The following is a 97,490-nucleotide window of genomic DNA, read 5'->3' on the forward strand; positions in this document are numbered from 1 at the left end:
TATTCGGTATTAGCCCCGGTTTCCCGGGGTTATCCCAAAGCCTAGGGCAGGTTGCTCACGTGTTACTCACCCGTTCGCCGCTCGAGTACCCCGAAGGGCCTTTCCGCTCGACTTGCATGTGTTAAGCACGCCGCCAGCGTTCGTCCTGAGCCAGGATCAAACTCTCCAACAAAAACTGTTGAAAACATGTCCTGACAACAAAAGTGTTGCCAAAGGAATCCCAACCAACAACCCTCCCGAAGAAGGATCACCAGTCCGGGGTATAAATCAAATTGGCACTGGCTTATCAAGCACCCTGTTGAGTTCTCAAAGAACAACCACACACCGCCCAGAAACCCCGCAACCACGGAGCCCCCGACCCGGGGCATTTCATCCCACCACCCGCCGCTCTCGCGCCGGGCACTTTTACTACGTTACCCGCTGATATCCGCCGTGTCAAACCGCTCTGTCGCGATCCACACCACTTCCACCACAATTCCGGGCACCACAATTCGACCGGCTCTCACCGCCCATCTCGTGGATTCTCGACAGGACGGCCGGTCGAGGTTTCCCACGAACCCGCCCGCTTCCCTGCCGACGTGGAACCATACCCGGTCGGCTCCGCCCCACCAAATCCGCCCTGCGGCGAATCCGGGGCACCGCCCGGCCCGAACTCCGAAAGACACAACCTCCGAAGCCCGAAGTCCCGTCCCGCGCCCGGCCTCCCAGGTCTTTCGCCCTGTTTAGTCCGTTCCGCGCTGGCAGAGAAAAAGTTACGCCCCCGGCGAGTTGATCGTCAAATCCGCCGGGGGCGTCCCACGTCACACTCTCGTCGTACGGCTATCCCCGCAGCTCGACCCCGGCGAAGGACCGCTTGCCGCGGCGCAGGACCAGGTAGCGGCCGTGCAGCAGGTCCTCCGGGGCGACCACCGCGTCGACCTCGGTGACCCGGGTGTTGTTGACGTACGCGCCACCCTCGGCGATCACCCGGCGCGCCTCCTTCATGCTCGGCACCAGGCCCGACTCCTTGAGCAGCCCGGCCACGTCCGGCAGCTCGTCGAGATGGACCAGGCCGGCCTCGGTCAGCGCGGCCCGCAGGGTCTCCGGCGTCAACTCCTCCAGCGACCCGCGGCCGAACAGCGCCTGGCTCGCGGCGACCGCCTGGGCCATCTCCCGCTCACCGTGCACGAGGGTGGTCAGCTCCTCGGCGAGCGCCCGCTGGGCGGCTCGGGCCGCCGGCCGCTCGGCCGCCTCCTTCTCCAGCGCCTCGAGTTCCTCACGGGACCGGAAGCTGAAGTACCGCAGGTAGCGGGTGACGTCCCGGTCGTCGGCGTTGACCCAGAACTGATAGAAGGCGTACGGGCTGGTCATCTCGGGGTCGAGCCAGACGGCCCCGCCCTCGGTCTTGCCGAACTTCGTGCCGTCGGAGCGGGTCACCAGCGGGGTGGTGAACGCCTGCACCGGCCCCGCGCCGCGCCGGCGCACGTAGTCGACCCCGGCGGTGATGTTGCCCCACTGGTCGGAGCCGCCGTACTGGAGCTGGCAGCCGTGCCGGCGGTGCAACTCGAAGAAGTCGTTGGCCTGGAGCAGTTGGTAGCTGAACTCGGTGAAGCTGATGCCGGTCTCCAGCCGGGCCTTGACCACCTCGCGGGCCAGCATCTTGTTCACCGGGAAGTGCTTGCCGACGTCGCGGAGGAACTCGACCACCGACATCTCGCCGGTCCAGTCCAGGTTGTTGACCAGTTGCGCCGCGTTCTCACCGGTGTACGACACGAAGGGCGCGAGCTGGTCACGGATGCGCTGCACCCAGCCCGCGACGACCTCCGGCGGGTTGAGGGTGCGCTCGGCGCTCTCCTTCGGGTCGCCGATCTGCCCCGTCGCGCCGCCGACCAGCAGCAGCGGCCGGTGCCCGGCGAGCTGGAGCCGACGGGCGGTGGTGACCTGCATGAGGTGGCCGACGTGCAGGCTGGGCGCGGTCGGATCGAAGCCCACGTAGAAGGTGGCGCTCCCCCCGTCGAGCAGGTCGCGCAGCTCGTCGAGGCCGGTCGAGTCCTGGATCAGGCCTCGCCACCGCAGGTCTTCGATGAGGGAGTCCCGCCCGTGCGGGAGGTTGCTGTCGGTCACGGTCACCGATTCTCCCCCATGCCGGGCACCGGGCCGTACCGGGTTTGCCCGACCCGCCCGCCGACTAGGCTGCGCCTGGCCGAGGCGAGGAGGGACGGGTCGTGGAGATGCCGGACATGACGGGTGGCCTGGTCGGGCTGCTCGGGCTGAAGTTCGACGAGATCGGCGCCGACCGGGTGGTGATCCGCTGGCAGGTACGCCCCGAACTGCACCAGCCGTTCGGCATCCAGCACGGCGGGGTGTACTGCGCGGTGGTGGAGACGGCCGCCAGCGTCGGCGGGTCGATCTGGCTCGGTGGACGCGGCACCGTGGTCGGCGTGTCGAACCAGACGGACTTCCTCCGGGCGGTGCGCGACGGCGAGCTCACCGCGGTCGGCACACCGGTGCACCGGGGGCGCAGCCAGCAGCTCTGGCAGGTGGAGATCACCGACGCCGACGGGCGGTTGGTCTCCCGCGGCCAGGTGCGGTTGCAGAACCTCGCCCACCCCTGAGCCGGGCAGGCCGGCCCCTGGTCGACCCGGCGCAGGTCGGACCGCCCGGTCCGGCACCGGTGCGGACGCGCCGGCGGCAGGCCGCTCGATGGACGGGCACCGCCTGTCCTGTTCGCCGGAAAAGGTACTGCTGACGCCGATATCGTCGCGTCGATGAGACCGGCCGCCCCGTACCCGACGTGAGAAAGCTCCTCGCCGCCACGCTCGGCGTGCTCTCGGCCATCGGGGGCTTCGTCGACATCGGCGACCTGGTGGCGGCGAGCCAGGCCGGAGCGCGGTTCGGCATGGGGCACGCCTGGGTGCTGGTCCTCGGGGTGGTCGGCATCTGCGCGTACGCCGACATGGCCGGCCGGATCGCGGCGGTGAGCGGCCGGGCGGTGTTCGACCTGGTCCGGGAGCGGCTCGGGCCACGGGTGGCGCTGCTCAACCTGGTCGCCTCCTACCTGGTCACCGTGCTCACCCTGGCGGCCGAGCTGGGTGGCGTCGCGTTGGCGCTGCAACTGGCGTCGCGGGTCAGCTACCTGCTCTGGGTGCCGGTGGCGGCGTTCGCGGTGTGGCTGGTGCTGTGGCGGATGCGGTTCCAGCTGATGGAGCGGGTCTTCGGGTTGACCGGCCTGGCTCTGGTGATCTTCGCGGTGGCGCTGTTCTGGCTGCCGACCGACTGGCCGGAGCTGGCTCGCGGGGCGCTGCACCCGCAGGCGTACGGGCAGGGGTGGGGGGCGTACTGGTTCGTGGCGGTGGCGCTGTTCGCCTCCACCGTCAGCCCGTACGAGGTGTTCTTCTTCTCCTCCGGCGGGGTGGAGGAGAACTGGACCGCCGCGGACCTCGCCGACGCCCGGACGAGCGTCCTGGTCGGGTTCCCCGTCGGCGGCTTCCTCGCGCTGTCGCTGGTGGCCACCGCGACGGTGGTCCTCCACCCGCACGGCGCCTCGCTGTCGAGCCTCGACGAGGTGGCCCTGCCGGTGGTCCTCGCGTTCGGCGGGGTGGGCCTGGCGATCGCCGCGCTGGCGTTCTTCGCGGTGACCTTCGGCGCCGCGCTGGAGACCGGGCTCTCCGCCGCGTACGCAGCCGCGCAGTATTTCGGCTGGCAGTGGGGCAAGCGGGTCAGTCCCCGGGAGGCGGCCCGGTTCCACAGCGTGCTGCTGGTCAGCGTCCTGCTCGGGGTGCTGGTGCTGGCCACCACCGTCGACCCGGTCCGGCTCACCGAGTACATGCTGATCGTCAGCGCGGTGGCGCTGCCGTTGACGTACCTGCCGATCCTGATCGTGGCGAACGACCGTACGTACCTGGGCGACCGGGTCAACGGGCGGATGTCCAACCTGCTCGGGGCGGTCTTCCTGGTGGTGATCGTGGCGGCGTCGGTGGCCGCGATCCCGCTGGCGGTGTCGACGGGGATGGGGCGATGAGGGTCCAGCTCGGCCGGCAACTGCTCGACCGGCAGATCGTCGACTCCGCCGGGCGGCTGGTCGGCAAGGTCGACGACGTCGAGTTCGCCGTCGACTCCGACGGCTACCCGTACGTGGCGTACCTGCTCAGCGGGCAGGGGGCGCTCGGGCAGCGGATCGGCGGGCGGATCGGCCGGCTGCTGGTGGCGGTCGCCGACCGGTTCACCGAGAACCCGCCGACGCCGCCGGTACGCATCCCGATCGGCCTGGTCAGCCGGATGGACAGCGCGGTGTGGCTGCGCTGCCGGGGCGAGGAGCTGCCGCGTCCGCCGGTGGAGGCGTGGCTGCGCCGGCACCTGATCGACCGGATCCCGGGGGCCGACCGTGCGAGCGGGTGAGCTGCTCGGCCGCACGGCGTACGACCTGCACGGGCGGCGGCTCGGCCGGGTGGTGGACGTGGTGGTGCGGGGCGGCTTGCCGCACGGGCGGCTGCGGTTGACCGACGTGATCGTCACTGGCCACTGGTGGGGCCGCCTGGTGGGGCGGCTGATCGGGGCGGAGCGCCACCCGTCCGGGCCGTGGGCGATCCGGCTGGTGGCCCGGGCGTTGAGCCGCAGCACCCGTCAGCTCCCCGCCGACCAGGTGCAGCTCCTGCCGCCGGTGCCCGACTTCCCGTTCGGCCGGCCGGACGGGTGAGCCCGTGCCGGGTCAAGGCCGGAAGGGTGAGCCCGGGCCGGGTCAAGGCCGTACGGGTGGGCCCGGGCCAGGGCCGGACCGCGCGGCACCCGGCGGGGGGCGCTGCGGTCAGCCGCGGGCCTCGTCGAGGATCGGCTCACCCTCGGCGGCCTCCTCGACGGCGGCGACGCGGCGCAGCCGTACCTGGCTGATGGCCCGCTGGTCGATGGCGGCCACCTCGATCTCCCACCCGTCCACGGTGACGTTCTCCCCCGCCACGGTGGGGATGTGCCCGAGGCAGCTCAGCAGCATCCCGGCGACCGTGGTGTAGTCGCCGGCCGGACGGCCGGGCACCTCGACGCCGACGTCGGGCAGGTCGTGCACGGGGAAGGTGCCGGGCAGCAGCAGCGCCCCGTCGGCCTCGGTACGGACCGCGCGCACGTCCCGGTCGGCCTCGTCGTAGATCTCGCCGACGATCTCCTCCAGGATGTCCTCCAGGGTGACGATCCCGTCGACGGCGCCGCGCTCGTCCACCACCAGGGCGATGTGCTGGCGTTCGGCCTTGAACTGTCGCAGCGCGTCCACCACCGGCAGCGAGTCGGGCAGCAGCATGGGCGGGCGGGCGATCTCGTCGACCGGGCGGTCGTCGGGCACGCCGACCAGGTCGCGCAGGTGGATGATCCCGGCCGTGTCGTCCAGGCCGTTGTGGCGTACCACCGGGGCCCGGGAGTGGCCGGTGGCGGCCAGCACCAGCCGGGCGGCCTCTGCGGTGGTGCCGCTGTCGAGCGTGAAGACCTGCAACCGGGGTACGAGCACCGCCTTGAGCTGCCGGTCGGCGATCTCCACCGCCCCGGCGATGATGGTCCGCTGTTCCTTGGTGAAGCCGTGGTTGCCGGCGACGATGTCCCGCAGTTCGTCGGGGCCGATCTCCTCGGGTTCGTGCTCCGGGTTCAGCCCGACCAGCCGTACGACGAGGTCGCTGGCGGCGCCGAGGGCCCGGACGGCGGGACGGGTGACGGTGGCCAGCAGGTCCAGCGGGCGGGCCACCAGCAGCGCCCAGCGCTCGGCCGACTGCATGGCGATGCGCTTCGGGGCCAGCTCGCCGAAGACCAGGGTGACGAAGGTCAGCGCGAGGGTGACCACCACGATGGCGACCGTCTCGGCGGCGCCGCCGACGAAGCCGAGCAGCGGCACCAGGGGCTTGGCCAGGGAGACCGCGGCGGCGGCCGAGGCCAGGAAGCCGGCCAGGGTGATGCCGATCTGGATGGTGGCGAGGAACCGGTTCGGGTCCTTGGCGAGCCGGGCCAGCACCCGCCCGGCCCGGCTGGTGCGCTCCAGGCGCTGCAGCTGGCTGTCCCGCAGCGACACCAGCGCCATCTCGCTGCCCGCGAAGATCGCGTTCAGGATGACCAGGACTCCGACCAGGGCCAGTTGGCTCCAGTAGCTCTGCACGCCCGGCTCTCTCCCTCACCGCGACCGACGCCGGCGTCGCGGCCGGCGTCGCCGGGCGGAGGACCCGCCCGGCGTAGGCCCCTCTGTGCCCCGCGGAGGGCCGGGTGAATCCTCCCGGGGTGCGTGGTCCGGCTCAGGCCGGCGCGGGCGCGGGGAGGTCGAGCACGTACGTGCCGTCCTCGGGGCGGAAGCCGAGCCGGTGGTAGTAGGGGGCGACCATGCCGGGCGGGCTGACCACCCGGCGGAAGCCCCGGTCGGTGAAGAGGCTGCTGCGCCGGTAGACGAACTCCCCCGGGGTGAGGTCCCGGAACCGCGGGGTGACGTAGTCCAGGTCGATCTGGGCGATCCCGCCCGGTTCGGCGTGCGACAGCACCACGCCCACCACCTCGTCGGCCTTGAGGACCAGGAACGCCGAGCGCTCGGCGGCGTGCGACTCCCACCGGAAGTCCGGGTTGAACCGGCTGATGTCGGCGGAGTGCACCCGCAGGGTGTGCGCCAGGAACCGGTCGTCGACGCCCACCTCCACCGCCTGGTAGGTCTGCTCGTCGTGCCGGGTGGCCAGCAGCTTCCGCAGGTACCACAGGTTGATCACGGTGAGCACCACGTTGAGGCCGACCATGGGCCAGACGGCGACGGCGGCGTTGTAGCCGATCAGGATCAGGCAGCCGAGCAGGTTGAGCGCCCGCAGCCGCAGGATGCGTGTCTGCAGCAGGGACCAGACCAGCAGCGCGGAGCCGGCCCAGCCGACGAGTTCCAGCCAGTTCACCCCCGGGAGACTAGTGGTCGCCCTGCTCAGCCGCCTCGGCGGGCAGCTCCAGCACCCATTCCTCGACCTCGACGCCACGGCCGTGGGCGAATCCGGCGTCCTCGCCGACCACGACGAAGCCGCACTTGCGCAGCACCGCCAGGGAGGCGCGGTTGTCCTTGGCGGCGCGGGCGTGCACCGGCCGCTGCGGCAGCTCGCGCAGGAGCGCGGCGAGCGCGGCGGTGGCGTACCCCCGGCCCCAGCGCCGCGGGTCGATCCAGTAGCTGACCTCGGTGCGCTCCTGCACCGGGAAGGCGTTCACGTGCCCGACCACCTCGCCGTCGACGAGCACCGTGCGCGCCACGATGCGCGGGTCGGCGCGGATGCGGGCCCAGTGCGCGTCGAAGGCGGCCCGGTCGGTCGGGTCGGCGGGGCCGAAGGCGGCCATCCAGGCGGCCTGCGAATCCTGCTCGTAGGCGAAGAGGTGGGGCAGGTCGGCGTCGCGCACCGGGCGCAGTCGCAGGTCGGCGGTCACCGCCGGATGATACGTACCGGGTGCGACGATTCCGGGACCTCCGGCCCCCCGCCCGTACCGTCCGGCCCTGCCGGCGGAGGCCCGCGCATTGCTACCAACGAATAAAGAGAATCCGTGCGGTAGCGGAGTGGAGGCCGGGACCATGGCCAAGTTCGTCTACGACTTCATCGAGGGTGACCGCAGCAGAGCCGATCTGCTGGGTGGCAAGGGCGCGAACCTGGCCGAGATGACCCGGCTGGGGCTGCCCGTCCCGCCCGGGTTCACCGTCAGCACCGACGCCTGCCGGGCGTACCTGCGCACCGGGGAACCCCCGGAAGGGCTCTTCGAGGAGATCAACGCCCACCTGCGGGAGGTCGAGGCCCGGCTGGGCCGGTGGCTCGGCGACCGGCACGACCCGCTGCTGCTGGCGGTCCGCTCCGGCGGCCGGTACTCGATGCCGGGGATGATGGAGACGATCCTGGACATCGGGCTGAACGACACGACCGTGCACGGTCTCGCCGCGCGCGCCGGCGACGACCGGTTCGCCTGGGACTCGTACCGCCGGCTGATCCAGATGTTCGGCCGGACCGTGTACGGCGTGCCGGCCGACGAGTTCGAGCGGGAGCTGGAGGCGCTGCGCGCCTCGGCCGGGCCGGCCGGGCCGAGCGCCGAGCAGTTGCGCGACCTGGTGGAGACGTACAAGAAGGTCTTCGCCGCGCATGTCGGGCACGACTTCCCGCAGGCCCCGCACGAGCAGCTCTACCTGGCGGTCCGCTCGGTGTTCGAGTCGTGGAACTCGGAGCGGGCCCGGATCTACCGGCGGCAGGAGCGCATCCCGGACGACCTCGGCACCGCAGTGAACGTGATGGCGATGGTCTTCGGCAACCTGGGCCCGGACTCGGGCACCGGAGTGGCGTTCACCCGCGACCCGGCCACCGGCGCGCCCGGCGTGTACGGCGACTACCTGCCCGACGCGCAGGGCGAGGACGTGGTGGCCGGCATCCGCAACACGATCCCCCTGCCCGAGCTGGAGCGGATCGACCCGGCGAGCTTCCGCCGGCTGATGACGATCATGGCGACGTTGGAGCGGCACTACCGCGACCTGTGCGACATCGAGTTCACCATCGAGCGCGGCCAGCTGTGGATGCTGCAGACCCGGGTCGGCAAGCGCACCGCCGCCGCCGCGTTCGTGATCGCCGCGCAACTGGTCCAGGAGGGGCTGATCAGCCTGGACGAGGCGCTGCTGCGGGTCAGCGGCGCGCAGCTCGGCCAGCTGATGTTTCCGGCCTTCGACCTGTCGGGCGCCCCGACGCCGGTCGCGGTCGGGGTGGGGGCCTCCCCGGGGGCCGCGGTGGGCCGGGTGGTGTTCGACTCCGCCGCCGCGGCTGCGGCCACCGAACCGGTGATCCTGGTCCGCCGGGAGACCAACCCGGACGACCTGCCCGGCATGATCGCCGCGGCCGGGGTGCTGACCTCGCGCGGCGGCAAGACCTCGCACGCCGCCGTGGTGGCCCGGGGCATGGGACGTACCTGCGTCTGCGGGGCGGACGCCCTGCGGATCGACCCGGAGCGCGGCGAGTTCGCCGTCGGCGACCGGGTGGTCCGGGCCGGGGACGTGATCTCCATCGACGGCACCACCGGCCGGATCTACGCCGGCGAGGTCCCGGTGCAGCCCTCCCCCGTCGCCCGTTACCTCGCCGGCGAGCTGGAGCCGCAGGCCGACCCGCTGGTCGCGGCGGTGCACCGGCTGCTCGGCCACGCCGACGCGGTACGCCGCTTGGGCGTGCGGGCCAACGCCGACACCGGGCAGGACGCCCGCCGGGCCCGCCGGCTCGGCGCCACCGGGGTCGGGCTGTGCCGTACCGAGCACATGTTCCTCGGCGAACGCCGGGAACTGGTGGAGCGGCTGATCCTGGCCGAGGGCCCGGACGAGGTGACGGCCGCGCTGGACGCTTTGCTGCCGTTGCAGCGGGCCGACTTCGTGGAGATCCTCGCGGCGATGGACGGGCTGCCGGTGACCATCCGGCTGATCGACCCGCCGCTGCACGAGTTCCTGCCCCCGCTGCACGAGCTGACCGCCCGGGTGGCCCGCGCCGAGGCGCTCGGCGAGGACCCCGGCCGCGACGGCCGGCTGCTGGTCGCGGTCCGCCGGATGCACGAGTCGAACCCGATGCTCGGCCTGCGCGGGGTGCGGCTCGGGCTGGTGATCCCGGGGCTGTTCGCCATGCAGGTCCGCGCGGTCGCCGAGGCGGCGGCGCAGCGGGTGCGCGACGGTGGTGACCCGCGACCGGAGATCATGGTGCCGCTGGTCGGCGATGTGAAGGAGCTGGCCGCCGTCCGGGTGGAGGCCGAACAGGTCCTCGCCGGGGTGCCGGAGGCGCCGGAGATCCCGATCGGCACGATGATCGAGGTGCCGCGGGCGGCGCTGACCGCCGGGGAGATCGCCGCCGAGGCGCACTTCTTCTCCTTCGGCACCAACGACCTGACCCAGACCGCCTGGGCGTTCTCCCGCGACGACGTGGAGGGCTCGTTCTTCGGCGCGTACCTGCAACGGGGGATCTTCGCCGTCTCCCCGTTCGAGAGCATCGACGTCAAGGGCGTCGGGCGGCTGGTCCGGCTGGCCGTGGCGGAGGGTCGGGCCACCCGGCCGGAGCTGACCGTCGGGGTCTGCGGCGAGCACGGCGGCGACCCCGAGTCGGTGGCGTTCTTCGCCGACGCCGGGCTGGACTACGTCTCCTGCTCGCCGTACCGGGTGCCGATCGCCCGGCTGGCGGCCGGGCGGGCCGCCGTCGACTCCACCACCGGCACGTCCGACTCCCGATAGGAGGGCAGCGCGATGACCGCGATCTTCAACCCCACCGGCCCCGCCCCGCTGGCCCCGCCGCCCCGGCGGGCCCCGGAGCCGGCGGCGACGCCCGCGCCGGTCGTACCGGTGGGGCCCGTCGGGCCGGTGCTGGAACTGCCCGGCACGCCGGCTGCGGCGCTGGTGCCGGTGACCCGCGACGGGCGGGCCGTCGGGGCGTTCGTCCTGGCCGGCGGACGGGTCCGCTACCGGTCGGTGCCGGACCCGGACCAGGTGCTCGCCGCCGCGGCCGGCGCGGTCGCCGTGGCGCTGCTGGCCACGGCGGTGGCGGTGGTGGGCCGGCGCCGGCCACCGGCGATCGGCGCGGTGACGATGGGCCCCGGCGGCTGGGTCAGCCTGCGCGGGACCCGCGCCCCGGCGCTGCGCCCGGCGACGCCCCGGCCGTGGTGGGCCCGCGTGCTGCGGGCCCGCCGGCTGGTCGCCGAACGCTGACCCCCGGTGCCGCCGGGGCCGGCCCACGGCCCCGGCGGCACCGCCGCCCACCCACCGGCCTGTTCCGGGGTACGCCCCGCAACGGCACTCCACCCCGACAACACCCGCACCCGAACGTTCGCGGAACGAGGGCCCGTTCCCCGTCGAACAGGCCCTCATCTCTCTGCGAAGGGCACGGATCCTCGAGGTCGGGTCCGCGTGGTGACGCAGGCGGCCACGCGCCCGCCGAACGGGCGGCGGGAGGGGTGGGGGTCTTTGGTCCCGGGCGGTCGTGGTCCTGCGCCCCTGCCCGCTGCGGCGCCGGCGGCGGAGGCTGGTCCTGGAAGCGAAGAAGACCTGGGAGGCCCCCGATGCGCGCGACCGTCGTCACCTCGTTCGACCAGCCACTGGAGATCTTCGACGTGCCGGTGCCGGAGCCCGGCCCCGGCGAGATCCTGGTCCGGATCGAGGCGAGTGGGCTCTGCCACACCGACATCCACGCCGCCCGCGGTGACTGGCCGGTCAAGCCGAACCCGCCGTTCGTGCCGGGCCACGAGGGCGTCGGCATCGTCGAGCGGGTCGGCGTGGGCGTCACCGAGCACGCCGTCGGCCACCGGGTGGCCCTGCCCTGGCTCGGCTGGGCCTGCGGCACCTGCGACTACTGCGTCTCCGGCTGGGAGACGCTCTGCGAGGCGCAGCGCAACACCGGCTACTCCGTCGACGGCGCGCACGCCGAGTACGCGGTCGCCTCGGCCCGCTACGCCGTCCGCGTCCCGGACGGGGTCGACCCGTTCGAGGCGGCCCCGCTGACCTGCGCGGGTGTCACCACGTACAAGGCGGTGAAGGTGGCCGCGGTACGGCCCGGCGACCGGGTGGCGGTCTTCGGCATCGGCGGGCTCGGGCACCTCGCCCAGCAGTACGCGCAGCTGTTCGGCGGCGAGACCGTCGCCGTGGACGTGACGGACGAGAAGCTGCACCTGGCCCGCGCCCTCGGCGCCACGCACACCGTGAACGCGGCCGAGGTCGACCCGGTCGAGGCGGTCACCGCGCTCGGCGGGGCGGACGTGGCGATCGTCCTGGCCGCCAGCCCTGCCGTGATCGCGCAGGCCCACCGCTGCCTGCGCCGGGGCGGGCGGCTGGTGCTGGTGTCGCTGCCGAAGGAGAACGGCTTCACCCTGCCGGTCTTCGAGACCGTGCTCAAGGGCATCACCGTGATCGGCTCGATCGTCGGCACCCGCGCCGACCTGGCCGAGGTGTTCCGGCTGCACGCCGCCGGCCACACCCGGGTCGCGTACGAGGTGCGCAAGCTCGACGAGATCAACGAGGCGGTGCAGGACGTGCTGGCCGGCCGGGTCGCCGCCCGCCTGGTGCTGCGGCCGTGACCGCCGTCCGGCCCCCGACGACCGTCCGGCGGCCCGCAGACCCGCCGGCGCACCTCCTGGAGGGACCCCTCATGACCGGCAACGCACACCTCGACCCGTGGCGCGGCTTCACCGGCGCCGCGTGGCGCGACACCGTCGACGTCGCCGACTTCGTCCGCGCCAACCACGAGCCGTACACCGGGGACGCCGCGTTCCTGACCGGGCCGACCGCCCGGACCCTGGCGGTCTGGGGCGCGCTGAAGACGCTCTTCGTCGAGGAGCGTCGGCGTGGGGTCCTCGACGTCGACGCGGCCACCCCGTCGACCATCACCGCACACGGGCCCGGCTGGATCGACCGGGACCGGGAGCTGATCGTCGGGCTGCAGACCGACGCGCCGCTGCGCCGGGCGATCATGCCGGCCGGTGGGTTGCGGATGGTGGAGACCGCGCTGAAGGCGTACGGCTTCGAGCCCGACCCGGAGGTGCACCGCATCTTCACCAGCTACCGCAAGACGCACAACGACGCGGTCTTCGACGCGTACCCGGCCGACGTGCTCGCCGCCCGGCGCTCGCACGTCATCACCGGCCTGCCCGACGCGTACGGCCGGGGCCGGATCATCGGCGACTACCGGCGGGTGGCGCTCTACGGCGTCGACCGGCTCGTCGCCGAGCGGAAGGCGCTCAAGGCGGCGCTGGACGAGCGGCCCTCCACCGACGAGGTCATCCGCGACCGCGAGGAGTTGGCCGAGCAGATCCGCGCACTCGGCGAGCTGAGGCAGATGGCCGCCGGCTACGGCTACGACATCTCGGCCCCGGCGACGACCGGCCGCGAGGCGATCCAGTGGCTGTACTTCGCGTACCTGGCCGCCACCAAGGAGCAGAACGGCGCGGCGATGTCGCTGGGCCGCACGGCGAACTTCGTCGACGCCTACCTGCGCCGTGACCTGACCGAGGGACGGCTGACCGAGAGCGACGCCCAGGAGCTGGTCGACGACTTCGTGATCAAACTGCGGATCGTCCGGTTCCTGCGCACCCCCGAGTACGACCAGCTCTTCTCCGGCGACCCCACCTGGGTCACCGAGTCGCTCGGTGGGATGGGCGCCGACGGGCGACCACTGGTCAGCCGGACCAGCTTCCGCTACCTGCAGACCCTCTACAACCTCGGCCCGGCGCCCGAGCCGAACCTGACCGTGCTCTGGTCGCCGCAGTTGCCCGTCGGGTTCAAGCGGTTCTGCGCCCAGGTGTCGCTGGACACCAGCGCCATCCAGTACGAGAACGACGAGCTGATCCGCCCCGCGTACGACGACGACACCGCGATCGCCTGCTGCGTCTCGGCGATGCGGGTGGGCCGGGACATGCAGTTCTTCGGGGCCAGGGCCAACCTGGCCAAGGCGCTGCTGTACGCGATCAACGGCGGCCGGGACGAGATCACCGGCGAACAGGTGGCCCCGGCGACCCCGCCGGTCGGCGGCGAGACGCTCGACCACGCCGAGGTGCTGGCCGCGTACGACAAGACGCTGGACTGGCTGGCCGCGACGTACGTGGACGCGCTCAACGTCATCCACCACCAGCACGACCGGTACGCCTACGAGCGGCTGGAGATGGCGCTGCACGACCACCCGGTGCGCCGCTTCATGGCCACCGGCATCGCCGGGCTCTCCGTCGCCGTGGACAGCCTCGCCGCGATCAGGTACGGCACGGTCAAGGTGCTGCGCGACGAGACCGGCCTGGCGATCGACTACGCGGTCGAGGGCGAGGTGCCGACCTTCGGCAACAACGACGACCGGGCCGACGACATCGCGGTGTGGCTGGTGGAGACGTTCGCCGAGAAGCTGCGCCGGCAGCGCACCTACCGCGACGCCGAGCTGACCATGTCGGTACTGACCATCACCTCCAACGTGGTCTACGGCAAGCACACCGGCAACACCCCGGACGGCCGGCGCGCCGGTGAGCCGTTCGCGCCGGGGGCGAACCCGATGAACGGCCGGGACACCCACGGCCTGGTCGCGGCCGCGCTGTCGGTGGCGAAGCTGCCGTACGACGCCGCCCGGGACGGCATCTCGCTGACCGGCACGGTCACCCCCGACGGGTTGGGCCGCACCCGGTCCGAACGGATCGACAACCTGGCCGGGGTGCTCGACGCCTACACCGACTCCGGCGGGTTCCACCTGAACGTCAACGTGCTGGACCGGGCCACCCTGGTCGACGCGATGGCGCACCCGGAGCGCTACCCGCAGCTCACCGTGCGGGTCTCCGGGTACGCGGTGAACTTCGTCCGGCTCACCCCGGAACAGCAGCGGGACGTGGTGTCCCGGACCTTCCACGGGTCGCTGTGACCGTCCGCCCGCCCTCGCCGCCCGGGCTCACCGAGCCCGGGCGCACGGGCCTGCCCGGCGTACCCGCCCCGGCCGGCGGCGGTCCCGCCGGACCGGTGCCCGCCCGCACGCCCGACGACGCGGCCGGGCGGGGAGGGGCCGGCGGCGAGCTGACCGGGGCGGTGCACTCCTGGGACATCTCGGTCGGGGTGGACGGGCCGGGCACCCGGTTCGTGACGTTCCTCGCCGGCTGCCCGCTGCGCTGCCGCTACTGCCACAGCCCGGACACCTGGTACCGGCGCAGCGGCCGGCACCGCACGGTGGACGAGCTGATCGCCGAGATCAGCCGGTACCGGCGGTTCATCCAGGTCGCCGGGGGCGGGGTGACGCTCAGCGGGGGTGAACCGCTGCTGCAGCCCCGGTTCACCGGCGAGGTGCTGCGCCGCTGCCACGAACTGGGCCTGCACACCGCGCTGGACACCTCCGGCTTCCTCGGCGTACGCGCCGACGACGCCCTCCTCGATGCCACCGACCTGGTGCTGCTGGACGTGAAGTCGTGGGATCCGGCGACGTACCGGCGGGTGACCCGGACCGGGTCGGTCGCGCCGACGCTGCGCTTCGGCCGGCGGCTGGCCGAGCGGGGCACCCCGATCTGGATCCGGTTCGTGCTGGTGCCCGGGCTCACCGACGCGGAGGAGAACGTGGCGGGGGTGGCCGACTTCGCCGCCGAACTGGCCACCGTGCAGCGGGTGGAGGTGCTGCCGTTCCACCGCCTCGGCGCGCACAAGTACGCCGACCTGGGGCTGACCTTCCCGCTCGCCGACACCGAGCCGCCCACGCCGGAACTGCTGGACCGGGTCCGGGGCCAGTTCGCCGAGCGGGGCGTCACCGTCTACTGACGGGTCACCCGGGCCGGCTCAGCTCGCCGAGGACGTCGGATAGCCGTACAGGTCCAGCAGCCGGACCCGGGACGCCTGGAGCCGGTCCACCACCACGGCCATGAACCGGGTCGTCAACTCCCGGCCGAGGTGGTCGTCGGACGCCATCAGCCGGCGCACCCCCTCGGCGGTGAACTCCACCGTCGGGGTACGCCGCACGGCGACCGCCCCGAACTGCCAGCGGTACGGCGGGAAGAGCCAGGACCAGCCCAACACCCCGCCCGGGCCGATCGTCTCGATCCCCACGTCACCTCGTCCGGGCACCGGGAAGTCCAGTGCCACCTCGCCGCCGCGGACGAGCCAGAACCGTTCCGCCGGCTGCCCGGCCCGAAACAGTCGATGGCCGGGGTGCCAGACCACCGGCCGGGCGTACCCGGTCAGCCGGGGCAGCCACTCCTGCGGCAGGCCGGCCAGGAAGGGGTGTTCACGGAGCATCTCCAGTGGCGTCATGCGAGGTCCCTCCGGTAACGGGCGGGGCCCGGCGGACGACCGGGCCCCTGCGGTCGGCTCAGCGCTTCCCACCGTGCTCCACGGTGGTGACGGTGGACACGTCGACATCCCTGTCGCTGGTCCTGTCCCCATCCGACTCCTGTTCAGGGCGACGACGTCAGGGCCGTTGGTCCCGGGCCCGGCGGGCGCAACGCCTCTGCCCGTGACACCATCGCGGCGGGATGGTGGAACGGGACGGCGTGCCCGCGACGCGCCGCAACGAGGCGGGGGGACACCGGTGACGACGACCGGCGGACGAGGCGGGACGTTGGAAGGCGCCGTGCAGCGCCCGGCCGTCCCGGCCGGGCTGCGCGCCGACGAGGCCGCCGCCAGGTTGCGCGCCGACGGGCCGAACTCGGTGCTCCCACCGCCCCGCCGGCACCTCGCCGTCCGGGTCCTGCGCCAGCTCACCGATCCGCTGGTCGCGCTGCTGCTCGCCGCCGCCGTGGTCACCACGCTGCTCGGCGACCTCCCGGACACCGTGGTGATCGTCCTGGTCGTCGTGGTGAACACGGTGATCGGGGTGGTGCAGGAGGTCCGCGCGGACCACGCTATCGCCGCGCTGGACCGGCTCGCCGCGCCGACCGCCCGGGTGGTCCGCGACGGTGTCGACATGGTGGTGCCCGCCGCCGACGTCGTCCGCGGTGACCTGGTACGCGTCGAGGCCGGCGACGTCGTCCCGGCCGACCTGTCGCTGGCCGAGGCGAGCCGGCTGCACCTGGACGAGTCGGCGCTGACCGGTGAGGCGGTGCCGGTCGGGCGGGAGGTCGGGCAGGAGGTCCTGGCCGGGACGGTGGTGACCACCGGCAGGGGCGCCGGCACCGTGGTCCGCACCGCCGGCGCGAGCGCCCTGGGCCGGATCAGCGCGCTGGTCGCCGGCACCCGCCCCACCGCCACTCCGTTGCAGCGCCGGCTGTCCGCGCTCGGGCGGGTGCTCGGGCTCGTGGTGGTGGCGTTGTCCGGGCTGGTGTTCGCCGTCGGGGTGCTCGGCGGGCGGCCGGTGGTGGACATGGCGATCACCGCGGTCAGCCTGGTGGTCGCGGCGGTGCCCGAGTCGCTGCCGGCGGTGGTGACGCTCGCGTTGGCCCTGGGCGCCCGCCGGATGGCCGGCGCGCACGCGATCCCGCGCCGGCTGCACGCGGTGGAGACGCTCGGCTCGGTGACCGTGATCGCCTCCGACAAGACCGGCACCCTCACCGAGGGGCGGATGGCGGTGCAGGCGGCCGTCACCGCCGACGGCACCCCGTACGGGGTGACCGGGGCCGGCTACGCCCCGCACGGCACGGTGCACCGGGACGGCACGACCGTGGTCGTACCGGAGGAGCTGCGCCGGCTGGCGCGCGCCGGGCTGCTCTGCAACGACGCCGCGCTGTCGCCGCCGGACGACGAGCGACCCGACTGGGGCGCGGTGGGCGATCCGCTGGAGGCGGCGCTGGTCGCCTTCGCGGCCCGGGCCGGCCTCGACCCGCAGAGCACCCGCGCCGCCTGGCCCCGGGTCGCCGAGCACCCGTTCGACCAGGCCACCCGGCGGATGGTCACGGTGCACCGGTCCTGCGACCGGCGGTACCTGGTGGTCTGCAAGGGCGCGCCGGAGAGCGTGCTGGCCGCGCCCCTGGTCGACGCAGGCACCGAGGAGCTCGCCGAGCTGACCGCCGCCGCGCACCGGCTCGCCGGTGAAGGGCTGCGGGTCCTCGCGGTGGCCACCGCCCTGGTGGACACGCCGCCCGACCCGGCCGCGCCGACCGGGCTGCGGCCGGCGGGCCTGGTCGCCGTCGGCGACCCGCTGCGCGCCGGCGCCCCGGAGATCGCCGAGAGCTTCGACGCCGCCGGGGTGCGGCTGCTGCTGATCACCGGCGACCACCCGGCCACCGCCGCCGCGATCGGCGGTCAACTGGGCCTGTGGCGCGACGGTGACCCCCTGGCCCGGGGCGACGACGACGATCCGACCGCCGCGCACCCGGAGACCCGGGTCTTCGCCCGCACCCAGCCGGAGCAGAAGCTCGACATCATCGCCGGCCTCCAGTCGCGGGGGCACGTCGTGGCGATGACCGGTGACGGGGTCAACGACGCCCCGGCGCTGCGCCGCGCCGACATCGGGGTGGCGATGGGCGGCGGCACGGAGGTCGCCCGGCAGGCCGCCGACCTGGTGCTGGTCGACGACGACCTGTCCAACGTGGCCACCGCGATCGGTGAGGGACGCCGGATCTACGACAACATCCGCCGGTTCCTGCGCTACGGGCTCTCCGGCGGCGTCGCGGAGATCCTGGTGATGCTGATCGGTCCGCTGTTCGGGCTGGCCGTCCCGCTGCTGCCGGCGCAAATCCTCTGGGTCAACCTGCTCACCCACGGGCTGCCGGGGGTGGCGCTCGGGGCGGAACCGGCCGAGCCGGGCACGCTGCGCCGCCCGCCCCGCTCGCCGCAGGAGTCGGTGCTCGGCGGCGGGCTGGGCCGGGACGTCCTGGTCACCGGTGCGCTGATCGCGGCCGTGGTGCTCGGCGCCGGGGTGTTCGCCGCCGCCCGTGAACTGCCCTGGCAGTCGGTGGTGTTCGTGGTCCTCGGGCTGGCGCAGCTCGGCGTGGCGCTGGCGGTGCGGGCACCCCGTCCGGCGGGCGCGCGGCGGGCCAACCCGGGGCTGCTCGTCGCGGTCGCCGTGTCGGCGGTGTTGCAGGTCGCCGGGGTGCTCGTCGGCCCGCTGCGGGAGCTGCTCGGCACCGACCCGCTGGGCGCGGACGTGCTGCTGGCCTGCGCGGCGGTCAGCGCGCTGCCCGGTCTCGCGCTGCGGCTCGCCCGCCGTCGGCCCCGGCCCGACGAGGACGCGCCCACCGTCGTACCCGGTCCGCGTGGCGCCACCCCCTGACCGCCGTACCCGCTCCCCCGGGCCCTCGTCGATCGTGGTGCGACGGCCTCCGGGGGGCGGGACGAAGGACCCGGGTCCGGATGTCCGACGCCTCTGACCGTCGCCGCGACGCGGGAAGATACTGAGGACAGAAGAAGGAGGACGTGATGACCATCAGATCCGGTGCTCCCGTCGTAGTGGGTGTGGACGGTTCCGCCACCGCCCTGGACGCCGTACGGTTCGCCGCCCGGGAGGCCGCGCTGCGGCACCGTCCGCTGCGGGTGGTGCACGCGTTCATCTGGCCGCTGCTGGGCCAGCCGCTCGGACCCGCGTCCGGCGGCCCGCCGGACGCGGGCCTGCGACCCCAGGCCGAGCGGTACGTCACGGACGCGGTCGCCGAGGCCGGCAAGATCGCCCCGGACCTCGCCGTGACCGGTGAGCTGATCGACGGCGCGCCCACGCCGGTGCTGCTGCGCGAGTCCCGCGACGCGGCGCTGATCGTGCTCGGCAACCGGGGCCTGGGCGGCTTCGGCGGGCTGCTGATCGGCTCGTCGGCCGTACAGGTCTCCGCCCGGGCCGACTGCCCGGTGCTGGTGGTCAAGGGCGAGCCGCGGGCCGACGGACCGGTGCTGGTCGGCGTGGACGGCTCGGCGCTGTCCACCGAGGCGATCGGCTTCGCGTTCGAGGAGGCGTCGCTGCGCGGCACCTCGGTGGTGGCGGTGCACGCCTGGCTGACCCCGACGTCGCTCGGCCCCGGCGACATGCTTCCGCTGGTGTACGACGTGGACGCGGTCGCCGCCGAGGAGCAGCGGGTGCTGGCCGAAGCCGTGGCCGGTTGGGCGGAGAAGTACCCGGACGTGCCGGTGCGCCAGCTCGTCGCGCACGGCTCGGCGGCCCGGGTGCTGGTGGAGCAGTCCGCCACGGCACAGCTGACCGTGGTCGGCGCGCACGGTCGGGGCGCCTTCACCGGGCTGCTGCTGGGCTCGGTGAGCCATGCGGTGCTGCACCACTCGCACAGCCCGCTGGCGATCCTGCGGCACCACAAGGAGGACGGCAACTCCTGACCCGGCACCGTCCGCGCCGGCCGCTTTCCCGGCCGGCGCGGACGTGCGGGCACCCGGCCCGCCACCCCGCCGCCGGCGAGTCGGCCCCTCACCGGGCGGGGGCTGCGGGCCGGACGCGACGGCGCGTCCCGGCCGAATGCCGGCGACACGGGGCGGGCACGTCGACAATGATCGGACCGACCCCGGGGAGTGCCGATGAACCGACCTGTCGTGGTGGGCGTCGACGGATCGCCGTCGAGCCTGGTCGCCGCCGAACACGCGGCCCGCGCCGCCGTGCTGCGGCGCCTGCCGCTGCACCTGGTGCACGGGTACCTGCACCCGCTCGGCTACGGGGTGCCGCTCAACCCGTACGACCTGGGGCTGCCGGCGCCCACCGAGGAGTCCCGGCGGATGCTGGAGAAGGCGGCGGCCGAGCTGGTCGACCGCTGGCCCGGGCTGACGGTGGAGGTGCGCCAGGTCGCCGGTGGGCCGGGCGCGTCCCTGGTCGAGGCGTCCCGGCACGCCGCGCTCGTCGTGGTGGGCAGTCGCGGGCTGGGTGGCTTCGCCGGGCTGCTGCTCGGCTCGGTGGGCAGCCAGGTCTCGGCGCACGCGCACTGCCCGGTACTTGTGGTGCGGCCCGAGGAGCAGCCGATCCCGGTCGACGGGCCGGTGCTGGCCGGGGTGGACGGCTCGGACGGGGCACGGCTGGCCGTCGGCCAGGCCGCCGAGGAGGCGGCGCTGCGCGGGGTGCCGCTGGTGCTGGTGCACGTCGGCCCGCCCGACGGGGACCGTCCGGTGCCGGAGGAGGTCGAGGAGTCGCAGGTCGCGTACCAGGCGGAGGCGGTGCGGCTGCTCGCCGAGGCGTCCACGGCGGTCCGCGCCGAACACCCGGACCTGGTGGTACGCGAGCATCCGGTACGGGCGGCCGGCGCGGTGCAGGGGCTGGTGGAGGCGAGCGGGGCGGCGTCCCTGGTGGCCGTCGGCACCCGGGGCCGGGGCGGGTTCACCGGGCTGCTGCTCGGCTCGGTCAGCCAGGCGCTGGTGCAGCACGCGCACTGTCCGGTGCTCATCGCCCACCCGTACGACTGAGGCTCAGTCCTCCCGTCCGCCGAGCAGCTGCGCGAAGTCGGTGGTGAGGGCCGCGACCAGCGCGGCGTGGGTGGGAGCCTCGGGTACGTGCGCGGGACGCAGCGAGTCGAACTCCTTGCGCAGCACCGGGATCACCTCCTCGCCGAGGATGTCGAGCTGCTCCAGCACGGTCTTCAGCGGCAGGCCGGCGTGGTCGATCAGGAAGAGCTGGCGCTGGTAGTCGCCGACGTACTCCCGGAAGCCGAGGGTGCGGTCGATGACCTGCTGCGGGCTGCCCACGGTCAGCGGGGTCTGGCGGCTGAAGTCCTCCAGCGACGGCCCGTGCCCGTAGACCGGGGCGTTGTCGAAGTACGGTCTGAACTCCCGGACGGCGTCCTGCGAGTTCTTCCGGACGAACACCTGCCCGCCGAGCCCGACGATGGCCTGCTCCGCAGAGCCGTGGCCGTAGTGGGCGAAGCGCTGCCGGTAGAGCCCGACCATCCGCTGGGTGTGCTCCTTGGGCCAGAAGATGTGGTTGGCGAAGAACCCGTCGCCGTAGTACGCGGCCTGCTCGGCGACCTCGGGGCTGCGGATGGAGCCGTGCCAGACGAACGGCGGGACGCCGTCGAGCGGGCGTGGGGTCGAGGTGAACGACTGCAACGGGGTGCGGAAGCGCCCCTTCCAGTCGACGGCGTCCTCCCGCCACAGCCGGTGCAGCAGGTCGTAGTTCTCGATGGCGAGCGGGATGCCGTTGCGGATGTCCTGGCCGAACCACGGGTAGACCGGGCCGGTGTTGCCGCGCCCCATCATCAGGTCCACCCGGCCGTCTGCCAGGTGCTGGAGCATGGCGTAGTCCTCGGCGATCTTCACCGGGTCGTTGGTGGTGATCAGCGTGGTCGAGGTGGAGAGCAGCAGCCGCTCGGTGCGGGCCGCGATCCAGCCCAGCATGGTGGTGGGCGACGACGGCACGAACGGCGGGTTGTGGTGCTCGCCGACGGTGAAGACCCCGAACTGCATGACCAGTTCCTCGCGTCTCGGACCGGGGCCCTGCTGGCGTCCCGGACGCCGCGCACAACATATTTGACGAATCAACTATTCCGTCGTCGCGGGACATGGCGGCGGTAGCTGCTGACGGTGGGGTCGCCGGTGACCCAGAAGCGCCACGGGACGTCGTGTGCGGCGGCGACTCCGACTCGCGGGCCGGCGGAGATCTCCGACGGCGTGACCGGACGCTCCGGTGGCGTCAGCAGAAGCGGACCGCTGCCGTCGATCACGGATGTGCCGTTCGCCTCGGCGGTGACCCCCAGCGCGACCACCAGCCGGGCCGGCCCGCGCGCCAGGTCACGGTCCGCCACCTCTCCTCGACGCTTGCGGGCGATGTCCGATCCGTCGACGACCTCACCCGCTCGAAGCAGGACCGCCGCAGCCTCGCCGTCACCGCCGCAGACGATGTTCAGGCACCAGTGCACACCGAACACGAAGTAGGTGTAGGCATGTCCGGCCGGCCCGAACATGACCCTGGTCCTGGGGGTGGGCCCCCGATGGGCGTGCGAGGCCGGGTCCTCCCCGGTACCGGCGTACGCCTCGACCTCGGTCAGCCTGATCCGCACACCACCGGCCGAGATCTCCCAGCCCAGCAGCGTCCGCGCCGTCCCGGCCACCTGGGCGGCAGGAGCACGAAGCCATGAGTAGTCCACCGGTCCAGCAAACGTCGCGCGGCGGAGATCGGCAACCGATGGCGGTGTGAGTTGCGGGCGGGACAGGCAGCGTAGCTGGCGAGTGCGATCGAGCGGGCCGGCGTGGAGCCGGCGGCCTACGCGGCCGCCCACGAGCAGGGAGCGAAGCTCGCCGGGGGCGAGGTGATTCCGTGCCTCGAGGCGCTGGGCCACGAGCCGTTCGAGGATGCCGACAGGACGATCCGGCTGCGCAACTGCCCGTCCCACGCCCTGGCCCAGGCGCATCCTGGGCCGGTCTGCGGGTTGAACCTGGCACTGCTCGAAGGTCTGGTGGGCGACGACGGCCAGGGCGTACAGCCCCGACCCGGGCCCGACCGGGCTGCGCGGAGTGGTTCGTTCCCCTCGACGGGCCCCACCTCGTGCTGTGATGGATCCCCGCCGACGTCCCGCCGACCACCGCCGAGGCCGCCGAACGGCTGGACCTGCTGCGCCGCAGCGGCCCGTCGCCGGAGGCGTTCACGCTCCGCGAGCCGTACCCTGCCGCCGGCATGCTCGCCGCGTGACCGCCCGCGGCCGACAGTCGGCGGGCGCCCGCCTCGACCAGGAATTCCACCGCCTCCTCGTCGTCGGGCTCGGCGCGACGCAGCCCCGCCCGCCAGGGCACGACGCAGCCCGGCACGGCACGACGCAGCCCGGCACGGCACGACGCACCACGGCACGGCACGGCCGGGCGGGCGGGGCCTGGTTTCGACCCAGCCCGGTCCGGCCGCAGGCCGGCCTGCACAGCCAGCAGCCGGGTAGGGGTTGGGCACGCTACAGACTTGATCGCATGGATGGATCGCCCACCGTGATCCATCCATGCGATCAGGTCCGTAGCGACCGCAGACCCCTCCCGCTTCTCCCGGCGGCCGGTCCAGCACTCGCCCGGACGCCCGCCCGGACGCCCGCCCGGACGCCCGCCCGGACGCCCGAGCAGCAGCCCTCGACCCGGGCCATCCGGGTCAGTCGCGCACCCGGGCCCAGGAGATGAAGCGTTCGTGCAGGTCCGGGGCCCGGTCCGGATTGAGCTGGGCGAGCTGGTCGCGGGCCCCTCGGCCATCAACGCGCCGAGGTAGAGCAGCAGCGCGGTACGGTTGCCCCGGTACTCCACCAGCAGACTGGCCGCCAGGATCGGCACCGGGCGCCGATCCGGGTCGTCGCTGGCCAAGGGGGCACACCGAGCGCGTGTGACTCACCACCCTGCCTCGTCATTAGGATTGCCTTACCTTAGAGTTGCCACCGTGGCACCCCTGTCCCACCTGCTTCCCGCCGTACGCGCAGTGCCGTTCGTCCGCGATCTGGCCCGCCACGGCGCGCGTCCCGCCGTCGTGACGACCGACGGCGTGCTGTCGTACGCCGAACTGGCCGCCCGGGTCGCGCAGATCGCGCGACAGCTCGGCACCCGCCGGCGGCTGGTCCTGGTGACCAGCGCGAACACGCTCGACGCGCTGGTGGCCTACCTCGGCGCCCTGCACGGCGGGCACCCGGTGCTGCTGGTCCCCGGCGACGGCCCGGCAGCCGGGACGCTGACCGAGGCGTACGACCCGGACGTGGTGATCGGCCCGACCGACGGCGAATGGACGCTGCACGAACGGCGGGCAGGGACCGCCCACGACCTGCACCCCGACCTGGCGCTGCTGCTGAGCACCTCCGGGTCGACGGGCTCGCCGAAGCTGGTCCGGCTCTCCCACGACAACCTCCAGGCCAACGCCGAGGCGATCGCCGACTACCTGGGCATCCGTGACACCGACCGGGCGATGACCAGCCTGCCGCTGCACTACTGCTACGGCCTGTCGGTGGTGCACAGCCACCTGGCCCGTGGGGCCGCGCTGGTGCTCACCGACCGCTCGGTCGCCGACGCCTGCTTCTGGGACCTGTTCCGGCACGCACGGGCGACCACCTTCGCCGGGGTGCCGTACACGTTCGACCTGCTCGACCGGGTCGGCTTCGCCGCGCTGGAGCTGCCGCACCTGCGCTACGTCACCGTGGCCGGCGGCCGGCTCGCGCCGGACAAGGTGGTCCGCTACGCCGACCTGGGCCGGCGCAACGGCTGGGACCTGTTCGTCATGTACGGCCAGACCGAGGCGACCGCCCGGATGGCGTACCTGCCGCCGGACCTCGCGTCGAGCCGGCCGGAGGCGATCGGCGTGCCGGTGCCGGGCGGGGCCTTCCGCCTCGCCCCGGTGGCCGACCAGCCGGACGACGTGGGCGAGCTGGTGTACGCCGGCCCGAACGTCATGCTCGGCTACGCCGAGCGCCCGGCCGACCTGGGCTCGGGACGTACCGTCGAGGAGCTGCACACCGGCGACCTGGCCCGGCGCGGCCCGGACGGCCTGTACGAGATCGTCGGCCGGCGCAGCCGGTTCGCCAAGATCCTCGGCCTGCGGGTGGACCCGCAGCAGGTGGAGGCGCTGCTCGCCGCGCACGACGTCAGCGCCGCCTGCCTCGGCGCGGACGACGAGCTGCTGGTCGCGCTGGCCGGCGACGCCGACCCGCAGCGGGTCCGCCGGCTGGTCGGCGACGAGGTCGGCCTGCCGCCGCGCGCGGTACGGGTGCTGCCGGTGGACGCGCTGCCCCGGCTGGCCACCGGCAAGGTGGACTACCCGGCGCTGCGTACGCTCATCGCGGCTCCCCCGCCCGCCGCGCCGCCCGGCGACGACCTGTGCCGGCTCTACGCCGAGGTGCTCGACCGCACCGACGTGACCCCGGAGCGCAGCTTCGTCGACCTCGGCGGCGACTCGCTGTCGTACGTCGAGATGTCGGTCCGGTTGGAGCAGGTGCTCGGTCAGCTCCCGCCGAACTGGCACACCGTGCCGATCGGCGCCCTCCCCGCGCCCAGGGCCGGCCTACCCCGGCACCGCCGAACGTTGGAGACGAGTGTCGCGGTGCGCGCGATCGCCATCGTGCTGATCGTCGGCTCGCACATTCCGCTGTTCACCCTCACCGGCGGCGCGCACCTGCTGCTCGGGGTGGCCGGCTTCAACTTCGCGCGGTTTCAGCTCACCGACGCGGGCCGCACCGACCGGCTGCGCCAGGTCCGCGCCGGGCTGGCCCGGATCGTCCTGCCCACCATGGCCTGGATCGCGGCGATGCTCGTGGTCACCGACCAGTACCGGCTGAGCACGCTGCTCCTGGCGCACAGCCTCCTCGGCCCGGACGACGGGGCAACCGAGTGGCACTTCTGGTTCATCGAGGCGCTGGTCTACATCCTGATCGGGGTGGCCGCCCTGCTGGCCGTGCCCCGCATCGACCGGCTGGAACGCCGGCACCCGTTCGCCCTGCCGATGACCCTCGCCGGGCTGGGGCTGCTCAGCCGGTACGACGTGTTCGACCTGGACGCCCGCCACAACCTGCCCACCGCGCTCGTGGCGTTCTGGCTCTTCGCGCTCGGCTGGGCCGCCGCCCGCGCCGACGGCGTACGACAGCGGCTGCTGGTGACCGCCGCCGCGGCGGCGACCGTGCCAGGATTCTTCGGCCAGCCCGGCCGGGAGGCGCTGATCGTGGCCGGATTCGCGCTGCTGATCTGGCTGCCGACCGTGCCGAGCCTCGGGCCGCTGAATCGGGTGGCGAGCGTCCTCGCAGGCAGCTCGCTCTACATCTACCTGACCCACTGGCAGGTCTACCCGCATCTGCGCGACCTGCCGCTGGTCGCCCTGGCGGCCTCGCTGGCGCTGGGCATCGGGTACGCGGCCCTGGTCAACCGGGTCGGCCGCTGGTTCGCCACCTGCCGCAACAGCCCGTCGTTACGCAGCAGCACGAATTCTTCAACGAAGCGTTGACAATGCATCGTTGATGGCGTCTGATGGTGACATGGAGCAATTCACCGCACCCAACTCCGCCCGGGCCCGGGCCGAGCGCACCTACGCCGCGCTGCACCGGCTCACCGAGCGGCACGCGGGCACCGACGCGCGCCGACGCCGCCACACGAACCCGTACGTGGCCGACCCGTGGGAGGCCGTCGCCGTCGTCACCGCTCTCGCGGCCGGCGGCGTCGAGCCGGAGCCCGGTGAGGAACCGGTCGACGGCGACGACCTCACCGCCGCGCTGACCCTGCTGCCACACCTGCGGGCCGAACTGGACACCCTGGAGGCGGGGCTGCTGTCGCTGGCCCGCGCCCGCGGGCTCACCTGGCAGGCGATCGCGTTCGGCCTCGGACTGGGCAGCGCGCAGGCCGCCAAGCAGCGGTACGAGCGGATCGTCGCCCGCACCGCCTGACCGGCAGCCGGATCGGCGGATCGGCGGGCGCGACGTGCGCTCGCAGGCGGCGTCCGCTTCGCTTGGCGGGCGACGGTAGCCGGCCACGGCCACCAGCACCGAGCACCGGCCACGGGCACCGGGCCGGGGCACCGGGCCGGGGCACCGGGCACTCCGCTCGGGCCCCGGACACAGGCCACAGGTCGCCCGGTCACCCGGTCACCCGGTCGCCCCGTCACCCGGTCGCCCCGTCACCCGGTCGCCAGGTCACCCGGTCACCCGGTCACCGATAGCAACGACAGCTCCGGGGCGGCGAGGCCCCTCCACACGCTTTGCTCTGCTGCCATCGGCGCACCAGGCACAGAGCGTGACGCGAGGGTGGGTCGGCGTCGCGCCGACCAAAACGGAAATAGGCAGCTCATGCCAGTGGTGCGTGGGTGGCAGCAGAGCAAAGGCGGCGACACCCCTCCCACCGCCCCACGGCGAAGGTGACGGCGAGTGAACATCACCACTGCTCACTGAGCGCGACGAGGGAGGCCGTCGGCGAAGCACCGACCGGCACCCGCGCACGGCTGGGCCCGCGCGATGGCCGGCCGGGAAACCGCGACGACAGCAGCCACCGCGCCACCGTCACCCCACCGGCCCGGCCGCCGCCCGTCAATGGGCTGCCGCCTGTCGGCAGGGCCGGCACGGCGGCGGGTGGCGCTGTCAGACTGGGGCCCGGTCGGGACGGGAGGACGCGATGACCCGCGACGAGATGCTGGCGTACTGCCTGGGCCTGCCGGCGGCCTGGCTGGACCGCCCCTGGGAGGAGACCGAAGTGGCCAAGGTGGGCAGCCGCATCTTCGCCTTCCTCGGCGCTCCGCACGATCCGCCCCGGGTGTGGGTCAAGTGCGGCCCGGACCGGACGCTGGCCGACGAGTGGCTGCACCGGCACCCGGACGATGCCGAGGTTGCTCCCTACCTCGGCCGGTACGGCTGGAACACGCTGCGGCTCGACGGCGGCATCGGCGACGACGAGCTGTTCGAGGCGGTCGACGCCTCGTACGACGCGGTGGTGGCGAAGCTGCCGAAGCGCGAACGACCCACACCGTGACGCAGAATGCGGCGCGCGGGGGAACACCTCCGCGCGCCGCGACCGGCCGTCACGACCTCAGCGGGGTACGACCCGCTCGGCGGCCCACTCCCGCCAGCCGGCCAGCTTGTCCGCCGCGGCGGCGAGCTGGTCGGCGACCGGGCCGGGGCCGGTGGAGCCGGGGGTGGTGCGGGCGGCCAGCGCCGAACGGACCGAGAGCACGTCGCGCACGCTCGGGTCGAGGTGCTCGCTGACCGTGGCCAGATCGGAGTCGCAGACCTCGTCGAGGGCACAGTCCCGGGCCACGCAGAGCGCCACCAGCTTGCCGGTGATCTCATGGGCGTCGCGGAACGGCACGCCCTTGCGGACCAGCCAGTCGGCCACCTCGGTGGCCAACGAGAAGCCCACCGGCGCGGCGGCGACCAGCCGGTCGACCCGCACCGTCATCGTGGAGATCATCCCGGCGAGCGCGGGCAGCAGCAGCTCCAGGGTGTCGACCGCGTCGAAGGCCGGCTCCTTGTCCTCCTGCATGTCCCGGTCGTACGTCATGGGTAGGCCCTTGAGCATGGTGAGCACGCTCATCAGCCCACCGACGAGCCGGCCAGACTTGCCCCGGGCCAGCTCGGCGATGTCCGCGTTCTTCTTCTGCGGCATGATCGACGAGCCGGTGGCGAAGGCGTCGTCCAGCTCGACCCAGCCGAACTCCTGCGACGTCCAGAGCACCACCTCCTCGCCGAGGCGGGACAGGTGCACCCCGACCATCGCGGTGACGAAGAGGAACTCGGCGACGAAGTCCCGGTCGGCGACTGCGTCCATCGAGTTGGCGAAGGACGTCCGGAAACCCAGCTCCTTGGCGACGGCCACCGGGTCCAGCGGCAGGCCGGAGCCGGCCAGCGCGCCCGCGCCCAGCGGGCTGACCGCCGTCCGGTGGTCCCAGTCGCGCAGTCGCTCCAGGTCACGCAGCAGCGGCTGAACGTGCGCCAGCAGCCAGTGCCCGAAGGTGACCGGCTGAGCGTGCTGCAGGTGGGTCATGCCGGGCGCGGCCGTCTCGACGTGCCGCTCTGCCTGCTCCACCAGGGCCTCGGCCAGCTCGACCAGGCGGGCGGCCACGCCCCGGGCGTGGTCACGCAGGTAGAGGCGCAGGTCGGTGGCGACCTGGTCGTTGCGGGACCGGCCGGCGCGCAGCTTGCCGCCGAGGCTGCCCAGCCGCTCCAGCAGACCCCGTTCCAGGGCGGTGTGCACGTCCTCGTCGTCGATGGTCGGACGGAACTGCCCGGAGGCGCAGGCCGCCTCCAGGTCGTCCAACGCGGCCAGGATGCGGCCCAGTTCCTCCGGGTCGAGCAGCCCCGCGCCCGCCAGCACCCGGGCATGCGCCCGGGAGCCGGCGATGTCGTACGGGGCGAGACGCCAGTCGAACTGGACGCTCACCGACAGCCGCGCGAGGGCCTCGGCGGGGCCGCCGGCGAACCGGCCACCCCACAGGCTCGTCCGGTTGGTGGCAGCGCTGTTCTCGGTCAGGCTCTTGTCGTCCACGCCGCCCATTGTGGTTCCCACGATCAGGCACCGCCCAGCCGGGCGTCCCGCGCGGCGGCCATCTTGCTGGGCAGGCCCCACAACTGCACGAATCCCTTCGCCAGCGACTGGTCGAAGGTGTCGCCGGTGTCGTAGGTGGCCATGCCGAAGTCGTAGAGGCTGGCCTCGGAGCGTCGGCCGGTGACGGTGGCCCGGCCGCCGTGCAGGGTCAGCCGCACCTCGCCGGAGACGTGCCGCTGCGTGTCGTCGATGAACGCGTCGAGGCTGTCCTTGAGCGGGGAGAACCAGAGCCCGTCGTAGACGAGCTCGCCCCAGCGTTGGTCGACGCCCTTCTTGAACCGGGCCAGGTCCCGCTCGACGGTGACCGCCTCCAGCTCCTGGTGGGCGGTGATCAGCGCGATCGCGCCCGGGGCCTCGTACACCTCGCGGCTCTTGATGCCGACGAGGCGGTCCTCGACCATGTCGAGCCGGCCCACGCCCTGCGCGCCGGCACGCCGGTTCAGCTCCAGGATCGCCTGGTACGGGGTGACCGTCTCACCGTCGACGGCGACCGGGACGCCGGCGTCGAAGGTGACGACGACCTCGTCGGCGTCGCGCGGTTCGGCCGGGTCGGACGTGTACGAGTACAGGTCCTCGACGGGTGCGTTCCAGATGTCCTCCAGGAAGCCCGTCTCGACGGCGCGTCCCCACAGGTTCTGGTCGATGGAGTACGGCGACTTCGTCGACACGTCGATCGGCAGCCCCTTCTCCTCGGCGAAGGCGATGGCCTTGTCCCGGGTCCAGGCGAAGTCCCGGGCCGGGGCGACGATCTTCAGGTCGGGAGCGAGCGCGCCCAGGCCGACCTCGAAGCGGACCTGGTCGTTGCCCTTGCCGGTGCAGCCGTGCGACACGATGGTGCCGCCGTGCTTGCGCGCCGCGGCGACCAGATGCTTGACGATCAGCGGCCGGGACAGCGCGGAGACCAGCGGATAGCGGTCCATGTAGAGGGCGTTGGCCCGGATGGCCGGCAGGCAGTAGTCGGCGGCGAACTCGTCGCGCGCGTCGACCACCTCGGACTCGACCGCCCCGCAGTCCAGAGCGCGCTGCCGGATGGCGTCGAGGTCCTCGCCGCCCTGCCCGACGTCGACCGCTACCGCGATCACCTCGGCGCCGGTCTGCTCGGCCAGGTAGGGAATGGCGACAGAGGTGTCGAGACCTCCGGAGTACGCCAGGACGACCCGCTCGGTCATGGTGTGGTGCCCCCTTCAACGTTCTCTTCCCGGCGGGCCCAGCCGGCGAGCTTGTCGCCGAGCGCGGCCCCGCCGTCGGCCTCGCGGGCCACGACGAGGATGGTGTCGTCGCCGGCGATGGTGCCGACGACCTCGGACAGGCCCGCCCGGTCCAACGCGCTGGCCAGATACTGGGCTGCGCCCGGCGGGGTGCGCAGCACGGCGATGTTGCCGCTGGCGTCGACCCCGTTGAGCAGCTCGCGCAGCAGCCGCACCAGCCGGGCGGGGGCCGCCTCGGCGTCACGCAGCGGCCGGTGGCCGTCCTCGGGGATGACGTAGACGGCCCGGCCGTCGCCACCACGGGCGGTGACCGCGCCCAGCTCCTTCAGGTCCCGTGACAGGGTGGCCTGGGTGACCTGGATGCCGTCACCGGCGAGCAGGTCGGCCAGCTCGGTCTGCGAGCGGATCACCTTCTCCCGGATCAGCTCGACGATGCGGGCGTGCCGGGCGGCGCGGGTCAGCGGGGCGGTCATGGTGTCGATGCCTCCAGGAGAAACGTCAGCAGCGCCTTCTGGGCGTGCAGACGATTCTCCGCCTGGTCGAACACGGCGCTGCGCGGCCCGTCGAGCACCTCGTCGGTGATCTCCTCGCCCCGGTGGGCGGGCAGGCAGTGCAGCACGATCGCCTCCGGCCCGGCGTGGGCGAGCAGCCCGTCGTTGACCTGGTACGGCAGGAACGGGGTGATCCGGTCCAGCCCGTCGTCCTCCTGGCCCATGGAGGTCCAGGTGTCGGTGGCGACCACGTCCACGCCGCGCACCGCGTCGACGGGGTCGACCAGCACGCGCACCGACGCGCCGGTGCCGGTGGCGATCTTCTCGGCCCGGGCCACGATCTCCGGGTCTGGGTGGAAGCCGACCGGCCCGGCGATCCGCACGTGCATCCCGGCGGTCGCCCCCGCCAGCAGGTACGAGTGCGCCATGTTGTTCGCCGCGTCCCCGACGTACGCCAGGGTCCGCCCCTGCGTCGCGCCGAAGCGTTCCCGGACGGTGAGCAGGTCGGCCAGGAGCTGGCAGGGGTGGTAGTCGTCGGTGAGCGCGTTCACCACCGGCACGCCGGCGTGCGCGGCGACCTCGGCGATCCGGTCGTCGCCGTGGGTGCGCAGCACGATCGCGGCGACGTAGCGGGACAGCACCCGGCCGGCGTCGCCCAGCGTCTCGCCCCGCCCGAAGTGGGTGACCTGGGTGTCCACCACGAGGGGATGCCCGCCCAGTTCGGCGATGCCGACGTCGAAGGAGATCCGGGTACGCAGGCTCTGCTTGTCGAACAGCACCGCCACCGAGCGCGGCCCGGCGAGCGGCTGGTACGCGAACCGGTCGGTCTTCATCCGCGCGGCGATGTCGAGCACGGCCGACTGCTCGGCGGGGGTCAGGTCGTCGTCACGCAGGAAGTGCCGGATCATGCGTCGGCCTCCGTGCCGGTCGTCAGGGTCGGGGCGGGGGCTGCCGCGTCCAGGGCGGCGGGCAGGGCGGCCAGGAAGGCGTCGACCTGCCCGGCGGTGAGGATCAGCGGCGGGGCGAGCCGGACCACCCCGGGCTGCACCGGGTTGACCAGGAAGCCCGCGTCGCGCAGGGTGGCGGCCACCGGGCCGGAGACCGGCTCGGTGAGCACGATGCCGAGCAGCAGCCCGGCGCCGCGTACCTCGGCCACCAGCGGATGGCCGAGCGCCTCGACGCCCCGGCGCACCCTTTCGCCGGTCCGCTTGACGTGGTCGAGCAGTCCCTCGCTGGCGATGGTGGCGACGACCGCGAGCGCGGCGGCGCAGCTGACCGGGTTGCCGCCGAAGGTGGTGCCGTGCGAGCCGGGGGCGAGCAGTGCGGCGGCCCGGCCGAAGGCGAGGCAGGCGCCGATCGGCAGCCCGCCACCGAGCCCCTTGGCCAGGGTCACCACGTCCGGCTCGACGCCCTCGGCCTGGTGGGCGAACCAGTGCCCGGTGCGGCCGACGCCGGTCTGCACCTCGTCGAGGACGAGCAGCGCGCCGTGCCGGGCGGTGATCCGCCGGGCCGCGGCCAGGTAGCCGGCCGGGGGTACGACCACGCCGTTCTCGCCCTGGATCGGCTCCAGGATCACCATGGCGGTGGCGTCGGTGACGGCCGCCTCCAGGGCGGCGACGTCGCCGTACGGGACGTGGGTGACGTCGCCGGGCAGCGGGCGGAACGGGTCGGCCTTGGCCGGCTGGCCGGTGAGCGCCAGCGCCCCCATGGTGCGGCCGTGGAAGCTGCCCTGCGTGGCGACGACGTGCGAGCGGCCGGTGAGCCGGGACAGCTTGAAGGCCGCCTCGTTGGCCTCCGCGCCGGAGTTGGCGAAGAAGACCCGGCCGGGCCGGCCGGCCAGGGCCAGCAGCAGCTCGGCCAACGCCACCGGAGGCTCGGCGACGAAGAGGTTCGAGACGTGCCCGAGGGTGGCGACCTGCTTGGACACGGCGGCCACCACGGCCGGGTGGGCGTGGCCGAGGGCGTTGACCGCGATGCCGCCGAGCAGGTCGACGTACTCCCGGCCGGCCTCGTCGACCACCACCGCGCCGGAGCCGGAGACCAACGCCAGCGGCGGGGTGCCGTAGTTGTCCATCAGGGCCTGGCCCCAGCGTTCGACCAGCGTGCTCATGAGTCGGTCACCATGGTTCCGAATCCTTCCGAGGTGAAGACCTCCAGCAGCGTGGAGTGCGCGACCCGGCCGTCGACGACGTGCGCGGCGGGCACCTTGCCGCGTACCGCCCGCAGGCAGGCCTCCATCTTCGGCACCATCCCCGATTCCAGGGACGGCAGCAGCTTTTCCAGCTCGTCGGCGGTGATCTCGCTGACCAGGCTGTTGCGGTCGGGCCAGTCGGCGTACAGGCCGGGGACGTCGGTGAGGACGACCAGCTTGCGGGCCTGCAGCGCGACCGCGAGCGCGGCGGCGGCGGTGTCGGCGTTCAGGTTGTGCAGCACCCCGTCGACGTCCGGCGCGACGGTGGAGATCACCGGGATCCGGCCGGCCGTGATCAGGTCGGCCACCGCGGAGACGTCGACCGACTCGACGTCGCCGACCTGCCCGACGTCGACCGGCTCCCCGTCGACGTACGCTGGCCGCCGCACGGCGGTGAACAGGCCGGCGTCCTCGCCGGAGAGGCCGACGGCGAACGGGCCGTACGCGTTGATCAGCCCGACCAGTTCCCGGCCGACCTGCCCGACGAGCACCATCCGGACGACGTCCATCGCCTCCGGGGTGGTGACCCGCAGGCCGCCCTTGAACTCGCTGGCGATGCCGAGCCGGCCGAGCATGGCCGAGATCTGCGGGCCGCCGCCGTGCACCACGACCGGCCGGAGTCCGGCGTACCGGAGGAAGACCATGTCGGCGGCGAAGGCGCGCTGGAGTTCGGGGTCGACCATGGCGTTGCCGCCGTACTTGATCACGACGGTGGCGCCGGAGAAGCGGGCCAGCCAGGGCAGGGCCTCGATCAGCGTCTCGGCCTTGGCCTGGGCCCGGGTGAGGTCGGCGGAGAGGCTCACGTCCGAGCCCTCCTTACGTTCGCGACTGCGGGACTCCGCTGCGCTGCGTTCCTCGCGCTCACCGGTGCCCTCCTTACGTTCACGACTGCGGGACTCCGCTGCGCTGCGTTCCTCGCGCTCACGTCGAGTACGCCGAGTTCTCGTGCACGTACGCGTGCGACAGGTCGTTGGTCCAGACCGTCGCCGCCGCGTCGCCGGCGTGCAGGTCGATCCGGATGGTGACGTCCCGGTCGGTCAGGTCCACCTTGGCGCGCTCCTCGGCGGCGGCGCCGGAGCGGCACACCCAGATCCCGTTCACCGCGACGTCCACACCGTCCGGCTCGAACGCGGCGGCGGTGGTGCCGACGGCGGCGAGGATCCGGCCCCAGTTCGGGTCGTTGCCGAACAGGGCGGTCTTGACCAGGTTGTTGCGGGCCACCGAGCGGCCCACCTCCACCGCGTCGTCCTCGCTCGCCGCGCCGACGACGTCGATGGCGATCTGCTTGGTGGCGCCCTCGGCGTCGGCGATCAGCTGCTGGGCCAGGTCGTGGCAGGCGGCGGTGACCGCGGCGGTCAGCTCGGCCTCGGTGGGCTCGATGCCGGACGCGCCGCTGGACAGCAGCAGCACCGTGTCGTTGGTGGACATGCAGCCGTCGGAGTCGATCCGGTCGAAGGTGACCCGGGTCGCGGCGCGCAGCGCGGCATCCAGGGCCTCCGGCCCGGCCACCGCGTCGGTGGTGAGCACGCAGAGCATGGTGGCCATGGCGGGGGCGAGCATGCCGGCGCCCTTGGCCATGCCGCCGACGGTCCAGCCGGCGCCCCTGGCCACGGTGGTCTTGGGCCGGGTGTCGGTGGTCATGATCGCCTCGGCGGCGGCCGGGCCGCCGTCGCGGGCGAGGCCCCGGATGGCGCCGCGCACCCCGGGCAGGAGCTTGTCCATCGGCAGCCGCTCACCGATCAGGCCGGTGGAGCAGACCGCGACCTCGCCGGCCCCGAGCATCAACCGGGGGCTGACCGAGGTGAGCGCGGCAGCGGTGTGCTCGGCGGTGGCGTGGGTGTCCTGGAAGCCGGCCGGGCCGGTACAGGCGTTCGCGCCGCCGGAGTTGAGCACCACGGCGCGGACCACGCCACCCCGGACGACCTGCTGGGTCCAGAGCACCGGCGCGGCCTTGACCCGGTTGGCGGTGAAGACGCCGGCTACCCCGGCGTCGGGGCCGTCGTTGACGACGAGGGCGACGTCGGCGGCGCCGCTGGCCTTGAGCCCGGCGGCGACACCGGCGGCCCGGAAGCCCCGGGGAGCGGTGACGGTCATGGCGCGACTCCGTAGACGGACAGTCCGGTGGTCTCGGGGAGACCGAGCATGAGGTTGGCGTTCTGCACGGCCTGGCCGGCGGCGCCCTTGCCCAGGTTGTCGATGGCGCTGACCACGATCACCCGGCCGGCGTCGACGTCCACGGCCGCCTGGAGGTGGCAGGAGTTCGCGCCGGCGGTGGCGGCGGTGTGCGGCCAGGCGCCCTCGGGCAGCAGGTGCACGAAGGGCGCGTCCGCGTACGCCTGTGCCAGCACGTCGCGTGGGTCGGCGTCGCCGGTGGGCACGGCGGTGACGGTGGCCAGGATGCCGCGCGGCATGGGCGCGAGGACCGGGGTGAAGGAGAGGCTGGTTGCGCCGGTGGCCTGTTTGATCTCCGGCACGTGCTGGTGGGCGCCGACCTTGTAGGGCGACAGGTCGCCCATCACCTCGCTGCCGAGCAGGTGGGCCTTGGCGGCCCGGCCCGCGCCGGAGGTGCCGGAGGCGGCGACGACCACCACGTCGGCGGGGAACACCGCGCCGGCGGCGATCAGCGGGGCGAGCGCGAGGGTGGTGGCCACCGCGTAGCAGCCGGTGCTGGCGACCCGGGTGGCGGCGGCGATCGCCGCGCGCTGGCCGGGCAGTTCGGGCAGGCCGTAGGTCCACGCGCCGGCGTGCGGGCCGCCGTAGTAGCGGGCCCAGGCGTCGGCGTCGTGCAGCCGGTGGTCGGCGCCGAGGTCGACCACCCGGACGGTCTCCGGCAGGGCCGCGGCGAGGGTCGCCGACTGACCGTGCGGCAGGGCGAGGAAGACCAGGTCCGCGTCGGCCAGGGTCGCCGGGTCGGTCGCCCCGAACACCAGGTCCAGGCCGGCGAGCTGCGGGTGTACGGCGGTGACTGGCTGACCGGCCTGGCTGTGCGCGGTGGCGGCGACCAGGTCGAACTCCGGGTGACCGGCGATCAGGCGCAGCAGTTCGCCCCCGGCGTACCCGCTCGCACCCGCGACCGCTACTCGAATGCCCATACTCACCTCCGCATGACTATGCAGTGAAGGTTAGTGGCGCGACGGATGCAGTGCAAGTTCATGCGCCCTGCTGCATGGCCATGCCGCCGGTGACCCCGATCACCTCCCCCGGGTCGACCGCCCGGGACGCGTCCGCATTGACAGGAGCCCATGCGGCCCCGATGCTGTGAGAGCGCTCTCTGAGAGAGCGCTCTCACAGGACCGTCCCGATCCGGTGAGACGCCCCCGTCCCGCACCCGGCCACCGCCACCACCGACCCGCGGCAGCCGGCCTACCGGGCCCTCCCGGGCCGAAGGAGTCGTCCTTGCGTACCCCCACCAGGCTGACCCGCGTCCTGCTGGCGCTCGTCCTGGCGAGCGCCACCTCCGTCGTGACGGCGGCATCGCTCGCCCAGGCCGTCGGCCCCAACCAGCTCCCGATGACCGTCACCAACCACACCGGCCGGGCGGAGGCCGTCCACCTCTACGTGCTCGGCGTCGACCTCGGCTCCGGACGGCTCGGGTACGTCGACGCGGCCGGGACCTTCACCCCCTGGCCCGCCGGCGGCCTGCCCCCCACCCCGGCCCCGGACGTCTCCATCGCCGGCCCCGCGCCGGGCGGCAGCACCACGCTGCGCATCCCCCGCAACCTCTCCGGCCGGGTCTACTTCTCCTTCGGCGAGAAGCTGCGCTTCGCCCTCACCCCGGACGGCCTGGTGCAGCCGGCCCCCTGGGCGGCCGGCGACCCCAACCGGGACATCCTCTTCGACTGGTCCGAGTTCACCTACAACGACGCCGGGCTCTGGCTCAACAGCTCCCAGGTCGACATGTTCGCCGTCCCGCACGCGGTCACCGTGACCGGCGCCGACGGGGTCACCCGCCGCACCGGCGAGGTGGTCGACGGCGGACGGCAGGCCGTCATCGACGCCGTCCGGGCCCAGCCCGGCTGGGGCGGATCGGTGCAGACCCGCGCCGACGGCACGGTGCTGCGGGTGCTCTCCCCCGGCAAGGCGGCCGACGCCGGCCTGTTCAGCGCCACCTACCTGGACCCGTACATCACCGAGGCGTGGAACGCGTACACCACCCGGACGCTGACCGTGGTGCCCTTCGCCGCGCAGCCCGAGGTGAAGTACTTCGGCCGGACCAGCGGCACCACGATGACCTTCACCGACACCGCCGGCCGGCAGGTCGCCAGCTTCACCAAGCCGTCCAGCTCCGACGTCTGGGACTGCGACGGGGCGCTCGCCGCACCGAACGACCTGGTGGTCGGGCCGATCGCCCGTACCCTCTGCGCGGCGTTGCACCGCTCCACCCTGGGCACCCTCGACACCCAGCCCGGCGGCGGACCGGCCGACTTCTACCGGGGAGACCTGACGAACCACTACTCGCGGATCGTGCACGCGCACATGGTCGACGGGAAGGCGTACGGCTTCGCCTTCGACGACGTGCAGGCGCAGGAGTCCCTGGTGCACGACGGCGACCCGCGCGCAGCCGGCATCGAGCTGAACTCGTTCACCGCGGGCGGCACCCCGCCGCCCAGCCCCACGCCGACCACCACCACCAGCCCGGATCCCAGCCCCACGGCGACCACCACGACCAGCCCGACGCCGACCTGCCCGACCGGCCGGCACCGGGTGCAGCCCGTCGAGTACCTGCTGGTCGGCGGCGCGATGGGCGTCGACCAGGGCCCGACCGGCAGCGCCACGGTGCCGGCGGCGAACGGCAACCACGACGGCACGCCGAGCAACCCGCTGGTCTTCACCGCCTGCGGCCTCGACGGCGACCACCGGGGCGGAGCCACCACGTTCCAGCTGGCCGTCGACGCCGGCACGGCGGTGGGCAACGGCGTGCAGGCCCGGGTGTCGTACGACCTGACCGGCGACGGCACCGTCGAACGGGTGGAGACGTACCGCTACTTCGCCACCGACCCGCTGCCCGGCTGGGAGTCCTACGGTGCGCAGCAGGGCCTGCTGACCGCCAGTGGAACCCTCGGCGACCTCGTCAACGGGACCGTCACGGTCGAGGTCTGGAACGCCATCGGCGGCAGCCCGACCACGCTGGGCATCGGCGACTCCTCCCGGATCAGCCTGCCGTTCACCGGCTGATCCGCCTCCGCCGCGTCCCGGACGGCTGCCACCACCCGGGACGCGGCACCGGCGGGTGGGACCCGCGCGCACGCCCCGGGGCGGCGGGCCCACCCGTCGCCCCGGGAAGCACCGGATGAAACCGGGTGCGGCGGCCCTCCCGGTGCCGGGGGACGGCCGCCGCACGATCAGTTGACCCGCTCCGAGAGCCCGTGCTGCCGCTCGTACGTCCGCAGCGCCGCATCCCACGCCTGCGTGTACTCCGACGGACCCAGGTTCAGGTCGTTGTGCCCCCGCACCGCCTCCCGCAGCAGGCTGACCAGGTCGGGCACCATCTCCCGGCGCTCCTCGACGTACCGGCGGAAGACTTCGGCGAACTGCTCCCCGGTCAGCCGCGCGGCGTGGGCGGTGACCGGATCGTCCTCCAGCGCCTGCAGGACCGCGCACCACCGCCGGGTCAGATCGTCGGCCTGACGTGCCCTGATCTTCTGCAGCTCGTGGTCGCACTCCAGCTTGATCCGCTCCTCCCAGTACGGCCGTAGCCGCTCCCGGACCCGCTCATCGGGACGGACCCGCACCTGGGCGGAGAACTGGGGTGCGTTCTCGTTCCGGGGCCAGCGCTGGCCCGCCAACCGGTCGTTGAGAGCCCGTTCGAGATCGTGCGAGCGGTGCGGCTCGTACTCGCGGGCGAGATCGACCGCCCGGTCCCGGATGATCCCGCCGGCCCAGCTCAGGTAACGCTCGGCGCGGAAGCGCAACTCCTCGAACGTCATGTGCCGGGCGGTCCAGACGTAGACGGCGTGCAGGTGGAAGTCGAACGCGTCCCCCCTCGCCGGGACCAGGATCGGCTGCGGCGCGTCCTGACGGAACGACACCGTCGGCGGCACCGGCGGCGGGAGCGGAGCCGCCGGGACGGGCGTCGTCGGCGGGAACAACGCGTGCCACCAGCGGCGGCGGTCCGCCTGCACGGGGACGGACGGGCGGGCTCCGGCATTGGGGTCGGCATGAGTGCTCATCGGGGTTCCTCGGTGGTGAGTCGTCGTACGTCGTCGAGCAGGGTGTTGCGGGGCATCAGCGGAGCCCAGACATGTCGGAGCTGATGCTCCAGGCGGCGGCGCAGCGGCTCCCGCCCCGTCACCAGCCGGGCGAGCAGCTCCAGGCAGTAGGCCGCGACCTCGGGCTGCCGGTCGGCGCGGTTCAACCAGAAGCCGAGCGTGCGCCACGAGCGGTAGGCGGTGCCGGGGAGGCTGAGAGCGGCGGCCCAGCAGGTGACCAGGTCCGTCATGGGCACGGTGCCGCCACGCACCATGTCGAGAAGCTCCGGCCAGTGCTCCCGGGGAGCCGGTGCCCACCGGTCGGCGAGCACGCGAAGGGCACGGCCGGCGTGCAGCCGGACCTCCGGATCCGGCGAGGTGCTCCACTCGGCCAGGGCCGGCAGCACCCGCTCCTCATGACCGGCGGCGTGCACCTCGACCAGGCCGCGCACCACCGAGTTGTGCCACCGCTGCATCCGTGCCTCGGCGATCTGGCGAAGCTGGACGAGCGCCGCGTCCGGCCACAGGCGGGCCAGCCCCGATGCGTACGCCCTGGCCACCGTGTCCCGAAGATGCGCCGGTCCGTTCGCCGCCCACCGGTCCAGTTCCACCCGGACCCGCTGCCGCAACTGCGGCTGCATGGCCATGGCCACCAGAGCGACGGCGGCCGCCTGCCGCACGCTCGCCCGGCGTTCCCTCGCGAGAAGATCGACGGTGTGGAGCGCCGCCCGCACCCCGTGCCGGGCGGCCCAGCCGATCGAACCCGCAGCAGCCTCCCGCACGCCGGGGGAACCGGTCCGCACCAGCTCGGCCAGCCAGCCGAGCAGTTGTTCCGGGAGCCACCAGTCCGACCAGGCCACCTCCAACAGGCTGGTCCGCAGCTGGTCGTTGCCGGCGGAGAACTCGAGCCGCCGCCCGCCCGTCGGCCGATCGTCGTCGACCAGCAGGACCGCCTGCCGTAGCGCGGGGCCGAGCAGCGCGTCGACCGTCCCGCCGGTGAGGCTCGCCGGCGCGGGACCGGGGAACTCACCGATCGGCCCGGACGCCGCCAGCAGTCGACCGGCAGCGTGGATCTCGGCCACCGGCTGTCCCGCCAGGACGGCGCACGACAACCGGAACGCCCGGCGGTGCTCGGCGCTCCACGGACCGGCAGCGGACGACGTGTCCTCGACGGCCAGGATGCGGGTCGCCCGCTCACGCAGCTGACGCGGCAGCAACCGCTCCAGCCGCTCGGTGAAGTCGGCAGCTCGCGGGGGCGCCTGCCCGATCAGCTCCGCCAGCCGTACGACCTCGCTCACCCGGGGACCACCGGACAGGTGGGCCGAGAGGAGCGGGTGCGCCACGCACTCGTCGAGGTACGCGTCGAGGCAGTCACCTACGCAGTCGTCGGAGCACCACCCGACGCAGCGTCCCCGCAACAGGCGGCGCAACTGTGCCCGGAACACCTCCACCGGAGCCGCCGGGCGGTGCGGCACCAGGTGCCCCGCGAACGCGTGGTCGCGCCGTCCGAAGTCCCCCACCAGCAGCAGAGTGCTGCCGACCGTCTCGGCGCGGGCGGCCAGAGCGACGAGGGTCATCCCGTCCAGCTCGCCAACCACGCCGTCGGTCAGCCGCAGCACGTGGCCGTAACCGGCGCGCAACGGCGCGTCAGGGCGCAGCAGGTCGGTCAACTGCTCCGCGTCGAGGACCGCGACATGGTCGAAGCCGTGTCGGCGGGCGGAGGCCAGGCATGCCGCGCTCTGCCGCCCCGTCCCCTCCGGCCCCGACAGGCAGACCAGATGACGCTGTTTGAGGTGCCGGTCGAGCTGCTGGTCGCTCGGGGTCGGGGCGTAGCCGTCGGCCAGTTGCCGGACCCAGACTCCACTGAGCGTCTCGGACCAGGTCCGGCCGCCGGAGCCCACGCCCGTCGTGGTGATGTTCACGGTGCCGATCGCGGTCGCCCCCGGCCCGGTCGCGTTCTGGCCCCGCACTCGTACGTCGCCGACATCGATCAGGGACGGGGCACCGAGCAGAGAAGCGAGCCGGGCCAGGACCTGACCGGCGTCGACCGCCTCCTCAGGTTCATCGGCGAGATCCTGCTCGTCGGGACCCTCCGCCTCCGCAGACCCCGTCGGCGGGCCGGGCAGCCCGTCTTCCGGCCCGACCCGCCGCTCCCCGTCGTCGCGTGTCAGCTCGTCCTCGACGTCGGCATGCGGCACGGACGCCGGGCCGAGCGAGGCATCGGCAGGGTGACCCCGTGCTTCGCCTGCCCAGGTCGTCCCGGTCATCGGCCACCGCCGTCGCCACCGAGGCTGACATCGCGGCCGACCGAGCCGATCGCCGTCGCATTCGGTCCGATCGCGTTCTGACCACGGACCTGGATGTCGCCGGTGCTGATGTGCGTCCCGGTCGACGTGGCTCCCTCGGCTGGCGCCGCAGGCGATCGTCGTCCGCCCCTCGCCCCTTCCTCGGCGGTGTGGCGGGTGCGCGGCCCGTCCGCCGGCGAAGTCTGCGACGGCTCCCAGGACGAGATGTCCTCGTCGACGACGCAGAGCCAGGCGTGCTCCCGGAAGTCCTTGTCCGGGTGGGCGATCTCGACACGGCGGAATCTCTCCGGACGCATCTCCTCCGGATACTCGGTGACGACGTCTCGGTAGATCTCCGTGGAGACCACCAGCGCGACCCCGGCGCCGGGGAAGTCCGCCAGTGCCTTCCGCACGGGGTCGGCCTCACAGAGCCGGCAGACGTGCACGACCGCGTTGCCCGGAAAGCCGTTCGCACCGTCGAGGTGGACCATTCCCTGGTGGATCGCCACCCGGAGGCGGACCCGGGCAGCCGGGAGGCGGCTGCTGTTGTGGTGCCTCAACCGGCGGTCCAGCTCGGGTACGAAGCGGCCGATGACTCGCGCCTCGGGAACATCCCTGGGCAGGATCGCCAGTTCGCCGTCTCCCGCCTGCTGGGTCGTCCAGGTGACGCGGTCCAGCCCGACGTCCCGCGCCGCCTTCTTCAGCAACTGCTTGAAGTCCTGCTGCGCCTCGTACTGCTGGAGATTGCTGCGCCGGCTGTACCGCTCCATGTCCACGGCCACCAGGAGTCGCCGCTCGGGATGTCGCATCGTCTTGCCACCCTTCGTCACCAAGCCCGCCGTACGTACGGACACCGCAGGGGACATCGAAGCGACATCGACGGGTCGAGAACCCGTAGAAGTAGGGCATCGGCCGAAACTGTCGGGCACCGGTCATCCCATCCTGATCAGGTGTCGGGGACGCCCGCTCAGGCTGCGCTGAAGCCATGCGAACGGCGGTGATCGACCTGCTCCTGACGGTGGGGGTGGAGCCACTGACGATCCTGGCTCTGCTGGTCGTCCAACTCGTGACGACGGCCCTGGCCCGCTTCGGGGCGTTGCGCTCCGCGTGGGACCGGCTACGCTTCGACGGCCTTCGTTGGTGGAGAAGAGTGAGGGTGCCGATGCGGCGAGAACGTGCCCGACCCGCCGTGGAGTGGCCGTACGGGACCTTCCTGCAACGGCTGGCCCCCTCGGTGCGCGCGGCGTTGTTGGAGCTGGGCGTCCGGCGGCGGGTGCCGGCCGGGCAGATCGTGATCCACGAGGGCGTCCGCGAGTCCCACCTGGTCCTGCTGGAGGAGGGCCTGACCAAGGTCACCGCCACACTTCCCGACGGCCGCACCGCTCTGCTGGCCCTGCGGGTCGGTGGCGACCTGGTGGGCGAGATGTCGGCGCTCAACGACCGCCCCCGCTCGGCGACCATCACCACCTGCGGCCCGACCCGCTACAGCGTCATCTCGCCGGACCACTTCAAGACCTTCCTCGCCCGGCACCCGGACGCCGCGCTCGAACTCGCGGCCATGGTCTCGGACCGGCTGCGTTGGTCGAACCGGCGACGCATCGACTTCACCTCGTACCCGGTGAAGATCCGGGTGGCCCGGGTGATCGCGGAGCTGTGCCGATCACATGGCCGGCAGGACAGGCACGGCATCGTCATCGACGTACGGCTGACGCAACCGGAGCTGGCCACGATCTGCGGGGCGGCCGAGACCTCCGTGCAGAAGGCGCTCCGCGAGCTGCGCACCGACGGCCTGGTCGAGACGGACTACCGGCGGATCACCGTCCCTGACCTGGCGTCGCTCGCGCGCTGCGGCGAGGTGGAACCGGAGTAGCCGCGGGGGCGAGGGGTACCGATTCGGCGCCTCGGCGATGAACGCGCACGACGACACCGTCGGCGCGCGAGACGGCGGCCGGTGGCACGCCCTCTCCGCCGGCTCGAACCCACCCGTCGTACGGTCCGTGCAACTTCCGCCACCGTGCGTTTGCATCGATTGCTATGATTCCCTGGCGGAGGTGTGGGGTCGATGACGACCACGGGGGGCACATGGGCCTGGCCTACGAGATCCTCGGTCCGGTACGCGTGTACCGGGACGGCCGGACGCTGAGACTGCCCGCCGGTCGTCCCACCGCCGCGCTGGTCACTCTCCTCCTGCACGCCGGGTCGGCGGTGCCCGTCGAGCGACTGTGCCAGGAGTTGTGGGGCGCTCACCCACCCGCGTCGGCGGTGGCGAACCTGCGCAGTCACGTCAGCCAGTTACGGCACCTGCTCACCTCGCCCGGCGAGCCGGTGCGCTTACGCGCCGAGTGCGGCGGCTACCTGCTCCGGGTCGAGCCGGGTGAGCTGGACGCCGCGGAGTTCGAACGGCTGGCCGACGAGGGGCAGGCGGCGCGGGCCCACGGCGCGGCGGACCTCGCCGCCGCCCGGTGCGAGCAGGCCCTGGCACTGTGGTCGCCCACCGAGCCGCCACCCGCGTACGGCCCGATCACCGCAGCCACCTTCGACCGGCTGCGCGAGCGGCGGGCCGAGGTGCGCGAGACGTACGCCCAGGCCCGGCTGGACCTGGGCGATCCCGGCTCATCCGCGCTGACCGGCCTGCTCCGGCGACACGTGGCGGAGTACCCGCTGCGCGAGTCGGCCTGGAGTCTGCTGATGCGGGTGCAGCACCGGGCCGGCGACCGGGCCGCCGCCCTGCAGACCTACCGGGCCGCCTGCCGGGCGCTCGCCGGTGAGCTGGGCGTGCCGCCCGGGCCCGAGCTGACCACGCTCTACCGCACCGTCCGCCGGGGCGAGGGCCCGCCGGACCGGACCGCCCTGCGCGTACCCGGCCGGTCGCCGCGCGGCCCGCAACCGGTCCGCCTCGCGCCCGTACCCCATGAGCTGCCCTGCGCCGCACTGCCCTTCGTCGGCCGGCGGGCGGAGCTGACCCGGCTCACCACCGGGCTGACCCGCGCCGGGCGACGGCCGATGACACTGTCCGTGTACGGCATGGCCGGCGCCGGCAAGTCCGCCCTCGCGCTCAGGGCCGCGGCCGAGACCGTCGACGCCTTCCCCGACGGGCAGCTCCACCTGGACCTGGGTGGCTCGGTCGCCGGCGCGCGGCTCCCGCCGCTGCAGGTGGCCGACCGGGTGCTCCGGTCCCTGGACCCCTCGGCCGGGCCCGCCACCAGCCTGGCGGAGGCGCGCGCCCGGGTCCGGTCCCTGCTGTTCGACCGCCGGGTGCTCCTGGTGCTCGACAACGCCACCGATCCGGCCCAGGTGGAGGAGCTGCTGCCGGTACGCGGCGGGTGCGCGCTGGTGGTGACCAGCCGGACGCCGGTGCTCGACGTGGCCGGCCGCATCCGGCTGGAACCGCTGCCGCAGGAGGACGGGCTCGCCCTGTTGCGGGCGACCGTCGGCGACCGTCAGGTGGACGAGGAGCCGGAGGCCGCCGTCGCGGTCGTCACCCTCTGCGAAGGGTTGCCGCTGGCCCTGCGGACCGCCGCCCGCCGGCTGGCGGAGGGGTCGCACTGGTCCATGGCGCGGCTGGCCCGGCTGCTGCGCGACGAGCGTTTCCGGCTCGCCGAGACCGGGCTGCGGCCCCGGCTCACCGCCAGCTACCAGCTGCTCGGGTCGGCGGCCCCGGTGTTCCGGCTGCTCGGCCGGACCCGCCCGGGGCCGGTCACCGCCGACCAGGCGGCCGCGCTGACCGGCGTGCCGCGGGAGGAGGCGGCCCGGGCGCTGGACCGGCTGGTGGCGGCGCAGCTCGCCGAGCCGGTCGGGCGGGGCCGTTTCCTCCTCGGCGAGCTGGTCCGGCTCTACGCCGCCGAACTGGCCGCCGCCGAAGCGACCGTGACCTGACGGGCGGCGCGACGGTCACACCGGCGACGGGGTGTCCTCCCGGTAGCCGTGCGCCTGGAGGTTGAACAGCCGGGCGTAGTCACCGGCGGCGGCGAGCAGCCCGTGGTGGTCGCCGCGCTCGGTCACCCGGCCGTCGGCGAGCACCACGATGGCGTCCGCCTCGCGGACGGCGTTGAGCCGGTGCGAGATGAGCAGGCTGGTCCGGCCCCGCCGCAGCTCCCGCAGTCGGGTGTGCAGGTCGTGCTCGGCCTCGGCGTCGAGGCCCGAACTCGGTTCGTCGAGGACGAGCAGGTCCACCTCGGCGCGCAGGAACCCCCGGGCCAGCGCGACCCGCTGCCACTGGCCGCCGGACAGGACCACCCCCGCCTGCGGGTCGTCCCGGTCCGGTCCGTCGAAGAACACCCTGGTCAACAGGGTGTCATAGCCACGCGGCAGGGCGGTCAGGGTGTCGTCGACACCGGCGTGCCGGGCGGCCTGTCGCAGCCGGTCGGAGTCCCCGAGCGCCGACAGGTCACCGACGGCGATGTTCTCGCCGGCGGTCAGGTCGTACGGCACGAAGTCCTGGAACACCGCGCCGAGCCGCTCCCGCAACGCCTGCGGGTCGAACTCGCGCAGGTCCACACCGTCCCAGAGGATCGCGCCACGCTCCGGGTCGTAGAACCGGCACAGCAGCTTGACCAGTGTGCTCTTCCCGGCGCCGTTGAGGCCGACCAGCGCCGTGGTCGCACCGTGCGGCAGGTACAGGTCGACCCCGCGCAGCACCCAGGGATGCTCGGGCGAGTACCGGAACCAGACGTCACGCAGCTCGATCCCGCGCCGCAGGGGCGGCACCGGGCGGGGCGTGGCGGGTACCGGCAGGTCGGGCTCGGCGCGTACCACCTGGTCGTAGTGGTCGAAGAGCAGCAGCGCTTGGTGGATGGCGCCGACCTGGCCGACCAGGGCGCCCAGGGCGCCCTGCACGCCCGGCACGGCCGCCAGGTAGACGGCGACGTCGCCCAGGCTGAGCCGCCCGGCGGCGGCCGCGTTGACGGTCCACACCACACCGACGCCGGCCACCCCGGCGCCGAGCAGACCCAGCAGCGCCTGTGCCCGCATCTCCCGGCGATCCAGCCGACTCTCCACCCGGTGCATGCCGTGCAGCTCGTCGAGCATCCGGTCGCCGAAGAACCGGCCGAGGCCGAAGAGGCGCACCTCCTTGGCGGCCGGCACCCCGGTCAACAGGTGGGCGAAGAACAGGTCGCGCCGCTGGAAGTGCTCCAGCCGCAGCACCATCGCCATCCGGGCCCGGTTGAGGCGCAGCTGGATCCAGAGCGTGGGCAGCGCCGCCACCAGCACGAGCAGCCCGATGACCGGGCTCAGGGCCAGCAGCACGCCGAGGAAGCCGGCGATCGCGATGACGCTCTGCACCGCGCCGAGCGCGTTGCCGGTGAGCTGGGTCGGCCCGAGGTGCCCGGTCTGCTGCGCGGCCTGCAACCGGTCCTGGAAGACCGGATCCTCGAGCCGGACCAGCCCCACCAGGCGGGACACCGCGTCGTGCAGGCGTCGGCGCACCAGGCGGGTGACCGCCCGGCTGCGCTCGTCCTCGACGTACCTGCGCAGGTGCGGCAGGACCGCCGCGACGGCGGCGGCGACGGCCAGCCCCACCCCGAGCAGCACCACCGGCACGGCCGGGCCGCCCCGGCCGGTGAGCCGGTCCAGGACGAGCTTGGTCAGCCCGGCCACGACCACCGGGGTCGCGCCGGCCAGGACGGCGAGCAGCAGGTCGACGCCCGTGCCCGCGGGCGCCGCCCGCCAGGTGAGCCCGAGGGCCACCCGGGCGTGCCGGGCGGCCCGACGGGCGGTGAGGCGCGGTGCGGTCACCGCGCCACCGGGAGGTCCAGGCGGGCGATGCCGAACGCCGTGGACGCCACGACCCCCTGCTGGTCCAGCAGGCCGAAGGCCGGGAAACCCTTGATCGCGAACGCCTTCGGCAGCGGTCCGGTGCCGGGTTCGACGAAGACCGTGGCCAGCGCGGCGAACCGGTCGGCGTACTCCTGGGTCTCGGGACCCTTGCCGACCACGACGACCCAGACGTGCTCCGGGCCGCCGGGCATCTCCGCAGCCCGCTGCTGCAGCTCCGGCAGCTGCTCCTCGCAGTGGTCGCAGCCCGGGGAGAGGAACGCCACCAGGGTCATCGGCGGGATGTCGGCACGGGTGCGGACCCGGCCGTCCACGGTGGTGGAGACGAAGTCGCCGGGGATCGCGCCGACCTCCAGCATCACCTCCGGGGGTGCGGACTGACGCTCGTTGAGCAGTTCGGTGTGCTCCCGCAGCCGGCGGATCACGCCGAGCAGCAGCACCAAATTGAGCAGGCCGAGAGCGGCGACGAGGACGACGGCGGCGGTCAGCAGCGCCATGGACGGCTCCTTCGGTAGGGGTGGGGTCAGGGTCGCCCGGCGGGGCGGGTCGGCCGGGACGGCGCGGGGGCGAAGAGGGCGACGAGGTCGTCGAGGCGGACCACCACGGCGGCCAGTGGCAGCGCCACCCCGGCGGCGAGCAGCACCGCCGCCGACGACGACGGTGACCCGCCGCCACCGTTCAGGCCGGCGGCCAGCCCGAGCAGCGCCACCGCGCCGAGCGCCAGGTTGCGCAGCACGTGTCGTCGGCCGATCGGGGTGTCGCCGGCACCGAAGCAGCGGCAGGCCGGCCGCTCACCGCGGCGCAACGCGGCCACCAGCGCGGCGGTGAGCACCCCGAGCAGGGCCACGGCGAGCGCCGACCCGGCCGGTGCGGCGCCCGGCGTCACGAGCAGGACGACCACCGCCGCCTCCGCGGCCACCGCCGCCCGGGCGACCGGGCGGGTCCACCGGGCGGGCACACCGAAGCGGCCCACCGTGGCGACGAAGTCGGCGAAGTCGGACCGGGTGCGCAGCTTGCCGACGACCGCGGCGAGGAAGACCAGCGCCAGCAGCAGGCGGGCGGTCAGCTCCAGGTGTCGCATCCGGTACGCCTCCTCGCGGATCGGGAGGCCCACGCTAGGGGTGGCGGATACATCGGACGTACATCGCGGACCGGCCGACTGTAGGTGCCGGTGTGCGGCCCCGCCGTAGCGTCCGCTCATCGAATGACGGGAGGAGGTGAACGAATGTTTCGTCGACTCGAGAGCCTGGGCGAGCGGATGCTCGGCGTGTTCGTGCCGAAGGTGACCGCGGCGGCCGGCTGTCCGCCGGACCCGTGGTGCGCGTTGTGCGGCACCTGCTACTTCAAGCGGTGCTACATCACGCCGACGTGCAAGGCGAGCTGCGGGACCTGCGGGTACTACTGCAGCGCGGGCGCGACCACGATGACCAGCCTCTGCTGAGGCCGGCTCCGGCGTGCCGCGCGGCTGCGGCCGCGCGGCACGCCCTCGGTCAGCGCGCGAGCCGGCGTGGCCGGACCACCACGCCGAGCACGTCCGAGCCCGCGATGTAGCCGCACTCGCGGGAGTCGTAGCTGAACGGCGGGTTGTCCCCCAGCACGACCAGTTGGCCCGCCGGTACCACCGCCTCGCCTCGCCGGCGCAGCAACGGCACCCGCTGCACCGGCACCGGGTCGCCCGGCACCGCGTGCGCCCGTTTGATGAGCAGCCCCGGCCCTTCGCCGGGCAGGCCGGGGCGACCGGCCGTCATCGCCGCCGGCGCGCGGACCACGACCACGTCGCCGGCGCGTACCCGGGCCAACGGCACCCGGCGGGCCAGCACCCGGTCGCCGGCACGCAGCGTCGGCTCCATGCTCCGGCCCACCACGGAGACCAGCAGCAGGCGCCGACGCGCCCAGAGCAGCCCGACGACGACCGGCGCGAACGCGCCGGCCACCGCCAGCCAGCCGAGGATCGGCACCGCTCAGGCGCCGCGCAGGGTCGCGCCGAAACGCTCCGCCGCCACGGCCACCGCCGCGTCCCGGGCCGCCACCGCCTCCTCGACGGTCAGCGTCCGGTCCGGGGCCCGGAAGGCGAGCTTGTACGCCAGCGACCGCCGGCCCGCACCGAGCTGTTCGGAGGCGTACACGTCGAAGAGGCGGACGCTCTCCAGCAGCTCGCCGGCCCCCTCGACGAGGGCCCGGCGCACCTCGGCGGCGGGCACCGAGGCGTCCAGCACCAACGCCACGTCGATCAGCGCGGGCGGGAAGGTCGACACGGTCGGCGCGGGCGCCACCGGGGCCGGCGGCAACGCGTCCAGGTCCAGCTCCATGGCGCTGGTCCGCTTCGGCAGCTCCAGGGTCGCCACGACCGCCGGGTGCAGTTCACCGGCGTACCCGACGACGTCGCCGTCGACCAGCAGCGCGGCGCATCGGCCGGGGTGCCAGGGGGCGTGCTCGGCGGCCCGCACCTCGACCCGGTCGGCCGGGATGTCGGCGGCGGCCAGCACGGCCCGGCCGGCCTCGATCGCGTCCGCCCAACCGGCGGCCCGGCCCGCGCCCCACCAACCGGCCGGGTCGAGATCGCCGGTGAGGACGACGGCGACGTGCCGGGGCTGGTGCGGCACCGCCGCGTCGGCCGCGGCGAACTCGGCGTCGGTGGGCCGCCGGTCGACACCCATGGCGGGCGGACGGCCGGCACCGGGACGCGGGTGGAAGACCGTGCCGATCTCGTACAGCGCCAGGTCGCGGTGACCGCGGCCGAGGTTGCGCCGGAGGATGCCGAGCAGCGAGCCGAGCAGCGTGGTGCGCAGCAGCGGCTCCTCCTCGGACAGCGGGTTGGCCAGGCGTACCGCCGGGCGGCGCGGGTCGTCGGCGGGCAGGCCGAGCTGGTCGGCGAGTTCCGGCGAGGTGAACGGGTGGGCGACCACCTCGACCAGACCGCGCTCGGCGAGCGATCGGGCCACCGCCCGGCGGCGGCGCTGCTGCCAGGTCAGGCCCCGCCCGGGCGGTGTGGTCGGCAGCACCGACGGCACCCGGTCGTACCCGTCGAGGCGGACCACCTCCTCGACCAGGTCGGCCGGATCGGTCAGGTCGGGCCGCCAGCTCGGCGGGGTCACGCTGAGCACGTCGCCGCCGCCCACCGCGACACCCACCTCGCCCGGGTCCTCGGCCAGCCGGTCGGTACCCTGCACCACGGTGCAACCGACCTGCTCCAGCAGGGCGACCACCCGCTGTGGCGAGTACGCCACGCCGACCCGCCGGGCCGGCAGGTCGACCGGAAGAGTGACCGGCGACATCGGCCGGACGTGGTCGATGTCGAGAATCGCCGCGCCGACGGTGCCACCGGCGTGCGCGGTGAGCAGTTGGACCGCCCGTTCCAGGGCGACCAGCGGCAGCGCCGGGTCGACGCCCCGCTCCCAGCGCTTCGCCGCCTCGCTGAACAGCTTGTGCCGGCGAGCGGTGCGCCCGACCATCACCGGGTCCCAGTGGGCGGCCTCGAAGAGCACGTCCGTGGTGCCGGCGACGACCTCGCTGGTCTCGCCGCCCATCACCGCGGCGAGCGAGATCGGGCCGGCGTCGTCGCAGATGACCATGTCCTCGGCGGCGAGGGTCCGGGCGACACCGTCCAGGGTGGTCAGCTTCTCCCCCGCCTCGGCGCGGCGGACCACCAGCGGGCCGCTGATCCGCTCGGCGTCGAAGGCGTGCATCGGCTGGCCCAGCTCGAGCATCACGTAGTTGGTGATGTCGACCGGCAGCGAGATGCTGCGGATGCCGGCGACGGTGAGCCGCTGCTGCATCCAGCCGGGCGTCGCCGCGGTCGGGTCGACACCGCGCACCATCCGGGCGGCGAACCGGTCGCAGCCGACCGGGTCGCGCACCTCGACCGGGTACGCCGGCTCGGCGGTGCCGCCCGGCGCGGGCGCCAGCGCGGGGTCCCGGAACGGCACGCCGAGCGCGTGCGCCAGCTCGCGGGCCAGGCCGCGCACGCTCAGCGCGTACCCCCGGTCCGGGGTGATCTCCAGCTCGACCACGACGTCGTCGAGCCCCACGACGGGCCGTGCGTCGTCACCCGGCTTGGTCGGGCTGTCGGCCGGCAGCACGATGATGCCGGAGTGGTCGTCGCCCAGACCCAACTCCTTGGCGGAGCAGATCATGCCGGCGGAGTTGCGCCCGTAGGTCTTGCGCGCGCCGATGGCGAAGTTCCCGGGCAGCACGCCGCCGGGGAGGATCACCACCACCTTGTCGCCCTGGGCGAAGTTGCGCGCCCCGCAGACGATCTCCTGCGGCTCGCCGGTGCCGTTCGCGGTGCCGACGTCCACCCGGCAGAACCGGATCGGCTTCTTGAAGCCGGTCAGCTCCTCGATGTCGAGCACCTCACCGACCACCAGCGCGCCGGTGACGGTGGTGCGCAGGTCCACGATGGAGTCGACCTCGATGCCGAGGTCGACCAGGGCCTGCTCGAGGTCGCCGGTGGGCAGGTCGGCGGGGAGGTCGACGTACTCCCGCAGCCAACTGACAGAAACTCGCATGACTTCAGACCACCGTTCCCGTGACTCGTACCCGCATCGCCCTACGCACCGATCCCGAACGCGCGGGTGAACCGCACGTCGCCCTCGGCCATGTCCCGCATGTCGCTGACCCCGTGCCGGAACATCACGGTCCGGTCGATGCCCATGCCGAACGCGAATCCGGAGTAGACCTCCGGGTCGATGCCGCAGGCGCGCAGCACCCGCGGGTTGACCATGCCGCAGCCGCCCCACTCGACCCAGCGCGGGCCGTCCCGGTGCTCCGGGAACCAGACGTCGAACTCGGCCGACGGCTCGGTGAACGGGAAGTAGTGCGGGCGGAAGCGGGTCTTCGCGCCCTCGCCGAACATCGCCCGGGCGAAGTGGTCCAGGGTGCCGCGCAGGTGGGCCATGGTGATGCCCTTGTCCACCACCAGGCCCTCGACCTGGTGGAAGACCGGCGCGTGGGTGGCGTCCAGCTCGTCGGTGCGGTAGACCCGACCGGGGCAGACCACGTAGATCGGGGGCTTGCGGCTGAGCATGGTGCGCGCCTGCACCGGCGAGGTGTGGGTCCGGAGAACGAGGCCCGACCCCACAGGGCCGCCCGACGTCGCGGCTGAGCCCTCGGCGGGTGCGATGTGGAAGGTGTCCATCAGCCCGCGGGCCGGATGGTCGGCGGGGATGTTCAGCGCGTCGAAGTTGGTCCACTCCAGCTCGACCTCGGGACCCTCGGCCACCTCGTAGCCCATCCCGACGAACAGGTCGCTGATCTGCTCCATCAGGGTGCTCAGCGGGTGGCGGGCACCCCGGGGGCGCCGGTCGTACGGCAGGGTCACGTCGACCCGCTCCTCGACCAGCACCCGGGCGGCCTGCTCGCGCTCCAGGATCTCGGCACGGGCGACGTACGCGGACTCGATCGCCCGGCGGGCCTCGTTGACCCGCTTGCCCGCGTCGGACTTCGCGGCCGGCGGCAGCGCGCCGATCTCCCGGCGGGCCAGCGAGACCGGTGAGCGGTCGCCGAGGTGGGCGGGGCGCAACGCGGTCAGCGCGTCGGGGTCGGTGGCGCCGGCGAACGCCTTCCCGGCGTCGGCGACGGCCTCGGCCAGGGCGGCCGGGTCCAGCAGGGCGACCTGCTTCGGGTCGTACGGATCGTTGCGGTAGCTCATGGCGTACGGGCACTCCCTCACGGCGGCGCCGGCCCTCACGGGCGGCTAGGCGAGTCTACGGACGCGCGGCTGTGCCGCAGCCCGCCGGTGGGAGGTACGCGCAGGAGGAAGGTCAGGCCCGCCGCCCGCCGACACCGGCGGGCTGGCTAAACGAACGCTGTGCTGCGTTCAGCATGCGGACGACTCCCCTGTGCTCTCTGACTGCGTGACACGGTCAGCGCAGTGCTCTGGCTGAAGCGTACAGGCAGACGGCCGCGGCCGCAGCCAGGTTGAGGCTCTCGGCGCGCCCGTGCAGCGGCACCCGGACCCGGGCGTCGGCAGCGGCGGTCAACTCCTCGGGCAGGCCGTGCGCCTCGGAGCCGAACAGCCAGGCGGTGGGGGCGGCCAGCCGGCCGGCGTCGGCGAGGTCGTCGAGGTCGCTGTCGCCGTACCCGGTCGTGGCCAGAACGGTGAGCCCGGCGGCCCGCAACGCGACGAGCACGTCCCGCGGGTCGGCGGCGCGGACCACGTCGACGTGGAAGAGGCTGCCGGCGGAGGCCCGCACGCACTTGCCGTTGTACGGGTCGACGGCTTCGCCGGCGAAGACCACCGCACCCGCGCCGGCCGCATCGGCGGTACGCAGTACGGTACCGGCGTTGCCGGGGTCGCGGATCTCGGCGAGCACCGCGACCAGCTTCGGCCGGGCGGCCAGCGCACGGTCGAGCGGCACGTCGAGGTGGCGGCAGACGGCGACCAGGCCTTGCGGGGCGACGGTCTCGGCGAGCGCTGCCAAGGCCTCGTCGGTGACCTCGGAGACTGCCACGTCGGCGCGGGCGGCGGCAGCCGCGAGGTCGGCGTACCGGTCGAGCGCGACCGGCGTGCCGAAGAGTTCGGTGACCGTCCCGGCGCGGGCCAGGGCCTCGCGGACCGCCTGCGGCCCTTCGGCCAGGAACCGGCCGGTGGCGTCGCGGTCCCGGCGGCGCTGGAGCCGGCGGGCGGCGACCACCCTGGGGGTACGCGGGGTGAACGGTCCCGGGACAGCGTCGAGGCGCCTCCCGCGCGATGGTGACTGCATGGGAGACGCCTCGATCTGCTGCGGGTGGATCAGGCGGCCTGGGACGCGGCGCCACCGGTGCCCTCGGCCGCCACGGCGGCGCGGGCCAGCTCGACGATCGCGGCGAACGCCGCGGCGTCGTTGACGGCCAGGTCGGCCAGGATCTTGCGGTCGACCTCGATGCCGGCCAGGCGCAGGCCCTGGATGAGGCGGTTGTAGGTCATGCCGTTGGCGCGAGCACCGGCGTTGATCCGCTGGATCCAGAGCTGCCGGAAGTCGCCCTTGCGGTCGCGACGGTCCCGGTAGGCGTACTGCATCGAGTGCAGCACCTGCTCCTTGGCCTTGCGGTACAGCCGGGAGCGCTGACCGCGGTAGCCACTCGCGGTCTCCAGCAGGGTACGACGCTTCTTCTGGGCGTTCACAGCCCGCTTGACGCGTGCCATCTCAACTCCTTCTTCGGTTCAGGTGGCGCGCGTCAGCGGCCGAGCAGCTTCTTGATGCGCTTGACGTCAGCCTTGGCCAGCTCGACCGTGCCGGTCAGCCGGCGGGTCTGGGTGGAGGGCTTCTTCTCCAGGTTGTGGCGGAGGCCGGCCTGCTGGGCGACGATCTTGCCCTTGCCGGTCACCTTGACCCGCTTGCCCATACCCGTGTGGCTCTTCATCTTCGGCATGTGGAACGTCTCTCCCCTGTTACTGGCCGCTGGTGTCAGCGGTCGTGCCGGTCTCACCGGCTGCTGCGGTCTCGCCGGCCGCCGGGGTCTCGCCACCTGCCGGGGCGGCGGACTCCTCCGCGGCCCGTTCCCGGGGTGCGCCGCGCGACGCCGTGGCGGCGACCGCGGAGGCCTTCACGGCCCGGTGCGGAGCGAGAACCATGATCATGTTTCGACCGTCCTGCTTCGGAGCGGCCTCGACGTAACCCAGGTCCGTGATCTCGGACTCGAGTCGACGCAGGAGCCGGTAACCCAGCTCCGGGCGGCTCTGCTCGCGACCGCGGAACATGATCGTGACCTTGACCTTGTCGCCGGCCTTGAGGAACCGCACCACGTGACCCTTCTTGGTCTCGTAGTCGTGCGGGTCGATCTTCGGCCGGAGCTTCATCTCCTTGATGACGGTCTGCTGCTGGTTACGCCGCGCTTCGCGCGCCTTCAGTGCGCTCTCGTACTTGAACTTGCCGAAGTCCATGAGCTTGCACACCGGCGGGCGCGCCATCGGCGCAACCTCGACCAGGTCCAGGTCGACGTCCGCGGCCAGCTGCAGGGCGCGCTCCAGCGGGACGATGCCCACCTGCTCACCCTCAGGGCCGACCAGTCGGACCTCACGTGCCCGGATCTGCTCGTTCACGCGTGGTTCGACGCTGATGGGGCCTCCTCGAGTCGAGTTTCCTGCGTGTGGCGACCCCGCGGGCCCCCGGGTGGGGGCCGCCCGGAAAGCAGAAGGCCCCGGCACATGCCAGGGCCCGCTCGACCGGTCGGCACGATCACATGATCGCGCATCCGGAGCCGGGACGTGCCCGGAACCGGGGACCGGACCCGGCCACCTACTGGGGGCGACTCGGGTGGGAGCAGGCGCTCCGCTTCAAGACCGCCCGCACGTCGCAACGGGGGCAGTCTGGTCGACTCGGCAACACTACACCCTGACCCCAGCCACCCCCAAACCGGGCCCGCAGGTCAGCGCGGGTGCGCCCCTGAGCTGGCCGCCCGCGGATCCGCCGCGGCGGCGGTGCCGCAGGTCGGCGCGGCGCCTACGGACGGCCGAGCGGGCCGGTGCCGCAGATCCTGCGGCTCAGCGAGGGCCGGCGCCGCCGGCCAGGGTGGCCAGGTGGGCCTGGTGCAGCCGGCGCAACGCCCGGACGCCCTCGACCGCGAACTCCTTGTCAGCGGCCTGGAGGGCGACCATCGGCAGCAGGTCGTCGTCGTGCAGCTCCAGGCTGGCCCAGGGCGCGCCCCGGTCGAAACGGACACCCCGGACGACCTCCCAGGGCAGCTCGTACGAGCCGATCACGTTGCGGACCCGCACCCCCCGGGCGTCCGCCTCGACGCGGGGGCGGGTGAAGAGCAGGACGGCCAGCGCCCCGAAGACGCCCAGCCCGACCATGGCGAACTGGTCGCCGCGCTGGAAGGTGCCGTAGCCGTTGCCCGTGGGACCGGACAGCGAGGTGGCCACCAGGCCGAAGACCACCACCAGCGCGATGGCCGAGGCCCAGCACACCACCCGGACACGACGGGGCTTCAGGCGGATCAGCTCGGAATCGCTCACCCCACCAGTCTGCCATCCGTCCCGCGCCACCGGCCCGCCGCCACGACGTCCACCTGCCCTCCGCAGGCGGCAGCCGGGCTCGATCGGTCGGCCCCGGGCTCGATCGGTCGGCCCCGGGCTCGATCGACTCCGTTGCGGCGATGTGGCGGCATCCGGCGGCCCCGGACACCGCCACATCGGCGACATGGAGTCGGTCACGCGCAGCCGGCAGGCGGTCACGCCCAGCCGGCAGGCGTGGACGTCAGAGCCGGCAGGCGTGGATGTTGGTGACCAGGATGGCGCGGGCGCCCAGGTCGTACAGCTCGTCCATGATCCGGTGCACGTCGTCGCTGAGCACCATCGCCTGCACCGCGACCCAGCCCTCCCGGTGCAGCGGGGAGACCGTCGGCGACTCGATCCCCGGGGTGAGCGAGCTGGCCCGGTCGAGCAGCCCGGCCGGCACGTCGTAGGCGAGCATGACGTAGCGGCGGGCCACCAGCACCCCGTGCAGCCGGCGCAGCAGCTGCGCGGACTGCGGGTGCACCGGCGCGTCGGTGCGCCGGACCAGCACCGCCGAGGAGCGCAGCAGCGGCTCGCCGAAGACCACCAGGCCGGCCTGGCGCAGCGTCGTGCCGGTCTCCACCACGTCGGCGACCACGTCGGCCACCCCGAGCCGGATGGCGTTCTCCACCGCGCCGTCGAGGCGGATCACGTCGGCCTTGACGCCCAGCTCGGCGAGGTGCCGCTCGACCAACCCCGGGTACGCGGTGGCGATCCGGTGCCCGCCCAACTCCCGGACGTCGTCGACGTCCTCGGGACGGGCCGCGAAGCGGAAGGTGGCCCGGCCGAAGTCGAGGTCCACCACCTCCTCGGCGGGCGCACCGGAGTCGATCAACAGGTCCCGGCCGGTGATCCCGACGTCCAGGTCACCGGAGCCGACGTAGGTGGCGATGTCCTTCGGGCGCAGGTAGAAGAACTCGATGTCGTTGGGCTCGTCGCGGCAGACGAGGTCCTTGGCGTCGGTGCGCTGGCGGTAGCCCGCCTCGCGCAGCATCTGGGCGGCCTTCTCGGCCAGGGCGCCCTTGTTGGGTACGGCGACACGCAGCATGACGGAGTGCTCCTTCGATCGGACGAGATCAACGACGGGGCGCACTCACAGATGTCGGTAGACGTCCTTGAGCTCGAGACCGCTGGCGAGCATCAGCACCTGGACCTGGTAGAGCAGCTGCGAGATCTCCTCGGCGGTCCGCTCCGGCCCCTCGTGCTCGGCGGCCATCCACGACTCGGCCGCCTCCTCGACGACCTTCTTGCCGACGAAGTGCACCCCCTTCTGCAGGGCGACGACCGTGCCCGAGCCCGGGGTGCCGGCGGCGGCCTTGGCCTGCAGCTCGGCGAACAACTCCTCGAACGTCTTCACGGAAGGCGATTCTTCCAGTCACCCGACACCGACGCGTGCGCCGGGTCCGGCCACGTCATCTTGCCCACGCCTCCCGTACCTCGGGACGACCCGGCCGATCGACCACCGCGGCGGGCCCGCCGCCACGCCGTCGGGCACGATCAGGCATCGATCTCCTATCTGAGTGGTGGGACAGCCTTCAAGGTCGTCGCGGCCCGCCCTACGCTGTCCGCCATGGCCAGCACCCGCTTCCGTGTCCTCGCGCTCACCGCCGCCACCGCCGCCGCCGTCGCGGTGACCGGGTGCGCCCCACAGGACGACAAGAGGACCACCGCCTCCCCCACCAGCGCCGCCACCGCCTCCTGCACGAAGGAGAGCCTGCCCACCCGGACCCCGGGCAAGCTCACCATCGCCACCGACGAGCCCGCGTACGAGCCGTGGTTCAAGGGGAACAGGCCGGAGAGCGGCGAGGGCTTCGAGGCCGCCGTCGCGTACGCGGTGGCCGACGAACTCGGGTACGCCCGCGGGGACGTCACCTGGACCCGGGTGAAGTTCGACGCGGCCATCGCCCCCGGCCCGAAGAGCTTCGACTTCGACATCAACCAGTTCTCCGTCACCGAGGAGCGCAAGCGGGCGGTCGACTTCTCCGCGCCCTACTACCTGGTGCGGCAGACCGTGATCGCACTCAAGTCCTCGAAGATCGCCGGGAGGAGGAGCCTGGCCGAACTGCGCGACGCCAAGCTCGGCGCCCAGGTCGGCACCACCAGCTACCAGGCGATCACCGACCTGATCAGGCCGACCGTGCAGCCGCAGGTCTACAACAGCAACGACGACGCCAAGAAGGCGCTGCAGAACGGCCAGCTCGACGGCCTGGTCGTGGACCTGCCGACCGCCTTCTACATCACCTCCGCCGAGATCACCGACGCCACCATCGTGGGCCAGGTGCCGCAGGTGGGCGCGCCCGAGACGTTCGGGTTGCTGCTCGACAAGGGATCCCCGCTCACCCCGTGCGTCAACGCGGCGATCAGCCAGCTCGGCGAGTCCGGCACGCTGAAGCAGCTGGAGCAGAAGTGGCTCGCCCAGGTGGCGGGAGCGGCCGAGCTGACGTGAGCCTGCTCGCGTACACCCCCTCGGCGGCGCAGCGGCGGCGGGCCGCGTACCGGCGCCGGCAGACGGTGCGCAGCGTGCTGGTCGCCGCCGCCTCCACGGCGACGCTCGGCACGCTGCTGGTGCTCGCCGTCACCGGCGCGCCCGGCTGGGACCGGGTACGCGAGTCGTTCCTGGACCCGGCGATCGCCCGTGACGCCCTGCCGGCGGTGCTGTCCGGGCTGTGGTTGAACATCCGCCTGCTGGTCTTGTGCGCGGCCGGCGCGCTGCTGCTCGGGCTGCTGGTCGCGCTCCTGCGCACGCTGCGCGGCCCGGTCTTCTTCCCGGTCCGGGCGCTCGCCGCCGGCTACACGTACACCTTCCGCGGGCTGCCGCTGATCATCGTGCTCTACGTGCTGACCCTCGGCGTGCCCGGGCTGCGGCTGCAGGGCATGCCGCCGGTGCTGGTGCTCGGCGGGCTCGCGCTCGTGCTCACCTACGGCGGCTACCTGGCGGAGGTGTTCCGGGCCGGCATCGAGTCGATCCACCCCAGCCAGCTCGCCGCGGCCCGGTCGCTGGGCCTGACGTACCGGCAGACCATGCGCCACGTCGTCCTGCCGCAGGCCGTCCGGCGGGTCGCCCCGCCGCTGCTCAACGACGTGGTGGCGTTGCAGAAGGACGTGGGGCTGGTCTCCCTCGCCGGGCCGATCGACGCCGTGCGCGCCGCGCAGATCGCCACCGCGCAGACCTTCAACTACACCCCCTACATCCTGGCCGGGGTGCTGTTCGTGCTGCTCGCGATCCCGCTGATCGCCGTCACCGACTGGGTGACGCTGCGCGCCGCCCGACGCCAGTCCGGAGGCTGAGGTGGCGGTGCTGACCTGTCGAGGGCTACGCAAGGAGTTCGGCGGCCACGTCGTGCTCGACGGTCTCGACCTGACCGTCGCCGAGCACCAGGTGGTGGCGTTGATCGGGGCGTCCGGGTCGGGCAAGTCGACCCTGCTGCGCTGCGTCAACCTGCTGGAGGAACTGGACGACGGAACCATCGAGCTGGACGGCGAGGAGATCTCCGACCCCCGGGTCGATCCGGACCGGGTACGCCGCCGGATCGGGATGGTCTTCCAGTCGTACAATCTCTTCCCGCACCTGACCGTGCTGCAGAACGTCACCCTGGCCCCGCGCCGGGTGCACCGGCGGGCCCGGGCCGACGCCGAGGCCCAGGCGCGGGACCTGCTCGACCGGGTCGGGTTGGGCGCGAAGGCGGACGCCTACCCGGACCGGCTCTCCGGCGGGCAGCAGCAGCGGGTGGCGATCGTCCGGGCGCTGGCCAACCAGCCCCGGCTGATGCTGCTGGACGAGGTCACCTCCGCGCTCGACCCGGAGCTGGTCGGGGAGGTGCTGGCCATGATCCGCGACCTCAAGGCCGACGGGATGACGATGGTGCTGGCCACCCACGAGATGGGCTTCGCCCGGGAGGTCGCCGACCAGGTCTGCTTCCTCGACTCCGGCCGGGTGGTCGAGGCCGGGCCGCCGGGGCAGGTGCTGGGCGAGCCGACGCAGCCGCGCACCCGGCAGTTCCTCAGGCGGATCATCGAGGCCGGCCGGCTGTGACCCACGGCCCGGGGCCGTCGCCCCCGGGGTCCGGTCCGCGCCGAGCGAGTGGCCGACCACGGTGACCCGGTCCAGCCCGAGGGCGTCGAGCAGGGCCTGCACGTCGTCGCGCATCAGCTCCAGGCCGTACCGGCCGGGGCGCTCGGTCGCGCCGAAGCCGCGCAGGTCGGGGGCGTACCCGCGGGTCGAGTCGCCGAGCAACCACGGGCCGACGCCTCTTGGCCGCCCCGACTGCCACCGGCCCGGAGATCCACTCCATGGCGCCGAGATGGCGGTGTCACAGTGCGCCGGACACCGCCATCTCGGCGGAACGGAGTCGATCACACCCGAGTCGCCCCGGCCGGGCCGTGGGGTCGGGCGGGAAGGTGGGGCGAGGGTCAGCCGCCGAAGCCGACCCGGTGGCCGTTGGCCGCCAGGCTCCGGACGACCAGGGCGGCGTCGAGGGCCGCGACGGTGGCCGCCCAGCCCTTGTCCTCCGCCGAGCCGGGCAACCCGGCCCGGTCCCGGGCCTGCTCGATGGTGTCGACGGTGAGCACCCCGTGCGCCACCGGCTTCCCCTCGTCCAGGGCCACCCGGGTGAGCCCGTCGGTCACCGACCGGCAGACGTAGTCGAAGTGGGCGGTCGCGCCGCGTACCACCACGCCGAGGGCGACCACCACGTCACAGCGGCGGGCCAGGGCCTGCGCCACCACCGGCAGCTCCACCGAGCCGGCGACCCGGGCGACCACGGCGCGCGCGCCGCACGCCTCGGCCGCCGCGACCGCCCGGTCGAGCATGTGGTCGGTCAGGTCGCCGTGCCAGCGCGCCGCGACCACGCCCACCGTCATCCCGGCGGCGTCCACCGTGGTCACTCCGGGCTCGCCGAATCCCGCCATGTCTACGCTCCGATCTCGTCTCCGGGGACCGGGCGGCCCATCGGGGCCTCGGTCACCTCGTCCAACTCGTCCAGCAGGTGGCCCATCCGGTCCCGCTTGGTCCGCAGGTAGCGCACGTTCTCCGGGTGCGGCCGGATCGGCAGTCCCTCGCGACCGGTGACAGTGAGGCCGTACCCCTCCAGCCCGGCCCGCTTGGCCGGGTTGTTGGTGAGCAGCCGCATCGACCGTACGCCCAGGTCGTAGAGGATCTGCGCGCCGGTGCCGTAGTCCCGGGCGTCGGCCGGCAGGCCCAGGTCAAGGTTGGCGTCCACGGTGTCGCGGCCCTGGTCCTGGAGCTGGTACGCCTGCAGCTTGTGCAGCAGGCCGATCCCCCGCCCCTCGTGCCCGCGCACGTAGAGCACCACACCGCGCCCCTCCCGGGCGACCCGGGCCAGCCCGGCCTGCAACTGCGGTCCGCAGTCGCAGCGCAGCGAGCCGAACACGTCCCCGGTCAGGCACTCCGAGTGCACCCGGACCAGCACGTCCTGCCCGTCGCCGAGGTCGCCGTAGACCATCGCGACATGCTCGGCCGAGTCGTGCTCGGCCCGGTAACCCAGCGCCCGGAACACCCCGTACGGGGTGGGCATCCGCGCGTCGGCGACCTGCTCGACCTGCTTCTCGTGCCGCCGCCGGTACGCCACCAGGTCGGCGATGGTGACCAGGGTCAGCGAGTGCTCGGCGCAGAACTTCTCCAGGTCCGGCATCCGCATCATGGTGCCGTCGTCGTTGACCATCTCGCAGAGCACGCCGGCCGGACGCAGCCCGGCGAGCCGGGTCAGGTCGACGGCCGCCTCGGTGTGCCCGGCACGACGCAGCACACCACCCTCGCGGGCCCGCAGCGGCACCACGTGCCCGGGGCGGGACAGGTCGGTCGGGTCGGTGGCCGGGTCGGCGAGCAGCCGGATGGTGTGCGCCCGGTCGGCGGCGGAGATGCCGGTGCTGACCCCCTCCCGGGCGTCGACGGTCACCGTGTACGCGGTGCCGCGCCGGTCCTGGTTGGTGTGGTGCATCGGCGGCAGGTCCAGCCGGTCGCACTCCGACTCGGTCAGCGGCACGCAGATGTAGCCCGAGGTCCAGCGGACCATGAACGCGACCAGCTCCGGCGTCGCCAGTTCGGCGGCGAAGATCAGGTCGCCCTCGTTCTCCCGGTTCTCGTCGTCGACCACGACGACGGGCCGGCCGGCGGCGATGTCCGCCACCGCCTGCTCGATACTGGCGAAGAGCGTGGTCATGCGACGGCCTCCGAGTACGTGGACGGGATCGGTCGCGCCGCCCGGGCGACGCGTGAGGTGCGCCACCAGGCGACGAGGCCCCAGACGCAGAAGGCGCCGTAGACCAGGTACATGGCGGCGGACGGGTAGAACCCGCCGCGCAGCAGCAGCGGCACGCCGACCGCGTCGACGGCGATCCAGATCAGCCAGAAGTCCACCCAGCCGCGCGCCATGCCGTACGTGGCGAGCAGGCTGCCGGTGAGGATCCAGGCGTCCGGCAGCGGGCCCCAGGAACCCAGCGCGGCGAGCACCGGGTACGCGACGGCGGTGCCGAGCACCGCGGCGGCCAGCAGGCCGAGGCGTTCCGAGCCGGTGGCCCAGCGCGGCGTGACGGCGGGCTCGTCACCTGCCCCGACACGCCGGTTGCGCGACCAGCGCCACCAGCCGTAGAGGCTGACCGCGAAGAAGAAGATCTGCCGGCCGGCCTGGCCGTACAGGTCGTGCTCCTGCGGGGTGGCGAAGACACCACCGAGGAAGACGGTGAACAGCAGCGCGTTGCCGACGATGCCGACCGGCCACGCCCAGACCAGCCGGCGCAGCCCGAGCAGGGCCGAGGCGAGACCGAAGACGTTGCCGACGATCTCCCGGACCAGCACCGGCGAGCCGGCGATCTGGACCTGGGCGTCGAGCAGCCAACCGAGCGCACCCATCAGACCGCACCGCCCGGCACACGGTCGCCGAGCAGCCGCTCGACGTACTTGGCGAGCACGTCCACCTCCAGGTTGACCGGGTCGCCGACGCGCCGGGAGCCGAGGGTGGTCAGCTTCAGGGTGGTCGGGATGAGCCCGACGGCGAACCAGTCGTCGCCGACCTCGGCGACGGTGAGCGACACCCCGTCGACGGTGATCGAGCCCTTCTCCACCACGTACCGGGCCAGGCCGGCGGGGAGCCGGAAGCGCAGGGTCTCCCACTGCTCGGCCGGCTCCCGGGAGAGCACCTCGCCGACGCCGTCGACGTGGCCCTGCACGATGTGCCCGCCGAGCCGGCTGTTCAGCGCGGCGGCCCGCTCCAGGTTGACCGGGTCGCCGGGGCGCAGGCCCCCGAGCGCGGAGCGGCGCAGGGTCTCCCCCATCACGTCGGCGGTGAACACCCCGCCGTCGACGTCGACGACGGTGAGACAGACGCCGTTGACCGCGATGGAGTCGCCGTGCCGGGCGTCCGAGGTGACCAGCGGGCCCCGGATGGCGACCAGGGCGCAGTCACCTCCGGTGTCGGCGGTCCGGACGACCTCGCCCAACTCCTCGACGATGCCGGTGAACATGTCAGGCCTCCCTCTTCCGGGGCAGCGCGGTGATCCGCAGGTCGGGGCCGACCTGCGCAACGTCGGTGATCTCCAGATCGATGGCGTCGGCGATGGTCGTCACGCCGGCGTCGAGCAGCGCGGTCGGGCCGGCGCCGAGCAGCTTCGGCGCGACGTACCCGACGATCCGGTCAACCAGGCCGGCGGCGAGGAACGCGCCGGCCAGGCGCGGGCCGCCCTCCAGCAGCGCGGCCCGCACGCCACGGTGGTGCAGCTCGGCCAGCAACGCCGGCAGATCGACCCGGCCGTCCGGGTCGGCGCCGACCTCGGCGGCGGTGGCGATCCAGGTCCGTGCGGCGCCGTCGCGCACCCGGGCGTCGGCAGGGGTACGCCCCGCGCTGTCCACCACCACCCGCAGCGGCTGCCGGATGGCCAGCGTGCCGTCGCGCAGGTTGCGGGCGGTCAGCCGGGGATCGTCGGCGAGCACGGTGCCCACTCCGGCGATCACCGCGTCGACCGTGCCGCGCAGCGCGTGCACGTCGATCCGGGCCGCCTCGGAGGTGATCCACATGCTGGTGCCGTCGGCGGCGGCGGACCGGCCGTCGAGGGTGGCCGCGTACTTCCAGATCACGTACGGCCAGCCCCGCCGCATCGAGGTGAGCCAGGCGACGTTGCCGGCCTCGGCCTCGGCGGCGCGTACCCCGAGCTGTACCTGGACGCCCGCGGCGCGCAACGTGGCGGCGCCGCCGGAGGCGACCGGATTGGGGTCGGGGACCGCGATGACCACGCGGGCGACGCCGGCCTGGATCAGCGCGAGGCTGCAGGGGCCGGTGCGGCCCGTGTGGTCACAGGGTTCCAGGGTGACCACGGCGGTGCCGCCGCGGGCGCGCTCCCCGGCCTGGGCGAGCGCGACGATCTCGGCGTGCGGTCCGCCCGCGTACGCGTGGAATCCCTCCCCGACGACCGTGCCGTCCGCATCGAGCAGGACGCAGCCGACGACCGGGTTGGGGCTGGTGGTGCCGAGGCCACGGGCGGCGAGCGCGACGGCACGACGCATCGCTTCGTCGACGGAGACGCCGGCCATGGCCCATCCCTCTCACTCGCCGGTCCGCGCGCTGGGCGGTCGACGGGAGGTGCCGCGGGCAGGCGGCGGCGGATCCGGGAACGGCACGGCCGCCCCCGGGGAGCCCACGCGGTGGCTGGATGACAGCCCACGCAGGCCCGCCCCGTCCCGCGCGCTGTCTCCCATCCGGACTGTCTGGCAGCGGAACGATCCCGCCGCCAACCGTCGGCCCCGGACTCTCACCAGGTCCACCGGGCGGCCTGAGCCGTCCGGGTCGCGGGCTTACCACGGTCGGACCGTGGATCACCGCCGGTTCGGAATTTCACCGAGCCCCGCCAGCGCGTGGTGGGTACGTGGAAAGTGTTACACGTCGGGCCGGGGGGCACGCTACTCCCAGCGTGCTACTTCACACACCGTCCGCGCGCCGGCGGTCCACCGCCACGTACGACCCCGGCTGGCTCTTGGCGACCGTCTTCATCTCGGAGGCCACCGCGATCGCGGCGAGCGGATCGGTGAAACGCTTGCGGGAGTCCGACAGCGAGACGCCGATGGAGAGGGTGACCAGGTGCGCCCTGCGGACGTTTCCCCGGCGGTCCTTGAGCTCCACGTAGCCGCGCTCGGCGTCGGCGGGGTCGTAGAGCTTGTCGGCGGCCCGCTCGAAGTCCACCACCGCTCGGGAGGTGAGCGGCCGGACCTGCTCCGGGGTGCAGACTATGACGAAGTCGTCCCCACCGACATGGCCGAGGAAGGCCGGCGGCAGCCCGATCGACACCACCGCCCGGTGCAGGCTGCGGGCGAGCGCGGAGATGAACTCGTCGCCACGGACGAAGCCGTACCGGTCGTTGACGCTCTTGAACCGGTCGATGTCGACGTAGCCGACCGCGTAGTCGACGCCGCTGCGCACCCGGTCGCTGATCTCCCGGCGGATCCGGCTGTTGCCGGGCAGCCCGGTCAGCGGGGAGACCTCCCGGAACTCCTTGTTGCGGCGCAGCGTCGAATTGACCCGGGCCACCAGCTCCAGCGTGTCGAAGGGCTTGACCAGGTAGTCGTCCGCGCCGACGCTGAGGCCGTTCACCTTGTCCTGGGTCATCCCCTTGGCGGTCAGCATGATCACCGGGAGGGCGGAGGTCATCGGGTCGGCGCGCAGCCGGCGGGTCAGCTCCAGGCCGTCGATGCGCGGCATCATCAGATCGACCACGGCCAGGTCGGGGCGTTGCCGCTCGATGACCTCCAGCGCCTCCTGCCCGTCCGAGGCGTGCAGCACCTCGAAGCCGTGCAGCCGCAGGTTGAACTCGACGAAGCGGGCGATGTCCTCGTCGTCGTCGACGACCAGGATGATGTCGGGTCGGTCGCCGGCCGGCTCCACGTCAGGCCCCGGCGACCGCGCGCTCCGCGAGCCCTCGCAGGCGGCGGACCGCCTCCGCCGGATCGGCCGCCCCGTACACCGCGGTGCCGGCGACGAACGCGTCGGCGCCCGCCGCCGCGGCCTGCTCGATGGTGTCGGCGGCGATCCCGCCGTCGACCTCGATGCGCAGCTCCAGGTGGCCGCTGTCGACGTGCCGGCGGGCGGCGCGCACCTTCTCCAGCAGTTGCGGGATGAACCGCTGCCCGCCGAAGCCGGCCTTGATCGTCATGATCAGCAGGGTGTCGAAGCTCGGCAGCAGCTCCAGGTACGGCTCGATCGGGGTGTCCCGGTCGATGGCCAGCCCGGCCTTCGCCCCGGCCGAGCGGAGGTCCTTGGCCAGCGCCACCGGGTCGTCGCAGGCCTCGGCGTGGAAGGTGACGTTGTAGGCGCCGGCGTCGGCGTAGCCGGGGGCCCAGCGACGAGGGTCAGTGATCATGAGGTGTACGTCGAACGGGATCTGGGTGGCCGCCCGCAGGCTCTGCACCACCGGCAGCCCGATGGTCAGGTTCGGCACGAAGTGGTTGTCCATCACATCGACGTGCAGCCAGTCCGCGGCGCCCTCCACGGCGCGGACCTCTTCGGCGAGGCGGGCGAAATCGGCGGCGAGGATGCTGGGCGCGACGATCGGCGGCGGTACGGTCACCGGGTCAGTGTACGAACGCGGCCACCCGTCGCGGTCAGCGCGCCTCCACCGGGAACACCCTGTGATCCAGGGGTGACCGATGGTGCAAGATTGAACCCCGCGAACCCGAGAAGCGGACGAAAGGCCATCCGTGACTGGCCGATCGACGGAAACGCGGGAACACTCCATCGGGGACGGTCACATCTGCTGCCCGGCCGGCGGGGCAACGCCGTGCGGGCCGCGATGATCGGCCGTCATCTCCCGGAAAGGGCGGACGATGCGACGGTGGCTCGTGGCGCTGGCGCTGGCCGGCGCGGCGACGGTGGCGATGAGCGGCTGCCTCCGGCAGCACCAGGGCGACGGCGATCTGATCGACGACTGGTCGGCGCTGCCCGCACCCCAGTTGTTCGTGCCCGCCACGGACGCCTGCCTACCGCGGATCACGGCGGTGGTGCAGGCCAGCACCTACGACACGGTGGACTGTGCCCGCAGCCACCTGGCGGAGGCGATCCACGTCGGCGCGTTCACCGGCGCCGCCGAGCGCGGCCCTCGGCCCGAGCCGGGGTCGCCGGCGCTGCGCCCGGCGCGGGCCGAGTGCGACCAGCGGGCCCGGGAGGTGCTCGGCGGTGACTGGCACTCCGCGCGGCTGACCCTGAACATCGCGCTGCCCTCCGTGTCGGCCTGGAACGGCGGCGCGAGGTGGTACCGCTGCGACCTGAGCGAGACCGACAGCATCGACAACACCCGCCCGGTCAACCGGACCGGAAGCCTGCGCGGGGCGATGATCGGCGACAACCCGCTCTCCCACCGCTGCTTCGACCCGAAGCTCATCGGCGACAACCTGAACTACATGGCCCCGGTGCTCTGCTCCGAGCCGCACCGGGCCGAGTTCGTCGGCGTGTACCTCGAACGCGACATGAGTTGGGAGGAGTTCACCAAGGCCAACCAGCAGGTGCACCGGCGCTGCATGGCACTGATCGCCAGCTTCGCCGAGGTGCCCGACAACGCCGACCTGCCGTACCGGGCCGGGTCGATCTTCTACCCGCCGTCGCAGCGGGAGTGGCAGGAGGGCGACCGGGGCATCCGCTGCTTCCTGTGGAGCGACGACCGGAAGCTGACCCGGTCGATGCGTGGCGTCGGCCCGAAGGGACTGCCCGCCAGCTGAGACCGGGTGCCGTATGCTGCCGCACCGTGGCGGCACCGCCGGTCGGGCGGACGGCGGCGAAGGGTCGGATGCGATGCGGCGGTACGGGACGGCGGTCGCCGTGGGCCTTCTCGTGGCCCTCGCGCTGACCGGCTGCCGCGCCCCGGCCGGGCTGGACGCGGACATCACCGACGACTGGCCGGCACTCGCCGCCCCGCAGCGCGTCGTCCCCGCCGCCGGGACCTGCCACCTGGGCACGCAGGACGTCGGTCACCTCGGCGGCTACCAGCCCGTCGACTGCGCACGGTCGCACCGCACCGAGACCATGCACGTCGGCACACTGACCGGGGCCCACGCGACGCGGGACACCCCGCCGGCGAGCGGCACCCCGGCGCGGCTCACCGCCCGCGCCGAGTGCGACCGGGAGGTCCGCCGGGCGGTCGGCGGCGACTGGCGCGCCGCCCGGCTCGGCCTCACCGTCGTCTTCCCCTCCCCCGCGGCCTGGCGCGGCGGGGCCCGCTGGTTCCGGTGCGACCTCAGCGAGATCCGCGGCCTCGACGAGCCGGGGGTGATTCCCCGCACCGGCAGCCTGCGGGGCGCGCTGAAGGGCGACGGCGACCTGCGGCTGGGCTGCTTCAACCCGACGGTGGCCGGCGGCGACGTCGAGGCGATGGTCCCGGTCTCCTGCACCGCCCGGCACCACGCCGAGTTCGTCGGCGTCTGGCAGGCCGACGGCCTCAGCCACGCCCAGCTCCGCCGGGGCGACGAGCGGGTCCACCGGGGATGCCTCCGGCTGCTCGCGGCGTACACCGGGGTGCCGGACGACGGCAACCTGCGCTTCCACGCCGGCTCGATCTTCTACCACCCGCGGGAACGGGAGTGGCGCGACGGCAACCGCGGCGTGCAGTGCTTCCTCTGGCTCGACGACCGCGCGCCGACCCGCTCGCTCAAGGGTGCCGGCACCCGTGGGCTACCGCTGCGCTGAGCCGACGGGTGCCGGACCCCTGCGGGGTGGGGAATGCCCGGGCACGGACGGCGGTCTCGCGGTTGGGGCGAGCTGGGACTCGAAGCGGAACGTCACGTCCGCACCCGGACCAGGAGACATTCACATCCACCGGCCGACCGGTCAACGCCCCTGAGGCGCGGACGGCCGGAGTTGCCACAATCCGGCACATCGCGCAGCCGGGCGCGGCCGGCTCACCGGTGCGGGGTGCGCAGCCGTTCCGCCAGGTCACGGACCTCCGGCAGGTCGCCCCAGCCGTCCCGCAACCGGGCGTGCAGGCCGCGCAGCTCGTGGACGATGGTGGTCCGCCGGGTCCGCAGCGCCTCCTCCACGACAGGCGCCGCCACCGCCACCGCCGCTTCCGGCATCCCCGCACAGGCGTGGCTGTCCGCCAGCCGCAGGGTGAGCAGCAGGTACGTCGGGCGCATCCGCGACGGCAGGTGGGCCAGCGACCGCTGGGTGGCGTGGACCGCCCGTCGAGCCGTGGCCCGGTCCCCGGTGTGGGCGGCCAGGTCACGTAACGCCCCGCCGATGGACGACTCGGCCCGCAGCTCGCCCTCGTCGCCGGTCAGCCAGGGCGCCTCCGCCCGGTCCCGTTCGTCGATCCGGGACAGCCGCCGGCGGGCCAGGTCGACCTGGCGCCGGCACTCGGCCACGTCACCGTCGAGGGCGTACGCCCGGGCCTGGTACAGGTGCGACAGCGTCGACATCCAGCCGCGGGAAGGGTCCACCGCGCCGAGCGCCCGGGCGTACGCCAGCGACGACGCGGCGTCGCGGTCCAGCCGGGTCAACGTGCAGTAGTCGCTGAGCAGGGTGGCCTGGGCGACGCGGTCGGCGGAGACGCCGGCCCACCGCAGGCCGTGCCCGACCCAGGCCATACCGACGACGCTCTGCCCCCGCTGCATCCGCAACCGGCCGGCCAACTGGGCGTAGTGGGCGGCGAGGCGGAGCAGGCTGTGCGGGGAACGCCCGGCGGCGTCGACCACCTCGGCCCACCGCACCAGCAGGTGCAGGACGCTTTCGACGGCGCCGACGGCCTCGGTCGAGACGCTCTCGGCGGTCGCCTGCGTGTAACCCGGCAGCAGCGCGGTCAACCCGTGCACGAGGTCGGGCACCGGCTCGACGGGCAGCGTCGCCGGATCGCGCCGGTCGAGGCGGGCCAGTGCCGCCAGGACGTCCCCGACCGGCGGCACCGCGCAGCCGTCGTCGCCGTGCAACGGGCAGGAGAAGCCCCGGTCGGGCAGCCGGAGCGGCCACACCGGCACACCGGGCGGCGTGACCCGGTCGGTGGTGTCCGCGCCCGGCACCACCGCGAACAGGGTCGGGTCGTTCACCGCCAGGTGGGCGGGACGCCGTCGGGCACCCGGCCCGGCCAGCGCGGTCAGCGTGCCGCCCGTCCCCAGCAGCTCGTCGAGGCGCGCGGGCAGCCCCATCGGCGGCTCCCGCAGCCCGCTCTCCACCTTGCTGATCACGCTGTGGTGGTAGCCGACCCGTAGGCCGAGCTGACCCTGGGTCAGCCCGGCCCGGCGGCGCCAGCTGCGCAACTCCCGACCGAACTCCGCCCACCGTTCGGTCCTACGGACCTCCATCGCCCCTCCCGATCGACCGGGGTCCGGCCTGCCCAGGTCAAGTGGTGCTGGACTATAGCAGCCGATCGGGGCAGCTCAATGGGTCGCGGAAGGCCCGCGCCGGCTCAGCCCCGGCGCAGCACCGCCAGGAACATGGCGTCCGTGCCGTGCCGGTGCGGCCAGAGCTGCACCGTCGGGCCGTCACCCAACCCCGGCATGCCGGCGGGCAGCAGCGTACGGGCGTCGACGAAGTCGGCCGGCACCGCGGCGCGCCGGGCCGCCTCGGTGACCGTCACGTGCGTCTCCACCGTGTGCGGCGAGCAGGTCACGTACGCGACCAGACCACCGGGGCGCGCCGCGCGCAGGGCGGCGGTGAGCAGTTCCCGCTGCAACCGGGTCAGCGGCGGCAGGTCGGACGGCTGGCGGCGCCAGCGCGACTCCGGCCGTCGGCGCAGTGACCCAAGCCCGGTGCAGGGCGCGTCCACCAGCACCCGGTCGAAGTGCCCCTCCGGCAGCTTCGGGTCGGCGCCGACCGTCCGCCCGTCGGTGTGCAGCACGTTCACCGGCAGGCCCCGGGCGGCCTGCGCGACCAGCCGGGCGCGGTGCTCGGACACCTCGACGGCGGTCAGCCGGGCGTCGCGCTGCGCGGCGAGCGCGCCGAGCAGGCCGGACTTGCCGCCGGGGCCGGCGCACAGGTCGAGCCACCGCCCGTCCGGCCCGTCCAGCGGGGCGTGGGCCAGGGCGTGGGCCACCAGCTGCGAGCCCTCGTCCTGCACGTGCGCCCGGCCCTGCGCCAGCGCCGGCAGGTCGCCCGGCGCGCCGCCGGAGAGGTAGACCGCGTACGGGGAGAACGCGCCGGGCGCGCCGCCCACCTCGTCGGCCAACTCCACCGGGTCGGCCAGGCCGGGCCGGGCGCACAGGTGCACCGGGGGCCGCTCGTTGTCCTCGATCAGCAGCCGGGTGGTCTCCCCCAGGTCGCCGCCGAGCGCCTCGTTGAAGGCCCGCACGATCCACTGGGGATGGCTGTACGCCAGGGCCAGGTGCCCGATCGGGTCGGTCTCCATCGGTGGGGCGAGCTTCGCCACCCAGGCGTCGGCGTCGCGGCCGGCCACCTCGCGCAGCACCGCGTTGGCGAAGCCGGTGGCGCCCGGACCCACCGTGCGGACCAGGTCGACGGTGGACGACACCGCCGCGTGCGCCGGCACCCGGGTGTGCAGGAGCTGGTACGTCCCGAGCCGCAGCGCGTCGCGTACCGGCGGGTCGATCCGCTCGACGTCCCGGCCGGCCGCGTCGGTGACGATCGCGTCCAGGGTGCCGGTGTGGCGCAGCGTGCCGTAGGTCAGCTCGGTGGCGAAGGCGGCGTCCCGGCCGGTCAGCCCCTCCTCGCGCAGGATCGAAGGGAGCACCAGGTTGGCGTACGCGTCGTCCCGGTGCACCGCGGCGATCGCCTGGTAGGCGGCGTACCGGGGCAGGTCGACGGCCGGGCGGACGGGACGGCCGCCGCGTCGGTCGACGCCGGCCCAGCCGCCACCGGGCCGGTCACCGCGGAAACCGCCGCCCGCCGGACGGTCGCCGCGCGGGGCGTCGGGACGGCGGGGCGCGGACCGGTCGTACCGGTCACCCCGGGGGCTGTCGGAGCGGAAGCTGTCGGGACGGTCCGAGGGGGCGGTCACGCGAACACCTCGCCGGCGGTGACCCGGGCGCCGCGCGCCCAGTCGCTCGCCGACATGGCCTTCTTGCCCGCCGCCCGGACCTCACCGAGCTGCACCGGCACCGTCGCGGTGCCGACCAGCACCCGGGACTTCTCCGCCAGCAGCTCGCCCGGCTTCAGCTCGGGGCCGTTCGCCACCGGGGTGGCCGGGCCGAGCTTGACCCGCTCGTCGCGGAAGGTCGTCCACGGGCCGGGGGCGGGGGTGCAGGCGCGGATCCGCCGGTCCACCGCGAACGCGGGGTCGCTCCAGCGCACCCGGGCGTCCTCCACGGTCAGCTTCGGCGCCAGGGACACCCCGTCGGCCGGCTGCGGCTCGGCCCGGGCCGTCCCCGCCCCGATCGCGTCGAGGACGGCCACCAGCAGGCCGGCCCCGGAGTGGGCCAGCCGTTCCAGCAGATCGCCGGAGGTGTCGGTGGGACGGATCTCGTCGGTGAGGGTGCCGTACACCGGACCGGTGTCCAGCCCCTGCTCCAACTGGAAGACGCTGGCGCCGGTCAGCTCGTCGCCGTGCAGCACGGCGTGCTGCACGGGGGCCGCGCCGCGCCAGGCGGGCAGCAGCGAGAAGTGCAGGTTGATCCAGCCGTGCCGGGGGATCTCCAGGGCGACCGGCGGCACCAGCGCGCCGTACGCGACCACGGGGACGCAGTCCGGGGCCAGCTCGCGCAGCCGGTCGAGGAACTCCGGCTCCCGGGGTCTGGCCGGGGTGAGCACCTCGACGCCGTGCTCGTCGGCCCAGGCGCCGACGGGCGAGCGGACCAGGCCGCGACCGCGGCCGGCGGGGGCGTCGGGACGGGTGACCACGGCCAGCAGGTCGTGCCCGGAGGCGTGCACGGCGGCCAGGGCGGGGACGGCGACGGCCGGCGTGCCGGCGAAGACCAGGCGCATCCGGGTCACCGCCCCAGGCCGAAGGGGTTGCCGGCGGCGTGCGGGTTCAGCTTGACCGTGGGCGGGGCGGCCGGGTCGTACCAGTCGGCCTGGCGGATGGCCTTCATCGCCTCCTTGCGCCCGGCCGGGTCCAGCCGGTCGACGAAGAGCACGCCGTCGAGGTGGTCGGTCTCGTGCTGCACGCAGCGCGCCATCAACCCGGTGCCGACGATCTGCAGCGGGTCGCCGTAGCCGTTGAAACCCTTGGCGACGACGTTCTGCCGGCGCTTGGTGTCGAAGTAGAGCCCGGGGATGGAGAGGCAGCCCTCCGGGCCGTCCTGCTCCTCGGAGTCGGGGAACTCCAGCACCGGGTTGACCAGGTGGCCGAGGACGTCGTCGACGTCGAAGGTGAACACCCGCAGGCCCACCCCGAGCTGCGGCGCGGCCAGGCCGGCGCCGCCCTGCTCGCGCATCGTGTCGGTGAGGTCGGCGATGAGCCTACGCAGCTCGACGTCGAAGTCGACGACCGGATCGGCCGGCGTGCGCAGCACCGGATCCCCGAACAGACGGATGGGCTGGACGGTCACTCGGTGTGGCTCCTTCGGCGGTGCGGACGGGTGCCGTACCAGTCTACGGAGTGCCGGGGGCGGTCCCGGCCGGCGTACCGCGATGCGACGCGGCCGACTCCGTGTCGATGATCACCGGCAGGGTCTGGTAGCCGCGCAGGGTGAGCCGGGTCCGGTGCCGGGGCCGGCCGGCGAGGGCCAGGCCGGGCAGCCGGCGCAGCAGCAGCGGGAAGGCGACCTGCGCCTCCAGCCGGGCCAGCCCGGCGCCGAGGCAGTAGTGCGGCCCGGCCCCGAACGACAGCGGGTGCGACTGCGCCCGCCACGGGTCGAAGCGCGCCGGCTGCGGGTAGCGCCGCGGGTCCCGGTTGGCCGCGCCGAGCAGCAGCAGCGTCCAGCTGCCGGCCGGCAGGTCGACCCCGCCCACGGTCGCCGGGGCGGTGTTGACCCGGGTGGTGAGCTGCACCGGCGAGTCGTAGCGCAGCAGTTCCTCGACGTGATCGGGGGCGAGGTCGGGGTGCTCGCGCAACGCCTGCGCGGCGCGGGGATGGTCGAGCAGTACGACCAGGCCGTTGCCGAGCAGGTTGGTGGTGGTCTCGAAGCCGGCGACCAGCAGCACGACCAGGTTCGCCAGCAGCTCGTCGCCGGAGAGCCGGTCACCGTCGGCGTCGTGCACCTGCACCAGCGCGGTGGTCAGGTCGTCGGCCGGCGCGCGGCGGCGGTCCTCGACCAGCGCGGCGAAGTAGCTGGTCAGCTCGGCGGCGCCCCGGTCGGCGACGGCCAGCTCGTCAAGGGTGATCTCGGGCTCCAGCACCCCGGTCAGGTCGGCCGCCCAGCGGCGGAACAGCGGCCGGTCGGCCGCCGGGACGCCGAGCAGCGCGCAGATCACCCCGACCGGCAACGGGTACGCGAACTCGGCCAGGACGTCGACCGGCTCACCGTCGCGGGCCCGCGCGACCATCCCGTCGACCAGCTCGTCCGCCTGGGCGACCACCACGTCCCGCATGGCGGCGATCCGGCGCGGGGTGAACGCCCCGGCCGCGAGGCGCCGCATCCGGCTGTGGTCGGGCGGGTTGGTACGCAGCATGGAGCGGGAGATCGAGGTGACGGCGGGGCTGTCGCGCCAGCCGGGCAGGAACTCGTCGCGCAACGCGTCGTCCATCACCCCGAACCGGGGGTCACGCAGGATCGCGTCGGCCTCGGCGTAGCCGGTGACCGCGAAGAACACCGGCCCGGCCTGGGCCACCGGCCCGTGGGCGCGCAACCGCTCGTAGGTGGGATACGGGTCGATCCGCCCCGGCGGCGACATGAGCAGGGCGAGTGCCTCGGCTGCGTCCATGACCGGCCTCCCGCGTCGATACGTCGGAAGGCTCCATCATGCGTGTCCGGAGGCGCCCCGGCGACCCCGGGCGGCCGACCAGGGTGGTCGGGAGGGCAACGGCCGGGCCGGGCGTGACCGGTCCGGCGGGGCCGCCGTCGGACCGGGCGTCGAACGGCGTGGGCCCGGCGGACGACCGGTCAGGCGCCAGCGCCGGGCTCCCCCGCCAGAACCGCGTCGCCACCGAGCAGGGCGTGCTCGGGCAGCGGCAGCGTGATGCCGTGCGCGGCCTCCCAGTCGTGGATGGTCGACGGGCGGACGTGGGCGGCGAAGTAGTCGACCGCGCTCATGCCGCCGACGACCGGCTCGTCCACCTCGGCGACGAGCTGGGCCGGCACCAGGTGGAAGCCGTTCTGCAGGGCGGCGCTGAGCCGACGGTGGCCGTCGACGACGAAGTAGTACTCGCCGGTGTAGCCGATCCGCAGCGGCTGCAGAGCCTCGTCACCGGCCTCGGCCACCTCCCCGACGAACTCCGAGTCCCACAGTCCGCGCAGGGTGGCGATGTCCTCGGTCGGGTAGACCCGGGCCGGGTCGAGCAGCAGCAGCGGCGGGGCCTGATCGAGCACGTCGGCACCGAGCCGACCCTCGTACGCGTCGACGATGTGCTCGATCACCTCGGCCGCGGTGGCCCGGGTGCTGTCGCAGATCAGGTCGTAGTTGCGCAGCCGGGCCTTGTCGACCCCGTAGCGGACGATGAACCGGCTGCGCTCGCTCTCGCTACGCTCCCTGAGCTTGGCCTTCGCCTCCTCCAGCGAGGTGTAGCTCTCGGCCGGGCCGGAGGGGCGCAGCAGCACCCGGCGGGCCGCCTCGCCCGGCTCGGTGATCATGTGCACCTTGAGCGCGTCGGTGAAGAAGTGCCAGGCCAGCCGGGAGTCCATCACCAGCGACTCGCCGGAGGCGGCGATGTCCCGCTGGAGCTGGTCGACGTAGCCGTCGACGGCCTGGTCCAGCTCGGCGTGCAGGTTGAGCTGGAGCGCGGTCATCTGCCGTTCCTGGGCCATCTGGCGGTAGAGGTCGCCGACGCTGACCCGGCGCATCCCGAGCCGCTTGGCGATCTCGACGGAGACGGTGCTCTTGCCGCTGCCGAGGTCCCCGTTGAAGACGATCGATTTGCGAACGGTCACGACTGGTCCACCCCTGATCACCGGCTGATTGACATCATCGACTCGGCGCCGGACCGACGCCTTCCGCCATCGTCGCGCCATCCCTGCGCCCGGGCATGACGGGCGATGCTATCACGCGCCTGCCAGCGCTTTACCGGACGCGGTGTGCGACGGTGACGCTCCGCAGCGGGATGGTCGGCGGCCGGAGTGTCCGGGGTCACCCGCCGGGCCGGCCGTCAGAACAGGCTCAACGGGTCGACCTGGAGCCGGACCGGCTCCGCGGCCTTGCGCGCGCTGCGCACCCCGGCCGCCGTGTGCAGCGCCTCGGCCAGGGCGGCGGCCCGGGCCCGGGGCACCCGGACCAGCATCCGCTCGCGGCCCTCGTCGGCCGGAACCGGGCCGAGCACCTCGGCGGACTCCGGCAGCCGGGCCTCGGCGAGCAGCCCGGCCACCGCCTGCGCCGTGCCGGTGACGCTGGCCATCTTCGTCGCCGGCGGGAAGCCCAGCTCCCGCCGCTCGGCCAACTCCCGGGCGGCGAACCAGGCCGGGTCCCAGCGCAGCAGCGCCTGCACCGGGGCGAGCGCCCCGTCGGCGACCACGACCACCCGGCCGCCGGCCGGGCCGGGCCGGGCCAGCGCGGCCGCGCTCAGCCAGCGGCGCAGCGCCTCCTCACCGGCGCGCAGGTCGGCCCGGGTGAGCAGAGCCCACGAGTCGAGCAGCAGCACCGCCCCGTAGCCGCCCTCGGCGAGCGGCTCCGCGCCCGGGGTGGCGATCACCAGGCCCGCGCCGCCGGGCACCGTGCCCAGCACCTCCTCCCGGCCCGAGGTGCGCACCGGCACGTCGGGGAAGGCCCGGCCCAACTCCTCCGCGGTGCGCCGGGCACCGGTGACCGAGGCACGCAGCCGCCGCCCACCGCACTGCGGGCAGGCGTACGCGGCGGCGACCCGGCCGCACCAGCGGCAGGCGGGCGTGCCGGCGGCCGACGGCAGCGCCAGCGGGCCGGCGCAGTGCGGACAGCGGGCCGGGGTGCGGCAGTCCGCGCAGGAGACCGCGGGGAGGTAACCGCGGCGGGGCACCTGGACCAGCACCGGGGTGTCCGCGCGCAGGGCGTCCCGCGCGGTGGTCCAGGCCAGGCTGGGCAGCCGGGCGGTGGCCGCGCCCGGGTCGCGGGCCAGTTGCGGGCCGTCGCCGGTCGGGGCGATGGCCGGGGTACGCGCCCGCACGGTCGCCCGGTCGGCGACCACCTCGCGGGCCCAGCCCGTCTCCACCAGCAACTGCGCCTCGGCGGTACGGGTGAACCCGCCGACCAGGGCGGCGGCCCCGGCGAGCTGGGCCCGGGTCAGCAGCACGTCCCGGGCGTGCGGGTACGGGGCACGAGGCTCGGCGTGCAGGTCGTCACCGTCGTCCCAGATCGCCACCAGGCCGAGCCGGTCGACCGGGGCGAACATCGCCGCCCGGGTGCCGATCACCACCGGCACGTCGCCACGCCGCGCGGCGAGGAAGGCGCGGTACCGGCGGGCCGGGCCGAGGGCGGCGGAGAGGCACGCGTGCCGGCCCGGGCCGAGCGCCGCGGTGAGCGCGGTGTCGAGGCGGTCGAGGTCCCGGGCGTCGGCCACCACCACGACCGCGCCCCGGCCACCGGCGACGGTGGCGGCGACCGCGTCGGCGTAGCGCGCTGCCCAGTCCTCGCCGGCGAGGGCCGACCAGACCGCGCGCGGGGCACGTCCTTCGGCGAGCGCCCGCAGGTACGCCGGACCGGCCGGGTAGTCCCGCCAACCGCGCGGGTCGGCGGCCGGGCCTGCGGTCGGCGCGGACGCGGCAGCCGCCCCCGGCCGGCCGGGGGACGGCACGCCGGGCCCGGCGTTGTCGGCCGCCTCCGGGGCGTCGCGGGGCTCCTTCTCGACCCGGGCGTGCCGGGGCGGGACGGCGAGGCGGAGCACGTCGGCGAGGCTGCCGGCGTACCGGTCGGCGACCGCCCGAGCCAGCCGGGCGACCTCCGGCGCCAGCACGGGCTCCGCGGAGACGACCTTCTCCAGGTACGCCAGCCGGGGGTGGGCGGACTCCGCGACCCGGTCCAGCAGCCAGCCGTCCACGAGCTGTCCCGCGAAACGGACCTTCACCCGGACCCCGGGGCGCGCGTCGGCGTCCAGCTCGGCGGGGACCAGGTAGTCGAAGGGGCGGTCCAGGTGCGGCAGGGGCACGTCGACGCAGACGCGAGCGACCGGCGACCCGTCAGCGGGTCGCCGGTCGCTGCGCCTGGTGCCGGTCAGGCTCCCGCGGCCGACTTGAGGTCGGCGGCCCGGTCGGTGCTCTCCCAGGTCAGGTCCGGCAGCTCACGGCCGAAGTGGCCGTACGCGGCGGTCTGCTGGTAGATCGGGCGCAGCAGGTGCAGGTCCCGGATGATGGCGGCCGGACGCAGGTCGAAGACCTCGGTGACGGCCTTCTCGATGGCGGGGACCGGCACGTTCTCGGTGCCGAACGTCTCGATGAAGAGGCTGACCGGGTGGGCCTTGCCGATCGCGTACGCGACCTGCGCCTCGCAGCGCTCGGCCAGCCCGGCGGCGACCACGTTCTTGGCCACCCAGCGCATCGCGTACGCCGCCGAGCGGTCCACCTTGGACGGGTCCTTGCCGGAGAACGCGCCGCCGCCGTGCCGGGCGTACCCGCCGTAGGTGTCGACGATGATCTTCCGACCGGTGAGGCCGGCGTCACCCATCGGACCGCCGATCTCGAACCGGCCGGTCGGGTTGACCAGCAGCCGGTAGCCCTCGGTGTCCAGGCCGAGGCTCTCCAGCTCCGGCGCGATGACGTGCTCGCGCACGTCCGGGGTCAGCAGCGACTCCAGGGAGATGTCCGCGGCGTGCTGGCTGGACACGACCACCGTGTCGAGGCGGACCGGGCGCAGGCCGTCGTACTCGATGGTGACCTGGGTCTTGCCGTCCGGGCGCAGGTACGGCACGGTGCCGTCCTTGCGGACCGCGGCGAGCCGGCGGGCCAGCCGGTGCGCCAGCGCGATCGGCAGTGGCATCAGCTCCGGGGTCTCCGAGCAGGCGAAGCCGAACATCATGCCCTGGTCGCCGGCGCCCTGCGCGTCCAGCGCGCTCTCCGACGCCCCGGTACGCAGCTCGAAGGCGTTGTCGACGCCCTGGGCGATGTCGGCGGACTGCTGGCCGATGGAGACGCTGACGCCGCAGGACGCGCCGTCGAAGCCCTTCTTCGACGAGTCGTACCCGATCTTCAGGATGGTGTCCCGGACGATGGTCGGGATGTCCGCGTAAGCCTTGGTGGTCACCTCACCGGCGACGTGCACCTGACCCGTGGTGATCAGGGTTTCCACCGCGACACGGCTGTGCGGATCCTTGGCGAGCAGGGCGTCGAGGATGCCGTCGCTGATCTGATCGGCGATCTTGTCCGGGTGGCCTTCCGTGACCGATTCGGACGTGAAGAGACGTGTCACGGTACTCCTAATCACTTGATCTCGGTGGAACACTTCGCTCGGCGGCAGTTTAGTCACCCCCGCTCCAGGGTGGCTAAAGAACTTTGACGCGACCAGGGTTCAGGAACGGTCCGCGAGCCGCGCCACGACGAGGTCCCAGACGGCGTCGGCCAGGTCCTCCTTCGCCTGCTCGGGCAGCGTGTGCAGGGAGCCGTCCGCGCCGATGACGGTCGCCGCGTTGGTCTCGGCGCCGAAGACCTTGTCGACCCCGACCTCATTGACGACAATGAGGTCCGCACGTTTGCGGACGAGCTTGGCGCGGCCGTTGGCCTCGGCGTCGCCGGTCTCGGCAGCGAAGATCACCAGCACCTGCTCGGGCCGGCGGCGCCGACCCAGCTCGGCGGCGATGTCGGGGTTGGTGACCAGCTCGATGGTGGGCGCGTCGCCGTCGTCCGACTTCTTGATCTTTCCGGGGGCGTACGTCGCCGGGCGGAAGTCGGCCGGGGCCGCCGCCATCACCACCACGTCGGCGTCGGCGGCCGCCTCCAGGGTGGCCTTGCGCAGCTCCTCGGTGGTGCCGGCCCGGACCAGGTCGACGCCGGCCGGGTCGGGCAGGGCGACGTTCGCCGCGACCAGGGTGACCCGGGCGCCCCGGGCCACGGCCGCGCGGGCGAAGGCGTACCCCTGCTTGCCGGAGGAACGGTTGCCGAGGAACCGGACCGGGTCCAGCGGCTCACGGGTGCCGCCGGCGGTCACCACGACGTGCCGGCCGGCGAGGTCGGCCGGGGCGTCGACACCCCGGGCGAGGGCGCGGCGGGCCACGGCGAAGATCTCCGCCGGGTCGGGCAGCCGCCCCTTGCCGGTGTCGGCGCCGGTGAGCCGGCCGACGGCGGGCTCGATCACCCGTACGCCCCGGGACCGCAACGTGGCGACGTTGGCGACGGTGGCCGGGTGCTCCCACATCTCGGTGTGCATGGCCGGGGCGAGCACCACCGGGCACCGGGCGGTGAGCAGCGTGTTGGTGAGCAGGTCGTCGGCGAGGCCGTGGGCCGCCTTGGCGAGCAGGTCCGCCGTGGCCGGCGCGACCACCACCAGGTCGGCCCGCTGACCGAGCCGGACGTGCGGCACCTCGTGCACGTCGGACCAGACGTCGTCGGCCACCGGGCGGCCGGAGAGCGCCGCCCAGGTCGGCGCCCCGACGAAGCGGAGCGCCGACGCGGTCGGCACGACCCGGACCCGGTGGCCCGACTCGGTGAACAGCCGCAGCAGCTCACACGCCTTGTAGGCGGCGATGCCGCCACCGACCCCGAGGACGATCTCGGCGGACATCGGCGCGCGGGGGTGTTACGGCTGGTCGGTCGGCTCGGCGGTGAGCAGGCCCGCGTTGATCTCGCGCATGGCGATGGAGAGCGCCTTCTCCTGCGGGGTGGTCTCCACGAGCGGGCCGACGTACTCCAGCAGGCCCTCACCGAGCTGGCTGTAGTAGGCGTTGACCTGGCGGGCACGCTTGGCGGCGAAGATCACCAGCGCGTACTTCGAGGTGGTCTTCTCGAGGAGCTCGTCGATCGGCGGGTTGGTGATGCCCTCGGGGTTGGCGATGGATCCCACGAAAATTAACCCTCTGCGTCTGAAGTGTCCGCGCGAGCGCGGCTGGTCGCTCAACCGCGAGGTCGCGGCCGGGCGGGAGCCAGATAGGAAGAACCGAGCAAGCCTACCAGCTCGTCGACGACCCGCTCGGTGAGGTCGTGGACCACGGTGTGTCCGGCGGCCGCGGCGAGCGCCGGGTCCGGACGACGACCGGGCGGCGTCAGCAGCACCAGGTGGACGTCCGGCAGGGCCTCCCGGACGGCGAGCGCCCCGGGCAGGTCGAGCGGGAGCAGCACCGGTCGCCCCTGCGCCAACCGGGCCCGCAGTGGCTCGCGGGGCGTGCCGCGCAGGTGCGGGCCCGTCCGGAACCACTCCAGCAGCTCCCCGGCGGCGACCATCCGGTCGAACTCGGCCGGGTCGACGAAGAGCCGGTCGACACCGTCGGACTCGTCGGGGCGGCGCGGCCGGGTGGTGACCGGAACGGGCACCCACACGGATGGAGAACGCGCCCGGACCAGCTCGACGACACCGTCCCGGCCGGCACCCGAAGGTCCGGTCAGGACGGTGAGCCGAGCCGCCGGGCGCGTCTCGTCATCCGTGCTCACCGCTTGTTTCTACACGGTGGCGGCGGTCAGTTCGCGGCGAACTCTCCAAGCAGCGCCTTGCGCTGCTGCTCGCCCAGTCCGCGCAGGCGACGGCTGTCAGCGATCTTGAGCTTCTCCATGATCTGGGTGGCCCGGATCTTGCCGATGCCCGGCATCGCCTGCAGGACGGCCGAAACCTTCAGCTTGCCGACGACATCGTCGGACTCGGCCCGCTCAAGGACGACGGCGAGGGTGGTCTTGCCCTGCTTGAGCTGCTCCTTCAGCTCAGCACGGGCCTTGCGGATCTCCGCAGCCTTCTCCAGCGCGGCAGCGCGCTGCTCGGGGGTCAGTGACGGGAGCGGCACCAGTTCTCCTCAGGTCCCTATCGCGACGGGCGGAACGCGCCGCCGCTCTGTGAAACGTGGTGTCGCTGGCAACCAAAGGGGTCCGTGGTTACCAGCGCGGGGAAAACTAGCGGTCGACGGCGCTTTCGGCAACGTGGGCACGCGAAGATCAACGTAAAGTGACCGAGCCGTCAGTCAGCCAGAACGCCCCGGCAGTCGGCCAGGACGCGCTCCGCGGCGGCCCGCAGGGCGGCCGGATCCGGGCCGGCGTGGAGCACTTCGCGCGAATAGGACGGGAGCACCGACGGCAGGCTCGACCCGAACACGGTCCGCAGGTCGGCGGCGGTCGCCCCCTGCGCGCCGAGGCCCGGGGCGAGCAGCGGACCGTTGACCCGGGAGAGGTCGTGGCCGGTGTCGCCGATCGTCGCCCCGACCACCAGCCCGAAGCTGCCGAGCGGCTGGGCACCCGCGTTGAGCTGGGAAATCTCGTCGATGACGGTCTGCGCCACGGTGCGTCCGTCGGCACCGTGCGCCCGCTGCACCTGCGCCCCCTCGGGGTTCGAGGTGAGCGCCAGCACGAAGACGCCGCCGCCGTGCGTGGCCGCCAGCTCGAACATCGGGGCCAGCGATCCGACGCCCAGGTAAGGACTGGCGGTCACCGCGTCGACATACAGCGGAGCGGCCGGGTCGAGGTACGCCGAGGCGTACGCGGCGACGGTGGAGCCGATATCGCCACGCTTGACGTCAAGTAGAACGAGCGCGCCGGATTCGCGTAACTGTCGGATAATTGACTCTAGAATCGCTACACCCCGGGCGCCGAAGCGCTCGAAGAAGGCCGACTGGGGCTTGACGACCGCGACCCGGTCACCGAGCGCCTCCACGACCGTCCGGGCGAACCGGTCCAACCCGTCGACGTCGTCGGACAGCCCCCAACGGGCCAGCAGCCCGGGGTGCGGGTCGATGCCCACGCAGAGCGGTCCCCGCTCGGTCACGGCCCTGTGCAGCCGGCCACCGAAGGTCTCCATCCGTCCCTCTCCCTCACACGCTCGTGCTCGCCGGCGGCGTCCGCCGGACCTGTCGTCCGTCCTCGCGCCGGCGTCTCCCGCCGGCGCGGTCAGCCGGCCTTCACCGCGGCAGCGATCCCGGCCGCGATCCGGGCCACGTCGGCGTCGTCGGCGACATAGGGCGGCATGGTGTAGACCAGATCGCGGAACGGACGCAGCCAGACCCCCTGCGCCACCGCTGCCGCCGTCGCCGCCGCCAGGTCCACCTCGTGGTCCAGTTGCACCACCCCGATGGCGCCCAGCACCCGCACGTCGACCACCCCGGCAGCGCCGCGCAGCGGCTCCAGGCCGGCCCGCAGCCCCGCACCCACCCTGGACACCTGCGCGGCCCAGTCAGTGGCCCGCAGCAGCCCCAGGGAGGCGTTGGCGACCGCACAGGCGAGCGGGTTGCCCATGAAGGTCGGGCCGTGCGCCAGGACCCCGCCCGCCGAGATGCCCCGGGCCACCTGCGGGGTGCAGAGCGCGGCGGCCAGGGTCAGGTAGCCGCCGGTGAGCGCCTTGCCGACGCAGAGCACGTCGGGGCTCACCCCGGCGTGCTCGGCGGCGAACATGGCGCCGGTCCGGCCGAAGCCGGTGGCGATCTCGTCGAAGATCAGCAGCACCCCGTGTGCCCGGGTCACCTCGCGCAGCACCCGCAGGTATCCGGGGTGGTGGAAGCGCATCCCGCCCGCGCCCTGCACCACCGGTTCCACGATCACCGCAGCCAGCTCGTGGGCGTGCCGCTCGACCGCGTCGGTCAGCTCCGCCACGTACGCCGGGTCGGGTCCGTCGTCGAAGCCGCCGGGCGGCACGGGAGCGAAGACCTGTCGGGGCAGCACGTCACCCCAGAGGTGGTGCATGCCCCCCTCCGGGTCGCAGACGCTCATCGGGTGGAACGTGTCGCCGTGGTAGCCGCCCCGCCAGGTGCCCAGCCGCCGCCGCTCGGGCCGGCCGGTGGCCCGCTGGTACTGCAGGCACATCTTCACGGCCACCTCGACGGCGACCGAGCCGGAATCGGCCAGGAAGACGTGTTCCAGGCCGTCGGGAGTCAGCTCCACCAGCGTCCGCGCCAGCCGGACGGCGGGCTCGTGGGTGAGCCCGCCGAACATCACGTGACTCATCCGGCCGAGCTGGTCGGTGACGGCCGCGTCGAGCACCGGGTGCCGGTAGCCGTGGATCGCCGCCCACCAGGACGACATCCCGTCGACCAGCTCCCGGCCGTCGGCCAGCCGCAGCCGTACCCCCTCGGCGCTGCGCACCACGTACGGCGGGACGGCCGGCGGCAGGGCCGCGTACGGGTGCCAGACGTGGGCCCGGTCGGCGGCCAGGATCTCCTCGGGCGTCACGCGCTCTCCTTCGTACCCTCGTCGATCGCCGCCGCGGCCACCGGCCGGCTCACCCCACCGGCGCCGGTGCGGCGGCTGTGACCCGGGCGGCGGCCCGGACCAGGCCCGGGCCCCGGTAGATGAATCCGGTGTAGAGCTGCACCAGGCTGGCCCCGGCGTCGAACATCCGGGCGGCGTCGTCCGGGTCGAGGATGCCGCCGACCCCGATCACCGGCAGCCGGCCGCCGGTCTCGGCGTGCACGAAGGCGACCACCTCCCGGGCCCGCCCGCGCAGCGGCCGGCCGGAGAGGCCACCGGTCTCGGCGCCCCGCGCCCGGTCGGCCGGGGCGAGGCCGTCGCGGGCCAGTGTGGTGTTGGTGGCGATCACGCCGGCCGCACCCCGGGCCAGGCAGACCTCCAGCAGCTCGGCGATGGCCGGCTCGGTGAGGTCCGGGGCGATCTTCACCAGCACCGGCTTCTCCCCGACCAGTGCCGCCAGCAGGGCGTCCAGGTGGCTCTTGTCCTGCAGGCTGCGCAGCCCGGGGGTGTTCGGCGAGGAGACGTTGACCGCGAAGTAGTCGCCGTGCGCGCGCAGCGCCCGGTACGAGGCGAGGTAGTCCTCGACCGCCTCGTCCAGCGGGGTCACCTTGGACTTGCCCAGCGAGATGCCCAACGGCACCCCGAGCGGGCGGGGCAGCGCCGCCAGCCGGGCCGCGAGGGCCTCGGCGCCGGCGTTGTTGAAGCCCATCCGGTTGATCACGGCCTCGCTGTCGCGCAGCCGGAACAGCCGGGGCCGCGGGTTGCCCGGCTGGGCGTGCGCGGTGACCGTGCCGACCTCGACGAAGCCGAACCCGAGCGCCGGCCAGGCGGGCAGCGCGACCCCGTTCTTGTCCATCCCCGCGGCCAGCCCGACCGGGTTGGGGAACTCGACCCCGAACACCGTGCGCGGCGCCCGCACCAGGTACCGCGCCCGCAGCGCCGCGAGCGCCGCCGGCCGCCCCGAGAGTACGGCCAGCCGCCGCAGCGTCCACTCGTGCGCCGCCTCGGCGTCCCCTCCCCCGATCCGGAACAACCCGGCCCGCACCACCCGCTCGAAGATCACGCGCCGCCTCCCCCGCGCCGAGCCCTGTCGATCATGAAGCTGCCGGCGATGTCGATCTCCGGCCGCACCGCCGTCCTCATGATCGACGTGACCGGACCGGCGGTCACTCGCCGGCTCGCAGGGCGGCGTGGAGCTCCTGCAACGGGCGCACGCGCATGTCACCGCGAATCCGGGCCTCGATGCCCATCACCGCGGCGGCGGCGCCGGGGACGGTGGTGATGCAGGGGATGTCGGCCGTGACGGCGGCGCTGCGGATCTCGTAGCCGTCCGTGCGGGCGCTCGCGCCGGAGCCCTGCGGGGTGTTCACCACCAGGGCCACGTCGCCGCCGAGGATCATCGACACCGCGTCCTCGCCCTCTCCCGACTCGTAGTGCTTGCGGATCTGCTCACAGGCGATCCCGTGCCGGCGCAGCACCTCCGCCGTGCCGGTGGTGGCGACGATCTCGAAGCCCAGGTCGGCCAGACGCTTGATCGGGAAGATCATGCCCCGCTTGTCCCGGTTGGCCACCGAGACGAAGATCCGGCCGCCGGTCGGCAGCGAACCGTACGCGGCCGACTGCGACTTGGCGAAGGCGTGCCCGAAGTTGGTGTCGATGCCCATCACCTCACCGGTGGACTTCATCTCCGGGCCGAGCAGCGAGTCGACACCCTTGCCGGACGGGGTGCGGAACCGCTTGAACGGCAGCACCGCCTCCTTCACCGCGATCGGGGCGTCGGCCGGCATCGCCCCACCGTCTCCGGTGGGCGGCAGCATCCCCTCGGCGCGCAACTCGGCGATGGTGGCGCCGAGCGCGATCCGGGCCGCCGCCTTGGCCAGCGGCACCGCCGTGGCCTTGGAGACGAACGGGACGGTACGGGAGGCACGCGGGTTGGCCTCCAGCACGTACAGCATGTCGTCCTTGAGGGCGTACTGGACGTTGAGCAGCCCGCGCACGCCGACGCCCTTCGCGATCGCCTCGGTGTAACGGCGGACCTGGGCCAGGTGCGAGCCGGCCAGGGTGATCGGCGGCAGCGCGCACGACGAGTCGCCGGAGTGGATGCCGGCCTCCTCGATGTGCTCCATCACACCGCCGAGGTAGACCTCGCCGTCGGCGTCGCAGAGCGCGTCCACGTCGATCTCGATGGCGTCGTCCAGGAACCGGTCGACCAGCACCGGGTGGTCCGGGGAGATGTCGGTGGCCCGCCCGATGTAGTCGCGCAGCGTGGCGTTGTCGTAGACGATCTCCATGCCCCGCCCGCCGAGCACGTACGACGGCCGGACCAGCACCGGGTACCCGATCTCGTCGGCGATCGCCTTCGCCTCGTCGTACGAGGTGGCCATGCCGTGCGCCGGGGCCCGCAGCCCGGCCCGGGCGAGCACCGCGCCGAACGCGCCCCGCTCCTCGGCCAGGTGGATCGACTCCGGCGAGGTGCCGACCACCGGCACCCCGACGTCCTTGAGCCGCTGCGCCAGGCCCAGCGGCGTCTGCCCGCCGAGCTGCACGATCACCCCGACCACGCCCGGACCGCCGGCCGCCCGGCCCGACGAGTCCTCGGCGTGCCAGACCTCCAGCACGTCCTCGAAGGTCAGCGGCTCGAAGTAGAGCCGGTCCGCGGTGTCGTAGTCGGTGGAGACGGTCTCCGGGTTGCAGTTGACCATCACGGTCTCGTAGCCGGCGCCTCCGGCACCGGACGCAGCGGCTGCGCCGAGCGGCGCGCTGCGCAGCGCCTGAACCGCGTGCACGCAGGAGTAGTCGAACTCGATGCCCTGGCCGATCCGGTTCGGCCCGGAGCCCAGGATGAGCACCTTCGGCCGGGCCGACGGCACGACCTCGGTCTCGGAGTCGTAGGTGGAGTAGTGGTACGGCGTGGTCGCCTCGAACTCGGCGGCGCAGGTGTCCACCGTCTTGTAGACCGGCCGGACGCCGAGCCGGTGCCGCAGGGTACGTACGCCGTCCTCGGCGGCCAGCTCGGGACGGAGCGCGGCGAGCTGCCGATCGGACAGGCCGGCCCGCTTGGCCCGGCGCAGCAGGTCGGCGTCGAGCACCGAGGCGTCCACGATCTCGGCGCGCAGTTCGACCAGCGCGGCGATCTGGTCCAGGAACCACGGGTCGATCCCGCCGGAGGCCGCGGCCACCTCGGCGACGGAGGCGCCCAGCCGCAGCGCCCGCTCGACGGTGTACAGCCGGCCGTCGTGCGGCATCCGAAGCGCGGCGAGGGTGTTCTCCTTCGTCGCGCCGGCCGGGTCGGGCTGGGTCCAGAACCCGGTCGCCTTCGTCTCCAACGAGCGCATCGCCTTGTTGAGCGCCTCGGTGAAATTGCGCCCGAGGCTCATCGCCTCGCCGACGGACTTCATCGTGGTGGTCAGCTCCGGGTCGGCGCCGGGGAACTTCTCGAACGCGAACCGGGGGATCTTCACCACCACGTAGTCCAGGGTCGGCTCGAACGCCGCCGGGGTCTTCAGGGTGATGTCGTTGGGGATCTCGTCCAGGGTGTAGCCGATGGCCAGCTTGGCGGCGATCTTGGCGATCGGGAAGCCGGTCGCCTTGGAGGCCAGCGCCGACGAGCGGGACACCCGGGGGTTCATCTCGATGACGACGATCCGGCCGTCGGCCGGGTTGACCGCGAACTGGATGTTGCAGCCGCCGGTGTCCACCCCGACCTCGCGCAGCACGGCGATGCCCAGGTCGCGCAGGCCTTGGTACTCCCGGTCGGTGAGGGTCATCGCCGGGGCGACGGTCACGCTGTCGCCGGTGTGCACGCCCATCGGGTCGACGTTCTCGATCGAGCAGACCACCACCACGTTGTCGTGGCGGTCGCGCATCAGCTCGAGCTCGTACTCCTTCCAGCCGAGCACGCTCTCCTCGATGAGCACCTCGTGCACCGGGCTGGCGGCCAGGCCGGCGCCGGCGATGCGGGCCAGGTCCTCGTCGGTGTGCGCCATCCCGGAGCCCAGGCCGCCCATGGTGAACGACGGGCGGATGACCACCGGCAGGCCCAGCTCGGCCACGGTCGCCTCGACCTCGGCCATGGAGTGGCAGACCCGCGAGCGCGGCACCAGCGCGGTGGGGTCGGCGATGCCGATCCGGGCGCCGGCCCTGGCGACGATGTCCTTGAACAGCTGCCGGTCCTCGCCGCGGTGGATCGCCTCGATGTTCGCGCCGATCAGCTCCACGCCGTACTTGTCGAGCACGCCCGCCTCGTGCAGGGCGACCGCGGTGTTCAGCGCGGTCTGCCCGCCGAGGGTCGGCAGCAGCGCGTCGGGACGCTCCTTGGCGATGACCAGCTCGACGAACTCCGGGGTGATCGGCTCGACGTACGTGGCGTCGGCGAACTCCGGGTCCGTCATGATCGTCGCCGGGTTGGAGTTGACCAGGCTGACCCGGATCCCCTCGGCGCGCAGCACCCGGCACGCCTGGGTGCCGGAGTAGTCGAACTCGCAGGCCTGCCCGATGACGATCGGCCCGGAGCCGATGACCAGGATGTGCTTGAGGTCGGTGCGTTTAGGCATTCTTTCCGCCTTCGATGAGCTCGGCGAAGCGGTCGAAGAGGTAGTCCGCGTCGTGCGGGCCGGCCGCCGCCTCCGGGTGGTACTGGACGGTGAAGGCGGGCACGTCCCTGGCCCGCAGCCCCTCGACCACGTTGTCATTGAGGCAGACGTGCGACACCTGGACGCCGCCGAACTCGGTCTCGATCACCTGGTCGGGGACGACCGCGCCGGCCCCGACCCCGGGAACCTCGACCGCGAAGCCGTGGTTGTGGCTGGTCACCTCGACCTTGCCGGTGGCCCGGTCGAGCACCGGCTGGTTGATGCCGCGGTGGCCGTAGCCGAGCTTGTAGGTGCCGAAGCCGAGCGCCCGGCCGAGGATCTGGCTGCCGAAGCAGATGCCGAACAGCGGGATCCTGCGGCTGAGCACGTCGCGGGCGAGCGCGACCGGCCCGTCGGCGGTGGCCGGGTCGCCCGGGCCGGGCGAGAAGAAGACCGCGTCCGCGCCGGCGGCGAGCAGGTCGTCGATGGTCGAGCCGGCGGGCAGGACGTGGGTGGTGACCCCGCGCACGGCGAGCCGGCGCGGGACGTTGCGCTTGATGCCCAGGTCCAGCGCGGCGACGGTGAACCGGTGCGGGCCCTCCGCCTCGACGACGTACGGCTTGTCGGTGGTCACCTCGGCGGAGAGGTCCGCGCCCACCATCTGCGGGGACTGGCGAACCCGGGCCAGCAGGGCCCGCAGGTCGTCGTCGACGCTGGAGATGCCGACCCGCATCGCGCCCCGCTCGCGCAGGTGCCGGGTCAGCGCCCGGGTGTCCACGCCGCTGATGCCGACCACGCCCTCGGCGGCGAGCCGGTCCTCGAGCCCGCCGGTGGCGCGCCAGTTGGAGCCGATCCGGGCCGGGTCGCGCACCACGTACCCGGCGACCCAGATCCGGCCGGACTCGTCGTCCTCGCCGTTGACGCCGGTGTTGCCGATGTGCGGCGCGGTCTGCACCACCACCTGCCGGTGGTAGGAGGGGTCGGTCAGGGTCTCCTGGTAGCCGGTCATGCCGGTGTTGAAGACCGCCTCGCCGAAGCTCTCCCCGACGCTGCCGTACGCCTCGCCGTGGAACGTGCGCCCGTCCTCCAGCACGAGGATCGCGGATCTACGCTTCGCCATCTACCGTACCCGCCTCTCGTTCGCGACTGCGGGACTCCGCTCCGCTGCATTCCTCGCGCTCACTTGACAGCCTTTCCGTCCAGGACCGTCGGCTCGCCGCGCAGGAAGGTCGCCACGATGCGACCCGGCAGCGTCATGCGGGCGTACGGGGTGTTGCGACTGCGGCTGGCCAGGTCCGCGGGCTCGATCACCCGGCGGGCGGCCGGGTCGACCAGGGTGAGGTTGGCCGGCACGCCGGGCGCCGGGTCGACGCCGTGGGAGTCGAGGCCGGCGATCCGGGCCGGGGTGCGGGACATCCGCTCGGCGATCAGGTCCCACTCGGGGCCGAGCACGTCGAGGGCGATGGAGAGCGCCGTCTCCAGGCCGAGCATGCCCGGCCGGGCGTACGCCCACTCGCACTCCTTGTCCTCCACGGCGTGCGGGGCGTGGTCGGTGGCGACGATGTCGATGACGCCCTCGGCCAGCGCGGCGCGCAGCGCGGCGATGTCGGTGTCGGTGCGCAGCGGCGGGTTGACCTTGTAGACCGGGTCGTAGGTCTCGGCCTTGGCGTCGGTGAGCAGCAGGTGGTGCGGGGTGACCTCGGCGGTGACCCGGACGCCGCGCGCCTTGGCCTGGCGCAGCACCTCGACGCTGCCGGCGGTGGAGACGTGGCAGACGTGCAGCCGGCTGCCGACGTGCTCGGCCAGCAGCACGTCCCGGGCGATGATCGCCTCCTCGGCGACCGCCGGCCAGCCGGTCAGCCCGAGCCGGGTGGAGACCTCACCCTCGTGCATCTGCGCGCCCTCGGTGAGCCGGGGCTCCTCGGCGTGCTGGGCGATGATGCCGTCGAACGCCTTGACGTACTCCAGGGCCCGGCGCATCAGCTTCGGGTCGGCGACGCAGTGCCCGTCGTCGGAGAAGATCCGGACCCGGGCCGCCGAGTCGGCCATCGCGCCCAGCTCGGCCAGCCGCTCGCCGGCCAGGCCGACGGTGACCGCGCCGATCGGCTGCACGTCGACCAGCCCGGCCTCCCGGCCGAGGCGCCAGACCTGCTCGACCACGCCGGCGGTGTCCGCGACCGGGGAGGTGTTCGCCATCGCGCAGACGGCGGTGTAGCCGCCGAGCGCCGCCGCACGGGAGCCGGACTCGACGGTCTCGGCGTCCTCCCGGCCGGGCTCGCGCAGATGGGTGTGCAGGTCGACCAGGCCGGGCAGGGCGACCAGCCCGGTGCCGTCGATCACGCCTGCGTCCGGCGCGGTGAGCCCGGAACCGGTCTCGGCGACGACGCCGTCGCGGATCAGCAGGTCGGTCGGCGCGGCGCCGACGACGCTCACGTTCCTGATCAGGTACGGGGTCACAGGTTGTTCCCTCCGAGCAGCAGGTAGAGGACGGCCATCCGCACGGAGACCCCGTTGGCGACCTGTTCGACGATGGTGGAGCGGGGTGAGTCGGCGACCTCGGGCGTGATCTCCATGCCCCGGTTCATCGGGCCGGGGTGCATGACGATCGCGTGCTCGGGCAGCCGACGCATGCGCGGGCCGTCGAGCCCGAAGCGGCGCGAGTACTCGCGGGCGGAGGGGAAGTAGGAGTCGTTCATCCGCTCCCGCTGCACCCGCAGCATCATCACCACGTCCACGTCGGGAAGAACGGCGTCGAGGTCGTAGGAGACGGCGGTGCCGGGGGCGAGCGCGGCCGAGATGTCCATCGGGATGAGGGTGGGCGGGCCGACCAGGGTGACCTTCGCCCCGAGGGTGGAGAGCAGCAGCACGTTGGAGCGGGCCACCCGGGAGTGCAGCACGTCCCCGACGATCGCCACGTGCAGGCCGGCCAGCCGGCCCAGCCGGGAGCGCATGGTGTACGCGTCGAGCAGCGCCTGGGTCGGGTGCTCGTGGGTGCCGTCGCCGGCGTTGACCACCGACCCGTCCACCCAGTTGGCCAGCCGGTGCGGGGCGCCGGAGGCGGGGTGCCGGACGACCACCGCGTCGGCCCCCATCGCCTGCAGGGTCAGCGCGGTGTCCTTCAGGCTCTCGCCCTTGGTCACGCTGGAGCCCTTGGCCGAGAAGTTGATCACGTCGGCGCTGAGCCGCTTGGCGGCGGCCTCGAAGGAGATCCGGGTCCGGGTGGAGTCCTCGTAGAAGAGGTTGACCACGGTCCGGCCGCGCAGCGCGGGGAGCTTCTTGACCTCCCGGCCGGCGACGGTGGCCATCTCGGCGGCGGTGTCGAGGATCTGGGTGGCGGTGGCCAGGTCCGGGTCGGCCCCGGAGAGCAGGTGGCGGATCACTGGGCCTGCCTTTCGTTCGCGGCTGCGGGGCCCCGCCGCGCGGCACTCCTCGCGCTCACGGGGCTCCCCCGAAGAGCTTGACCTCGTCGGCGCCGTCGGTCTCGGCGAGGGTGACCTTCACGCTCTCGGCCAGCGAGGTGGGGATGTTCTTGCCGACGTAGTCGGCGCGGATCGGCAGCTGGCGGTGCCCCCGGTCGACCAGGACGGCGAGCTGCACCGAGGCGGGGCGGCCCACGTCGTTCAGGGCGTCGAGGGCGGCCCGCACGGTACGGCCGGAGAAGAGCACGTCGTCGACGAGGACGACCCGCTTGCCGTCGATGCCGCCCGGCGGGAGCTGGGTGGGGCCGATCGCGCGGGTGGCGTGTCGGCGCAGGTCGTCGCGGTAGAGGGTGATGTCGAGCACCCCGACCGGGACGTCGACGTCCTCGAAGGTGCTGATCCGGGCGGCGAGCCGCTTCGCCAACGGGGCGCCCCGGGTGGGAATGCCGAGCAGCACGGTGTCGGCGGCGCCCTGGGTCTTCTCCAGGATCTGGTGGGCGATCCGGTCGACGACGCGCTGGACGTCGGCGCTGGCGAGGATCACCTTCACCGAGGGTTGTCGCTGTGGCGACGCTGGGGCAGCCGGTGGGCAGGCCACGGCGGACCTCCTTCCCCGCCTCACGGGACGGGTCGTTAAAGGACGTCTGGCACCACCGGTGCGGATCGCGGGCGAGCCACGCCGGGGCTTCACGCCACGTTACCAGCGGTCACCGGACCGACCGCCGGCACCCACTGATCCCCGGATCAGGGCGGCCAAATGGGGACAACTCCACACGGGCTCGCCAACGGTAAGGTCACGAGCACTTGACCACATGTCGCAATCCCCGTACCGTCACGCTCCGTAGCGATCGCTGGGAGAACCCCAAAGCACAGCACTGGGAGTGTCCGAATGCCCTCTGAATACGCCAAGTCGCTGGGCGCCCGCCTGCGCTCCATCCGCCAGCAGCAGGGCCTGTCCCTGCAGGGTGTGGAGGAGAAGTCGAACGGGCGGTGGAAGGCCGTGGTGGTCGGCTCGTACGAGCGCGGCGACCGGGCCGTCACCGTGTCCCGCCTGGCGGAGCTGGCCGACTTCTACCGCGTTCCCGTCTCGGAGCTGTTGCCCGACGGCAGCGGGGTGCGCCACGAGCCCACCAGCAAGATCGTGCTGGACCTGGAGCGGCTCTACGACGAGGCCTCCGAGGACCTCGCCTACGTCGCCCGGTACGCCCGCGCCATCCAGCAGCAGCGTGGTGACTACAACGGCCGGGTGCTCTCCATCCGCGCCGACGACCTGCGCGCCCTGGCGATCGTCTACGACGCCTCGCCGTCCGGCCTGATCGAGCGACTCACCGAGCACGGTGTGCTGGTCGCCGACCCGCGGGCGTTCTTCGCGTCCTGAGCTGTCGCACCGAGAAGGGCCCGTGCCGGTCGGCACGGGCCCTTCTCGTCGTCGGTGCCGCGGTGGGACCCACCCGTCGCCGCCGGTCAGCGGGTGGTGTACTCGGCGATCCGGCCCAGCACGCCGTTGAGGAAGCGCGGCGAGTCGTCGGTCGACATCTGCCGGGCCAGCTCGACCGCCTCACTGATCGCCACCGCGTCGTCGATCTCGTCGACGTAGAGCAGCTCGTAGACGGCGATCCGGGCGAGGTTGCGGTCGACCACCGGCATCCGGTCCAGCGTCCAGCCCTCGGCGTAGCTGGCGATCACCTCGTCGATCCGGTCGAGGTGCGCGGCCACCCCCTCGACCAGGCTGACCGCGTACCCCAGGTGCTCCGGCCGTGGCTTCTCGATCCGCTCGACGTAGCCGGCGAGCACCTCGACCGGGGGCCGGTCCCGCAGGTCGGCCTCGAAGAGCACGTCCAGCGCCCGCTTACGCGCCTTGCGGCGCGACGGCATCTGCTGCTTGGGACCCTCGGCCATCAGGCTCGGCCGAGGTAACGGCCGTCGCGGGTGTCGACCTTGATCTTCTCGCCGGTGGTGATGAAGAGCGGCACCTGCACGGTCGCGCCGGTCTCCACGGTGGCCGGCTTGTTACCGCCGGTCGAGCGGTCGCCCTGCAGGCCCGGCTCGGTGTAGGTGATCTCCAGCACGACGGAGGTGGGCAGCTCGATGTAGAGCGGCACGTCCTCGTGCGTGGCGACGGTGGCCTCGGCCTCGGGGAGGAGGTAGTTGGCCGCCTCGCCGACGGTGCCGCCGGGGACGGTGATCTGGTCGAACGTCTCCAGGTCCATGAAGACGTAGTCCTCGCCGTCGGCGTAGAGGTACTGCATGGTGCGCTTGTCGACGGTCGCGGTGTCGACCTTGGTGCCCGCGTTGAAGGTCTTGTCGACCACCTTGCCGGACAGCACGTTCTTCAGGGTGGTCCGCACGAAGGCGCCACCCTTACCGGGCTTGACGTGCTGGAACTCGACGACGGACCAGAGCTCCCCGTCGAGGTTGAGTACCAGGCCGTTCTTCAGGTCGTTGGTGGAGGCCATTTCCTGCCTTGATCGTCAAGTGGCGGACAGACCCGGGAAGTCTACTCGCTGCGTCGAACCGGCGACCCCCGCCTGTCGGAGGCGGACCGCCGTCCCACGCTCCGGTCACCCCCGGACGGGCGACGAGCGTCACAGCCGGTGACGTACGACGCCGACGCCGGTCACCCGGAGCGGGTGGCCAGGTGCCGCAGCGCCAGGCGGTAGCCGTCCACACCGAGGCCGCAGATCACCCCGGTCGCCACGGCGGAGACCACCGAGTGGTGCCGGAACTCCTCCCGGGCGTGGATGTTGGAGATGTGCACCTCGACCAGCGGGCCGCGCAGCAGGGCGCAGGCGTCGCGCACCGCGATCGAGTAGTGCGACCAGGCGGCCGGGTTGAGCACCACCGCCGCGCCCTCGTCGGCCGCCTCGTGCAACCAGCCGATCAGCTCGTGCTCGGCGTCGGTCTGCCGCACCGTCACGTCCAGCCCCAGCTCCCGGCCGGTGGCCACGCAGAGGGCCACCAGGCCGGCGTAGCTGGTCACGCCGTACACGTCGACCTGACGGGTGCCCAGCCGGCCCAGGTTGGGCCCGTTGAGCACGTACACCCTCGGCGCGCTCACCGGCTGATCTCCCGGTACGCCGCGTACAGCAGGTCGTCGTCCGGGCCCTCCAGCATCGCCGGCCGGGCCAGGCCGTCCAGCACCACGAACCGCAGCCGGCTGCCCCGGGTCTTCTTGTCCACCCGCATCGCGGCCAGCAGCTGCGGCCAGGCGTCGGCCGAATAGCTGGTGGGCAGGCCGAGCGCGGCCAGCACGGTGCGGTGCCGCTCGGCGGTGGCCGCGTCGAGCCGCCCCGCCAGCCGGGCCAGGGCGCCGGCGTAGACGGTGCCGACCGCGACGGCGTGCCCGTGCCGCCAGCGGTAGTCCTCCACCTTCTCGATGGCGTGCGCCAGGGTGTGCCCGTAGTTGAGCACCTCCCGCACCCCGGACTCGCGCAGGTCCCCGGAGACCACGTCGGCCTTGACCCGGATCGCCCGTTCGATCAGCTCGCGCACCACCGGCCCGCCCGGATCGGTCGCGGCGGACGGGTCGGCCTCCACCAGGTCGAGGATGACCGGGTCGGCGATGAAGCCGCACTTGACCACCTCGGCCAGCCCGGCGGCCAGGTCGGCCGGGGGCAGGCTGTCCAGCGTGGCCAGGTCGGCCAGCACCCCGACCGGCGGGTGGAAGGCGCCGACCAGGTTCTTGCCGGCGGCGGTGTTCACGCCGGTCTTGCCACCCACCGCGGCGTCGACCATGCCCAGCAGCGAGGTCGCCACCGGCACCCAGCGCACCCCGCGCAGCCAGCAGGCCGCCACGTAGCCGGCCAGGTCGGTGACCGCGCCACCGCCGACACCCACCACCGCGTCGGTACGGGTGAAGCCCGCCGCGCCGAGGCGGTCCCAGCAGTCGGCGGCCACCTCGAACCGCTTGCCCGCCTCGGCGTCGGGCAGCTCCACGGTCAGCGGGGTCGCGCCGGCCGCGCCGAGCTGCTCGGCGAGCGCGTCGGCCAGCTCCTTGAGCGGGGGCGCGTGCAGCACCGCCACCCGGGTCGCGCCGGGCAGCAGCCCGGGCAGCTCGTCCAGCAGGTCGCGTCCCACCAGCACGTCGTACGGCCGCTCGCCGCCGACCGGGATCCGGGTCACCTCGTCCATCGCCCGGGAGCCTAGTCCAGCGCGGACGTCGAAACGGCCGGCTGTCCACCTGGTGGCGCGTCGGCCCGCCCCGGATCCGTGAGCCGACGGCAATCCGGACGTTTGGCCCTGCGGGGCGCGGGCAGGGGCGAACGGGACAGCCCATTGTCGGTGGCCGCACACGCCACCCTGGCCCAGCTGATGTACGCCGGCCTGGTCGACGCCGCCGCGCCGGGGGCGCAGCTGCGGGTGGCGGCCACCCTGATGTACTACGTCGGCGACCTCGTCGAGATCCTGCTCGCCCTGGCCCTGCTGGTGACCTGGCGTCCGAGCCCGGCCCGAACCACCCCCGTCACCCACCGACGACCCGCCCCGGCCCCCGCCCGGCCGCCGTCCCCCGCACGCAATTTCACGGATGTAGTGGCTATCGGCGGCCGGATGGCCACTAGGCCGTGTCTCCTGGATCATGGCTTGGGGCGATCGGGTTTCGCGCGTAGCCAGATGAGGATGTCGGCGATCTGCACGGTGGCGCGGTAGCGACAGGCGAGCTTGTCGTATCTGGTGGCCACGGCGCGGAACTGCTTGCGCCGGTTCATCAGCCGTTCGATGGTGTTGCGCTGCCGGTAACGCTGTGGGCGGAAGGTGGGTGGGCGGCCACCGCGTGACCCTTTCCGGGTCCGGTTGGCTTTCTGGTCGTCTTTCTCCGGGATGTCGTGCGGGATGCGTCGGGCCCGCAGCGCGCGGCGGTTGCCGCGTGAGCTGTAGGCCT

The 97,490-nt window shown here is 73.7% G+C and carries 88 protein-coding genes, 1 rRNA gene, 2 pseudogenes and 1 riboswitch; of the genes and pseudogenes, 26 read left to right on the plus strand and 65 right to left on the minus strand.

Annotated features, from left to right (window positions below; translation table 11 throughout):
• Both GA0070560_RS22955 and tyrS read right to left on the minus strand, forming a co-directional pair.
• Positions 1–172: ribosomal RNA gene (locus GA0070560_RS22955) — 16S ribosomal RNA — on the minus strand; the annotation flags it as partial.
• 647 nt (positions 173–819) lie between these two features.
• Complete coding sequence (tyrS, locus tag GA0070560_RS22960; protein ID WP_091301486.1) at positions 820–2,103, minus strand: tyrosine--tRNA ligase; 1,284 nt, start codon at positions 2,101–2,103, stop codon at positions 820–822.
• Positions 2,104–2,210: 107 nt separating this feature from the next.
• Between tyrS and GA0070560_RS22965 the strand changes: the two genes are divergently transcribed.
• The 4 genes from GA0070560_RS22965 (at position 2,211) to GA0070560_RS22980 (ending at position 4,675) form a co-directional block, all read left to right on the plus strand.
• Positions 2,211–2,594 carry a PaaI family thioesterase gene (locus tag GA0070560_RS22965; RefSeq protein WP_170839542.1) on the plus strand — a complete coding sequence of 128 codons (384 nt, stop codon included), beginning with the start codon at positions 2,211–2,213 and terminating at the stop codon, positions 2,592–2,594.
• 179 nt (positions 2,595–2,773) lie between these two features.
• On the plus strand, positions 2,774–4,000 hold the full coding sequence (locus GA0070560_RS22970; protein ID WP_091301339.1) for an NRAMP family divalent metal transporter: 1,227 nt from the start codon (positions 2,774–2,776) through the stop codon (positions 3,998–4,000).
• Complete coding sequence (locus GA0070560_RS22975) at positions 3,997–4,377, plus strand: hypothetical protein (RefSeq protein ID WP_091301341.1); 381 nt, start codon at positions 3,997–3,999, stop codon at positions 4,375–4,377. The genes GA0070560_RS22970 and GA0070560_RS22975 overlap by 4 nt, the downstream gene beginning before the upstream one ends.
• Entirely contained in the window at positions 4,364–4,675 is a 312-nt protein-coding gene (locus tag GA0070560_RS22980) for a hypothetical protein (protein WP_091301343.1), read from the plus strand. Before GA0070560_RS22975 ends, GA0070560_RS22980 begins: the two co-directional genes overlap by 14 nt.
• A gap of 108 nt (positions 4,676–4,783) precedes the next feature.
• Here the strand turns inward: GA0070560_RS22980 and GA0070560_RS22985 are convergent, their stop codons facing one another.
• From GA0070560_RS22985 to GA0070560_RS22995, 3 genes are all read right to left on the minus strand, one after another.
• Complete coding sequence (locus GA0070560_RS22985) at positions 4,784–6,106, minus strand: hemolysin family protein (RefSeq protein WP_091301345.1); 1,323 nt, start codon at positions 6,104–6,106, stop codon at positions 4,784–4,786.
• A 133-nt stretch (positions 6,107–6,239) separates the two neighbouring features.
• On the minus strand, positions 6,240–6,872 hold the full coding sequence (locus tag GA0070560_RS22990; RefSeq protein ID WP_091301347.1) for a hypothetical protein: 633 nt from the start codon (positions 6,870–6,872) through the stop codon (positions 6,240–6,242).
• 10 nt (positions 6,873–6,882) lie between these two features.
• Positions 6,883–7,386 carry a GNAT family N-acetyltransferase gene (locus GA0070560_RS22995; RefSeq protein ID WP_091301349.1) on the minus strand — a complete coding sequence of 168 codons (504 nt, stop codon included), beginning with the start codon at positions 7,384–7,386 and terminating at the stop codon, positions 6,883–6,885.
• Between the two features lie 142 nt (positions 7,387–7,528).
• Between GA0070560_RS22995 and ppdK the strand changes: the two genes are divergently transcribed.
• The 5 genes from ppdK to pflA all read left to right on the plus strand — a co-directional run bounded on the left by ppdK (position 7,529) and on the right by pflA (position 15,214).
• Complete coding sequence (gene ppdK, locus GA0070560_RS23000; RefSeq protein ID WP_091301488.1) at positions 7,529–10,189, plus strand: pyruvate, phosphate dikinase; 2,661 nt, start codon at positions 7,529–7,531, stop codon at positions 10,187–10,189.
• 12 nt (positions 10,190–10,201) lie between these two features.
• Positions 10,202–10,660, plus strand: coding sequence for a hypothetical protein (locus GA0070560_RS23005; RefSeq protein ID WP_091301351.1), 459 nt, complete (start codon positions 10,202–10,204; stop codon positions 10,658–10,660).
• Positions 10,661–11,010: 350 nt separating this feature from the next.
• Complete coding sequence (locus GA0070560_RS23010; RefSeq protein ID WP_091301353.1) at positions 11,011–12,021, plus strand: zinc-dependent alcohol dehydrogenase; 1,011 nt, start codon at positions 11,011–11,013, stop codon at positions 12,019–12,021.
• Between the two features lie 71 nt (positions 12,022–12,092).
• The gene (pflB, locus tag GA0070560_RS23015; RefSeq protein WP_091301355.1) at positions 12,093–14,336 is read left to right on the plus strand and encodes a formate C-acetyltransferase; all 2,244 of its coding nucleotides are present in this window, start codon (positions 12,093–12,095) and stop codon (positions 14,334–14,336) included.
• A gap of 95 nt (positions 14,337–14,431) precedes the next feature.
• Positions 14,432–15,214, plus strand: coding sequence for a pyruvate formate-lyase-activating protein (pflA, locus tag GA0070560_RS23020; RefSeq protein WP_211565959.1), 783 nt, complete (start codon positions 14,432–14,434; stop codon positions 15,212–15,214).
• A gap of 18 nt (positions 15,215–15,232) precedes the next feature.
• Here the strand turns inward: pflA and GA0070560_RS23025 are convergent, their stop codons facing one another.
• Positions 15,233–15,703 carry a cyclic nucleotide-binding domain-containing protein gene (locus tag GA0070560_RS23025; RefSeq protein WP_091301357.1) on the minus strand — a complete coding sequence of 157 codons (471 nt, stop codon included), beginning with the start codon at positions 15,701–15,703 and terminating at the stop codon, positions 15,233–15,235.
• A 307-nt stretch (positions 15,704–16,010) separates the two neighbouring features.
• On the opposite strand from GA0070560_RS23025, the gene GA0070560_RS23030 reads away from it, so the two are divergent.
• From GA0070560_RS23030 to GA0070560_RS23040, 3 genes are all read left to right on the plus strand, one after another.
• On the plus strand, positions 16,011–18,599 hold the full coding sequence (locus GA0070560_RS23030; RefSeq protein ID WP_170839537.1) for a cation-translocating P-type ATPase: 2,589 nt from the start codon (positions 16,011–16,013) through the stop codon (positions 18,597–18,599).
• Positions 18,600–18,745: 146 nt separating this feature from the next.
• A complete protein-coding gene (locus GA0070560_RS23035; RefSeq protein ID WP_091301361.1) occupies positions 18,746–19,642 on the plus strand; it encodes a universal stress protein in 897 nt (298 codons plus the stop codon).
• A gap of 189 nt (positions 19,643–19,831) precedes the next feature.
• Positions 19,832–20,710 (plus strand): universal stress protein, encoded by an 879-nt coding sequence (locus GA0070560_RS23040; protein ID WP_170839538.1) that lies wholly within the window; start codon positions 19,832–19,834, stop codon positions 20,708–20,710.
• A gap of 3 nt (positions 20,711–20,713) precedes the next feature.
• Here the strand turns inward: GA0070560_RS23040 and GA0070560_RS23045 are convergent, their stop codons facing one another.
• Both GA0070560_RS23045 and GA0070560_RS23050 read right to left on the minus strand, forming a co-directional pair.
• Positions 20,714–21,706 (minus strand): CE1758 family FMN-dependent luciferase-like monooxygenase, encoded by a 993-nt coding sequence (locus GA0070560_RS23045; protein ID WP_245675668.1) that lies wholly within the window; start codon positions 21,704–21,706, stop codon positions 20,714–20,716.
• A 71-nt stretch (positions 21,707–21,777) separates the two neighbouring features.
• Positions 21,778–22,386 (minus strand): DNA-3-methyladenine glycosylase, encoded by a 609-nt coding sequence (locus tag GA0070560_RS23050; RefSeq protein ID WP_091301366.1) that lies wholly within the window; start codon positions 22,384–22,386, stop codon positions 21,778–21,780.
• Between the two features lie 410 nt (positions 22,387–22,796).
• Between GA0070560_RS23050 and GA0070560_RS30125 the strand changes: the two genes are divergently transcribed.
• The 4 genes from GA0070560_RS30125 to GA0070560_RS23075 all read left to right on the plus strand — a co-directional run bounded on the left by GA0070560_RS30125 (position 22,797) and on the right by GA0070560_RS23075 (position 27,694).
• Positions 22,797–22,928, plus strand: a complete 132-nt coding sequence (locus GA0070560_RS30125; protein WP_211565960.1) for a DUF3291 domain-containing protein — start codon at positions 22,797–22,799, stop codon at positions 22,926–22,928.
• Between the two features lie 717 nt (positions 22,929–23,645).
• The gene (locus GA0070560_RS23065) at positions 23,646–26,183 is read left to right on the plus strand and encodes an AMP-binding protein (protein WP_091301369.1); all 2,538 of its coding nucleotides are present in this window, start codon (positions 23,646–23,648) and stop codon (positions 26,181–26,183) included.
• A gap of 31 nt (positions 26,184–26,214) precedes the next feature.
• Positions 26,215–26,619: a DNA-binding protein gene (locus GA0070560_RS23070; protein ID WP_091301371.1), complete on the plus strand. Its 405-nt coding sequence runs from the start codon at positions 26,215–26,217 to the stop codon at positions 26,617–26,619.
• Positions 26,620–27,340: 721 nt separating this feature from the next.
• Complete coding sequence (locus tag GA0070560_RS23075; protein ID WP_091301373.1) at positions 27,341–27,694, plus strand: MmcQ/YjbR family DNA-binding protein; 354 nt, start codon at positions 27,341–27,343, stop codon at positions 27,692–27,694.
• A 57-nt stretch (positions 27,695–27,751) separates the two neighbouring features.
• On the opposite strand, the gene argH is transcribed toward GA0070560_RS23075, so the two are convergent.
• The 8 genes from argH to argC form a co-directional block, all read right to left on the minus strand.
• Positions 27,752–29,215: an argininosuccinate lyase gene (argH, locus tag GA0070560_RS23080; RefSeq protein ID WP_091301374.1), complete on the minus strand. Its 1,464-nt coding sequence runs from the start codon at positions 29,213–29,215 to the stop codon at positions 27,752–27,754.
• Positions 29,216–29,229: 14 nt separating this feature from the next.
• Positions 29,230–30,435: an argininosuccinate synthase gene (locus GA0070560_RS23085; RefSeq protein ID WP_091301376.1), complete on the minus strand. Its 1,206-nt coding sequence runs from the start codon at positions 30,433–30,435 to the stop codon at positions 29,230–29,232.
• Positions 30,432–30,947 (minus strand): arginine repressor, encoded by a 516-nt coding sequence (locus tag GA0070560_RS23090; RefSeq protein WP_091301378.1) that lies wholly within the window; start codon positions 30,945–30,947, stop codon positions 30,432–30,434. Before GA0070560_RS23090 ends, GA0070560_RS23085 begins: the two co-directional genes overlap by 4 nt.
• Complete coding sequence (gene argF, locus GA0070560_RS23095) at positions 30,944–31,873, minus strand: ornithine carbamoyltransferase (RefSeq protein WP_091301380.1); 930 nt, start codon at positions 31,871–31,873, stop codon at positions 30,944–30,946. The genes GA0070560_RS23090 and argF overlap by 4 nt, the downstream gene beginning before the upstream one ends.
• A complete protein-coding gene (locus tag GA0070560_RS23100; RefSeq protein ID WP_091301382.1) occupies positions 31,870–33,075 on the minus strand; it encodes an acetylornithine transaminase in 1,206 nt (401 codons plus the stop codon). Before GA0070560_RS23100 ends, argF begins: the two co-directional genes overlap by 4 nt.
• The gene (argB, locus tag GA0070560_RS23105; protein ID WP_091301384.1) at positions 33,072–33,959 is read right to left on the minus strand and encodes an acetylglutamate kinase; all 888 of its coding nucleotides are present in this window, start codon (positions 33,957–33,959) and stop codon (positions 33,072–33,074) included. Before argB ends, GA0070560_RS23100 begins: the two co-directional genes overlap by 4 nt.
• Before the next feature lie 118 nt (positions 33,960–34,077).
• A complete protein-coding gene (gene argJ / locus GA0070560_RS23110; protein ID WP_091301386.1) occupies positions 34,078–35,250 on the minus strand; it encodes a bifunctional glutamate N-acetyltransferase/amino-acid acetyltransferase ArgJ in 1,173 nt (390 codons plus the stop codon).
• Positions 35,247–36,248 carry an N-acetyl-gamma-glutamyl-phosphate reductase gene (argC, locus tag GA0070560_RS23115; RefSeq protein WP_091301388.1) on the minus strand — a complete coding sequence of 334 codons (1,002 nt, stop codon included), beginning with the start codon at positions 36,246–36,248 and terminating at the stop codon, positions 35,247–35,249. Before argC ends, argJ begins: the two co-directional genes overlap by 4 nt.
• Before the next feature lie 304 nt (positions 36,249–36,552).
• On the opposite strand from argC, the gene GA0070560_RS23120 reads away from it, so the two are divergent.
• Complete coding sequence (locus GA0070560_RS23120) at positions 36,553–38,331, plus strand: glycoside hydrolase family 64 protein (protein ID WP_245675669.1); 1,779 nt, start codon at positions 36,553–36,555, stop codon at positions 38,329–38,331.
• A 167-nt stretch (positions 38,332–38,498) separates the two neighbouring features.
• On the opposite strand, the gene GA0070560_RS23125 is transcribed toward GA0070560_RS23120, so the two are convergent.
• The 3 genes from GA0070560_RS23125 to GA0070560_RS23135 all read right to left on the minus strand — a co-directional run bounded on the left by GA0070560_RS23125 (position 38,499) and on the right by GA0070560_RS23135 (position 42,438).
• Positions 38,499–39,326, minus strand: coding sequence for a hypothetical protein (locus tag GA0070560_RS23125; protein WP_245675670.1), 828 nt, complete (start codon positions 39,324–39,326; stop codon positions 38,499–38,501).
• Positions 39,323–41,542 (minus strand): hypothetical protein, encoded by a 2,220-nt coding sequence (locus GA0070560_RS23130; protein ID WP_091301389.1) that lies wholly within the window; start codon positions 41,540–41,542, stop codon positions 39,323–39,325. Before GA0070560_RS23130 ends, GA0070560_RS23125 begins: the two co-directional genes overlap by 4 nt.
• A 65-nt stretch (positions 41,543–41,607) precedes the next feature.
• Entirely contained in the window at positions 41,608–42,438 is an 831-nt protein-coding gene (locus GA0070560_RS23135) for a hypothetical protein (RefSeq protein ID WP_091301391.1), read from the minus strand.
• Between the two features lie 176 nt (positions 42,439–42,614).
• Here GA0070560_RS23135 and GA0070560_RS23140 point away from each other — a divergent pair, with 176 nt between their 5' ends.
• Both GA0070560_RS23140 and GA0070560_RS23145 read left to right on the plus strand, forming a co-directional pair.
• Positions 42,615–43,499, plus strand: a complete 885-nt coding sequence (locus GA0070560_RS23140; protein WP_245675671.1) for a Crp/Fnr family transcriptional regulator — start codon at positions 42,615–42,617, stop codon at positions 43,497–43,499.
• A 212-nt stretch (positions 43,500–43,711) separates the two neighbouring features.
• A complete protein-coding gene (locus tag GA0070560_RS23145; RefSeq protein ID WP_170839540.1) occupies positions 43,712–45,505 on the plus strand; it encodes an AfsR/SARP family transcriptional regulator in 1,794 nt (597 codons plus the stop codon).
• A gap of 15 nt (positions 45,506–45,520) precedes the next feature.
• Here GA0070560_RS23145 and GA0070560_RS23150 read toward each other — a convergent pair whose 3' ends face one another.
• Genes GA0070560_RS23150 through GA0070560_RS23160 form a run of 3 tightly spaced genes read right to left on the minus strand, consistent with a single transcriptional unit; the run spans position 45,521 to position 48,518 of the window.
• Positions 45,521–47,365 carry an ABC transporter ATP-binding protein gene (locus GA0070560_RS23150; RefSeq protein ID WP_091301394.1) on the minus strand — a complete coding sequence of 615 codons (1,845 nt, stop codon included), beginning with the start codon at positions 47,363–47,365 and terminating at the stop codon, positions 45,521–45,523.
• A complete protein-coding gene (locus GA0070560_RS23155; protein ID WP_091301397.1) occupies positions 47,362–47,901 on the minus strand; it encodes a TlpA family protein disulfide reductase in 540 nt (179 codons plus the stop codon). Before GA0070560_RS23155 ends, GA0070560_RS23150 begins: the two co-directional genes overlap by 4 nt.
• Before the next feature lie 26 nt (positions 47,902–47,927).
• A complete protein-coding gene (locus GA0070560_RS23160) occupies positions 47,928–48,518 on the minus strand; it encodes a MauE/DoxX family redox-associated membrane protein (protein WP_170839541.1) in 591 nt (196 codons plus the stop codon).
• 111 nt (positions 48,519–48,629) lie between these two features.
• Here GA0070560_RS23160 and GA0070560_RS23165 point away from each other — a divergent pair, with 111 nt between their 5' ends.
• Positions 48,630–48,845 (plus strand): hypothetical protein, encoded by a 216-nt coding sequence (locus GA0070560_RS23165; RefSeq protein ID WP_091301401.1) that lies wholly within the window; start codon positions 48,630–48,632, stop codon positions 48,843–48,845.
• Positions 48,846–48,894: 49 nt separating this feature from the next.
• Here the strand turns inward: GA0070560_RS23165 and GA0070560_RS23170 are convergent, their stop codons facing one another.
• The 10 genes from GA0070560_RS23170 to GA0070560_RS23215 all read right to left on the minus strand — a co-directional run bounded on the left by GA0070560_RS23170 (position 48,895) and on the right by GA0070560_RS23215 (position 57,738).
• Complete coding sequence (locus GA0070560_RS23170; protein ID WP_245675672.1) at positions 48,895–49,362, minus strand: S26 family signal peptidase; 468 nt, start codon at positions 49,360–49,362, stop codon at positions 48,895–48,897.
• A gap of 3 nt (positions 49,363–49,365) precedes the next feature.
• Positions 49,366–51,912, minus strand: coding sequence for a phenylalanine--tRNA ligase subunit beta (gene pheT, locus GA0070560_RS23175; protein WP_091301402.1), 2,547 nt, complete (start codon positions 51,910–51,912; stop codon positions 49,366–49,368).
• Between the two features lie 41 nt (positions 51,913–51,953).
• Complete coding sequence (pheS, locus tag GA0070560_RS23180; protein WP_091301404.1) at positions 51,954–53,054, minus strand: phenylalanine--tRNA ligase subunit alpha; 1,101 nt, start codon at positions 53,052–53,054, stop codon at positions 51,954–51,956.
• Positions 53,055–53,268: 214 nt separating this feature from the next.
• Positions 53,269–54,108, minus strand: coding sequence for a TrmH family RNA methyltransferase (locus tag GA0070560_RS23185; RefSeq protein ID WP_091301406.1), 840 nt, complete (start codon positions 54,106–54,108; stop codon positions 53,269–53,271).
• 29 nt (positions 54,109–54,137) lie between these two features.
• A complete protein-coding gene (gene rplT, locus GA0070560_RS23190) occupies positions 54,138–54,530 on the minus strand; it encodes a 50S ribosomal protein L20 (RefSeq protein WP_091301408.1) in 393 nt (130 codons plus the stop codon).
• A gap of 32 nt (positions 54,531–54,562) precedes the next feature.
• A complete protein-coding gene (rpmI, locus tag GA0070560_RS23195) occupies positions 54,563–54,757 on the minus strand; it encodes a 50S ribosomal protein L35 (protein WP_026267805.1) in 195 nt (64 codons plus the stop codon).
• A 19-nt stretch (positions 54,758–54,776) separates the two neighbouring features.
• On the minus strand, positions 54,777–55,427 hold the full coding sequence (infC, locus tag GA0070560_RS23200) for a translation initiation factor IF-3 (RefSeq protein ID WP_091301410.1): 651 nt from the start codon (positions 55,425–55,427) through the stop codon (positions 54,777–54,779).
• Positions 55,428–55,868: 441 nt separating this feature from the next.
• Complete coding sequence (locus GA0070560_RS23205) at positions 55,869–56,342, minus strand: PH domain-containing protein (protein ID WP_091301412.1); 474 nt, start codon at positions 56,340–56,342, stop codon at positions 55,869–55,871.
• Between the two features lie 241 nt (positions 56,343–56,583).
• Positions 56,584–57,429, minus strand: a complete 846-nt coding sequence (hisG, locus tag GA0070560_RS23210) for an ATP phosphoribosyltransferase (protein ID WP_091301414.1) — start codon at positions 57,427–57,429, stop codon at positions 56,584–56,586.
• Positions 57,430–57,474: 45 nt separating this feature from the next.
• Positions 57,475–57,738: a phosphoribosyl-ATP diphosphatase gene (locus GA0070560_RS23215; protein WP_091301416.1), complete on the minus strand. Its 264-nt coding sequence runs from the start codon at positions 57,736–57,738 to the stop codon at positions 57,475–57,477.
• Positions 57,739–57,951: 213 nt separating this feature from the next.
• On the opposite strand from GA0070560_RS23215, the gene GA0070560_RS23220 reads away from it, so the two are divergent.
• The 3 genes from GA0070560_RS23220 to GA0070560_RS23230 are packed head-to-tail and all read left to right on the plus strand — an operon-like array spanning position 57,952 to position 60,414.
• The gene (locus GA0070560_RS23220) at positions 57,952–58,827 is read left to right on the plus strand and encodes an ABC transporter substrate-binding protein (RefSeq protein WP_091301417.1); all 876 of its coding nucleotides are present in this window, start codon (positions 57,952–57,954) and stop codon (positions 58,825–58,827) included.
• Positions 58,824–59,669: an amino acid ABC transporter permease gene (locus tag GA0070560_RS23225; protein ID WP_091301419.1), complete on the plus strand. Its 846-nt coding sequence runs from the start codon at positions 58,824–58,826 to the stop codon at positions 59,667–59,669. The genes GA0070560_RS23220 and GA0070560_RS23225 overlap by 4 nt, the downstream gene beginning before the upstream one ends.
• A gap of 1 nt (position 59,670) precedes the next feature.
• Positions 59,671–60,414 carry an amino acid ABC transporter ATP-binding protein gene (locus GA0070560_RS23230; protein ID WP_091301421.1) on the plus strand — a complete coding sequence of 248 codons (744 nt, stop codon included), beginning with the start codon at positions 59,671–59,673 and terminating at the stop codon, positions 60,412–60,414.
• A 48-nt stretch (positions 60,415–60,462) separates the two neighbouring features.
• On the opposite strand, the pseudogene GA0070560_RS23235 reads toward GA0070560_RS23230, so the two are convergent.
• The 8 genes and pseudogenes from GA0070560_RS23235 to rpe form a co-directional block, all read right to left on the minus strand.
• Positions 60,463–60,738, minus strand: a pseudogene (locus tag GA0070560_RS23235) (alpha/beta fold hydrolase); the annotation flags it as partial.
• A 53-nt stretch (positions 60,739–60,791) separates the two neighbouring features.
• A complete protein-coding gene (gene ribH / locus GA0070560_RS23240) occupies positions 60,792–61,289 on the minus strand; it encodes a 6,7-dimethyl-8-ribityllumazine synthase (RefSeq protein WP_091301423.1) in 498 nt (165 codons plus the stop codon).
• Positions 61,290–61,291: 2 nt separating this feature from the next.
• The gene (locus GA0070560_RS23245) at positions 61,292–62,560 is read right to left on the minus strand and encodes a bifunctional 3,4-dihydroxy-2-butanone-4-phosphate synthase/GTP cyclohydrolase II (protein WP_091301426.1); all 1,269 of its coding nucleotides are present in this window, start codon (positions 62,558–62,560) and stop codon (positions 61,292–61,294) included.
• On the minus strand, positions 62,557–63,249 hold the full coding sequence (gene pnuC, locus GA0070560_RS23250; RefSeq protein ID WP_091301428.1) for a nicotinamide riboside transporter PnuC: 693 nt from the start codon (positions 63,247–63,249) through the stop codon (positions 62,557–62,559). Before pnuC ends, GA0070560_RS23245 begins: the two co-directional genes overlap by 4 nt.
• Positions 63,249–63,860: a riboflavin synthase gene (locus GA0070560_RS23255; protein WP_091301430.1), complete on the minus strand. Its 612-nt coding sequence runs from the start codon at positions 63,858–63,860 to the stop codon at positions 63,249–63,251. The genes pnuC and GA0070560_RS23255 overlap by 1 nt, the downstream gene beginning before the upstream one ends.
• A gap of 1 nt (position 63,861) precedes the next feature.
• Entirely contained in the window at positions 63,862–64,923 is a 1,062-nt protein-coding gene (gene ribD, locus GA0070560_RS23260; RefSeq protein WP_091301432.1) for a bifunctional diaminohydroxyphosphoribosylaminopyrimidine deaminase/5-amino-6-(5-phosphoribosylamino)uracil reductase RibD, read from the minus strand.
• Between the two features lie 149 nt (positions 64,924–65,072).
• Positions 65,073–65,246, minus strand: a riboswitch (FMN riboswitch).
• A 62-nt stretch (positions 65,247–65,308) separates the two neighbouring features.
• On the minus strand, positions 65,309–66,268 hold the full coding sequence (locus tag GA0070560_RS23265) for a response regulator (protein ID WP_091301435.1): 960 nt from the start codon (positions 66,266–66,268) through the stop codon (positions 65,309–65,311).
• Position 66,269: 1 nt separating this feature from the next.
• Positions 66,270–66,950, minus strand: a complete 681-nt coding sequence (gene rpe / locus GA0070560_RS23270) for a ribulose-phosphate 3-epimerase (RefSeq protein WP_088978499.1) — start codon at positions 66,948–66,950, stop codon at positions 66,270–66,272.
• Between the two features lie 256 nt (positions 66,951–67,206).
• Between rpe and GA0070560_RS23275 the strand changes: the two genes are divergently transcribed.
• Complete coding sequence (locus tag GA0070560_RS23275) at positions 67,207–68,094, plus strand: septum formation family protein (RefSeq protein ID WP_091301437.1); 888 nt, start codon at positions 67,207–67,209, stop codon at positions 68,092–68,094.
• Between the two features lie 73 nt (positions 68,095–68,167).
• Positions 68,168–69,058 carry a septum formation family protein gene (locus GA0070560_RS23280; RefSeq protein ID WP_091301498.1) on the plus strand — a complete coding sequence of 297 codons (891 nt, stop codon included), beginning with the start codon at positions 68,168–68,170 and terminating at the stop codon, positions 69,056–69,058.
• A gap of 212 nt (positions 69,059–69,270) precedes the next feature.
• Here GA0070560_RS23280 and GA0070560_RS23285 read toward each other — a convergent pair whose 3' ends face one another.
• The 20 genes from GA0070560_RS23285 to pyrR all read right to left on the minus strand — a co-directional run bounded on the left by GA0070560_RS23285 (position 69,271) and on the right by pyrR (position 93,209).
• The gene (locus GA0070560_RS23285) at positions 69,271–70,665 is read right to left on the minus strand and encodes a helix-turn-helix domain-containing protein (protein WP_091301439.1); all 1,395 of its coding nucleotides are present in this window, start codon (positions 70,663–70,665) and stop codon (positions 69,271–69,273) included.
• A gap of 104 nt (positions 70,666–70,769) precedes the next feature.
• Positions 70,770–72,317 carry an RsmB/NOP family class I SAM-dependent RNA methyltransferase gene (locus GA0070560_RS23290; RefSeq protein WP_091301442.1) on the minus strand — a complete coding sequence of 516 codons (1,548 nt, stop codon included), beginning with the start codon at positions 72,315–72,317 and terminating at the stop codon, positions 70,770–70,772.
• Positions 72,314–73,240, minus strand: coding sequence for a methionyl-tRNA formyltransferase (gene fmt / locus GA0070560_RS23295; protein WP_091301444.1), 927 nt, complete (start codon positions 73,238–73,240; stop codon positions 72,314–72,316). The genes GA0070560_RS23290 and fmt overlap by 4 nt, the downstream gene beginning before the upstream one ends.
• A 5-nt stretch (positions 73,241–73,245) precedes the next feature.
• Complete coding sequence (def, locus tag GA0070560_RS23300) at positions 73,246–73,806, minus strand: peptide deformylase (RefSeq protein ID WP_091301446.1); 561 nt, start codon at positions 73,804–73,806, stop codon at positions 73,246–73,248.
• Between the two features lie 43 nt (positions 73,807–73,849).
• Positions 73,850–75,121, minus strand: a complete 1,272-nt coding sequence (locus GA0070560_RS23305) for a cytochrome P450 (RefSeq protein WP_091301449.1) — start codon at positions 75,119–75,121, stop codon at positions 73,850–73,852.
• 179 nt (positions 75,122–75,300) lie between these two features.
• Positions 75,301–76,284 (minus strand): AAA family ATPase, encoded by a 984-nt coding sequence (locus GA0070560_RS23310; RefSeq protein WP_091301451.1) that lies wholly within the window; start codon positions 76,282–76,284, stop codon positions 75,301–75,303.
• 215 nt (positions 76,285–76,499) lie between these two features.
• Complete coding sequence (locus GA0070560_RS23315) at positions 76,500–78,533, minus strand: primosomal protein N' (RefSeq protein ID WP_170839546.1); 2,034 nt, start codon at positions 78,531–78,533, stop codon at positions 76,500–76,502.
• Positions 78,530–79,720 carry a methionine adenosyltransferase gene (gene metK / locus GA0070560_RS23320; protein ID WP_091301453.1) on the minus strand — a complete coding sequence of 397 codons (1,191 nt, stop codon included), beginning with the start codon at positions 79,718–79,720 and terminating at the stop codon, positions 78,530–78,532. Before metK ends, GA0070560_RS23315 begins: the two co-directional genes overlap by 4 nt.
• Positions 79,721–79,819: 99 nt before the next feature.
• Positions 79,820–81,028: a bifunctional phosphopantothenoylcysteine decarboxylase/phosphopantothenate--cysteine ligase CoaBC gene (coaBC, locus tag GA0070560_RS23325; RefSeq protein ID WP_091301455.1), complete on the minus strand. Its 1,209-nt coding sequence runs from the start codon at positions 81,026–81,028 to the stop codon at positions 79,820–79,822.
• A gap of 15 nt (positions 81,029–81,043) precedes the next feature.
• On the minus strand, positions 81,044–81,307 hold the full coding sequence (rpoZ, locus tag GA0070560_RS23330) for a DNA-directed RNA polymerase subunit omega (RefSeq protein ID WP_088978488.1): 264 nt from the start codon (positions 81,305–81,307) through the stop codon (positions 81,044–81,046).
• 50 nt (positions 81,308–81,357) lie between these two features.
• A complete protein-coding gene (locus tag GA0070560_RS23335) occupies positions 81,358–81,891 on the minus strand; it encodes a guanylate kinase (RefSeq protein WP_091301457.1) in 534 nt (177 codons plus the stop codon).
• Between the two features lie 26 nt (positions 81,892–81,917).
• A complete protein-coding gene (mihF, locus tag GA0070560_RS23340; protein ID WP_091301460.1) occupies positions 81,918–82,235 on the minus strand; it encodes an integration host factor, actinobacterial type in 318 nt (105 codons plus the stop codon).
• A gap of 170 nt (positions 82,236–82,405) precedes the next feature.
• The gene (gene pyrF / locus GA0070560_RS23345; RefSeq protein WP_091301462.1) at positions 82,406–83,239 is read right to left on the minus strand and encodes an orotidine-5'-phosphate decarboxylase; all 834 of its coding nucleotides are present in this window, start codon (positions 83,237–83,239) and stop codon (positions 82,406–82,408) included.
• A gap of 89 nt (positions 83,240–83,328) precedes the next feature.
• Positions 83,329–84,603 carry an adenosylmethionine--8-amino-7-oxononanoate transaminase gene (locus tag GA0070560_RS23350; protein ID WP_091301464.1) on the minus strand — a complete coding sequence of 425 codons (1,275 nt, stop codon included), beginning with the start codon at positions 84,601–84,603 and terminating at the stop codon, positions 83,329–83,331.
• 49 nt (positions 84,604–84,652) lie between these two features.
• A complete protein-coding gene (locus GA0070560_RS23355) occupies positions 84,653–85,684 on the minus strand; it encodes a quinone-dependent dihydroorotate dehydrogenase (RefSeq protein ID WP_091301466.1) in 1,032 nt (343 codons plus the stop codon).
• Positions 85,685–85,787: 103 nt separating this feature from the next.
• Complete coding sequence (gene carB, locus GA0070560_RS23360; protein WP_091301468.1) at positions 85,788–89,174, minus strand: carbamoyl-phosphate synthase large subunit; 3,387 nt, start codon at positions 89,172–89,174, stop codon at positions 85,788–85,790.
• Entirely contained in the window at positions 89,167–90,312 is a 1,146-nt protein-coding gene (carA, locus tag GA0070560_RS23365; RefSeq protein WP_091301470.1) for a glutamine-hydrolyzing carbamoyl-phosphate synthase small subunit, read from the minus strand. Before carA ends, carB begins: the two co-directional genes overlap by 8 nt.
• Positions 90,313–90,371: 59 nt before the next feature.
• Entirely contained in the window at positions 90,372–91,649 is a 1,278-nt protein-coding gene (locus GA0070560_RS23370; protein ID WP_091301472.1) for a dihydroorotase, read from the minus strand.
• Positions 91,646–92,572, minus strand: coding sequence for an aspartate carbamoyltransferase catalytic subunit (locus tag GA0070560_RS23375; protein WP_091301474.1), 927 nt, complete (start codon positions 92,570–92,572; stop codon positions 91,646–91,648). The genes GA0070560_RS23370 and GA0070560_RS23375 overlap by 4 nt, the downstream gene beginning before the upstream one ends.
• A 55-nt stretch (positions 92,573–92,627) precedes the next feature.
• Positions 92,628–93,209, minus strand: a complete 582-nt coding sequence (pyrR, locus tag GA0070560_RS23380) for a bifunctional pyr operon transcriptional regulator/uracil phosphoribosyltransferase PyrR (protein ID WP_091301476.1) — start codon at positions 93,207–93,209, stop codon at positions 92,628–92,630.
• Between the two features lie 291 nt (positions 93,210–93,500).
• Between pyrR and bldD the strand changes: the two genes are divergently transcribed.
• Complete coding sequence (gene bldD, locus GA0070560_RS23385; protein ID WP_013285505.1) at positions 93,501–93,989, plus strand: transcriptional regulator BldD; 489 nt, start codon at positions 93,501–93,503, stop codon at positions 93,987–93,989.
• A gap of 86 nt (positions 93,990–94,075) precedes the next feature.
• Here bldD and nusB read toward each other — a convergent pair whose 3' ends face one another.
• From nusB to GA0070560_RS28360, 5 genes and pseudogenes are all read right to left on the minus strand, one after another.
• Positions 94,076–94,486, minus strand: a complete 411-nt coding sequence (gene nusB / locus GA0070560_RS23390) for a transcription antitermination factor NusB (protein WP_170839547.1) — start codon at positions 94,484–94,486, stop codon at positions 94,076–94,078.
• Between the two features lie 23 nt (positions 94,487–94,509).
• Complete coding sequence (gene efp, locus GA0070560_RS23395) at positions 94,510–95,067, minus strand: elongation factor P (RefSeq protein WP_091301478.1); 558 nt, start codon at positions 95,065–95,067, stop codon at positions 94,510–94,512.
• 161 nt (positions 95,068–95,228) lie between these two features.
• Complete coding sequence (aroQ, locus tag GA0070560_RS23400) at positions 95,229–95,669, minus strand: type II 3-dehydroquinate dehydratase (RefSeq protein ID WP_091301480.1); 441 nt, start codon at positions 95,667–95,669, stop codon at positions 95,229–95,231.
• Positions 95,666–96,742, minus strand: a complete 1,077-nt coding sequence (aroB, locus tag GA0070560_RS23405) for a 3-dehydroquinate synthase (protein ID WP_091301482.1) — start codon at positions 96,740–96,742, stop codon at positions 95,666–95,668. The genes aroQ and aroB overlap by 4 nt, the downstream gene beginning before the upstream one ends.
• Before the next feature lie 443 nt (positions 96,743–97,185).
• A pseudogene (locus GA0070560_RS28360) lies at positions 97,186–97,490 on the minus strand (IS5/IS1182 family transposase); the annotation flags it as partial.

Source organism: Micromonospora halophytica (genome assembly GCF_900090245.1).
Lineage (GTDB): Bacteria > Actinomycetota > Actinomycetes > Mycobacteriales > Micromonosporaceae > Micromonospora > Micromonospora halophytica.

Excerpts from the sequence above, each read along its gene's own strand:
- GA0070560_RS22965 (WP_170839542.1), top strand. The coding sequence starts at position 2,211 with ATGCCGGACATGACGGGTGGCCTGGTCGGGCTGCTCGGGCTGAAGTTC.
- argF (WP_091301380.1), bottom strand. The coding sequence starts at position 31,873 with ATGATCCGGCACTTCCTGCGTGACGACGACCTGACCCCCGCCGAGCAG.
- pflB (WP_091301355.1), top strand. The coding sequence starts at position 12,093 with ATGACCGGCAACGCACACCTCGACCCGTGGCGCGGCTTCACCGGCGCC.
- GA0070560_RS23090 (WP_091301378.1), bottom strand. The coding sequence starts at position 30,947 with ATGACCGCCCCGCTGACCCGCGCCGCCCGGCACGCCCGCATCGTCGAG.
- ribD (WP_091301432.1), bottom strand. The coding sequence starts at position 64,923 with ATGGCCGGCGTCTCCGTCGACGAAGCGATGCGTCGTGCCGTCGCGCTC.
- hisG (WP_091301414.1), bottom strand. The coding sequence starts at position 57,429 with ATGCTGCGTGTCGCCGTACCCAACAAGGGCGCCCTGGCCGAGAAGGCC.
- GA0070560_RS23165 (WP_091301401.1), top strand. The coding sequence starts at position 48,630 with ATGTTTCGTCGACTCGAGAGCCTGGGCGAGCGGATGCTCGGCGTGTTC.
- GA0070560_RS23285 (WP_091301439.1), bottom strand. The coding sequence starts at position 70,665 with ATGGAGGTCCGTAGGACCGAACGGTGGGCGGAGTTCGGTCGGGAGTTG.
- fmt (WP_091301444.1), bottom strand. The coding sequence starts at position 73,240 with ATGCGCCTGGTCTTCGCCGGCACGCCGGCCGTCGCCGTCCCCGCCCTG.
- pheS (WP_091301404.1), bottom strand. The coding sequence starts at position 53,054 with ATGAGCTACCGCAACGATCCGTACGACCCGAAGCAGGTCGCCCTGCTG.
- argJ (WP_091301386.1), bottom strand. The coding sequence starts at position 35,250 with ATGACCGTCACCGCTCCCCGGGGCTTCCGGGCCGCCGGTGTCGCCGCC.
- argC (WP_091301388.1), bottom strand. The coding sequence starts at position 36,248 with ATGGGCATTCGAGTAGCGGTCGCGGGTGCGAGCGGGTACGCCGGGGGC.
- GA0070560_RS23075 (WP_091301373.1), top strand. The coding sequence starts at position 27,341 with ATGACCCGCGACGAGATGCTGGCGTACTGCCTGGGCCTGCCGGCGGCC.
- rplT (WP_091301408.1), bottom strand. The coding sequence starts at position 54,530 with ATGGCACGCGTCAAGCGGGCTGTGAACGCCCAGAAGAAGCGTCGTACC.
- GA0070560_RS23255 (WP_091301430.1), bottom strand. The coding sequence starts at position 63,860 with ATGTTCACCGGCATCGTCGAGGAGTTGGGCGAGGTCGTCCGGACCGCC.
- rpmI (WP_026267805.1), bottom strand. The coding sequence starts at position 54,757 with ATGCCGAAGATGAAGAGCCACACGGGTATGGGCAAGCGGGTCAAGGTG.
- GA0070560_RS23140 (WP_245675671.1), top strand. The coding sequence starts at position 42,615 with ATGCGAACGGCGGTGATCGACCTGCTCCTGACGGTGGGGGTGGAGCCA.
- GA0070560_RS23125 (WP_245675670.1), bottom strand. The coding sequence starts at position 39,326 with ATGAGCACTCATGCCGACCCCAATGCCGGAGCCCGCCCGTCCGTCCCC.
- bldD (WP_013285505.1), top strand. The coding sequence starts at position 93,501 with ATGCCCTCTGAATACGCCAAGTCGCTGGGCGCCCGCCTGCGCTCCATC.
- GA0070560_RS23220 (WP_091301417.1), top strand. The coding sequence starts at position 57,952 with ATGGCCAGCACCCGCTTCCGTGTCCTCGCGCTCACCGCCGCCACCGCC.
- pnuC (WP_091301428.1), bottom strand. The coding sequence starts at position 63,249 with ATGGGTGCGCTCGGTTGGCTGCTCGACGCCCAGGTCCAGATCGCCGGC.
- GA0070560_RS23135 (WP_091301391.1), bottom strand. The coding sequence starts at position 42,438 with ATGCGACATCCCGAGCGGCGACTCCTGGTGGCCGTGGACATGGAGCGG.
- pyrF (WP_091301462.1), bottom strand. The coding sequence starts at position 83,239 with ATGGAGACCTTCGGTGGCCGGCTGCACAGGGCCGTGACCGAGCGGGGA.
- GA0070560_RS23070 (WP_091301371.1), top strand. The coding sequence starts at position 26,215 with ATGGAGCAATTCACCGCACCCAACTCCGCCCGGGCCCGGGCCGAGCGC.
- GA0070560_RS23275 (WP_091301437.1), top strand. The coding sequence starts at position 67,207 with ATGCGACGGTGGCTCGTGGCGCTGGCGCTGGCCGGCGCGGCGACGGTG.
- GA0070560_RS23045 (WP_245675668.1), bottom strand. The coding sequence starts at position 21,706 with ATGCAGTTCGGGGTCTTCACCGTCGGCGAGCACCACAACCCGCCGTTC.
- argH (WP_091301374.1), bottom strand. The coding sequence starts at position 29,215 with ATGGGCGGCGTGGACGACAAGAGCCTGACCGAGAACAGCGCTGCCACC.
- GA0070560_RS23025 (WP_091301357.1), bottom strand. The coding sequence starts at position 15,703 with ATGACGCCACTGGAGATGCTCCGTGAACACCCCTTCCTGGCCGGCCTG.
- GA0070560_RS23280 (WP_091301498.1), top strand. The coding sequence starts at position 68,168 with ATGCGGCGGTACGGGACGGCGGTCGCCGTGGGCCTTCTCGTGGCCCTC.
- GA0070560_RS23100 (WP_091301382.1), bottom strand. The coding sequence starts at position 33,075 with ATGAGCACGCTGGTCGAACGCTGGGGCCAGGCCCTGATGGACAACTAC.
- efp (WP_091301478.1), bottom strand. The coding sequence starts at position 95,067 with ATGGCCTCCACCAACGACCTGAAGAACGGCCTGGTACTCAACCTCGAC.
- GA0070560_RS23010 (WP_091301353.1), top strand. The coding sequence starts at position 11,011 with ATGCGCGCGACCGTCGTCACCTCGTTCGACCAGCCACTGGAGATCTTC.
- coaBC (WP_091301455.1), bottom strand. The coding sequence starts at position 81,028 with ATGTCCGCCGAGATCGTCCTCGGGGTCGGTGGCGGCATCGCCGCCTAC.
- GA0070560_RS23085 (WP_091301376.1), bottom strand. The coding sequence starts at position 30,435 with ATGACCGAGCGGGTCGTCCTGGCGTACTCCGGAGGTCTCGACACCTCT.
- GA0070560_RS23155 (WP_091301397.1), bottom strand. The coding sequence starts at position 47,901 with ATGGCGCTGCTGACCGCCGCCGTCGTCCTCGTCGCCGCTCTCGGCCTG.
- GA0070560_RS23185 (WP_091301406.1), bottom strand. The coding sequence starts at position 54,108 with ATGCAGTCACCATCGCGCGGGAGGCGCCTCGACGCTGTCCCGGGACCG.
- pheT (WP_091301402.1), bottom strand. The coding sequence starts at position 51,912 with ATGCGAGTTTCTGTCAGTTGGCTGCGGGAGTACGTCGACCTCCCCGCC.
- GA0070560_RS22975 (WP_091301341.1), top strand. The coding sequence starts at position 3,997 with ATGAGGGTCCAGCTCGGCCGGCAACTGCTCGACCGGCAGATCGTCGAC.
- carA (WP_091301470.1), bottom strand. The coding sequence starts at position 90,312 with ATGGCGAAGCGTAGATCCGCGATCCTCGTGCTGGAGGACGGGCGCACG.
- GA0070560_RS23035 (WP_091301361.1), top strand. The coding sequence starts at position 18,746 with ATGACCATCAGATCCGGTGCTCCCGTCGTAGTGGGTGTGGACGGTTCC.
- ribH (WP_091301423.1), bottom strand. The coding sequence starts at position 61,289 with ATGGCGGGATTCGGCGAGCCCGGAGTGACCACGGTGGACGCCGCCGGG.
- nusB (WP_170839547.1), bottom strand. The coding sequence starts at position 94,486 with ATGCCGTCGCGCCGCAAGGCGCGTAAGCGGGCGCTGGACGTGCTCTTC.
- aroB (WP_091301482.1), bottom strand. The coding sequence starts at position 96,742 with ATGGACGAGGTGACCCGGATCCCGGTCGGCGGCGAGCGGCCGTACGAC.
- GA0070560_RS23145 (WP_170839540.1), top strand. The coding sequence starts at position 43,712 with ATGGGCCTGGCCTACGAGATCCTCGGTCCGGTACGCGTGTACCGGGAC.
- GA0070560_RS23005 (WP_091301351.1), top strand. The coding sequence starts at position 10,202 with ATGACCGCGATCTTCAACCCCACCGGCCCCGCCCCGCTGGCCCCGCCG.
- GA0070560_RS23245 (WP_091301426.1), bottom strand. The coding sequence starts at position 62,560 with ATGACCACGCTCTTCGCCAGTATCGAGCAGGCGGTGGCGGACATCGCC.
- carB (WP_091301468.1), bottom strand. The coding sequence starts at position 89,174 with ATGCCTAAACGCACCGACCTCAAGCACATCCTGGTCATCGGCTCCGGG.
- GA0070560_RS23305 (WP_091301449.1), bottom strand. The coding sequence starts at position 75,121 with ATGGACGCAGCCGAGGCACTCGCCCTGCTCATGTCGCCGCCGGGGCGG.
- ppdK (WP_091301488.1), top strand. The coding sequence starts at position 7,529 with ATGGCCAAGTTCGTCTACGACTTCATCGAGGGTGACCGCAGCAGAGCC.